This window comes from Rhizobium acaciae (assembly GCF_025941625.1).
Lineage (GTDB): Bacteria > Pseudomonadota > Alphaproteobacteria > Rhizobiales > Rhizobiaceae > Rhizobium > Rhizobium acaciae.
The window spans coordinates 1-104,036 of the sequence record NZ_JAPCZO010000027.1 but is presented as its reverse complement, the minus strand read 5'-3'; the positions used below and the strand labels follow the sequence as shown (position 1 = coordinate 104,036).

105 protein-coding genes, 2 tRNA genes and 1 pseudogene are annotated in these 104,036 nt (G+C 61.6%); 54 read left to right on the top strand and 54 right to left on the bottom strand.

Annotation, left to right across the window (positions count from 1 at the left end; all coding sequences use genetic code 11):
* Nucleotides 1-388 precede the first annotated feature (388 nt).
* The 6 genes from OLZ32_RS32490 to OLZ32_RS32465 all read left to right on the top strand — a co-directional run bounded on the left by OLZ32_RS32490 (nt 389) and on the right by OLZ32_RS32465 (nt 7,553).
* The gene (locus OLZ32_RS32490; RefSeq protein ID WP_264424409.1) at nt 389-1,366 is read left to right on the top strand and encodes a LacI family DNA-binding transcriptional regulator; all 978 of its coding nucleotides are present in this window, start codon (nt 389-391) and stop codon (nt 1,364-1,366) included.
* Between the two features lie 54 nt (nt 1,367-1,420).
* Nucleotides 1,421-2,659, top strand: coding sequence for an ABC transporter substrate-binding protein (locus tag OLZ32_RS32485; protein WP_003543414.1), 1,239 nt, complete (start codon nt 1,421-1,423; stop codon nt 2,657-2,659).
* Between the two features lie 75 nt (nt 2,660-2,734).
* Nucleotides 2,735-3,652, top strand: coding sequence for a carbohydrate ABC transporter permease (locus tag OLZ32_RS32480; RefSeq protein WP_003543413.1), 918 nt, complete (start codon nt 2,735-2,737; stop codon nt 3,650-3,652).
* Nucleotides 3,649-4,512, top strand: a complete 864-nt coding sequence (locus tag OLZ32_RS32475) for a carbohydrate ABC transporter permease (RefSeq protein ID WP_003543412.1) — start codon at nt 3,649-3,651, stop codon at nt 4,510-4,512. The genes OLZ32_RS32480 and OLZ32_RS32475 overlap by 4 nt, the downstream gene beginning before the upstream one ends.
* Nucleotides 4,513-4,532: 20 nt before the next feature.
* Entirely contained in the window at nt 4,533-6,455 is a 1,923-nt protein-coding gene (locus OLZ32_RS32470) for a glycoside hydrolase family 127 protein (RefSeq protein WP_264424405.1), read from the top strand.
* Between the two features lie 24 nt (nt 6,456-6,479).
* Nucleotides 6,480-7,553, top strand: coding sequence for an ABC transporter ATP-binding protein (locus OLZ32_RS32465; protein WP_264424403.1), 1,074 nt, complete (start codon nt 6,480-6,482; stop codon nt 7,551-7,553).
* Nucleotides 7,554-7,609: 56 nt separating this feature from the next.
* Here OLZ32_RS32465 and dxr read toward each other — a convergent pair whose 3' ends face one another.
* Nucleotides 7,610-8,800, bottom strand: coding sequence for a 1-deoxy-D-xylulose-5-phosphate reductoisomerase (dxr, locus tag OLZ32_RS32460; RefSeq protein WP_003543404.1), 1,191 nt, complete (start codon nt 8,798-8,800; stop codon nt 7,610-7,612).
* 382 nt (nt 8,801-9,182) lie between these two features.
* Here dxr and OLZ32_RS32455 point away from each other — a divergent pair, with 382 nt between their 5' ends.
* Together OLZ32_RS32455 and OLZ32_RS32450 are read left to right on the top strand one after the other, a co-directional pair.
* Nucleotides 9,183-9,833, top strand: a complete 651-nt coding sequence (locus OLZ32_RS32455; protein WP_264424400.1) for a hypothetical protein — start codon at nt 9,183-9,185, stop codon at nt 9,831-9,833.
* Nucleotides 9,834-9,896: 63 nt separating this feature from the next.
* A complete protein-coding gene (locus OLZ32_RS32450) occupies nt 9,897-10,187 on the top strand; it encodes a BON domain-containing protein (RefSeq protein WP_003543400.1) in 291 nt (96 codons plus the stop codon).
* A 72-nt stretch (nt 10,188-10,259) separates the two neighbouring features.
* On the opposite strand, the gene OLZ32_RS32445 is transcribed toward OLZ32_RS32450, so the two are convergent.
* Both OLZ32_RS32445 and OLZ32_RS32440 read right to left on the bottom strand, forming a co-directional pair.
* Nucleotides 10,260-10,412, bottom strand: coding sequence for a hypothetical protein (locus OLZ32_RS32445; RefSeq protein WP_003543398.1), 153 nt, complete (start codon nt 10,410-10,412; stop codon nt 10,260-10,262).
* Nucleotides 10,413-10,530: 118 nt separating this feature from the next.
* Nucleotides 10,531-10,773 (bottom strand): hypothetical protein, encoded by a 243-nt coding sequence (locus OLZ32_RS32440; RefSeq protein WP_264424397.1) that lies wholly within the window; start codon nt 10,771-10,773, stop codon nt 10,531-10,533.
* 146 nt (nt 10,774-10,919) lie between these two features.
* Between OLZ32_RS32440 and OLZ32_RS32435 the strand changes: the two genes are divergently transcribed.
* Nucleotides 10,920-11,438: a DUF2937 family protein gene (locus tag OLZ32_RS32435; protein WP_264424395.1), complete on the top strand. Its 519-nt coding sequence runs from the start codon at nt 10,920-10,922 to the stop codon at nt 11,436-11,438.
* A 160-nt stretch (nt 11,439-11,598) separates the two neighbouring features.
* Here the strand turns inward: OLZ32_RS32435 and eat are convergent, their stop codons facing one another.
* The 7 genes from eat to OLZ32_RS32400 all read right to left on the bottom strand — a co-directional run bounded on the left by eat (nt 11,599) and on the right by OLZ32_RS32400 (nt 17,852).
* Entirely contained in the window at nt 11,599-12,963 is a 1,365-nt protein-coding gene (eat, locus tag OLZ32_RS32430; protein ID WP_003543392.1) for an ethanolamine permease, read from the bottom strand.
* Between the two features lie 28 nt (nt 12,964-12,991).
* Nucleotides 12,992-13,738 (bottom strand): ethanolamine ammonia-lyase subunit EutC, encoded by a 747-nt coding sequence (gene eutC / locus OLZ32_RS32425; RefSeq protein WP_264424393.1) that lies wholly within the window; start codon nt 13,736-13,738, stop codon nt 12,992-12,994.
* Nucleotides 13,735-15,183 (bottom strand): ethanolamine ammonia-lyase subunit EutB, encoded by a 1,449-nt coding sequence (locus tag OLZ32_RS32420; RefSeq protein ID WP_017989621.1) that lies wholly within the window; start codon nt 15,181-15,183, stop codon nt 13,735-13,737. Before OLZ32_RS32420 ends, eutC begins: the two co-directional genes overlap by 4 nt.
* Before the next feature lie 494 nt (nt 15,184-15,677).
* Nucleotides 15,678-15,995: a BrnA antitoxin family protein gene (locus OLZ32_RS32415; RefSeq protein WP_003543386.1), complete on the bottom strand. Its 318-nt coding sequence runs from the start codon at nt 15,993-15,995 to the stop codon at nt 15,678-15,680.
* Nucleotides 15,995-16,240 carry a BrnT family toxin gene (locus OLZ32_RS32410; protein ID WP_003543384.1) on the bottom strand — a complete coding sequence of 82 codons (246 nt, stop codon included), beginning with the start codon at nt 16,238-16,240 and terminating at the stop codon, nt 15,995-15,997. The genes OLZ32_RS32415 and OLZ32_RS32410 overlap by 1 nt, the downstream gene beginning before the upstream one ends.
* 317 nt (nt 16,241-16,557) lie before the next feature.
* Nucleotides 16,558-16,634 (bottom strand) — tRNA-Arg (locus OLZ32_RS32405).
* A 54-nt stretch (nt 16,635-16,688) separates the two neighbouring features.
* The gene (locus tag OLZ32_RS32400) at nt 16,689-17,852 is read right to left on the bottom strand and encodes a M20 aminoacylase family protein (RefSeq protein ID WP_264424388.1); all 1,164 of its coding nucleotides are present in this window, start codon (nt 17,850-17,852) and stop codon (nt 16,689-16,691) included.
* A gap of 156 nt (nt 17,853-18,008) precedes the next feature.
* On the opposite strand from OLZ32_RS32400, the gene OLZ32_RS32395 reads away from it, so the two are divergent.
* Together OLZ32_RS32395 and OLZ32_RS32390 are read left to right on the top strand one after the other, a co-directional pair.
* Nucleotides 18,009-19,142, top strand: a complete 1,134-nt coding sequence (locus tag OLZ32_RS32395; RefSeq protein ID WP_264424386.1) for a D-alanyl-D-alanine carboxypeptidase family protein — start codon at nt 18,009-18,011, stop codon at nt 19,140-19,142.
* A gap of 19 nt (nt 19,143-19,161) precedes the next feature.
* Nucleotides 19,162-20,334, top strand: coding sequence for a CobW family GTP-binding protein (locus tag OLZ32_RS32390; RefSeq protein ID WP_003543381.1), 1,173 nt, complete (start codon nt 19,162-19,164; stop codon nt 20,332-20,334).
* 31 nt (nt 20,335-20,365) lie between these two features.
* On the opposite strand, the gene OLZ32_RS32385 is transcribed toward OLZ32_RS32390, so the two are convergent.
* The 9 genes from OLZ32_RS32385 to OLZ32_RS32345 form a co-directional block, all read right to left on the bottom strand.
* The gene (locus tag OLZ32_RS32385; RefSeq protein WP_003543380.1) at nt 20,366-21,139 is read right to left on the bottom strand and encodes a FadR/GntR family transcriptional regulator; all 774 of its coding nucleotides are present in this window, start codon (nt 21,137-21,139) and stop codon (nt 20,366-20,368) included.
* A 9-nt stretch (nt 21,140-21,148) separates the two neighbouring features.
* The gene (locus OLZ32_RS32380; protein ID WP_003543379.1) at nt 21,149-22,429 is read right to left on the bottom strand and encodes a TRAP transporter large permease; all 1,281 of its coding nucleotides are present in this window, start codon (nt 22,427-22,429) and stop codon (nt 21,149-21,151) included.
* A gap of 4 nt (nt 22,430-22,433) precedes the next feature.
* Nucleotides 22,434-23,012: a TRAP transporter small permease gene (locus tag OLZ32_RS32375; RefSeq protein WP_003543376.1), complete on the bottom strand. Its 579-nt coding sequence runs from the start codon at nt 23,010-23,012 to the stop codon at nt 22,434-22,436.
* 148 nt (nt 23,013-23,160) lie between these two features.
* Entirely contained in the window at nt 23,161-24,138 is a 978-nt protein-coding gene (locus tag OLZ32_RS32370) for a TRAP transporter substrate-binding protein (RefSeq protein ID WP_264424383.1), read from the bottom strand.
* Nucleotides 24,139-24,659: 521 nt separating this feature from the next.
* Nucleotides 24,660-24,884, bottom strand: a complete 225-nt coding sequence (locus OLZ32_RS32365) for a sulfurtransferase TusA family protein (RefSeq protein WP_017989572.1) — start codon at nt 24,882-24,884, stop codon at nt 24,660-24,662.
* A gap of 5 nt (nt 24,885-24,889) precedes the next feature.
* Complete coding sequence (locus OLZ32_RS32360) at nt 24,890-26,116, bottom strand: L,D-transpeptidase family protein (RefSeq protein WP_264399786.1); 1,227 nt, start codon at nt 26,114-26,116, stop codon at nt 24,890-24,892.
* A gap of 195 nt (nt 26,117-26,311) precedes the next feature.
* Complete coding sequence (locus OLZ32_RS32355; RefSeq protein WP_011653737.1) at nt 26,312-27,265, bottom strand: acetyl-CoA carboxylase carboxyltransferase subunit alpha; 954 nt, start codon at nt 27,263-27,265, stop codon at nt 26,312-26,314.
* Nucleotides 27,266-27,327: 62 nt separating this feature from the next.
* A complete protein-coding gene (gene xerD / locus OLZ32_RS32350; protein WP_264424381.1) occupies nt 27,328-28,281 on the bottom strand; it encodes a site-specific tyrosine recombinase XerD in 954 nt (317 codons plus the stop codon).
* Between the two features lie 5 nt (nt 28,282-28,286).
* A complete protein-coding gene (locus OLZ32_RS32345) occupies nt 28,287-28,463 on the bottom strand; it encodes a hypothetical protein (RefSeq protein WP_003543363.1) in 177 nt (58 codons plus the stop codon).
* 148 nt (nt 28,464-28,611) lie between these two features.
* On the opposite strand from OLZ32_RS32345, the gene OLZ32_RS32340 reads away from it, so the two are divergent.
* Genes OLZ32_RS32340 through OLZ32_RS32330 form a run of 3 tightly spaced genes read left to right on the top strand, consistent with a single transcriptional unit; the run spans nt 28,612 to nt 31,639 of the window.
* Nucleotides 28,612-29,202 (top strand): shikimate kinase, encoded by a 591-nt coding sequence (locus tag OLZ32_RS32340; protein WP_131644464.1) that lies wholly within the window; start codon nt 28,612-28,614, stop codon nt 29,200-29,202.
* Nucleotides 29,199-30,329 carry a 3-dehydroquinate synthase gene (gene aroB, locus OLZ32_RS32335; RefSeq protein ID WP_264424380.1) on the top strand — a complete coding sequence of 377 codons (1,131 nt, stop codon included), beginning with the start codon at nt 29,199-29,201 and terminating at the stop codon, nt 30,327-30,329. Before OLZ32_RS32340 ends, aroB begins: the two co-directional genes overlap by 4 nt.
* Nucleotides 30,329-31,639 carry an HlyC/CorC family transporter gene (locus OLZ32_RS32330; protein ID WP_264424378.1) on the top strand — a complete coding sequence of 437 codons (1,311 nt, stop codon included), beginning with the start codon at nt 30,329-30,331 and terminating at the stop codon, nt 31,637-31,639. The genes aroB and OLZ32_RS32330 overlap by 1 nt, the downstream gene beginning before the upstream one ends.
* A gap of 47 nt (nt 31,640-31,686) precedes the next feature.
* On the opposite strand, the gene OLZ32_RS32325 is transcribed toward OLZ32_RS32330, so the two are convergent.
* Entirely contained in the window at nt 31,687-31,971 is a 285-nt protein-coding gene (locus OLZ32_RS32325; protein WP_171600148.1) for a BolA family protein, read from the bottom strand.
* Nucleotides 31,972-32,072: 101 nt separating this feature from the next.
* Between OLZ32_RS32325 and OLZ32_RS32320 the strand changes: the two genes are divergently transcribed.
* From OLZ32_RS32320 to OLZ32_RS32300, 5 genes and pseudogenes are all read left to right on the top strand, one after another.
* Entirely contained in the window at nt 32,073-32,690 is a 618-nt protein-coding gene (locus OLZ32_RS32320) for a J domain-containing protein (protein WP_003543346.1), read from the top strand.
* Between the two features lie 310 nt (nt 32,691-33,000).
* Nucleotides 33,001-33,993, top strand: a complete 993-nt coding sequence (gene cobS, locus OLZ32_RS32315; protein ID WP_003543345.1) for a cobaltochelatase subunit CobS — start codon at nt 33,001-33,003, stop codon at nt 33,991-33,993.
* Nucleotides 33,994-34,005: 12 nt separating this feature from the next.
* On the top strand, nt 34,006-35,907 hold the full coding sequence (gene cobT / locus OLZ32_RS32310; RefSeq protein ID WP_003543344.1) for a cobaltochelatase subunit CobT: 1,902 nt from the start codon (nt 34,006-34,008) through the stop codon (nt 35,905-35,907).
* Between the two features lie 13 nt (nt 35,908-35,920).
* The gene (locus tag OLZ32_RS32305) at nt 35,921-36,958 is read left to right on the top strand and encodes an esterase-like activity of phytase family protein (protein ID WP_264424408.1); all 1,038 of its coding nucleotides are present in this window, start codon (nt 35,921-35,923) and stop codon (nt 36,956-36,958) included.
* Between the two features lie 117 nt (nt 36,959-37,075).
* Nucleotides 37,076-37,640 (top strand): annotated as a pseudogene (locus tag OLZ32_RS32300) (ATP-binding protein).
* A gap of 6 nt (nt 37,641-37,646) precedes the next feature.
* Here the strand turns inward: OLZ32_RS32300 and OLZ32_RS32295 are convergent.
* Together OLZ32_RS32295 and rpmB are read right to left on the bottom strand one after the other, a co-directional pair.
* The gene (locus OLZ32_RS32295) at nt 37,647-38,282 is read right to left on the bottom strand and encodes a VUT family protein (protein WP_003543342.1); all 636 of its coding nucleotides are present in this window, start codon (nt 38,280-38,282) and stop codon (nt 37,647-37,649) included.
* Nucleotides 38,283-38,395: 113 nt separating this feature from the next.
* A complete protein-coding gene (rpmB, locus tag OLZ32_RS32290; RefSeq protein ID WP_003543341.1) occupies nt 38,396-38,692 on the bottom strand; it encodes a 50S ribosomal protein L28 in 297 nt (98 codons plus the stop codon).
* 241 nt (nt 38,693-38,933) lie between these two features.
* Between rpmB and OLZ32_RS32285 the strand changes: the two genes are divergently transcribed.
* The gene (locus OLZ32_RS32285) at nt 38,934-39,716 is read left to right on the top strand and encodes a DUF3108 domain-containing protein (RefSeq protein ID WP_264424377.1); all 783 of its coding nucleotides are present in this window, start codon (nt 38,934-38,936) and stop codon (nt 39,714-39,716) included.
* Between the two features lie 30 nt (nt 39,717-39,746).
* Nucleotides 39,747-40,637 (top strand): aromatic amino acid exporter YddG, encoded by an 891-nt coding sequence (gene yddG, locus OLZ32_RS32280; protein ID WP_003543339.1) that lies wholly within the window; start codon nt 39,747-39,749, stop codon nt 40,635-40,637.
* Between the two features lie 3 nt (nt 40,638-40,640).
* Here yddG and OLZ32_RS32275 read toward each other — a convergent pair whose 3' ends face one another.
* Both OLZ32_RS32275 and gloB read right to left on the bottom strand, forming a co-directional pair.
* Nucleotides 40,641-41,063, bottom strand: a complete 423-nt coding sequence (locus OLZ32_RS32275; protein WP_003543337.1) for a cupin domain-containing protein — start codon at nt 41,061-41,063, stop codon at nt 40,641-40,643.
* Nucleotides 41,063-41,833 (bottom strand): hydroxyacylglutathione hydrolase, encoded by a 771-nt coding sequence (gene gloB / locus OLZ32_RS32270; RefSeq protein ID WP_003543336.1) that lies wholly within the window; start codon nt 41,831-41,833, stop codon nt 41,063-41,065. Before gloB ends, OLZ32_RS32275 begins: the two co-directional genes overlap by 1 nt.
* A 53-nt stretch (nt 41,834-41,886) precedes the next feature.
* On the opposite strand from gloB, the gene OLZ32_RS32265 reads away from it, so the two are divergent.
* The 4 genes from OLZ32_RS32265 (at nt 41,887) to OLZ32_RS32250 (ending at nt 45,348) form a co-directional block, all read left to right on the top strand.
* Nucleotides 41,887-42,678, top strand: coding sequence for a class I SAM-dependent methyltransferase (locus OLZ32_RS32265; RefSeq protein ID WP_003543334.1), 792 nt, complete (start codon nt 41,887-41,889; stop codon nt 42,676-42,678).
* 224 nt (nt 42,679-42,902) lie between these two features.
* Nucleotides 42,903-44,000, top strand: coding sequence for a histidinol-phosphate transaminase (gene hisC / locus OLZ32_RS32260; protein ID WP_017989561.1), 1,098 nt, complete (start codon nt 42,903-42,905; stop codon nt 43,998-44,000).
* Nucleotides 43,997-44,920 carry a prephenate/arogenate dehydrogenase family protein gene (locus tag OLZ32_RS32255; RefSeq protein ID WP_264424375.1) on the top strand — a complete coding sequence of 308 codons (924 nt, stop codon included), beginning with the start codon at nt 43,997-43,999 and terminating at the stop codon, nt 44,918-44,920. The genes hisC and OLZ32_RS32255 overlap by 4 nt, the downstream gene beginning before the upstream one ends.
* Before the next feature lie 8 nt (nt 44,921-44,928).
* Complete coding sequence (locus OLZ32_RS32250) at nt 44,929-45,348, top strand: GNAT family N-acetyltransferase (protein WP_003543328.1); 420 nt, start codon at nt 44,929-44,931, stop codon at nt 45,346-45,348.
* Here the strand turns inward: OLZ32_RS32250 and OLZ32_RS32245 are convergent.
* Nucleotides 45,345-46,346 carry a DUF2125 domain-containing protein gene (locus tag OLZ32_RS32245; RefSeq protein WP_264399791.1) on the bottom strand — a complete coding sequence of 334 codons (1,002 nt, stop codon included), beginning with the start codon at nt 46,344-46,346 and terminating at the stop codon, nt 45,345-45,347. The two genes, OLZ32_RS32250 and OLZ32_RS32245, sit on opposite strands and share 4 nt — an antisense overlap.
* A gap of 51 nt (nt 46,347-46,397) precedes the next feature.
* Here OLZ32_RS32245 and OLZ32_RS32240 point away from each other — a divergent pair, with 51 nt between their 5' ends.
* Nucleotides 46,398-46,928 carry a gamma-glutamylcyclotransferase gene (locus OLZ32_RS32240; RefSeq protein WP_003543325.1) on the top strand — a complete coding sequence of 177 codons (531 nt, stop codon included), beginning with the start codon at nt 46,398-46,400 and terminating at the stop codon, nt 46,926-46,928.
* Between the two features lie 2 nt (nt 46,929-46,930).
* Here the strand turns inward: OLZ32_RS32240 and OLZ32_RS32235 are convergent, their stop codons facing one another.
* From OLZ32_RS32235 to ftsE, 4 genes are all read right to left on the bottom strand, one after another.
* Nucleotides 46,931-47,728, bottom strand: a complete 798-nt coding sequence (locus OLZ32_RS32235; protein WP_264399792.1) for a lysophospholipid acyltransferase family protein — start codon at nt 47,726-47,728, stop codon at nt 46,931-46,933.
* A 136-nt stretch (nt 47,729-47,864) separates the two neighbouring features.
* Entirely contained in the window at nt 47,865-48,575 is a 711-nt protein-coding gene (locus tag OLZ32_RS32230) for a YdcF family protein (protein ID WP_032987328.1), read from the bottom strand.
* Between the two features lie 73 nt (nt 48,576-48,648).
* Nucleotides 48,649-49,662 carry a cell division protein FtsX gene (locus tag OLZ32_RS32225; protein ID WP_003543319.1) on the bottom strand — a complete coding sequence of 338 codons (1,014 nt, stop codon included), beginning with the start codon at nt 49,660-49,662 and terminating at the stop codon, nt 48,649-48,651.
* Nucleotides 49,655-50,314 carry a cell division ATP-binding protein FtsE gene (gene ftsE, locus OLZ32_RS32220; protein WP_003543317.1) on the bottom strand — a complete coding sequence of 220 codons (660 nt, stop codon included), beginning with the start codon at nt 50,312-50,314 and terminating at the stop codon, nt 49,655-49,657. Before ftsE ends, OLZ32_RS32225 begins: the two co-directional genes overlap by 8 nt.
* Before the next feature lie 206 nt (nt 50,315-50,520).
* On the opposite strand from ftsE, the gene OLZ32_RS32215 reads away from it, so the two are divergent.
* The 3 genes from OLZ32_RS32215 to OLZ32_RS32205 all read left to right on the top strand — a co-directional run bounded on the left by OLZ32_RS32215 (nt 50,521) and on the right by OLZ32_RS32205 (nt 52,425).
* The gene (locus OLZ32_RS32215; RefSeq protein ID WP_003543316.1) at nt 50,521-51,177 is read left to right on the top strand and encodes a hypothetical protein; all 657 of its coding nucleotides are present in this window, start codon (nt 50,521-50,523) and stop codon (nt 51,175-51,177) included.
* A gap of 127 nt (nt 51,178-51,304) precedes the next feature.
* A complete protein-coding gene (hpt, locus tag OLZ32_RS32210; protein ID WP_003543314.1) occupies nt 51,305-51,847 on the top strand; it encodes a hypoxanthine phosphoribosyltransferase in 543 nt (180 codons plus the stop codon).
* Between the two features lie 218 nt (nt 51,848-52,065).
* Nucleotides 52,066-52,425: a response regulator gene (locus tag OLZ32_RS32205; RefSeq protein ID WP_003543311.1), complete on the top strand. Its 360-nt coding sequence runs from the start codon at nt 52,066-52,068 to the stop codon at nt 52,423-52,425.
* A 145-nt stretch (nt 52,426-52,570) separates the two neighbouring features.
* On the opposite strand, the gene OLZ32_RS32200 is transcribed toward OLZ32_RS32205, so the two are convergent.
* From OLZ32_RS32200 to argH, 4 genes are all read right to left on the bottom strand, one after another.
* Nucleotides 52,571-55,222 carry a TIGR02302 family protein gene (locus OLZ32_RS32200; RefSeq protein ID WP_264424371.1) on the bottom strand — a complete coding sequence of 884 codons (2,652 nt, stop codon included), beginning with the start codon at nt 55,220-55,222 and terminating at the stop codon, nt 52,571-52,573.
* Between the two features lie 266 nt (nt 55,223-55,488).
* On the bottom strand, nt 55,489-56,757 hold the full coding sequence (gene lysA, locus OLZ32_RS32195) for a diaminopimelate decarboxylase (RefSeq protein WP_017989552.1): 1,269 nt from the start codon (nt 56,755-56,757) through the stop codon (nt 55,489-55,491).
* Nucleotides 56,758-56,768: 11 nt separating this feature from the next.
* A complete protein-coding gene (gene lptM / locus OLZ32_RS32190) occupies nt 56,769-56,963 on the bottom strand; it encodes an LPS translocon maturation chaperone LptM (protein WP_003543301.1) in 195 nt (64 codons plus the stop codon).
* 156 nt (nt 56,964-57,119) lie between these two features.
* Nucleotides 57,120-58,523: an argininosuccinate lyase gene (gene argH, locus OLZ32_RS32185; RefSeq protein WP_017989551.1), complete on the bottom strand. Its 1,404-nt coding sequence runs from the start codon at nt 58,521-58,523 to the stop codon at nt 57,120-57,122.
* A gap of 40 nt (nt 58,524-58,563) precedes the next feature.
* On the opposite strand from argH, the gene tlpA reads away from it, so the two are divergent.
* Complete coding sequence (gene tlpA, locus OLZ32_RS32180) at nt 58,564-59,226, top strand: thiol:disulfide interchange protein TlpA (protein ID WP_264399797.1); 663 nt, start codon at nt 58,564-58,566, stop codon at nt 59,224-59,226.
* Nucleotides 59,227-59,265: 39 nt separating this feature from the next.
* Here the strand turns inward: tlpA and OLZ32_RS32175 are convergent, their stop codons facing one another.
* The 7 genes from OLZ32_RS32175 to OLZ32_RS32145 all read right to left on the bottom strand — a co-directional run bounded on the left by OLZ32_RS32175 (nt 59,266) and on the right by OLZ32_RS32145 (nt 64,660).
* Entirely contained in the window at nt 59,266-60,147 is an 882-nt protein-coding gene (locus tag OLZ32_RS32175) for a 3-hydroxybutyryl-CoA dehydrogenase (protein WP_003543296.1), read from the bottom strand.
* A 148-nt stretch (nt 60,148-60,295) separates the two neighbouring features.
* On the bottom strand, nt 60,296-61,225 hold the full coding sequence (locus tag OLZ32_RS32170; protein ID WP_264424369.1) for an electron transfer flavoprotein subunit alpha/FixB family protein: 930 nt from the start codon (nt 61,223-61,225) through the stop codon (nt 60,296-60,298).
* A 25-nt stretch (nt 61,226-61,250) separates the two neighbouring features.
* Nucleotides 61,251-62,000, bottom strand: coding sequence for an electron transfer flavoprotein subunit beta/FixA family protein (locus OLZ32_RS32165; RefSeq protein WP_264424367.1), 750 nt, complete (start codon nt 61,998-62,000; stop codon nt 61,251-61,253).
* A 186-nt stretch (nt 62,001-62,186) separates the two neighbouring features.
* Nucleotides 62,187-62,972 carry a rhomboid family intramembrane serine protease gene (locus OLZ32_RS32160; RefSeq protein ID WP_017989547.1) on the bottom strand — a complete coding sequence of 262 codons (786 nt, stop codon included), beginning with the start codon at nt 62,970-62,972 and terminating at the stop codon, nt 62,187-62,189.
* Nucleotides 62,973-63,005: 33 nt separating this feature from the next.
* A complete protein-coding gene (locus OLZ32_RS32155; protein ID WP_017989546.1) occupies nt 63,006-63,584 on the bottom strand; it encodes a cob(I)yrinic acid a,c-diamide adenosyltransferase in 579 nt (192 codons plus the stop codon).
* Between the two features lie 20 nt (nt 63,585-63,604).
* Complete coding sequence (locus OLZ32_RS32150; RefSeq protein WP_003543288.1) at nt 63,605-63,808, bottom strand: twin transmembrane helix small protein; 204 nt, start codon at nt 63,806-63,808, stop codon at nt 63,605-63,607.
* Nucleotides 63,809-63,826: 18 nt separating this feature from the next.
* Nucleotides 63,827-64,660, bottom strand: a complete 834-nt coding sequence (locus tag OLZ32_RS32145; RefSeq protein WP_003543287.1) for an SDR family oxidoreductase — start codon at nt 64,658-64,660, stop codon at nt 63,827-63,829.
* Nucleotides 64,661-64,736: 76 nt separating this feature from the next.
* On the opposite strand from OLZ32_RS32145, the gene OLZ32_RS32140 reads away from it, so the two are divergent.
* Entirely contained in the window at nt 64,737-65,660 is a 924-nt protein-coding gene (locus tag OLZ32_RS32140; protein ID WP_003543284.1) for a YihY/virulence factor BrkB family protein, read from the top strand.
* Here the strand turns inward: OLZ32_RS32140 and gluQRS are convergent.
* On the bottom strand, nt 65,625-66,506 hold the full coding sequence (gene gluQRS / locus OLZ32_RS32135; protein ID WP_264424364.1) for a tRNA glutamyl-Q(34) synthetase GluQRS: 882 nt from the start codon (nt 66,504-66,506) through the stop codon (nt 65,625-65,627). The genes OLZ32_RS32140 and gluQRS overlap by 36 nt on opposite strands.
* Here gluQRS and OLZ32_RS32130 point away from each other — a divergent pair.
* Both OLZ32_RS32130 and OLZ32_RS32125 read left to right on the top strand, forming a co-directional pair.
* The gene (locus OLZ32_RS32130; protein ID WP_017989544.1) at nt 66,505-67,197 is read left to right on the top strand and encodes a DNA-3-methyladenine glycosylase family protein; all 693 of its coding nucleotides are present in this window, start codon (nt 66,505-66,507) and stop codon (nt 67,195-67,197) included. The genes gluQRS and OLZ32_RS32130 overlap by 2 nt on opposite strands.
* Before the next feature lie 111 nt (nt 67,198-67,308).
* A complete protein-coding gene (locus OLZ32_RS32125; RefSeq protein ID WP_003543279.1) occupies nt 67,309-67,866 on the top strand; it encodes an HNH endonuclease in 558 nt (185 codons plus the stop codon).
* Nucleotides 67,867-67,942: 76 nt separating this feature from the next.
* Here the strand turns inward: OLZ32_RS32125 and OLZ32_RS32120 are convergent, their stop codons facing one another.
* Entirely contained in the window at nt 67,943-68,458 is a 516-nt protein-coding gene (locus OLZ32_RS32120; RefSeq protein WP_017989543.1) for a disulfide bond formation protein B, read from the bottom strand.
* 23 nt (nt 68,459-68,481) lie between these two features.
* On the bottom strand, nt 68,482-69,072 hold the full coding sequence (locus tag OLZ32_RS32115; protein ID WP_003543275.1) for a YqaA family protein: 591 nt from the start codon (nt 69,070-69,072) through the stop codon (nt 68,482-68,484).
* Nucleotides 69,073-69,269: 197 nt separating this feature from the next.
* Between OLZ32_RS32115 and OLZ32_RS32110 the strand changes: the two genes are divergently transcribed.
* Nucleotides 69,270-69,560 carry a hypothetical protein gene (locus tag OLZ32_RS32110; RefSeq protein WP_264424362.1) on the top strand — a complete coding sequence of 97 codons (291 nt, stop codon included), beginning with the start codon at nt 69,270-69,272 and terminating at the stop codon, nt 69,558-69,560.
* Between the two features lie 47 nt (nt 69,561-69,607).
* Here the strand turns inward: OLZ32_RS32110 and OLZ32_RS32105 are convergent, their stop codons facing one another.
* Entirely contained in the window at nt 69,608-71,356 is a 1,749-nt protein-coding gene (locus OLZ32_RS32105; protein WP_264424360.1) for a cation:proton antiporter domain-containing protein, read from the bottom strand.
* A 214-nt stretch (nt 71,357-71,570) separates the two neighbouring features.
* On the opposite strand from OLZ32_RS32105, the gene OLZ32_RS32100 reads away from it, so the two are divergent.
* On the top strand, nt 71,571-71,855 hold the full coding sequence (locus OLZ32_RS32100; protein ID WP_003543270.1) for a hypothetical protein: 285 nt from the start codon (nt 71,571-71,573) through the stop codon (nt 71,853-71,855).
* A gap of 169 nt (nt 71,856-72,024) precedes the next feature.
* Entirely contained in the window at nt 72,025-72,312 is a 288-nt protein-coding gene (locus tag OLZ32_RS32095) for a hypothetical protein (protein WP_003543268.1), read from the top strand.
* 194 nt (nt 72,313-72,506) lie between these two features.
* On the opposite strand, the gene OLZ32_RS32090 is transcribed toward OLZ32_RS32095, so the two are convergent.
* Both OLZ32_RS32090 and OLZ32_RS32085 read right to left on the bottom strand, forming a co-directional pair.
* Nucleotides 72,507-72,591 (bottom strand) — tRNA-Leu (locus OLZ32_RS32090).
* A 124-nt stretch (nt 72,592-72,715) separates the two neighbouring features.
* Nucleotides 72,716-74,011, bottom strand: a complete 1,296-nt coding sequence (locus OLZ32_RS32085) for an MFS transporter (protein ID WP_003543266.1) — start codon at nt 74,009-74,011, stop codon at nt 72,716-72,718.
* Between the two features lie 129 nt (nt 74,012-74,140).
* Here OLZ32_RS32085 and OLZ32_RS32080 point away from each other — a divergent pair, with 129 nt between their 5' ends.
* Entirely contained in the window at nt 74,141-74,719 is a 579-nt protein-coding gene (locus OLZ32_RS32080) for a TetR/AcrR family transcriptional regulator (RefSeq protein ID WP_011653696.1), read from the top strand.
* 90 nt (nt 74,720-74,809) lie between these two features.
* On the opposite strand, the gene OLZ32_RS32075 is transcribed toward OLZ32_RS32080, so the two are convergent.
* Nucleotides 74,810-75,790: an aldo/keto reductase gene (locus tag OLZ32_RS32075; protein WP_264424358.1), complete on the bottom strand. Its 981-nt coding sequence runs from the start codon at nt 75,788-75,790 to the stop codon at nt 74,810-74,812.
* Nucleotides 75,791-76,007: 217 nt separating this feature from the next.
* Here OLZ32_RS32075 and OLZ32_RS32070 point away from each other — a divergent pair, with 217 nt between their 5' ends.
* Nucleotides 76,008-77,639 (top strand): AMP-binding protein, encoded by a 1,632-nt coding sequence (locus OLZ32_RS32070; RefSeq protein ID WP_264424356.1) that lies wholly within the window; start codon nt 76,008-76,010, stop codon nt 77,637-77,639.
* Nucleotides 77,640-77,667: 28 nt separating this feature from the next.
* Here OLZ32_RS32070 and OLZ32_RS32065 read toward each other — a convergent pair whose 3' ends face one another.
* From OLZ32_RS32065 to secA, 3 genes are all read right to left on the bottom strand, one after another.
* Nucleotides 77,668-78,945 carry a GNAT family N-acetyltransferase gene (locus OLZ32_RS32065; protein WP_017989539.1) on the bottom strand — a complete coding sequence of 426 codons (1,278 nt, stop codon included), beginning with the start codon at nt 78,943-78,945 and terminating at the stop codon, nt 77,668-77,670.
* Entirely contained in the window at nt 78,946-80,361 is a 1,416-nt protein-coding gene (locus OLZ32_RS32060; RefSeq protein ID WP_003543257.1) for a lipopolysaccharide biosynthesis protein, read from the bottom strand.
* Nucleotides 80,362-80,542: 181 nt separating this feature from the next.
* A complete protein-coding gene (gene secA, locus OLZ32_RS32055; RefSeq protein WP_264424353.1) occupies nt 80,543-83,260 on the bottom strand; it encodes a preprotein translocase subunit SecA in 2,718 nt (905 codons plus the stop codon).
* 246 nt (nt 83,261-83,506) lie between these two features.
* On the opposite strand from secA, the gene OLZ32_RS32050 reads away from it, so the two are divergent.
* From OLZ32_RS32050 to OLZ32_RS32025, 6 genes are all read left to right on the top strand, one after another.
* Nucleotides 83,507-84,388, top strand: coding sequence for a peptidylprolyl isomerase (locus OLZ32_RS32050; protein WP_003543253.1), 882 nt, complete (start codon nt 83,507-83,509; stop codon nt 84,386-84,388).
* A gap of 110 nt (nt 84,389-84,498) precedes the next feature.
* Nucleotides 84,499-85,740 (top strand): bifunctional glutamate N-acetyltransferase/amino-acid acetyltransferase ArgJ, encoded by a 1,242-nt coding sequence (gene argJ, locus OLZ32_RS32045; RefSeq protein WP_264424407.1) that lies wholly within the window; start codon nt 84,499-84,501, stop codon nt 85,738-85,740.
* Nucleotides 85,721-86,527 (top strand): GNAT family N-acetyltransferase, encoded by an 807-nt coding sequence (locus OLZ32_RS32040; protein WP_017989536.1) that lies wholly within the window; start codon nt 85,721-85,723, stop codon nt 86,525-86,527. The genes argJ and OLZ32_RS32040 overlap by 20 nt, the downstream gene beginning before the upstream one ends.
* A complete protein-coding gene (gene mutT / locus OLZ32_RS32035; RefSeq protein WP_003543247.1) occupies nt 86,524-86,937 on the top strand; it encodes an 8-oxo-dGTP diphosphatase MutT in 414 nt (137 codons plus the stop codon). Before OLZ32_RS32040 ends, mutT begins: the two co-directional genes overlap by 4 nt.
* 126 nt (nt 86,938-87,063) lie before the next feature.
* Nucleotides 87,064-87,381 (top strand): hypothetical protein, encoded by a 318-nt coding sequence (locus OLZ32_RS32030; RefSeq protein WP_003543245.1) that lies wholly within the window; start codon nt 87,064-87,066, stop codon nt 87,379-87,381.
* A gap of 74 nt (nt 87,382-87,455) precedes the next feature.
* Nucleotides 87,456-87,623: a Flp family type IVb pilin gene (locus OLZ32_RS32025; protein WP_003543242.1), complete on the top strand. Its 168-nt coding sequence runs from the start codon at nt 87,456-87,458 to the stop codon at nt 87,621-87,623.
* A 15-nt stretch (nt 87,624-87,638) separates the two neighbouring features.
* Here the strand turns inward: OLZ32_RS32025 and OLZ32_RS32020 are convergent, their stop codons facing one another.
* A complete protein-coding gene (locus tag OLZ32_RS32020) occupies nt 87,639-88,523 on the bottom strand; it encodes a class I SAM-dependent methyltransferase (protein WP_264399892.1) in 885 nt (294 codons plus the stop codon).
* Between the two features lie 77 nt (nt 88,524-88,600).
* On the opposite strand from OLZ32_RS32020, the gene OLZ32_RS32015 reads away from it, so the two are divergent.
* From OLZ32_RS32015 to OLZ32_RS32000, 4 genes are read left to right on the top strand one after another with little or no spacing between them, the layout of a single operon-like run.
* Entirely contained in the window at nt 88,601-89,377 is a 777-nt protein-coding gene (locus OLZ32_RS32015) for a ComF family protein (protein ID WP_017989534.1), read from the top strand.
* 31 nt (nt 89,378-89,408) lie between these two features.
* Complete coding sequence (gene grxC / locus OLZ32_RS32010; RefSeq protein WP_003543236.1) at nt 89,409-89,666, top strand: glutaredoxin 3; 258 nt, start codon at nt 89,409-89,411, stop codon at nt 89,664-89,666.
* A 10-nt stretch (nt 89,667-89,676) separates the two neighbouring features.
* Nucleotides 89,677-90,534, top strand: coding sequence for a carbon-nitrogen hydrolase family protein (locus OLZ32_RS32005; protein WP_003543234.1), 858 nt, complete (start codon nt 89,677-89,679; stop codon nt 90,532-90,534).
* Entirely contained in the window at nt 90,531-90,959 is a 429-nt protein-coding gene (locus OLZ32_RS32000) for a DUF1178 family protein (protein ID WP_003543232.1), read from the top strand. The genes OLZ32_RS32005 and OLZ32_RS32000 overlap by 4 nt, the downstream gene beginning before the upstream one ends.
* Before the next feature lie 77 nt (nt 90,960-91,036).
* On the opposite strand, the gene ubiG is transcribed toward OLZ32_RS32000, so the two are convergent.
* Entirely contained in the window at nt 91,037-91,783 is a 747-nt protein-coding gene (ubiG, locus tag OLZ32_RS31995) for a bifunctional 2-polyprenyl-6-hydroxyphenol methylase/3-demethylubiquinol 3-O-methyltransferase UbiG (RefSeq protein WP_264399894.1), read from the bottom strand.
* A 298-nt stretch (nt 91,784-92,081) separates the two neighbouring features.
* Between ubiG and OLZ32_RS31990 the strand changes: the two genes are divergently transcribed.
* The 6 genes from OLZ32_RS31990 to clpB all read left to right on the top strand — a co-directional run bounded on the left by OLZ32_RS31990 (nt 92,082) and on the right by clpB (nt 101,641).
* Entirely contained in the window at nt 92,082-93,356 is a 1,275-nt protein-coding gene (locus tag OLZ32_RS31990; RefSeq protein WP_011653679.1) for an aspartate kinase, read from the top strand.
* Between the two features lie 88 nt (nt 93,357-93,444).
* A complete protein-coding gene (gene ptsP / locus OLZ32_RS31985) occupies nt 93,445-95,712 on the top strand; it encodes a phosphoenolpyruvate--protein phosphotransferase (protein WP_003543224.1) in 2,268 nt (755 codons plus the stop codon).
* A 29-nt stretch (nt 95,713-95,741) separates the two neighbouring features.
* Nucleotides 95,742-96,821: a peptide chain release factor 1 gene (prfA, locus tag OLZ32_RS31980; protein ID WP_003543222.1), complete on the top strand. Its 1,080-nt coding sequence runs from the start codon at nt 95,742-95,744 to the stop codon at nt 96,819-96,821.
* The gene (gene prmC / locus OLZ32_RS31975; RefSeq protein WP_003543221.1) at nt 96,818-97,678 is read left to right on the top strand and encodes a peptide chain release factor N(5)-glutamine methyltransferase; all 861 of its coding nucleotides are present in this window, start codon (nt 96,818-96,820) and stop codon (nt 97,676-97,678) included. The genes prfA and prmC overlap by 4 nt, the downstream gene beginning before the upstream one ends.
* A gap of 342 nt (nt 97,679-98,020) precedes the next feature.
* Complete coding sequence (locus OLZ32_RS31970) at nt 98,021-98,788, top strand: DUF4167 domain-containing protein (protein WP_003543218.1); 768 nt, start codon at nt 98,021-98,023, stop codon at nt 98,786-98,788.
* 252 nt (nt 98,789-99,040) lie between these two features.
* Nucleotides 99,041-101,641, top strand: a complete 2,601-nt coding sequence (clpB, locus tag OLZ32_RS31965; RefSeq protein ID WP_003543215.1) for an ATP-dependent chaperone ClpB — start codon at nt 99,041-99,043, stop codon at nt 101,639-101,641.
* Between the two features lie 101 nt (nt 101,642-101,742).
* On the opposite strand, the gene OLZ32_RS31960 is transcribed toward clpB, so the two are convergent.
* Both OLZ32_RS31960 and OLZ32_RS31955 read right to left on the bottom strand, forming a co-directional pair.
* Nucleotides 101,743-103,683 carry a M23 family metallopeptidase gene (locus OLZ32_RS31960; protein WP_011653673.1) on the bottom strand — a complete coding sequence of 647 codons (1,941 nt, stop codon included), beginning with the start codon at nt 103,681-103,683 and terminating at the stop codon, nt 101,743-101,745.
* Between the two features lie 143 nt (nt 103,684-103,826).
* Nucleotides 103,827-104,036: hypothetical protein (locus tag OLZ32_RS31955; RefSeq protein ID WP_264424349.1), on the bottom strand; the 210-nt coding region annotated here is incomplete at its 5' end.

The following is a 104,036-nucleotide window of genomic DNA, read 5'->3' as shown; positions in this document are numbered from 1 at the left end:
TTGCGCGCTCGCAAGGCACGTCGCCTGATTTTTCGATGATCGATCGGTTCGAACCGTAATTCAGGGTCTCCACTGGAGGCTCTGACGGCGATCGGTCTTGCTCCGCAAGACGCTGCAACAAACCTCCCTTGCCCGCCCAGGATCATCCGCTCTGCGCTTGGTCTCAACGCCTGTGACACACTGCAATCGGCCTGACCGATGCGGATGGTTCTTTCCCTGTGCTTGCCTCTTCCCGCAATCTGCGTCGCCGATCCGAGCCTTGGGTTCGTATGAGAAAACCTTTTCTCACTTGACATAGGGATTGGTAAAAGCTTTTCTCAGATCACTTCAGAAGGAGGACGTTCTGAACATATCGGGAGGAAAAAGAGGCAGGATCACCATCCACGAGGTGGCGGCGGCTGCCGCGGTGAGCATCTCGACGGCGTCGAAAGCTCTCAATGATACCGGCCGGATGGGGTCGGAAACGCGAGAGCGGGTGAAACGGATCGCCGCCGAGATCGGATACCGGCCGAATGCGCTGGCGAGAGGTCTTCTCAGCAAGCGCAGTTTCACCATCGGGCTGCTGACGAACGACACCTATGGCCGTTTCACGCTGCCTGTCATGGCGGGGATCTCGGACGCACTCGTCGATCACGGCGTTTCGGTCTTCCTGTGCGCCATCGAAGACGATCCGGCACTCGCCCAGATCCATGTCGACGCGATGCTGGACAAGCAGGTCGACGGCATCATCGCGACGGGAAAACGCCTGGATCGGCGCCTGCCTGTCGATCTGTCGAATTTACATGTGCCTGTCGTCTACGCATTTACGGAGGGAACGCAGAACAGCGTGACCTTCCGGTCGGACGACGAACAGGGTGCGCGGCTGGCGGTGGAATGGCTCGTGAAGATCGGACGGCGGCGGATTGCGCACATCACCGGGCCGGAGGATTTCTTCTCGGTGCGGGAACGTGCCGGCGCCTATCACGAGGTGGCCGGTCGCCGCGAGCCGGTGCTCTACGGCGTCTGGTCGGAAAGCTGGGGCCATGAGGCGGTCGAACAGCTTTGGAAGAGACGGGGAGAAAAACCGGATGCGCTCTTCTGCGGCAATGACCAGATCGCCCGCGGCGCGGTGGATGCGTTGCGCGAGCGCGGCGTCAAGGTGCCGCAGGACGTCTCGGTCATCGGCTTCGACAATTGGGAGATTGTCGCGGCCCAGACGCGACCGCCGCTGACGACGGTGGACATGGAACTGAAGGAGCTCGGGCGGCAAGCCGGTTTGACGGTGCTCGCGCTTGCGGAAGGACGGCCTGTCGAACCGGGAGTGAGGAAATTGCCGTGCCGGCTGATCGTCCGGCAGTCATGCGGGGGTGAAGCCCCCCAGGGATGAGAACAAGAGAATGAGCAAAGGCGCGAGGAGATGCGCCATATTGGGAGGAGTGTCATGATCAAGCGTCTTTTGGCGGCGACCAGCATCGCTACCTTATGTCTGGTGTCGGCCGCGTCGGCTGCCGAAAATGTCGAAATGTGGGTTCGCTCGGGGATCGGCGACGCCTTCAAGAAGGTCGTCGAAGCCTATAATTCCGGTCACGAGAACAAGGTCGTGATGACCGAGGTGCCGTTCTCCGAACTCGTGCAGAAATATGCGACGGCAATCGCCGGCGGACAGGCGCCGGACGCCCTGTCGATGGATCTGATCTATAATCCGGCCTTTGCCGCGGCCGGTCAGCTCGAAGACCTGACGGACTGGGCAAAATCCCTGCCCTATTTCAACTCGCTTTCGCCATCGCATGTTCGCCTCGGCACCTATCAGGACCGGATTTACGGCCTGCCGCTGTCGGTCGAAACATCCGTCTTTGCCTGGAACAAGGATCTTTACAAGAAGGCCGGTCTCGACCCGGAAAAGGCACCGGTGAATTGGGACGAAATTACCGCCAATGCCGAGAAGATCCGGGCGCTGGGTGACGATACCTACGGCTTTTATTTCTCCGGCGGCGGCTGCGGCGGCTGCATGATCTTCACCTTCACGCCGCTGGTCTGGGGTGCGGGCGCCGATATCCTGTCGGCCGACAGCAAGACGGCAACGCTCGATACGCCGCAGATGCGCAAGGCCGTCGATATCTACCGCAACATGATCAAGAAGGACCTGGTGCCGGCGGGAGCCGCCAGCGACAACGGCGCCAACTTCCTGACCTTCACCAACGGCAAGATCGGCCAGCAGAGCCTTGGCGCCTTTGCCATCGGCACGCTGGTGACCGAGCATCCCGATATCAACTTCGGCGTAACGCTCATTCCTGGCGTCGACGGGAAGCCTTCGTCCTTTGCCGGCGGCGACAACTTCGTCATCACCAAGGGCACGAAGAAGATCGACGCGGTGAAGGAGTTCCTCGAATATGTGTATTCGATGGACGGCCAGAAGATCATGGCGAAGTATGGCAGCCTGCCGACGCGCGGCGATATCGCCGACAAGGTGCTTGAGGGCCTCGATCCGCGCATGCAGGTTGGCCTGAAGGCGATCGGCGTGGCCAAGACCCCCTATACGCTGCAGTTCAACGACCTGATCAACAGCGCCAACGGGCCATGGGCAAGCTTCACCAACGCCGCGATCTTCGGCGACGACGTCGACGGCGCGTTTTCGAGTGCGCAATCGGAAATGCAATCGATCATCGATAGCGGCCAGTAAACTCTCCCTCGGCCGCGGCCGGGGAGCGGTGGCAGCTTCCCGGCCAATTTCACTCGACAGATGCGGAGCGTTTTGATGACCGGTTCCGGTTCAGAGATTCTATTGCCTCGGCGCAGGCGACGGCGCCGATCGAACTGGCGCGGCCTCGTCTACATCGCGCCGGCCATGGCGCTGGTCATCGTCTTCTTCATCATGCCGGTTCTCTTCACCGGATGGATGAGCCTGCATAACTGGCCGCTGATGGGGGCGTCTCGCTGGATCGGCTTCAACAATTATTTTCGCATGGCCAACGACACCCGTTTCATGACGGCGTTGAATTTTACGGCCTATTACACCGTGATCGTCACCATCGCGATCTTCGCGATCGCCTTTCCGCTGGCAATCTTCGTCGAGAAGGAACGGCAGTTCGTCGGCGCCTACCGGACGATCATCTTCCTGCCCGTCGTGGTCGGCCTTGCCACCGCGTCGCTGCTGTGGGTCTGGCTCGCCAATGTCGATAGTGGCTTCATCGGCCCGGCCTTGAGAGGGCTCGGCCTCGTCCAAAAGAGCCCCAATCTTCTTGCGACCTTCGACACCGCCTTTCTGACGATCGTGGTGATGGTCGTCTGGAAGATCGCCGGCTTCACCATGATCATTCTTTTGACCGGGCTTCAGGCCATTCCGTCCGAGCTGACGGAGGCGGCCCGCATCGACGGCGCCGGTCGCTGGCAGCGTTTCCGGCATCTGACGCTGCCGCTGATGCGCAAGACGATCGCGCTGGCGCTGATCGTCTCCGTTACCGGTTCGATCCTCGCGTTCGACCAGTTCTACATCATGACGTCGGGCGGGCCGCAGAACAAGATGATCTCGGTGGTCTACTACATCTTCAATCAGTCCTTTGTGTCGTTCAATCTGGGTTACGGCGCAGCGCTGTCGATCGTGCTTCTCGCCATCCTGGTGGCGATCAGCATCGTGCAGCTCTGGCTGCTTCGCGTCGGGGAGGAGCGTCCATGACCACCTCAAGGGAACGCCGCGCGCGCAAGGCCATTCGGACGAAGTCGGCCTATCATCTGACCGGCATCGCTATCTCGATCTTCTTTCTCGCCCCCTTCGTGATCACGCTGTTGTCGTCCTTCCGGCATGGCACGGAGGCCAGCCTGCCGCCCTTGCCGCCATGGCCGATATCCGGCATCAGCATCGATTCCTACGCGCTGCTCGATACGTTCGGCGCCGGCATCTGGCGGCACATGATCAATTCGCTGTTCGTTTCGGTCGCCACGGTGGTGCTCACCGTCGCCGTCAGCCTGCTCGCCGGCTATGGCTTCTCGCGCTATCGATTCCCGATGAAGAATGCGCTCTTCGTGCTGATCATCGCGACGCTGATGATCCCGTTCCAATCGATCCTGACGCCGCTCTTCATCATCCTGGCAAAGCTCGGCCTCAACAATTCGCTGCTTGGACTGACGCTCGTCTATGTGACGCTGCAACTGCCCTTCTCGGTGTTCATGATGCGCAACGCCTTCGACGCCGTGCCGAAGGAGATCGAAGAGGCCGCGCGCATCGACGGCGCCCGCGACCTCAGGCTTCTGGTCCGGGTTCTTCTGCCGCTGGTGCTTCCCGGTGTCGCGACGGTCGCGATCTTTGCCTTCCTCAATGCCTGGAACGAGTTTCTCGCCGCACTCGTGCTGCTCTCCAGCAATGAGAAATACACCCTGCCGGTGCTGATGACGGCGGTTCGCGCCGGACGGCTCGGCGCCATCAACTGGGGAGCGGTCCAGGCCGGTGTCGTCGTCATGACGATCCCCTGCCTGATCGTCTTCCTGCTCCTGCAACGCTACTACATGCGCGGGCTGATGGCCGGCGCGGTGAAATGATCTTAGAGAAAGTGGAGCCTATGACCAAACCAAGCAATGACCGCCAGTTTCGTCCCGTCGCCGTTCCCGATGTGGAGCTCGGCGGCTTCTGGGGCAAATGGCAGGACGCCGTCTGCAATTCCACTGCCGAGACCCTGCTCGACCGCTGCGTCGAGGCCGGCATGCTCAAGGCGATCGATGTCGACCAGCCGAGCCCCGGGGTCGTCATTCCCATCCAGCCATGGGGCGGGACGACGCAGATGTTCTGGGATTCCGACCTCGGCAAGTCGATCGAAACGATCGCCTATTCGCTCTATCGCCGGCCAAACCCGAAGCTCGAAACGCGCGCCGACGAGATCATCGACATGTATGAGAAGCTGCAGGACGAGGACGGCTATCTGAATGCCTGGTTCCAGCGCGTCGAGCCGAACCGCCGCTGGACCAACCTGCGCGACCACCATGAGCTCTATTGCGCCGGCCATCTGATGGAAGCCGCGGTCGCTTATTATCAGGCGACCGGCAAACGCAAACTGCTCGACATCATGTGCCGCTATGCCGATTACATGATCAAGATTTTCGGCCATGGCGAAGGCCAGATATCAGGCTATTGCGGCCATGAGGAAGTCGAGCTGGCGCTGGTCAAGCTCGCCCGGGTGACGGATGAGAAGAAATATCTGGAGCTGTCGAAATACTTCATCGACGAACGCGGCACCGAACCGCATTTCTTCACCGCCGAGGCAAGCCGCGATGGGCGCGATGTCTCCGAGTACCACCAGAAAACCTATGAATATGCGCAGGCGCACCAGCCGGTGCGCGCGCAGACAAAGGTCGTCGGCCACGCCGTGCGCGCCATGTATCTCTATTCGGGCATGGCCGACATCGCCACCGAATACAAGGACGATAGCCTGACGGCAGCGCTGGAAACGCTCTGGGACGATCTGACGACCAAGCAGATGTACATCACCGGCGGCATCGGGCCGGCTGCCTCCAACGAAGGCTTTACCGATTACTTCGATTTGCCGAACGATACCGCCTATGCCGAGACCTGCGCCTCGGTCGGCCTGGTGTTTTGGGCGAGCCGCATGCTCGGCCGCGGTCCGGATCGGCGCTATGCCGATATCATGGAGCAGGCGCTTTATAACGGCGCGCTGCCGGGGCTTTCGACGGACGGCAAGACGTTCTTCTATGACAATCCGCTCGAAAGTGCCGGCAAGCACCACCGGTGGAAATGGCACCATTGCCCCTGCTGCCCGCCCAACATCGCCCGGCTGGTGACCTCGATCGGCTCCTATATGTACGCCGTTTCGGATAACGAGATCGCCGTGCACCTCTATGGCGAGAGCACTGCAAGGCTGAAGCTGGCCAACGGCGCCGAGGTGGAACTCGAGCAGACCACCAACTATCCGTGGGAAGGGGCGGTCGCCTTTACCACCAGGCTGGAGAAGCCAGCGCGCTTTGCGCTGTCGCTGCGCATCCCGGACTGGGCCGAAGGCGCAACCCTCAGCGTTAATGGAGAGATGCTCGATCTCAACGCCAATATGCGCGACGGATATGCCAGGATCGATCGTGAGTGGGCCGCGGGCGATCGTGTCGCCCTCTACCTGCCGCTGGCGCTTCGGCCGCAATATGCCAACCCGAAGGTGCGCCAAGACGCCGGGCGCGTCGCATTGATGCGCGGCCCGCTGGTCTATTGCGTCGAAACGACCGACAATGGCGAAGACCTCAATGCCATCGTCCTCCCCCGTGAGCTCTCCACAGCCGAAACCGTCGTGCTGAAGGATCTCAATGATGCCGTCGCCCTCGATCTCAAGGTCGAGCGTGAGGAAACATCAAACTGGGGAACAGCGCTCTACCGCAAGGCGCCTGCCGAAAGGCAGGTCGCCACCGCGCGCTTCGTGCCCTATCATCTCTGGGACAACCGTGCGCCCGGAGAGATGCTCGTCTGGGTCCAGTCGGACAGATAGGTCTTTTTGGGGATGACGAACGGTATGGGTAACAAGAGCGTCGTGCTCCAGGACGTGCGAAAAAGCTATGGCAATCTGCAGGTGGTCCACGGGATCGACCTGACGATCGCAGAGGGCGAATTCGTCGTCTTCGTCGGCCCCTCCGGCTGCGGAAAATCGACGCTTCTGCGCATGATCGCCGGCCTGGAAGACGTGACCGACGGGGAGGTCGAGATCAAGGGACGTGTTGTCACCGATCTCGATCCATCCGAGCGCGGCATCGCCATGGTCTTCCAGTCCTACGCGCTCTATCCGCATATGAGCGTGCGCGACAACCTGGCCTTCGGCTTGAAGATGGCGCGCACGAATGCTGCCGAGATAGAGACGCGCGTCAAGGCCGCTTCCGCGATCCTGAAGATAGACCATCTTCTCGACCGGCGGCCGGGACAGCTTTCCGGCGGCCAGCGGCAGCGGGTGGCGATCGGCCGGGCGATCGTGCGCAAGCCGGATGTCTTCCTGTTCGACGAACCGCTGTCCAATCTCGATGCGGAACTGCGCGTTTCGATGCGCATCGAGATCGCCCGCCTCCACCGCGAACTCGGCAATACGATGATCTATGTCACGCACGACCAGACGGAGGCGATGACGCTCGCCGACAAGATCGTCGTGCTGCGCGACGGCCGCGTCGAACAGGCGGGAACGCCGCGGGAAATCTATGAGAATCCCTCCAATACCTTCGTGGCGGGCTTCATCGGCTCGCCACGGATGAACCTGCTGAATGCCCGTTGGGGTGAGGGGGGCCTGGTCGAAGTCGCCGGCCGACAGATCGAAAGCGGCCAACCGCCGGCGGACAGGCCGGTTGGCGGCGCGGTGACGCTCGGCCTGCGGCCGGAGCATCTGAAGGTGGCATCCGACCTATCGGGCAGCCTGACGGCCAGGGTCGATTTTTCGGAGTATCTCGGGGGAACGCAATATCTCTATTGCCAGCTTGCCGATGGCCAGTCACTCACCGTCGAACATCGGTCACCGATCAGTATTGCGGCGGGCGAGCAGGTGAGCCTGCTGTTTGAACCTTCGGATTGCCGGTTGTTCGACGAAGGCGGCAATCGGTTGCGGTAATGGCGGCGGTCGCGGTCACGGGCGGGGGACCACTCGGCGATCGGCCCGCCTGAACTTCACTCGGCGATCGCTAGTGTCATGAGTTCCGCCGCCCTTTGCCGGGCTTCCCTGTCGGCGGCGAAGACATCGTCCATGGCGGCAGCCGGCGGCAGGCCGGCCAGATCGTCCATGACCCTCTCGGTGACCTCGGCCATGGCGAGGAAGGAGAGCTGCCCTTCGATGAAGGCTTCGAGCGCCACTTCCTTGGCGCCGTTCAGCACCGCGCCCTGAACGCCGCCGCGTGTCATCGCCAGGCGCGCGAGCCGCAGCGCCGGAAACCGCACCTCATCCGGCGCCTCGAAATCCAGCCTGGCGAGCTTGGCGAAATCCAGCCGCTCGACCGGCAGGTTCGGCCGGCGCGGAAAGGACAGGGCATAACCGATGGCGGTGCGCATATCCGGCGCGCCGAGTTGCGCCAGCACCGACCCATCTGTATAGCCGACCATCGAGTGGATGATCGATTGCGGATGGAAGATGACCTCGATCTGTTCGGGTCTGAGGCCGAAAAGGTGCCGGGCTTCGATCATCTCCAGCGCCTTGTTGAACATCGAGGCGCTGTCGATCGAGATCTTCAATCCCATCGACCAGTTCGGGTGGGCGCGCGCGGTTTCCACCGTCACATCCGCCATGTCACGCAGCGAGGCGGTGCGGAAGGGGCCACCCGACGCCGTCAGGATGACCCGCTCGACGGCGTGGCGCTGGTTCTCTTCCAGCACCTGGAAAATCGCGTTGTGCTCGCTGTCGACCGGAAGCAGCTTGCCGCCGCCTTCCCGGATTGCTGCGATGAACAGGTCGCCGGCCGATACCAGGCATTCCTTGTTGGCAAGGGCGATATCGGCGCCGCGGCGGGCAGCGGCAAGCGTCGGCGCCAGGCCTGCAGTGCCGACGATTGCCGCCATCACCCAGTCTGCTTCTCGGTCGGCAGCTTCCATCAGCCCGGATTTTCCCGAAGCGACCGCGATGCCGGTGCCGGAAAGTGCGCTCTTCAGTGATTCGTAATGCCGGTCGTTTGCCGTCACCGCCAGCCGCGCGCCGGATGATTTCGCCTGCCGGGCCAACAATTCGACATTGCCGCTGCCTGTCAGCACGGAGATTTCGAAGTTCTCCCGTCCGCCCAGATGATCGACGACATTGAGTGTATTCTGGCCGATCGAACCCGTCGAACCGAAGATGCTGAGGCGCCGCGGCGCGCTTTTGCCGGTCATCATGTAGAATTTCGCGAAAATTTCTCTCGTAGGCTCAGGCTCTACTAGGCTTTGGAGGGGGCGGCAAGTGTGCGGTGCAGCAGATTTCAACCCTTAAGGGGTTTACAGAGCAGCGGTCGGATGTGATCCTAATAACAATCCCTGCGGGGATTGAGGTTCCGCCGCGGCCAGCCGTGGTCGCATGGGCAATTCGGGACGCTGCGGCGTCCATTGAAGAACAGGCACGCGGTGCCACCGGCCTTCCGGCCAAAATTGCATAGAGGATGAAACCGGGATGGGCGGCTTGGCCGCAATCCCCCATCGCGTTCGCTGAGAGCGCTTTCATAGGTGCTGTCGCGTCTGTTTCGGCGCTGGAGCTCCGCGTCAGGTTAAACGATCGGATTTCATGACGATATTCAAAACAGCATGCATTCTTTTCGCCATCCTGCCCTCGCTCACTGCCGCGGCAAAGGCGGACGACCTGCTGATCTGGTCGCCGGCCAAGCTTTCGGACCGCTCCTACAAGGCGACGATGGGGTTTCGCCTGCCGGCGGAATGGGAAACGAGCGCTGGCGCCGACATCGCGCTTGCCTCGACCAAAGGCGGCGCGCTGCTGCCCGATTCTGAACAGGCAATGCTTTGGGGCAGGATCAGCAGGACGAGCGTTACCCCGGCAGGCCGGTCACAGCAGGGCGCGAGCGTCAGCGTCGATACGCTGCGCGGCAGCGGCGCGCTGACCCTCAGCCGCTCGCGCAGCTGGATCCTCTCCGATTCGCTCGACATGCAATCGAGCCGGTCCATCAGCGTGCAATATGACGCGGTCGAGGCCCGGCAGGCTTCGGTGACGGCATCGCAGGCGCTGAAGCTGATCCATCCGTGGACGGGAACCGCGCTTTCGGCAGGGACAGGCGTCAGCAATGCGCGCGGCGACTTCTCGAGCACGGTGGGGGTCAGCCAGGCCATCCTGCCGAACCTCAATCTCGATGCCTCGGTCAGCAATCCATTTTCAGGAGGTGAGGCAGGCAGCGTCAATCTCCGCTATCGCGTCAACTGGTAGCGGGTGCTGAACCAAACTCCGCCGATCAGCGTTTCCTACGAGGTGTTCACGGAGGAACGGATCATGGTTTTCAAGGAGCAGACATTTCACGGGCTCGAACCCGAGATGGAAATAGAGATCGCCAATCGCGCATCGGTCGAGGCGGCTGTCGCCAATGCGCTGGCGATTGCCGGCGGCATCGATGCCTCCGATGTCGAGGTGACGATGGAGAACGATCAGATCGTGCTGAGCGGCACCGTTGGCACAGTAGGCGAAATCGAACGGGCAACCGCGGTCGCCAAGGCGATCGAGGGTGTGCATGCGGTCCAGAACCGGATCCTGCTTGGCGGATTCTCACTCGACAGCCCGCATTAGCCAACGGCGGGCCGCTGCGCCCGGTCTCTGCCGGGCGAGGACTATTTCCCATCGTCGCCTATAAGCTGCCGATCAACCGGCGAAGCGTTCGACGAGGAAGGACGAGCCGGCCAGACGATCCGTTTTCTGCGCGGCGCCCGACCCCTGAGGCTGGTAGGCGATGGCGAGCAGCAGGACACTGACGGCGACATAGGCGATTGCCAAAAGAGTCATCTTGATACGCATGATGAATACTCCTGTTTCGCGATAAACGCGGCTGATATGGCGAAGTTCCTCATCGGCGAAATCAGAAAGAAAAGCCCGGCTGGGGAGGATCGGCCGGGCTTTTCCTGCATGGATTGCCTTATCGGCAGATTCGGGTTTCCTTGACGACCGTATGGCCGTGACGGCGGATTTTTTCCGTCTTGGTGAAGCAATCGCGGGAAACGTGGCGCGCCCTCATGTCATGGCGGTAAAAGGGCCGTTCCGCATGACGGTAAGTGGGACGCGCGTCATCCGTGGTGATCGTCACACTTGCCGCCTGGGACGGCATTGCGGAAAAGATGGACGCAGCAGTGAGCGTGCAGGCAAGGATAATCTGTTTCATGACGAGCCTCTCTTTCTGAGTTGGTCCGGCATCAACTCGCCGGAAGCGCCGCGGGTTCAATCACATAGGGTTACCGATTGTGTCGACGGCAGAAACCTTTGACGCGCCGGGTCGTTAGCGCTGGGGGATAGCCGGAGGCATAGATCATGGGACCGATTGCAAGGATCATCACCATCGTCGCCGGGCTTGCCGGCGGCACGGTCTTTTCGCAGGCGCCGGAATTTGCGCAGCAATACCGCCAGCGGATCGGCGGGGCGATCGACGAATTGCGCGTCATCGTCGAGGATTTCAGTACTCAGGCCGCCGAGCACCATCTCGATCGCCAGCAGGCGCTGAACGCCTATGCCCAATCATCCGACGATTTCCTGCGCGACCGCGGCGTCTCGATGCAGAGCACGATCACGCGCTACGAAACACTGCTCTCGCAGCAGTTCCACCTCGGCACCGCCGCACCCGTCTCCAAGCCTTTTGTTCTGCTGGGGAATGCGGATGACGTCGTTTTCGCCAATACCTGGCGCGACTTCGCGCCCGGCGTGCCCGTCAGCTTTGCGGGTCTCGTCTGGGGCGCGATCGGCTTTATCGGCGGGTGGGTCGTGGCGGCGCTGCTGGGATTGGGTGCGCGGCGGGCTATGAGGGTACGGCGGGTCCATCGCCAGGTCCGGTGAGCCAATCGGTGGCGAACGTGGCACTGGCCCCGGAACGTGATGATAAGATCAGTCAAGCTTTGCGCTGAAATGACCCCCGCCACACTTCGGCGGGGGTCGTCGATATTGATCGGAACCGGTTCGTGCGTCGCCTTTCCGGCGATCGGGCCAGAGAGCCTTGTTACGTGGACGCTGCCGCTTCCTTGGCGATGCCACCTGACAGCAAACGCCAAATGCCGAATGCCACCACGCCCATCGCGAGGAAGATCACAAAGATCAGGAAGTTGTAGTAGATCATCGCCGCCAGCGCGACGAGGGCGAGCCCGAGGGCAATGGCTGGCACCACGGGATAACCCCAGGCCCTGAAGGGTCGGGCGAGTTCGGGTTCGGCCCGACGCAGCTTAAACAGCGACGCCATCGAGACAATGTACATGATGATCGCGCCGAACACCGACATGGTGACGATATTGGCGGTCAGCGGCAAACCGCCGATCTGGATCAGGCTGTCGGAAAAGATGGCTGCGATGCCGACGGCGCCACCCGCAAGGACTGCGAGATAAGGCGTGCGGAATTTCGGATGGATTTTTGCGAGGGCTTCCGGGAGGTAGCCGGCGCGGCCCAGCGCAAAAATCTGCCTTGAATAGCCCATGATGATGCCGTGAAAGGAAGCAATCAGGCCGAACAGCCCGATCCAGACCAGCATATGCAGCCAACCGGAGGATTCGCCCACGACCGCCTTCATCGCCTGCGGCAGCGGATCGTTGATGTTGGACAGCGCACGCCAATCGCCGACGCCACCGGCGAAGATCATGGTGCCGAAGGCGAGGAAGACGAGTGTCAGAATACCCGCAATATAGGCAATGGGAACGGTGCGGGTGGGGTTCTTGGTCTCCTCAGCGGCCATCGCCGCGCCTTCGATCGCCAGGAAAAACCAGATGGCAAATGGAATGGCGGCAAAGATGCCTCCAATAGAGCCGACCGAGAATTCAGGGGCGCCGGCCCAGCCATTGGCCGCGAAATTGGCAAAAGAGAAGCCCGGCGCGACGACACCCATAAAGATCAGCAGTTCGGCAATCGCCAGAATGGTGATAAAGAGTTCGAAGGTTGCCGCGATGGTAACTCCGACAATATTGAGCGCCATGAAAATGATATAGGCGCCGACAGCCGCCATTTTCGGATCGAGCCCCGGGAACTGCACATTGAGATAGGCGCCGATAGCCAGCGCGATGGCCGGAGGGGCGAAGACGAATTCAACCAATGTCGCAAAGCCCGCAACGAAGCCGCCGAGCGGGCCGAAAGCCCTGAGCGCATATGCAAAAGGGCCGCCGGCATGCGGAATGGCCGTCGTCAATTCCGTGAAGGAAAAGATAAAGGTGGTGTACATCACGGCGATCAGGATCGTGGTGATCAAGAAGCCGAGTGTGCCGGCGGCCGCCCAGCCATAGCTCCAGCCGAAATATTCGCCGGAGATGACGAGGCCGACGGCAAGTCCCCACAAGTGCAGCCCGGTGAGGCTTTTGGCGAGGGTCGGTTGAGAATTTGACATGATTGTTCCCCTTTTTGTCGTTTGAACTTTATGCTTCTTGGTGTGGCAGCGCTTCTATGGCGCCTTCGGCATTTTCCTTGAGATCGACACCGGTCAGTTGCAAGCGAAGCGCCTCCCGGACGATCCAAACGATCTTGTCCGCTGCGACCTCGTAGCCGAGCCCGTCGGCATGAATATTCGAAATGCAGTTCCGCTCGCTGTCACGTCGTCCCGATTGCGGGCGGAACGTGATGTAGGCACCGAGACTGTCAGGCACGCTTAGTCCCGGCCTCTCGCCGATCAGCACGATGGCAACTTCTGCGCCAAACGCTGCCGCTGCCTCATCACCAAATGCCACCCGCGCCTGCTCGCCCAATATCACCGGGGCGATGCTGAAGTCGCCGAGACGCTTCATGCATGCCTGAAACAGCGGCACCGCGTGGTGCTCGACCGCCGAGGCTGAAAGTCCGTCTGCGATGATGAAGGCGATATCATAACGATCGCCTGGGCCCGGGAGGTCGTCTGCGTCGGTCTGACGGCCGAGATCCGGGCGCGCCAGATAGATCGTGCGGTCTTTGGCGCGAGACCGAATCCGGACCGTCGGCATGGGCGCAAGCTGCTTGGCAAGGGCGACAAAATCCACTTGCCCATGCACGGCATCCCGCGCCCGGGCATGGGCAAGTTGGAAGTCGAGAATTGCCGATGTCGGCAAGGCGTCGCCCGCCCTGCCAAGCCCGATCCGGGCGCGGGTGGCGTTGCGGAACCGCGCAAACGGATCTCGTTCGAAGGGAGTCATGCCGATGCCCTGTAGCTCAGGAGATTGCGGGAGAAGGCGCCCGAGGCGCTGGCCGGTGCAAGACGGCCCGTCTGATCAAGCATGCCCATGCGATGGAGCCAGGCTTCGAACTCCGGGGCGGGCGGGCGATTGAACTGGTGCCTGAGGCCGACAATATCGTGGTAGGAAAGGCTCTGATAATTGAGCATGACGTCGTCGGCGCCGGGCACCGCGATGAGGAAGCTGACGCCCGCGACAGTCAGCAACACCATCAGATTATCCATATCGTCCTGGTCGGCTTCCGCATGGTTCGTGTAGCAAACGTCGACCCCCATCGGCACACCAAGCAGTTTGCCGCAGAAATGGTCTTCGAGCCCGGCGCGGATAATTTGCTTGGCGTCAAAAAGATATTCGGGGCCAATGAAGCCGACCACTGTATTGACGAGCAACGGATTGAGTTCACGTGCAACGGCATAGGCCCGCGTCTCAATCGTTTGTTCGTCGACACCATGATGGGCGTCCGCCGAGAGCGCGCTGCCCTGACCGGTCTCCAGATACATGACATTGTTTCCGACCGTGCCGCGCTTCATGGAAAGGGCGGCCTGCTGGCCTTCCCTGAGGACGGCGAGATCGACGCCGAAACCCTTGTTGGCAGCCTCCGAGCCGGCGATTGACTGGAACACCAGATCAAGCGGTGCGCCGGCCTCGATTGCCTTGATTGACGTGGTGACATGGGTCAACACGCAGGATTGGGTCGGGATCTCGAACCGTTCGCGCAGCCGGTCGAAAAGTACCATCAATCTCGTGCAGGCCTCAAGATTGTCGGTCGCCGGGTTGATGCCGATCACCGCATCGCCGATCCCATAGAGAAGTCCATCGAGCGTCGAGCCGGCAACACCTTCAGGATCATCGGTGGGATGATTGGGCTGAAGGCGGCTCGACAGTCGGCCGGGCAGACCGATCGTGGAACGAAAGGCCGTGACCACCCTGCATTTGCCGGCGACGGTGATCAGATCATGGTTGCGCATGATCTTGGAGACCGCCGCGACCATTTCGGGAGTGAGGCCTGGTGCAATGGCAAGCAGTTTTTCGGAGGTCGCGTCATAAGAGAGAAGCCAATCGCGAAACTCACCGACCGTCATATGAGATACCGACGCGAATGCCATCCAATCATGGCGGTCGACGATCAGCCGACTGACCTCGTCGGTCTCGTATGGGATGACGAGGTCTTCCAGGAATGTTTTGAGAGGCATATCCGCGAGCAGGTAGCGGGCGGCCACCCGCCGCTCGTTGCTTGACGCTGCGATCCCGGCCAGCACGTCACCCGATTTCAGCGGCGAAGCGCAAGCCAATACCGATTTCAGATCCTGAAAGACATGGCGTTCGCGTCCTAGAACGATCGAATATGTTGTCATCTGCTCCTGGCCGCCGACCGGCCTATGCCAAATGTCCGAGAACTCATCCACCTTCCGGTTGTGAGCATTCGCGAGCTTCCGCCGAATATGCTCGACTCTACGCCAAGCTACGCAAGAAGCGTGCCATTCTTTATGGGCTGGGATGCCGAGGCAGCGGTGCGAAAGACTTCGCATGGCTGGGACCATGACGACTTCCGCGGCGCGCTCATCGCAGAGAACATTTTCAACTAGGGATCGATAGTCAGCCGCAGTGGCCATATCCACTTTACGATGGCATGCTCCGATATGCGCACATTTGCGTCGGGCGCGCATTGATCGCAAAAATATTCGTTGACTGTTTCCGATCTAGTGGTTTTGGCCGGAGTGCCTTTTCGGGAGGGCAGTCTGTGCTGAGAGGGGATCGCCAACGTTGAGCGAACTGACCGCGGATCGCCCCCGATGTTGAAAAACTAGCCAGTTGAACGAAACCAATTGATCGCCCAATTCTCTTGCCCAAAGAGTTCGGGGTTTCGCGAAGACCGGCTATAAGATCTTCAACCAGGGCGCTATAAGCCGGCCGCCTTGCGCAATGCATCGTTCATCCTAGATTGCCAGCCTTTGCCCGTGGCCTTGTAGAACTGGATGATATCGGCATCGAGGCGGATGTTCAGGGGTTGCTTCGGATTGTCCAGCTTGGGTCGACCTCGGGCTGAGATGGCCCTCTCCATCTTCTCGGCAACATCAGGAAACGCTTCCTTGAAGGGCTTGGCTCTTGCCATCTCTTCCTTGGACAGAGGAGGATTGTCGGAAACGGCATCCCAATCCTCCTTGGAGTAGCCGCGGCCAGGCTGGAGCCGGGTCATTTTCCGGGCTTTGATAACCATCAGATCATGTTCCTTTCGTCCTTGCGGGCGGAGCGCATCGAAATGACCGAAAGCGCCTCAGAGCCCAGAGTTACGAAGATCACGACTATCGTTCCGTCAGTGAGGCGGCCTATGGCCTTGGACCGCCCGTCTTTGGCCGGAACGACAACGGAAAACAGGAAGAACTCGAAACTCAGATCGGAGAAATCGAGGCCATGTTTCTCGATATTGGCAATCCGCTTCGGTTCGTCCCATACGATCTCCATAAATGTATCTACAATAATTCATTGCCGTAGACAATGATTAAATGTGGATACAAAAAAGACTTTTGCAGATCACAAACAGAGAGCTGCAATGGACCCCTTGATTGCTCCGGCCTCACGGGCCGCGGCGGTGACGCCTCGTTGCGGTCGGAAGTCCGAGCCTATTGGCTATATATCATCGCGTCTTTTGACCCTTGTGCCGCGTTCCATATTGGATGGATTCGCCCCTACCTTCTCGAAATGCCTGTAGATCAACGGCAGCGTGCGCAACATGAAGCGATAAGGAGGAAGGCCAATAAGGTGTAAATCGTTGAAATTAATGGTGATCCCGGCGCGATTCGAACGCGCGACCCCCAGATTAGGAATCTGGTGCTCTATCCTGCTGAGCTACGGGACCACTTGCATGCCATGCATACAAAAGGCTTGGCGGGAAGCCAAGCCTTAATTGTTGCTAGAGGCCGAGGCGCTGTTCGGCGAGGCGGACCCAGTAGGAGATGCCGTGGGCGATGGCTTCGTCGTTGAAGTCGTAGGCCGGGTTGTGAAGGCCGGCGCTGTCGCCGTTGCCGATGAAGATGAAGGCGCCGGGACGGGCGTTCAGCATGTAGGAGAAATCCTCGCCGCCCATCATTGGATCGATCTCGGCGTTGACCTTGGCTTCGCCGGCAATGGCACTGGCGGTGGCGACTGCGTGCTCGGTCTCATCGGGGTGGTTGACGGTGACGGGATAGTTGCGGTGGAAGCTGATTTCCGCCTCGGCGCCGTGGGCCGCAACCAGGCCCTCGATGATCTGCCGGAACCGCGTTTCGGCGAGCGTGCGCACCTCGGGGTCGAGGGTGCGGACCGTACCGGCGAAGGTCGCATCGTTCGGAATGACGTTATGGGCGAAGCCGGCATTGAACTTGGTCACCGAGACGACGACCGAGCGCAGCGGATCGGCGGTGCGCGAGGCGATCATCTGCAGATTGGCGATGATCTGGGCGCCGATGGCGATCGGGTCGATCGTCTTATGCGGCTGGGCAGCGTGGCCGCCGCGGCCCTTGACGGTGACGGTGAATTCGTCGGTCGCCGCCATGATGGCGCCCTTGCGGGTGGCGAACTGGCCGACCGGCAGGCCTGGCAGATTGTGCATGCCGTAGACCTCTTCGATATCGAAGCGCTCCATCATGCCGTCCTTGACCATCAGATTGCCGCCGCCGCCGCCTTCTTCGGCGGGCTGGAAGATGACGGCGACATTGCCGTTGAAGTTTCGGGTTTCGGCCAGGTATTTCGCGGCGCCGAGCAGCATGGCGGTGTGGCCGTCATGGCCGCAGGCATGCATCCTGCCCGGCGTCTTCGAAGCCCAGGGTTTGCCGGTGATTTCGGTGAGCGGCAGGGCGTCCATGTCGGCGCGCAGGCCGACTGTGCGGCGGCCTTCGCCCTTGCCCTTGATCAGGCCGACGACACCGGTGCGGCCGATACCGGTGACGATCTCGTCGATGCCGAATTCCTTGAGTTTTTCGGCGACGAAGGCGGCCGTGTTTTCCACCGCGAAGAGGAGTTCGGGCCGGGCGTGGATGTGGCGGCGCCATTCGGCGACCTCGTCCTGCAACTCCGCGGCTCTGTTCAAAATCGGCATATCGGCGTTCCTGTTATGAAATCTCGACAATCTTTCATCGCATCACAAGGGTGTGAGGCTGTGGAAATTACTTAGTCAATGACCTTTGCCATGTCATAGCCATATAGGCTAAATAGGGGAAGATTTCGAGATTTTCCTGTATCTGAAGGACGAACCGTGTCGACGAGCCACTTCCGTTTGTTTGCTGCCTTGCGGCCGCTTTCTTTCGTGTCAGCGGCGACGGCCGTTTTTCTGGCCTCGGTTCCGCTGGCCCAGGCCAATCCGCACATTCTCGTCGATGTACAGACCGGCCGCGTGCTGGAGCATGAAGAGGCCTTCCGCAAATGGTATCCGGCCTCGCTGACCAAGCTGATGACCGTCTATACCGTGTTCGACGCGATCCGCGCCGGTCAGATCAGCCTCGATACGCCCGTCGTCATCAGCAAACGTGCCGCCGCGCAGCCGGCCGCCAAGATGTATTTCAAGGCGGGCCAGAAACTGACGCTCGACAGCGCATTGAAGATCCTGCTGGTCAAGTCGGCCAATGACGTGGCGGTCGCGGTCGCCGAAGCCATCGGCGGCACGCAGGAAGGCTTCGTGACGCGGATGAACGGCGAGGCGCTGAAGCTCGGCATGACGGATTCGCACTTCGTCAATCCGAACGGCTTGCCCGGCAAGGGCCAGTATACGACGGCACGCGACCTTGCGGTGCTGACGGTGGCGCTGCGCCGCGATTTTCCGCAATATGCCGGCTATTTCTCGCTGGAGGGCTTCACCACCGGCCAGCAGAACGTGCCGAACCTCAACATGCTGATCGGCCGTTTTGCCGGCGCGGACGGCATGAAGACCGGCTTCATCTGTGCCTCGGGTTTCAACCAGATCGGTTCGGCGACGCGCAACGGCCGCACGCTGGTCTCCGTCGTGCTCGGCACCGACAGCCTTGCAGCCCGCGCCGATGCGACCGCGAACCTTTTGCAGAAGGGCTTCACCACCCAGCCTGCCAGCAACGACACGCTGGGTTCGCTGAGACCCTACGGGTCGGGACAGGACCAGGTGACCGACATCAGCGCCGATATCTGCAGCGCCAAGGGCGCCAAGGTGCGCAGCGAAACGCGCGACGAGGTCGGCCGCATGAAGGTGCTGTCACCCTATATCCAGCCGATGGACCACGATCCGCAATTCGTCTTTGCCGGCCTCATTCCGGGCCAGGACCCGCAGCCGGCATCGCAGCCGGAAAAAATGGCGCGGGGCGATACGGCGGGAGCGATCGCCAACGTGCCGGTGCCGATGCCGCGCCCGACATCCTTCTAAGCTTTTAAGGTAAAAAGACATGAGCGCGCTCAACGACAGGATTCCGGTCACCATCCTGACCGGCTTTCTCGGCGCCGGCAAATCGACGCTGCTCAACCGCATCCTTAAAGATCCTGTCATGAAGGATGCGGCCGTCATCATCAACGAATTCGGCGATGTCGGCATCGATCATCTTCTGGTCGAAAGTTCCGGCGATTCGATCATCGAGTTGTCCGATGGCTGCCTCTGCTGCACCGTGCGCGGCGAGCTTGTCGATACGCTGGCGAACCTGATGGACGCCGTGCAGACGGGCCGCGTCAAACCGGTCAAGCGTGTCGTCATCGAGACGACCGGCCTTGCCGATCCTTCACCGGTCATGCAGGCGATCATGGGCAATCCCGTCATCGCCACGAATTTCGAGCTCGATGGCGTCGTCACCGTCGTGGACGCGGTGAATGGGTTGCAGACGCTCGACAATCACGAGGAAGCGCGCAAGCAGGCGGCGGTCGCCGACCGGCTGATCGTCTCGAAAAAGACGATGGCCGAGGCAACGGACGGGCTGGTAAAGCGGCTGCGGGCGCTCAATCCGCGCGCGACGATGATGGATGCCGACAGCGCCGAGGCGGGCAGTGCCGCGGTGCTGGTCAACGGGCTCTACGATCCGGCGACGAAGATTGCCGATGTCGGCCGCTGGCTACAGGACGAGGATGCACACGAGGCGCATCACAATCACGACCACGGTCGTGATGGGCATCACGATCATGATCATGATGGCGATCACCATGGTCACCACCATCATGATCATGCGGATCAGGACCCACATGACGTCAATCGTCACGATGCCTCGATCCGCTCTTTCTCGATCATCGAAGAGAAACCGATCGATCCGATGGCGCTCGAGATGTTCATCGATCTCCTGCGCTCGGCCCATGGCGAGAAGCTGTTGAGGATGAAGGCGATCGTGTCCGTCTCCGATCGGCCGGATCGGCCGCTGGTGCTGCATGGGGTGCAGAGCATCTTTCATCCGCCGGTGCGGCTTCCCGCCTGGCCGGGGGAAGACCGGCGCACGCGCATGGTGCTGATCACCCGGGATCTGCCGGAAGCCTTCGTGAAGGATCTCTTGGACGCCTTCCTCGGCAAGCCGCGCATCGATATGCCCGATCGTGTGGCGCTGTCGGACAATCCGCTCGCCATCCCCGGCATGCGGATTTAAACCGTTGATTTTTGTTGTGGCGCGATCTTCTTCAGGTCTTGCTTTTGAGGATACTTGAAAGCCACTTGGCCTGCTGGCCGCTGAGAAGGGTGCGATAGCGCTCCTGGCTTGCCGCCAGATGAGCGCGCATGGCGGTGCGGGCGGCTTCCGGGTCCCCGGCAGAAATCGCCTTCAAAATCGCCAAATGCTCGCGCTGCAGGCCTTCCTGATAATTGCGCGACAGCGTGCTATCCGTACCCCAAGGCGAGGCGACGTCGCAGGGGATGGCCCGCATGCCAAGCGCATCGAGAACTTCGACATAATATGAATTATTGGTGGCAGCCGCGATTTCTCGGTGGAAAGTGAAGTCGCTCTTGCCGGTCGCTTCGCCGCGCTCGAGCAGCCGGTCGAATTCGAAGAATGCTTCCTGAATCTGCGCTTCCTGAGCCGCATTGCGCCGTAGCGCAGCAAGCCCTGCGCTCTCGATTTCCAGCCCCATGCGCACCTCGATGATGTTGAGTGCATGGGAAACCTTGTTGCCGACATCGGCGCTGATCGAACCGAAGGCAATCGTCGGGTGGTTCTTGACGAAGACGCCGGCGCCTTGCCGCGCCTCGACGAGGCCATCGGCGGCAAGGGTTGCAATCGCCTCACGGACAACGGTGCGGCTGACGCCGAAGAGTTCGCCCATCCGGGTCTCCGTCGGCAGCTTTTGGCCGGGCGCATACACTCCGGACACGACCTGAGTGCGGATGGCCGAAACGACGCCTTCGGAGAGTTTCGGCTTTCGCTCGACCCTGAAATCTACGGCTGTGTCGGTCGCCATGTCGCACTCCTATTTGAACACGCTCGGCAGCCACAGCGAAATCGCCGGGATGTAAGTGACCAGCCCGAGCACCACGATGCCTGCACCGTAGAACGGCCAGATCGAGCGCATGGCCTCCCAGACAGAGATCTTGCCGACTGCACAAGCCACGAATTGCACCGCGCCGACTGGAGGCGTGTTCAGCCCTATGCCGAAATTCAGGATCATGATCACGCCGAAATGCACCGGGTCTACACCGTAGGCCTGTGCAACCGGCAGAAAGATCGGCGTGCAGATGATGATGGTCGGCCCCATGTCCATAAAGGTGCCGAGCACAAGCATGAGGACATTGAGCAGGAGCAGCACCGTCAGCGGATCGTCGGCGACGCTCTTCATCCAGATCACCAGCGAGGCAGGCACCTTCAGGAAGGCCATCAACCAGGAGAAGGCGGCGGCTGTGCCGATAATCAAAAGCACCATTGCCGTCGTGCGCACGGCGCCCTGCGTGGCGTGGACAAATTCTTTCCAGCTCATCTGCCGATACACGAAGAGGGTTATCAGCAGCGCGTAGAGCACAGCGATGCATGAGCTTTCCGTTGCAGTGAAGACGCCGGACCTCACCCCGCCGAAGATGATGGCGATCAGCAGCAGCCCGGGGAGTGCGACGGCGAGCAAATGGGCCACCATGACAAAGCCGGGAAAGGGTTCTGTCGGATAGCCGCGCGAGCGCGCAACGATGTAGGCGGTCACCATGAGCGCGCCCGCAAGCAATATTCCGGGCAACACGCCGGCGGTGAACAGGTCGGCAATGGAGATCTTGCCGCCGGCAGAGATCGAATAGATGATCATATTGTGGGAGGGCGGCAGGAGCAGCGCGATCAGCGCTGCCATTGAGGTGACGTTCACCGCATAATCGGCGCCATAGCCGCGCTGCTTCATCTGCGGGATCATCAGGCCGCCGACGGCTGCGGCTTCTGCCACCGCCGAACCGGAGATGCCGCCGAACAGCGTGGCAGTGACGATGTTGACCTGGCCGAGGCCGCCGCGCACGTGGCCGACCAGTGATGCGGCGAAGGCGACGATGCGGCTGGCAATGCCGCCGCGCACCATCAGGTCGCCGGCGTAGATGAAGAAGGGGATGGCGAGGAGCGAAAATACGCTCATGCCGGAGTTCAGCCGCTGGAAGATGACCAGCGGCGGCAGGCCCATGTAGAGCACCGTGGCGAAGCTGGCGACGCCGAGGCAGAAGGCGATCGGCGTGCCTATCAGCATCAGGGTGGTGAAAACACCGAACAGGATCCAGAGTTCCATCGCGCTACACCTTCAATTTGACGTTCGGATCGGCATTGATGTTTTCGATCTCAACGGCGATTTCCGCCGGCAGAATTTCATCCAGCGCATCGTCGATCGGTTCGCCGGCGAGGCGGAGCACGATGCGCTCCAGCGAGAATATGACGGCAAGCACGCCGCCGCCTGCGAGCGGCAGATAGTCGAACGCGCCGGAAATACCCAGCGACGGCAAGGTTGTGTTCCAGGTCAGGCTTATGAGCGCGCCGCCGTACCAGACCATGCCGGCGCCGAAGGCGAGAATGACGACGTCCGAGATCATGCGCAGGACGCGCTTGCCGGATTTCGGCAGCACATAGAGCAGCACGTCGAAACCAAGATGATTATTCTCCCGGATGCCGACGGCGGCGCCGAGGAAGATGAACCAGCTCATCAGCATGACCGAGCCCGGCTCCGTCCAACTCGGCGAATCATTCAGCACATAGCGGCAAAATACCTGCCAGGCGACAAAGACCGTCATCAGCACCAAGCCGGCGCCCGCGAGCCAAAGGGCGGCGTTGCTCAGGCGTGTCAGAAAATTGCCGACGGGTGTCAGGTTGTTCGACATAGGGACCTCGTCGAATTTGGGCGCTCACTCTCCCTTGCCGGGAGGAAACGAGAAAGATGTGCACGAAGCGGCGTGTGAACCGGGGTGGAGATAACTGTCCACCCCGATAACCGCCGCCGCTTTCCGCAGAAAGGAAGGCAGGCTAGGGCTATTGCACAGCCTTTACATCCTCGACCATCTTCTTCAGCACGTCGTCTTTCACGTGCTTTTCATAAACCGGGGCCATGGCGTCGATGAACCCCTGCTTGTCCGGCATGGTGATCTGAGCGCCGAGCTTTTCGACATTGGCGCGCGATTCGGCGACCTTGGCTGACCACAGCTCGCGCTGCTTGGCGACGCTGTCCTTGGCTGCCTGTTTGAAGACCGCCTGATCCTCCGGCGTCAGCTTGTCGAACGCCGCCTTGTTCATGACGAACACTTCCGGCAGGATCGTATGCTCGTCCAGCGAGTAGTTCTTCGCCACTTCGGCGTGCTTGGCGGTGTCGTAGCTCGGGAAGTTGTTTTCCGCGCCGTCGATAACGCCCGTTTCGATCCCCGAATAGACTTCTCCATAGGGCATCGGCGTGGCATTGGCGCCGAGGGCGGCCACCATGTCGACGAAGATGTCGGACTGGATAACGCGGAACTTCAGACCTTTCATGTCGGCAACCGAATTGATCGGCTTCGTTTTGTTGTAAAACGAGCGCGCGCCGGCATCATAGTAGGCAAGCACCACGAGGCCGGCCGGTTCAAAGGCCTTCTTGATCTGGTCGCCGATGGCGCCGTCCATGACCTTGTGCATGTGATCTTCCGAACGGAAGATATAGGGCAGAGCCGGAACGATCGATTCCTTCACAGTGCCGTTGAAGGGCGCCATCGACACACGATTCAACTCGATTACGCCGGAGCGCACCTGCTCGATCGTGTCTTTCTCCTCGCCGAGCTGGGCGGAATGATACACTTCGAGGGAATAGCGGCCCTGCGTGCGCTCCTTCAACAGCTCGCCGAAATATTTGACGCCCTCGACTGTCGGATAGCCGTCCGGATGAGTATCGGACGATTTCAGCACCGTTTGAGCGCTGGCCGCGCCGCTCATGAATGAAGCGGCAACCATAAGACCGGCCGCCAGTTTAACAAGGTTTTTCATGCTCTCCTCCCGTTTTGCATGACGATGAATTCTCAGAGTCGGTATCCCGGCTTTGCGACCTAGAGGAAGGTGCCTCTGCACGCTTCGCCTCCTTCGAGCAATATTTCCACAATCGGGTACTGATGGTCCGGCACGAAGGGTTGCGCGAGTTGGAAGAGGCTCATCGAGACATACCAACAGGGTTCAAAGTGCCCATCGTGTCCGATGGAGCAGCTGCTTACCCTACACGCGAACGCTGTCGCTCTTCTCATGGAAATCGAAGACTTGGATCGATAGCCTCCTCTATTCTTGCCGTTCCTCCGACCGGCTCACTATGGCTAGAACCTGTAAAGTATAATGTCAACATACAAAAGCTGTGTAGTTGTATGATGAATTTTCGACGCCTCTTGGTCTTCGACCGACAGCTGCGGAAGCGCGAGCAGGCAAGGTTGGAGACGCGGGCAACAGCCTTATGGTGAAGGCGTGCGCTTCGTAATAGCCCTCAGGCTCATTCAATTAGTTTCAGTTTTGCGCGATGCGCTTTAGCGCTTGCGGATCAGGAAGCGGTGGCCGCTTTCGGTCTTTTCCGTCTCGACCAGTTCGTGGCCGTCCTCGTTGCAGAAATGCGGCATATCGATCACGGCGAGCGGATCGGTGGTGTCGACGCGAATGAGCGTGCCGCTCGCCATGGCGGCGAGCTTCTTGCGTGTCTTGATCACGGGGAGTGGGCATTTCAGGCCGCGAAGATCGTAGAGAACGGGGTTCAAGCCATTCAGTTCCTCGCCCAGAATTTCCAGAACGGCTTCTTCGTGGTGGCTTCCGCCGTTTCCTGCGGTTCGGGCGGCGCAAAGGCCAGCGGGTTCTGCATCGGCACCGGCACGACCGCAGGTGTGGCGGCAGCGATTGCCGTTGCCGGCGGCTGGGCAGCTGCTACAGGCGTGGCGCCCGGCGCAGTCTTGGCGGCGAGGCCCTGCGCGGTGCGCTTGGCCATCAGGTCTTCGAGTTCGGCGACCTTGACCATGCGGCCGGCTTCCAGCGACGTGCCGGTCGGCGCGTAAGCGAGTTCGCGGCCCTTGCGCTGCTTGGCGACCACGGCCTTGCGCTCGGCTTCCGTGGGGTCATACCAGGCCATACCGTCAAATTTGCCCATCGCCTTGGCATAATCGGCATCATAAGTCTTGCCGTAGGAGGCAAGAGCTGCGGTCAGCGCCGGCGGCGTCGACATAGCAGGGCACTTGCCGGCGGCATTGAAGGCGCCGCCGTCGGTTGCCTGCTGATTGAAGACGTATTTCTTCTCGCAGACGGCGACCTCAGGCGGGCGCTTCGTCACTTCGAAATTGTCGTAGCCGACCTTCAGCATCTTCCAGAAGTCGTAACTGCTGTCGAGGCGATGCTTGACCATGTTTTCCGCCGTCATGCGGAAGGGGAAAGCCTGCAGCTGCACCGTCGCCTGGCCGCCCTTGAAAGCGTCGCGGGCAAACGCGTAGATCTCCAGCACCTGCTGGTCGGTCATCGAATAGCAGCCGGAAGACGAGCAGGCGCCATGGATCATCAGATCGGAACCGGTGCGGCCGTTCGCCGCGTCGTAACGGTTCGGGAAGCCGGTGTTGATCGCCAGGTAATATTTGGAATTGGGGTTCAGGTTGGCGCGCGTCAGTTCGTAGAAACCTTCCGGCGCCTGCCGGTCGCCGGTCTTTACCTTCGGGCCGAGACGGCCGGACCAGGCGCAGATCTTGTAATCGGCGATCTTGTCGAAACGGTTGTCGGTCTTCGCCTTCCAGATCTCCATAGCACCTTCTTCCTTGAAGATGCGGATCATGATCGGCGAATTGCGGTCCATGCCCTTGGCGGACATCTGAGCGAGAATATGGCTGGGAAGCGGTTGCTCGACCTTGTTCTTGACCTTGGAAAGATCGACCTGCGCGGTTTCCAACGCGTCATTGCAGCCGGACAGAGCCAGCGCCATGAGAGAAATATAGGCAAAATGACGTATGCGCATCCCAACTAGCCCATAAAGATAATGCGACCCGGTCCGCCCATGGAGTCCGGCATCAAACGGAATCATAGGCGGCTTATACTTTATAAATCCTTACCAGCCTATGACGTGCCTGGAACATCCCCGCAAGCGCGAATGCTACAGATAACATCAATGTGGCCAAGGTTTGGCCCCAATCGGCGAAGAGCCGAATGTCCGTTAGAGATTGCGGCCCATGGCGAGGAATTTCTGGCGGCGGTCGTTGCGCAGTTGCTCGCCCGAGCGGGGTGCCATTTCGGCCAGAGCACTGGCGATCACGTCGCCGGTTGCGGCAATCACGCTGTCGGGATCGCGATGCGCGCCGCCGAGCGGCTCGGAAATGATGCCGTCAATGACGCCGAGCGATTTCAGGTCCTCGGCGGTGATCTTCATGTTGGTCGCCGCTTCCCGGGCGCGGGTGGAATCGCGCCAGAGGATGGAGGCGGCCCCTTCCGGCGAGATGACGCTATAGATCGAATGCTCGAGCATATAGACCTTGTTGCCGGTGGCGATGGCGATGGCGCCGCCCGAGCCGCCTTCGCCGATGACGACGGAGACAAGCGGAACCTTGACGCCGAGACACATTTCCGTCGAGCGGGCGATCGCCTCGGCCTGGCCGCGCTCTTCGGCGCCGACGCCCGGATAGGCGCCTGCCGTATCCACCAGCGAAATCACCGGCAGGCCGAAACGATCGGCCATTTCAAGAATGCGGATTGCCTTGCGATAGCCTTCCGGGCGGGGGCTGCCGAAATTGTGCTTGAGGCGGCTCTTGGTATCGTTGCCCTTTTCCTGGCCGATGACGGCGACGGGCTGGCCGCGGAAACGGGCAAGGCCCGCCTGGATCGCGGCATCCTCGGAAAATTTGCGGTCGCCGGCAAGCGGCGTGAATTCCTGGAACAGCGTCTTGGCGTAATCGACGAAATGCGGGCGCTGCGGATGGCGGGCGACCTGCGTCTTCTGCCAGGGATTGAGCTTGGAATAGATTTCGACGATGGCCTCGCGGACGCGAACCTCCAGCCGGCCGATCTCATCGGTGGTGTCGATGCTCTCGTCTTCCGTTGCGAGCTTCTTCAGCTCGATGATCTTGCCTTCGAGGTCGGAGATCGGCTTTTCGAAGTCGAGATAATTGTGCATGAGGTGCGTTTCCGTTCCTTGTGCCCGGGGCGTTTTCCTGGCTCCGCCCCATGTCGCCGGTCCTATTCGTGCTTTTTCGCCTGTTTGGCAAGGGGGTGATGCGTCTGGACAAGCTGCTGCAGCCTCTCTTCGAGGACATGGGTGTAGATCTGCGTGGTCGAAATGTCCGAATGGCCGAGGAGTTCCTGTACGACGCGCAGATCGGCGCCGTTGGCCAGCAGGTGGCTGGCAAAGGCGTGGCGCATGACGTGCGGCGAGATCAGCGACGGCGTCAGACCGGCGCGGATCGCCAGGTTCTTGAGGTCGCGGGCGAAGACCTGACGCGGCAGGTATCCCTCCTTCGAGGCGGAGGGAAACAGCCAAGGGCTTTCCTGCGGCACTTTTGCCACTGCATTTTCGGCCGCCAGCAGGCGCCCGTAGGATTTCAGGGCTGATATCGCCGATTGCGACAGCGGCACCAGCCGCTCCTTATTGCCCTTGCCGCGGATCATCAGGAAACGGCCCTCCTGATCGAGCACACGAGCGGGAAGCGAGACGAGTTCGCTGACCCGCATGCCGGTGGCATAGAGCAGTTCAAGCAGCGCCAGCATGCGCAGGCGCTGCAGCTGGCCCGGAGCCGCGTCTTCCGCCTCGGCCTCCGCCTGCGAAAGCAGCCTGCCGACCTCTTCGACGCCCATCGTCTTCGGCAGCGGACGGCCCTTCTTCGGCGCGTCGAGTATGCCTGTGGGGTCGTCGGTCCTCAGGCCCTCGGCATAGAGGAACTTGTAGAATTGCCGCATGGCGGCAAGCCGGCGCGCCTGGGACGAGGGTTTGAAGCCCTTTCGAGCGAGCGATGAGAGATAGGCGGCGAGATCGGCGGAGGCGGCTTCGGTCAGCCGTATGCTGCGCTCCGTCAGGAAGGAGCGGACGTCGTCGAGATCGCGTTCATAGGATTGCAGCGTGTTGGCGGCAGCACCCCGCTCGGCGCTCATCATCTCCAGGAAGGATTCCACATGGACGCGGCCCAGATCCACCATGCCGGTCACTTCCTGGTCGTGTCGATCGCGCCCGTGGCGGGCGGATTGACCCGCTCGGACGGAATGCGGATCGTCACGTCGCGCGGCTCGGGCTCCACGAAGGTCACAAGCGCCAGCATCGCTCCGTAGACCGTTCCGGCGAGGATCGCGCAGACGAACAGGAAACGGAACAGGGTCGGCATCCAGCAACTCCTTCATGCTCTGCTTCTGTTATAAGAAGCCTATCTGCAAGTGCAAGAAGCGGTATTCAAGCCATGATTCCCTTGCCTGCGACTTGACGCTCCATCTGCATTTGTCGATACCGTTTGCAAACAAAGTGTGAATGGACCGATGAGTGAACAACTGCTGACCGTTGCTGAAAGCTTGAAAGACAGAGCTCGCGCCGCGCTCGGTTCACGCAATCTCATCCTTGTCGGCCTGATGGGCGCCGGCAAATCCTCTGTCGGGCGCATCGTCGCCAGCCAGCTCGCCATTCCCTTCATCGACAGCGATCTCGAGATCGAGCGGGTGTCGCGCATGACGATCGCCGAGCTTTTCGCCGCCTATGGCGAGCAAGAGTTCCGGGCGCTGGAAGCGCGGGTGATCAAGCGGCTGCTGAAGAGCGGGCCGCGTGTCGTCTCCACCGGCGGCGGCGCCTTCATCAACGACCGGACGCGCAAGCATATCAAGAAGGGCGGCCTTTCCGTCTGGCTGAAGGCCGATCTCGACGTGCTCTGGGACCGGGTCGCCAAGCGCGATACGCGACCGCTGCTCAAGACCGAAAATCCGAAGCAGACGCTCGAGGGACTGATGAATGCGCGTTATCCTATCTATGCGCAGGCCGATCTGACCGTGCTTTCGCGCGACGTCCGCAAGGAAATCATGGCCGACGAAGTCTTAAAGGCCTTGATCGAAGTTCAGAAGGAAAGTGCAGCGTCATGAATGCGATAACCTCCGCCTCCGCCATCCGAACGGTGCATGTGCCGCTCGGCGAGCGCGCCTACGACATCCTGATCGGGCCGGGGCTGATTGCGCGGGCCGGCGCCGAGATCGCCTCTCGCCTCAAGGGCCGCAAGGCGGCTGTTGTCACCGATGAAAATGTCGCGCCGCTCTATCTCAAGGCGCTCGTCGGAAGCCTGGATGAAGCGGGTATCGCCTCGGCTGAGGTCGTCCTGCCGGCCGGCGAGAAGACCAAGAGCTTCGAGCATCTGATGACGGCCTGCGACAAGGTGCTCGAAGCCCGCGTCGAGCGCAATGATTACGTCATCGCGCTCGGTGGCGGCGTCATCGGCGATCTTTCCGGATTTGCGGCCGGCATCGTCCGTCGCGGCGTGCGCTTCGTGCAGGTGCCGACCTCGCTTCTGTCGCAGGTCGATTCCTCGGTCGGCGGCAAGACCGGCATCAATTCCCGCCACGGCAAGAATCTGATCGGCGTCTTCCATCAGCCGGACCTGGTTCTGGCCGACACGGATGTGCTGAATTCGCTGAGCGAGCGCGAATTCCGCGCGGGTTACGCCGAGGTCGCCAAATACGGGCTGATCGACAAGCCGGATTTCTTCGCCTGGCTGGAAGCGAACTGGAAGTCGGTTTTTGCAGGCGGCTCCGCGCGCATCGAGGCGATTGCCGCCAGCTGCCAGGCGAAGGCCGATGTCGTTGTTGCCGACGAGCGTGAGAATGGTCAGCGGGCGCTGCTCAATCTCGGCCATACCTTCGGCCACGCGCTGGAAGCGGCGACCGCCTATGACAGTTCCCGCCTCGTGCATGGCGAGGGCGTTTCGATCGGCATGGTGCTGGCGCACGAATTCTCCGCACGGATGAACCTTGCAAGCCCGGACGATGCGCGGCGCGTCGAGCGGCATCTGAAGGAGGTCGGCCTGCCGACCCGGATGTCCGACATTCCGGGCGAACTGCCGCCCGCCGAAACGCTGATGGACTCGATCGCCCAGGACAAGAAGGTCAAGAGCGGCAAGCTTACCTTCATCCTGACGCGCGGCATCGGCCAGTCCTTCGTCGCCGACGACGTTCCGGCGTCCGAGGTGATCAGCTTTCTCCGGGAAAAACACGCCTGATGTCGGTCGAAGGCGCTCTGGCATTTCTTTCGACATACTGGCCGGAGATCCTTTCGATCACGGCGCTGGTGCTCATGTCCGCCTTCTTTTCCGGCTCCGAGACCGCGTTGACCGCCGTTTCGCGCAGCCGTGTCCATACGCTCGAGGTCAACGGCGACGAACGTGCCGGCCTCGTCCGACAGCTGATCGAGCGGCGCGACCGGCTGATCGGCGCGCTGCTGATCGGCAACAATCTCGCCAATATCCTGTCCTCCTCGATCGCCACCAGCCTCTTCCTCGGGCTGTTCGGCAGTTCCGGCGTGGCGCTGGCGACGCTTGCGATGACCGTCATCCTGGTCATTTTCGCGGAAGTGCTGCCGAAGAGCTGGGCGATTTCGACGCCCGAGCGCTTCGCACTCGCCATCGCACTGCCGGCCAAGCTCTTCGTCGCCGTCGTCGGCCCGGTTTCCTCCTTCGTCAATGCGATCGTGCGGCGGATTCTTTCGCTGTTCGGCATCAATCTCTCACGCGAGACATCGATGCTGACGGCGCATGAGGAACTGCGCGGCGCCGTCGACCTGCTGCACCGCGAGGGATCGGTGGTGAAGGCCGACCGCGACCGCCTCGGCGGCGTACTCGATCTTAGCGAGCTCGAACTGTCCGACATCATGGTCCACCGCACCGCGATGCGGGCGATCAACGCCGACGATGCGCCGGAAACGGTGGTGCGCGTGATCCTCGAAAGCCCCTATACGCGCATGCCCTTGTGGCGCGGCACGATCGACAACATCATCGGCGTCGTCCACGCCAAGGATCTGCTGCGGGCGCTCGCCGAGCCGAACATGGAGCCGCAGAACCTCGATATCGTGAAGATCGCGCAGAAGCCGTGGTTCGTGCCCGACAGCACCAACCTCGAGGACCAGCTCAACGCTTTCTTGCGGCGCAAGCAGCATTTCGCCGTCGTCGTCGACGAATATGGCGAAGTGCAAGGCATCGTCACGCTGGAGGATATTCTCGAGGAAATCGTCGGCGACATCTCCGACGAGCACGATATCGAAATACAGGGTGTGCGCCAGGAGGCCGACGGCTCCGTCGTCGTCGACGGCGGCGTGCCGATCCGCGACCTGAACCGCGCGCTCGACTGGAACCTGCCCGATGAGGAGGCGACGACGATCGCCGGCCTCGTCATCCACGAATCGATGACCATTCCGGAAGAGCGCCAGGCCTTCACCTTCTACGGCAAGCGTTTCGTCGTCATGAAGCGGGAGAAGAACCGCATCACCAAGCTGCGCATCCGCCCGGCCGGGGAAGACGGCGCAAAGCCAGGCTGATTCTGCTTGGATCTTAGACGGCCAATGCCCATATGGGTTGCGTGCCGCTACCAGCGGGTCGGTTCATCAGGTGCAGCCGGTTCGACGGCCAGCGCATGCAGGCCGGCATCGAGCTCCGGTTTCAACAGGTCGGTGATCGCCCGATGGCGCGCCAACCGCGACATGCCGGCGAATTTTCCGGAAACGATCCTCACACGCATATGGGTTTCGCCGGTGCCCGTGATATCAGGCTGGTGGCCGGCATGCAGATGGCTTTCGTCGATGACGCTCAGGCGGTCGGGCGCGAAGGCTTCGACAAGTTTTTCTTCGATGCGGGTTCGCAGGGTCATCATCCGGTCTTGCTGTTCGCGAAAAGGGTTCCTACCAAGCCAGCAACATTCCCGTTTGTCAATTCTTGTTGTCGCTTCGCGACAGCCCCATAATTAGCGCCGTCATGAGACTTGATTCCAAATATTTCGATCGCATCCGAACACGCCGCAAACGCGAGCCAGAGACAGAGCAGGCGCCGCCTACCTGTCAGTGGGACGGCTGCGACAAAAAGGGCGCGCATCGCGCTCCGGTCGGCCGCAATGCGGAAGGCCAGTTCTTCTTGTTCTGCTTCGAGCACGTCAAGGAATACAACAAGGGCTACAATTATTTCTCCGGTCTTTCGGACGGCGAGATCGCGCGATACCAGAAAGAGGCGATCACCGGCCACCGGCCGACATGGACCGTCGGCGTCAACAAGGCGGCGAAGGACAGTCCACTGCATTCGGAAGTGCGCTCCGGCGCCTATACCCGCGTTCGCGATCCCTTCGGCTTCGTCAAGGAAGGCGGCAAGGGCAGCGGGCCGCGCTTTCCGCAGGCGCGCAAGCTGAAATCGCTCGAAACCAAGGCCTTCGAAACGATGGGCCTCGACGCCAATGCGACATCGGCGGAGATCAAGAGCCGCTACAAGGAACTGGTGAAGAAACACCATCCGGATGCCAATGGCGGCGACCGCGGCTCGGAGGAGCGTTTCCGCGCCGTCATCCAGGCCTATCAATTGTTGAAGCAGAACGGTTTTTGTTAATTCCCGTCCTTGCTCTTGGGCTTCAATCGGGTATGGTCCAAATCGGCTGAGGCCGCAGGCAAACGCGGCTCATATTTGTGCGTTTTCCCGACATCGCCTCCGCCGACCTTCCGGACGCGGCGTTTCTTGTCCGGGACTCTTTCAAGAATGCTCGCACGCGGTCATTATCCCGCCGAGGTTTCGTTTCAGTCCCGGAGAAGTATCGCCGACGTTCCGACCTGGACGGGCGCGGAATAAAAAACGTGGCGTCTGGGTTGCGACATGGCGTGAGACAGTATGGCCGGGTGCCGTCACCCGCCTTGGAGACATGATGAGCAAGATCGACCTGGATATATCAGAACTGCCCGATACCACCGTTTCGGTTCGCGAGGCCTTCGGCATCGATTCCGACATCCGCGTTCCAGCCTACAGCAAGGGCGACGCCTATGTGCCGGATCTCGATACCGACTACCTGTTCGACCGCGACACGACGCTCGCCATTCTCGCAGGCTTCGCCCATAACCGCCGCGTGATGATTTCCGGCTATCACGGCACGGGCAAGTCCTCGCACATCGAGCAGGTGGCGGCGCGCCTCAACTGGCCTTGCGTGCGCATCAACCTCGATAGCCATGTCAGCCGTATCGATCTCGTCGGCAAGGATGCGATCGTCGTCAAGGACGGGCTGCAGGTCACCGAATTCAAGGACGGCATCCTGCCCTGGGCCTATCAGCACAATGTTGCACTCGTCTTCGACGAATATGATGCCGGCCGTCCGGATGTGATGTTCGTCATCCAGCGCGTGCTTGAATCCTCCGGCCGCCTGACGCTGCTCGACCAGAGCCGCGTCATCCGGCCGCACCCGGCATTCCGCCTGTTTGCGACCGCAAATACGATCGGCCTCGGCGACACGACCGGCCTCTATCATGGCACGCAGCAGATCAACCAAGCGCAGATGGACCGCTGGTCGATCGTCACCACGCTGAACTATCTGCCGCATGATCATGAAGTGAATATCGTCTCCGCCAAGGTGAAGAGCTTCGGCAAGGACAAGGGCGGCCGCGAGACCGTGTCGAAAATGGTGCGCGTCGCCGACCTGACGCGCGCTGCCTTCATGAACGGTGATCTATCCACAGTCATGAGCCCGCGCACGGTCATCACCTGGGCCGAAAATGCCGAGATCTTCGGCGATCTCGCCTTCGCCTTCCGCGTCACATTCCTCAACAAGTGCGACGAGTTGGAGCGTCCGCTGGTTGCCGAGCACTATCAGCGGGCCTTCGGCGTCGAGCTGAAGGAAAGTGCCGCCAATATCGTTCTCGGAGCTTGAGACCGACCGATCATGGCAGCTCGCGGTGACAATTCGAAAGCAAAACCCGGCGCGCCTGTCGACGTCGAGCCATTGCGCCGGGCGATAACCGGCTGCGTGCGCTCGATCGCCGGCGACGGCGACGTCGAGGTGACCTTCGCCAATGAACGGCCAGGGATGACCGGCGAGCGCATTCGGCTGCCGGAACTTTCCAAGCGGCCGACGGCGCATGAGCTGGCGGTCACCCGCGGTCTTGGCGATTCGATGGCGCTGCGCCTCGCCTGCCATGACGAGAAGGTGCATGCGACGATGGCGCCGCAGGGTTCGGATGCCCGGGCGATCTTCGATGTGGTCGAGCAGGCGCGTGTCGAATCGATCGGCGCGCTGCGCATGGAGGGCATGGCGTCGAACCTGCGCTCCATGACGGATGAGAAATATTCCAAGGCGAATTTTACCGGCATCGAGCGCCAGGAAGACGCACCGGTCGGCGAAGCGGTTGCGATGATGGTGCGCGAGAAGCTGACCGGCCAGCGCCCGCCGGCCTCCGCCGGCAAGGTGCTCGACCTTTGGCGCGACTTTATCGAGGACAAGGCAGGGTCCGAACTCGACAATCTGTCGAGCGCGATCAACGACCAGCAGGCCTTCGCCAAGGTCATCCGCAACATGCTGTCGGCCATGGAAATGGCTGAGGAGTACGGCGACGATGACAGCGACGCCGACAATGACGACCAGTCGGAGCAGGAAGACCAGTCGAGCGGCGACGAACAGGACCAGGACGAGGTTGACGAGGATGCCGGCACCGATGCCGCCCCCGTCGAGGACAGTGAAGTCGCCGACGAGCAGATGGAGGACGGCGAGACCGAGGGCGCCGAAATCTCCGACGACGACATGATGGAAGAAGGCGAGGACGATTCGGAAACGCCGGGCGAGACCCGCCGGCCGAATACGCCTTTCGCCGATTTCAACGAGAAGGTCGATTATCACGTCTTTACAGAAGAGTTCGACGAGATCATCACCGCCGAGGAACTTTGCGACGCCGCCGAGCTGGAGCGCCTGCGCGCCTTCCTCGACAAGCAGCTGGCGCATCTGCAGGGGGCGGTCGGCCGTCTCGCTAACCGGCTGCAGCGCCGCCTGATGGCGCAGCAGAACCGCTCCTGGGATTTCGACCTGGAAGAGGGTTATCTCGATCCGGCCCGGCTGCAGCGTATCATCATCGATCCGATGCAGGCGCTCTCCTTCAAGATGGAGCGCGACACCCAGTTCCGCGATACTGTCGTTACCCTGCTCATCGACAATTCCGGCTCGATGCGCGGCCGGCCGATCACGGTTGCCGCCACCTGCGCCGACATTCTCGCCCGCACGCTGGAGCGCTGCGGCGTCAAGGTTGAGATCCTGGGCTTTACGACCAAGGCCTGGAAGGGCGGGCAGGCGCGTGAAAATTGGCTTGCCGGCGGCAAGCCGCAGACGCCGGGCCGCCTCAACGACCTGCGCCATATCATCTACAAGTCGGCCGACGCGCCGTGGCGGCGTGCGCGCGCCAATCTCGGGCTGATGATGCGCGAGGGCCTGCTCAAGGAAAATATCGACGGCGAGGCGCTGATCTGGGCGCATAATCGCCTGCTCGCGCGCCGCGAGCAGCGCCGCATCCTGATGATGATCTCGGACGGAGCGCCGGTGGACGATTCGACGCTGTCGGTCAATCCGGGCAATTATCTGGAGCGGCACCTGCGCGCCGTCATCGAACAGATCGAGACGCGCTCGCCTGTCGAACTGCTGGCGATCGGCATCGGCCACGACGTGACGCGCTACTATCGCCGCGCCGTGACGATCGTCGATGCGGACGAGCTTGCCGGTGCGATGACCGAGCAGCTTGCCTCACTGTTCGAGGACCAATCCGTCCAGCCGCGCGGCGGCCGGATACGCCGTGCCGGCTGACGTCGCCGGAAGAATGACGGTCAAGCGCCTCTGCCGTGTGGCGTCGATCGCTCTCTGTATCGCAGCCGGCGCTTCCTCGTCATGGGCCGGCGACGACGTGCCGGTCATTAGCCGGCAAATCTCCGATTTCAGGATCGGTTCTTCGGAGATGCAATTCGGTTCGCTGGAATTTCTCGGCGGGCTGGAAATGGTCTCCAGCCGAGCGCTATTCGGCTCTCTCTCCTCCATCCGTTTCCGGCCGGACCAAAAACATTTCGTCGTCGTGCTCGATACCGGCCAGTGGCTGACCGGCAGCATCGAGCGCGACGTCAAGGGCAGGCTTTCCGGCCTTTCGGATGTCGAGATCACGCCGATGAAGAACAGCGCCGGGCGCAGCTTCGAGGGCAAGGGACATATGGATGCCGAAGGCCTGGCGCTCGACGGCGACCGGATCCTGGTCTCCTTCGAGCAGGCTCATCGCGTCGATGTCTATCCCGATCCCGGCTTTGCCGGCTCGGGAGCGATCGCCACCCTGCCGATCCTCATCCCGCGGAAGATGCTGGACGACAACCGCGGCATCGAAACCATCACCGTGGCGCCGGCATCCAGCCCGCTGCGGGGCGGCGTGGTCATCGTCTCCGAACGCGGTCTCGACAGTGACGGCAATCGGCTGGCGGCCATTCTCAGCGGCCCGCTGAAAGGCCGTTTCTCGGTTAAGCGGGACGGCAGCTTCGACATCACCGACGGTGCCTTCCTGCCCAACGGCGACCTGCTGCTGCTGGAGCGCCGCTTCAACATGGCCGAAGGCATCGGCATGCGTCTTCGGCGCATCAAGGGCGCCGACATCAGGCCCGGCGCCGTCGTCGACGGCGACTTGCTGCTGGACGGCAATTTCAACTCGCAGATCGACAATATGGAAGGGCTCGATGCTTTCCAGGCCGCCGACGGCACGACCCATATCATTCTGGTGTCGGACGACAATCATTCGATCCTGCAGCGCAATCTGATGCTGGAATTTCGGTTTTCGGAAGAGGCCGCGTGGTCAACGCCGAGTTCCCGAAAGCGGAATTGATCCTAGCCATCGGCCGAAAATCGGAATCGACTTTCGGAAAGGCTCTAGACGTCAGACTGATGTCATATGCCTCGGCTATCCCCGCGACATCGGGAAAGCAGCCTCGGAGGGAAGTTCGTGGTGCATATTCATGTCATGGGCGCGTCCGGTTCAGGCACGACATCACTCGGCCGTGCGATTGCCGAAAAGCTCGATATCGCCCATCTCGATACCGATGATTTCTTCTGGTTACCGACCGATCCGCCGTTCACGACGCGGAGGGATGCCGACGAGCGCATCGGGCTGCTCCTCGATGAGGTTGCGCGTCATGAAGGCTGGGTTCTCTCCGGATCGGCGCTGAAATGGGGAAGGCCGCTTGAGCCGTTTTACGATCTGATCGTGTTTCTTAGGATCGATCCGGAACTGCGGATGGCGCGCATCCGCGCGCGGGAGATTGCCCGATATGGAAACAGGATCGGGCCCGGTGGCGACATGGAAGTTAAAAGTGGGGAATTCCTGCAGTGGGCGGCCAGCTATGACACAGCCAGTCCGGAACGCCGCAGCCTTGCGGCGCATGAGCAATGGCTGGAAACGCAGCCCGCGCCGGTGCTGCGTCGATTCATCGAGCGATATTGACGACCTGGCGGCGGAGGTGCTGCTACATCCGGCCATCGCCGTCGGTGCGGTCCGGCGGCGACCGTAACTTCAATTAGCTGGCGCGAACGGCCTGCATCGGCCGCAGCACGTTCATCAGCGCGCCATAGGGCAGCAGCATGACGAGGCCGACGATCATCTTTACGGCGAAATCACCGATCGCCCAGGAAATCCAGCGCGGAGCCTCCGTGGCGAAGACGCCGAGGATGGGGGCTGCTTCCAGCGCAAAGGGATCGTTCGGGCCGAGGAAGCCGAAAAACGCGGCGAAGGACAGCGAGAAGAACATCACCGTATCGAGCGCCGAGCCGATCAGCGAACCGACCAGCGGCGCGCGCCACCAGGCCTGGCGGCGAAGACGGTTGAAGACGGCGATATCGAGCAACTGGCCGGCGAGATAGGCTGAACCGGAGGCAATGGCGATGCGCGGCACCGAGGTGAAGAAGGAGAGCGTCACGCCGACGACGAAGCCGGCAAACACGACCTTGCGGGCTGCCTGCGGGCCGAACTGGCGGTTGGTCAGATCGGTGATCAGGAAGGCGATAGGATAGGAGAAAGCGCCCCAGGTCAGGATGTCGGCAAGGTTGATGTCGGCGACTTCGGCGTTCAGCGGAAACTGGACCAGGAAGTTGGAAGCAACGACGACGAGCGTCATCAGCGCGACATAGGCGATGGTATAGCGGGTCTTCAGCATTTTTTTTATCCTGGGTGATGCCACCAGTTGGAGGAGTAAACCGGCAAAGCAAAAGGCTTGTCCGGTATTATCCGTTCAAGCCTTTTGAAGCCGTATGAAAGAAGGGCAGAAGCTTACGCAGCAGCGGCTTCAGCGGTCTTCTTGGCGATCTGACGGCGCAGCAGGCGCGCGCGCATCGACAGTTCGTTTTCGCTGGCCTTCAGCAGGAAGGCATCGAGGCCGCCACGATGCTCGACAGTGCGAAGAGCGGCAGCCGAAACGCGAAGACGATAACGCTGGTTGAGAGCGTCGGAAATCAGCGTTACCTGGCACAGGTTCGGCAGGAACCGGCGCTTGGTCTTGTTGTTGGCATGGCTGACATTGTTACCAGTCAGGACGGCCTTGCCGGTCAATTCGCACACGCGGGACATGGAACACCTATTCTTGTTTTTCTCGGGCCATCGAATTGCCATTCCCGGCAAAGCCAGGTGCGCAATCCAACGGGCATGATTGGAAAGTTGCGGTTCTATAGTCAGACAGGCTGCTCGCGTCAAGCCAAACCTTGGCCTTTCCCGCAATTCTGTCAAAAAGCTGCTGTTTTCTTCCCTTCGCGGCAGGAGTATAGAGCGCTCAGCAAGGGCTGCCGGCGCGCAGCAAGACAAGGCTTTTTCCATGGCTCATTCGGGCAGACGGATTTTCATTTCGGCCATCGCCGCACTTCTTGCCATACCGGCATCGGCGGCCGAAATCCAGCATCGGACGGAATACCGGGTGGCGCTCGCCGGCCTGCCGATCGCGCGCGCCGCGTTCTTGACGCAGATCGAGGACGATCACAGCTACAAGATCGCCGGCGACATCAATTCCGCCGGTCTTGCCGATCTCATCACGACGATTTCGGCGAAGACCAGCGTCACCGGTGTCCTGCGCAATGACAGGCTGCAGGCGTTGAAATATTCGCTCTACTACAAGAGCGGCAAGAAGAAGGCCCGCGTCTACGAGGTCAGCTACCGCAACGGCAACATCATCTCAGCGACGACGACACCGGCGCCGAAGCGTCCGAAGAACTGGATCGACGTCACGCCGCGCGACATGCGCTCGGTGCTCGACCCGATCTCCGGCCTGGTCTTCACCGGCGATACCAAGGTCTGCTCGCAGACCCTGCCGATCTTCGACGGCGAGACGCGCATGGATCTGGTGCTGTCGCCGAAGGGCGACGAGGATTTTTCCACCAATGGCTTCAAGGGCAAGGCGATCGTCTGCAGCGTGCGCTTCGTGCCGCGCTCGGGCTACAAGAAGGGCCGCAAGGACATCGACTATCTCAGCAAGAGCAACCGCATGGAAATCTGGTTTGCCAAGTCGGACGCGGCAAATGTATATGCTCCGGTCTATGTGCGCATTCCAACCCAATATGGAATGGTGACGATCACTGCCGTCAAATACGGCAACAACAGCTGACGGGGCTTCTGCCTCCGTGAAGGGGGACAGGTGAAGCTTCGCGCGACGTTGATCGGTTTTACGGCCATTCTGATGTGGTCGTTCCTGGCGTTGTTCACGGCCGCCTCCGGCAAGATGCCGCCGTTCCAGCTTTCGGCCGTCTGCTTTGCGATCGGCAGCATTCCCGGCCTCGTCGTGCTGACCCTCGATCCCTCGCGGCTGGCGCTGCTGAAGCAGCCGGCGAAGGTCTGGATAACCGGTATTTCAGGGCTGTTCGGTTATCACTTCCTCTATTTTACCGCGCTCCGGAACGCGCCGGCAGTGGAGGCGGGGCTGATCGCCTATCTCTGGCCACTGCTGATCGTCGTCGGTTCGGCGCTGCTGCCGGGTGAACGGCTGCGCTGGTATCATGTGGCAGGTGCGCTTGCCGGGCTTTGCGGCACCTTCCTGATCGTTAGCCGAAACGGCATCGATTTTAACGGCGCCTATGCCATTGGTTACGGCGCTGCCTTTCTCTGCGCCTTCACATGGTCCGGCTATTCGCTGCTGACGCGGCGTTTCGACGCCGTGTCCACGGATGTCGTCACCGGCTTCTGCCTTGCGACCTCCATCCTGTCGCTCTTCTGCCATCTCGGCCTGGAGGCGACCGTCTGGCCGGAAACGGTTTTCGAATGGGTCGCTGTCGTCGGGCTCGGGCTTTTTCCGGTCGGTGCTGCCTTCTACGCCTGGGATTACGGCGTCAAGAACGGCGATATCCAGATTCTCGGAGCGGCAGGTTATGCAGCACCTCTGCTTTCGACGCTTATTCTGGTGCTGTTCGGCTTTGCCGAGCCGAGTTGGCGCATTGCTCTCGCCTGCCTGCTGGTCACCGGCGGGGCGGTGCTCGCCGCCCAAGACATGTTCCGCCGCAAGAGCAAGGCCCAGCCCGTGGCGGCGGAGTAGGCTTCAGGCGCCTGGCTTCCAACCGGGCGGCGCCATCTCGAAGCTCGAAAATTCGAAGCCGGGCGAGACGGTGCAGCCGACCAGGGTGAAATCCCCGAGGGTTTCGGCCGATTGCCACCAATTGGCGGGAATGATCGCTTGCGGCCGCTCGCCGGCGGACAAGTTCGTTCCGAGCGTCAGGGTCTCGCTTGCCGTTCCGTCTTCCGAGCGGTGCAGCGAGAGCGGCGCGCCGGCGTAATAGTGCCAGACCTCAGCCGCGTCATGGACACGATGCCAATGCGAACGCTGCCCCCTGGTCAGCAGGTAATAGATCGCTGTCGAGTGGCCGCGTTCTCCGCCCGCTGTATCGCGGAATGTCTGCACGTACCAGCCACCTTCGGGATGCGGCTGCATGCCGAGTTCGCGGATGATGTCGTCAGGCGACATTAGAAATGGTCCTTGCGCTTGCGGATCTCTGCAAAGACTTCCTCGTTGGTCTTGCCTTCCATCAGCAGATTGCGGCGGATCGCCGGATCGGCGGCGCGCAGAAACGGGTTGGTTTCCTTTTCCAGCCCCAGCGTCGTCGGGATGGTGAATTTGCCGTCGGCGCGCAAGGCCTCGATCTCGGCGGCGCGGTTCTTCAGTCGCTCATTGTCGGGGTCGACGGTCAGCGCGAAGCGGGCATTGGACAATGTGTATTCATGGCCGAAATAGATGGCGGTCTCATCGGGCAGCACGGCGAGTCTCTGCAGGGAATGCCACATATCGGCGGCCGGGCGTTCGAACAGCCGGCCGCAGCCGAGCGCAAACAGCGTGTCGGCGGCAAACAGCAGCTTGTCATCGACGAAGTGATAGCAGATGTGGCCGGCGGTGTGGCCGGGCGTCTCGATGACGTTGACCGTGTGATCGCCGAAAAGGAAGCTGTCGCCATCGGCCATCGCCCGATCGAGGCCGGGAATGGCGACAGCCTCGTTGATCGGGCCGATGATCTCGCAGCCGAACTGCTCCTTCAGCGCCAGGTTGGCCGTGACATGGTCGGTGTGATGATGCGTGGTGAAGATATGGGTGATTTTCCAGCCGCGACGTGTCGCCGCTTCCAGGATCGGCGCCTCCTCCGGCGCGTCGATCGCCGCGGTAAAACCTGTCTCCGGATCGTGCACGAGAACGCCGAAATTGTCGGTGCGGCAGAGAAAAACGTCTAATTCCAAAGGTTTCATCGTTCAATAATCCCTTATCCCAGGAGTCTCGCGGAAATGTAGAGGTTCCGGCCTTGAAGTCCAACCGCCCGCTGATAACATTTGTCGCAATGCACGCCGATATCGTCGACCTACGCCAGTTCTATCACTCCGAGCTTGGACGTCTTGCCGAGCAGTCGATCGGCATGGCGCTGTCATCGCTCTGGGTGCGGCTGCCGCAAGAGCGTCTGGTCGGCCTCGGTTATGCCGTGCCCTTCCTCGACCGCTTCCAGGCCGATACCGAACGCACCTTCGCTTTCATGCCGGCCGGGCAGGGCGCGGTGAACTGGCCTATGGGCTCGCTCTCGACGACGGCGCTTGTCTTCGACGAGGAACTGCCGCTGCCGGATTCCTCGATCGACCGGGTGCTGATGGTGCATTCGCTGGAATTCGCCGAAAGCCCGCGTGAGACGCTGAAGGAGCTCTGGCGGGTGCTGGCGCCGGGCGGACGGCTGGTCATCGTCGTGCCGAACCGGCGCGGCGTCTGGGCACGCATGGAGCATACGCCCTTCGGTTCGGGCCGGCCCTATTCCCGCGGTCAGCTGACAAATCTGCTGCGCGAGACGAATTTCACGCCGGGCGCGACGGCTGAAGCGCTGTTCTTCCCGCCCTCGAAGCTCAGAACCATCCTGCGCCTGCGGCGCGCCTTCGAACGGATCGGCCGAACGCTTTGGCCGGCCTTCTCGGGCGTCATCATCGTCGAAGCGCAAAAGCGACTCTATCAGGGGTTGCCGGTTGCGGCGCGGGCCTCCCGCCGCGTCTTCGTGCCGGTTCTCGCACCCCATGGCGTACCGACCACACGCACGACAGCGCCGCGCGTCTTTTAAGACGCGCAAAGGACGCTGTAGCACTTTGAATGCTGCATAATTTTATCCTTAAATCGATTCCGATTTAAGGAATTATGCAGGAGGTAACGTCGCTCCCGACGATCTCCAACTGCTTGTGTCACGCCCATGGCTCTCGACAACAATCGCATTCCGCTTTAATGCCACTTGGTGTTTTTCAGCCCGGATTTACCGGCAATTCCAAGGTCGAACCCATGAGCGTTGAGATGAGCAAGCCCGTTCCGCGTCCCGGTATTCTCGATATCGCAGCCTATGTACCGGGCAAGGAACATGCGCCGGGTGTCGCCCGCGTCTACAAGCTTTCGTCCAACGAAACGCCGCTCGGCGCCAGCCCGAAGGCGATCGAGGCCTTCAAGACGGTTGCCGACAATCTGGGGCGTTATCCTGACGGGCAGGCGATCGAACTGCGCGAGGCAATCGCCGCCGTGCACGGTCTCAATCCGGCAAACATCCTCTGCGGCAACGGCTCCGACGAGCTGCTCGGCCTGCTCTGCCATGTCTATCTCGGTGCCGGCGACGAGGGCATCATCACCGAACACGGCTTCCTCGTCTACAAGATCCAGATCCTGGGCGCGGGCGCCACGCCCGTCGTCGTCAAGGAGAGAGACTATACCGTCGATGTCGACGCGATCCTTGCCGCGGTGACGGAGAAGACGAAGATCGTCTTCATCGCCAATCCCGGCAATCCCACAGGTACCTATGTTTCCGTCAGCGAAATCCGCCGCCTGCAGGCCGGGCTGCCGAAACATGTCGTCCTCGTGCTCGATGCCGCTTATGCCGAATATGTGCGCCGCAACGATTATGAAGCCGGCATCGAGGTCGTATCCTCCAATGCCAATGTGGTGATGACCCGCACCTTCTCGAAGGCCTATGGTCTTGCGGCGCTGCGCGTCGGCTGGATGTATGCGCCCGCCGAGATCGTCGACGCGCTGAACCGCGTGCGTGCGCCGTTCAACTTGAACGCACCGGCAATCGCCGCCGCCGCCGCCGCCATCCGCGACCAGGCCTTCATCCAGCAGGCCGTCTCTTTCAACCAGATGTGGGTGGAGACGCTTACCCAGACGCTCGAAGCGATCGGCCTGAAGGTGACGCCGTCCGTCGCCAATTTCGTCCTCATCCATTTCCCCGAGATCGACGGCAAGCGCGCCGCGGATGCCGACGATTTGCTGACGAGCCGCGGTTACATCCTGCGCGCCGTGCGCGGTTATGGCTTCGCCAATGCGCTGCGCATGAGCATCGGCCCCGAGGAGGCCAACCGCGGCGTGATTGCCGCGCTCACCGAATTCATGGGTCATCAGCCATGAGCGCGCAATTCGATCGGATCGCGCTGATCGGCATCGGCCTGATCGGCTCGTCGCTCGCCTATGACATCAGGCGGCTTGGGCTTGCGAGGGAGATCGTCGTCGCCACACGCAGCCCCGATACGCTGAAGCGCGCGGAAGAGCTCGGCCTCGGCGACCGCTACACGACGTCGTCGCAGGATGCCGTCAAGGATGCCGATCTGGTGATCGTCTCGGTGCCGGTCGGCGCTTCGGAAAGTGTGGCGAAGGAGATTTCGGCAAGCCTGAAGCCCGGGGCCATCGTCACCGATGTCGGCTCCACCAAGGCCTCGGTCATTGCGCAGATGCTGCCGCATATGCCTGATAATGTGCACTTCATCCCCGGCCATCCGCTGGCCGGCACCGAAAAATCCGGCCCGGATGCCGGCTTCCCCGGCCTCTTCGAAGGCCGCTGGTGCATCTTCACGCCGGTCGCCGGCACCGATGAGGTGGCACTGAAGCGGCTGCGCGGCTTCTGGGAAGCGCTGGGCTCCAAGGTCGATGAGATGGATGCCGAGCATCACGACAAGGTGCTCGCCATCGTCTCGCACCTGCCGCATATCATCGCCTACAATATCGTCGGTACCGCCGACGATCTGGAGACGGTGACGGAATCGGAAGTCATCAAATATTCGGCCTCCGGCTTTCGCGATTTCACCCGTCTTGCTGCGTCCGACCCAACGATGTGGCGCGACGTCTGCCTGCACAATCGCGATGCGATCCTCGAAATGCTGGCGCGGTTCTCGGAGGATCTCGCCTATCTGCAGCGCGCGATCCGCTGGGGCGAGGGCGACAAGATTTTCGAACTCTTTACCCGCACGCGCGCCATCCGCCGTTCGATCGTCCAGGCCGGCCAGGATGTCGACGCGCCGGATTTCGGCCGCCACGCGCTGGACAAGAAGTAGCCGCCGCGATGGTGGAGGTGGCACGTGCCGGCCGGGCGGATATCGACTGGTTGGTTCGCGAGGATGCCAGCGCCGGTGAGGCATGGGTATCGCGCTGCGTCGCGCTTGGAGAATATCTGGTTGCCAGGGAGGCCGATGAGATCCTCGGCTTCCTGCGTTTCTCCCGCTTCTGGGGCAGGGTCCCCTATATGGAAATGATCCGCGTCCTGCCCGGCCACCGCCGGTCGGGCTTCGGCACGGCGCTGTTTCTCGCCTGGGAAGACGCCATGCGCGACGACGGCGCCCGCCTGCTGATGACGTCGAGCGAATGCGACGAAAGCCGGCCCCAGGACTGGCATCGCCGCAACGGATTTTCCGAAACCGGCGCGATCGAATTGCCCGGCCTGCAATCGGTGCCGGAAGTCTTCTTCATCAAGCGAATCGGTTAGATCGGCGGAATCCGGCCGAGTGGGATGAAACCGCTGACGGTGGCATTGCCGCGATCGACGACGAGATCGACGGAGACCTTGTCGCCGCCGCCGGCAAGTGCCTTCAAGAGCTTCGTCGCCGTGTTGACGGTCGAGGCGATATCCGGAAAGGCCTGTTTCAGGCTGTCGCCCCAAGGGCCGAGTTGTTCGATCTCCAGCTTGAATTTTCCCGAAAGGAAGCCCTGCTCATCGAAGGAGAAGGGGCCGGTAAGTGTCATCACCTTGCCGTCGCCGATGTCGGCGACGATGCGGCGCAGGTCGCCGGTGGCACCATTGAGGCCGTTCCGGTCACTGCCGTCGATCAGGCCGGCCTTGCCGGCGACGGTCAGATCGATGCTGGCAGACAATCTCGGGAAGATCTGCGGCCAGTCCTTGATCGCCGCGTTGGCGTCCTGCACGGAAATCGCACCGTCGAGATCAGCGCCGTTCTGGCGCAGATGGATTTCGGTGCGAGCGGCATCGAAGCTCACGGTCTGGCCGGTGTAGGAGGAGACGGCCATCGCCTTCAGGCCCTCGATGACGGTCGAGCTGCGGTCGACGCCCTGCAGCCTGGTTGCAAGACTTGCCTGCAGGTTCGTCCATTGGGCCGAGATCGAAAGGCCGTTGCTGGTGCGGATTTCGGCCGGCGAATCGAGTTCCCAGACAATATTGCCGGGCGCATAGACCTGGGCTGCCGAACGCAGTGCGCCGAAGGTGGCGGAGACGCCGTTGCCATTGTCGTCGACGTCGATCTTCGAGCAGAACAGACCGATACGGAAGGGATAGCCGCGGAATTCGATATCGGAGCATTCGCCGCTGACGCCTGCCTGATCGCGCGGCGCGATTGCTTTCAGCACTGTGTTCTTCAGCGACGAGGCCGCATAGAACCAGCCGCCGGTATAAAGCGCGATCGCCAGGAGGACGCCTCCACCCAGCAACCAGAATTGCTTGCCGCTGCCGGATTGGCTTGACGCTGCCATGATGTTCTCCAATGGTGAATCGCAAATGTGATTCCCGGTCTGGCGTGCGATATGGACGAATTTTGGGTATTTGGCTACGGTTCGCTGATGTGGAATCCGGGCTTCGAGTTCATGGAGCGGGCAGAGGCCCTGGTCTACGGCTACAGGCGTTCGCTCTGCGTCCGCTCCTTTGTCCATCGTGGCTCCCGCGACAACCCGGGCCTGGTTCTCGGCCTCGACAGGGGTGGCGCCTGCCGCGGCATGGCTTTCCGCATTTCTGCGGAAAAATGGGATGAAGTGATCGATTATCTCCGCGCCCGCGAGCTGGTCACCAATGTCTACCTGGAGCGCCGGGTGCGGCTGCAGCTTGCCGGCCGGCGCCGGGTCGACGCGGTCGCCTACATCATCGATCGCGAGCATGAGCAATATGCCGGCGCGCTCGATGCGCTTGCGGCGGCACGAGTGGTGAACGAAGCAAAAGGCCAGTCTGGTCCGAATGATGCCTATGTGTTCAACACGCTGATGCATCTGAAGCAGATGGGCATTCGCGACCATTGGCTGGAGCAGGTCGTCAACGAAGTGGAGCGGCTACGCGCCGCCTGATCTCAGCCAGTTGCCGCGTTCAGCTTGCGCAGCTCGACCAGCCTTTTGACCGCCGTCGGCGGGAGCGGCAGATGCGGATTTTGCGCGACGGTTTCGAGCAGAAGCTCGTCGCTTGCCCGCTCCGATACCTCGATCAGATGGGCGAAAAAGGCGTCCGGATCCATTCCCGGCATGATTGGCGGCAGGATCCTTACCTTGAAATGGCCGGGATAACGACGAATGCTCCGCCGCGGCCAGAAGAGGCCAGGATGCATGGCGACCGGCACGACGGGGAGGTTAAGATCGCGGTACATGCGGGCGATGCCGTATTTATAGAGCGGCTCTGCTCCCGGCGGGCGGCGGGTGCCCTCGGGATAGATGATGAGCTGGCGGCCAGTCGAAAGCTCTTCCTTCGTGCGTTTCAGCACTTCCACCATCACCTTGCCGCGGGCGCCGCGATCGACCGGGATCATGCGCTGTTTCTTCGCATACCAGCCGAAGAGCGGAATCCACATCAGTTCGCGCTTCAGGATGTAAACCGGATCCTTCAGCCAGGGCAGCAGTGCGTAGGTATCCCAGAAGGACTGATGCTTCGGCGCCAGGATGTAACTTCCATCAGGCAGGTTCTCCAGGCCCTCGATCTCGAAGGTGGTGCCGACGATCACCCGCATCAGCCAGTGGTTGGAGCGCGCCCAGTTCTTCGGGATCGCATAGGCGATCTTGCGCGGCACGACGAAATAGTAGGGCGAGAGCACGATCATCCGGATGATGAGGTTGGCGTAGAAGATCGTGTTGAAGAGAACGGAACGCAGGGCGATCATGAAACTTTCCCGAGGCATGCTCACGCGACCGGCCTACACGATATTGCCCGCCATAAAAAGCGTTTGATGACGCCCTGATGTAAAAGCCCAGAGCAATTCCAGCAAAAGTGCACAGTGGTATTGCGTCCGCGGCGCTTTATTCCTGGCCAGACGCGTTTGCCGAACGCAGCCCGGTGTGGCGGCCGAAGCCGGTGATGTTGCGGGCGCCGGTCAGCAGCACTTTCACATATTCGGCCAGCATGACGCGCATCGCATTCGGGTCGGTGAACCAGTTGCGGCTTTTCAAATCCGAGTTGACCACGGGATAAGCGATGAACTCGATGTCGGGATCGACATAGGAGAGCTCGGCGAGGCTTCGCGGCATGTGATAATTGTTGGTGACGATCAGAACGCTGCGGTATCCCTTGGCGTGGATCCAGTTCGAAGCTTCCTCGGCATTGCCGATGGTGTCGATCGCATCATAGCCGATATCGACACAGCAGGAGAAGAGATCGGCCGAGCCCTGCGTCATCTTGCGGATCTGCGCCGGCGTCGTCGTCGGGTGGGCGCCGGAAATGAGCAAGCGCTTGCCGGCACCCTTCTGCAGCAGCTCCACGGCCTGGTCGATGCGCTGGTAACCACCCGTCAGCACCACGATGGCATCCGCCTTCGGCTCGGTCGGGGGCTTCAGCGTCGTCACGGAATCGGCAAAACGCAGAAACCCGCCGAACACCAGGGCGATTGCCAGCAAGCAGGCAAAGCCGCCCCAGCGCAGTAGGCGGCGGATCGGCCCGCGCCGCGGCGGCAAACCTGCCGGGCGATCAAGCTCCGGGTCCTGATGAATCGGGTTGGGTGTCGTGTGTCCCATCGTCATGAATCGTGATTATACGCTGATTGCGGCGCGGAACAGACGCTTTCATGGCAAAACGGCACGGTCACGATCAACTTCCGATGCCGTCCGTGCGTGTCGGGTCCGAGCGTAGAGTATCGATTTCGTAGATCGTCCGCATGACGGTGAGCCGGGCGGTGAAGGTGGTGAGCAGCGCGATGACGATCATCGTTGCGAAGATGCCGGCATAACCGAGCACGCCGACGGAGAAGGTGCCAAAGAGTGCGGTCGCCTGGTCCGTTTCGGGGGTGGCGAGGGTGCGGCTTTGCCAGAAACCGGCGGTGGCGAAGAAGAGGGCGGCAAGCGCGCTGCCGATCGCCGAGCCCTTGAGGCTGATCTTCAGGAAATGCTTCTGGAATTCGGTGGCGACGAAGGAGCTTTCGGCACCGACGAAATGCAGCACCTCGACGACGTGACGATTGCCCGACAACGCGCCGCGCGTGGCGAAGACGACAGTGAGCACCATCGCCGTGAAAACCAGGAGCAGGATGCCGGTGCCGATCATGACAGTCGTGTGCGCCATGGACACCAACCGGTCGACCCAGGTGCGGTGATCGTCAAGGGTGGCCTGCGGGATACTGTCCTTCAGCAGCGCCCGCATCGAATCGAAATCCGGCGGATTGCTCTCGTCGATGGTGATGATGACGAGGCGGGGAACCGGCAGATCCTTGAGATCGAGACCAGGGCCGAGCCACGGTTCGAGCAGGCGAGCGGTCGCCGCCTCGTCGACGATCTGGCCGCTCTTGGTGCCGACGAAGGTCAGCGCGAGATCGCGCGCCTGGGTCAGCGCCTTTTCCATGTCGAGATTGTCGTCCGGCTTGATCTGGATGGTGATCTCGCGGGAGATCTGGCTCTCCCAGCTGGCCGCCGTCGAGCGCACCATGCTGACGCCGCCGAGCGTCAGGCAGGCGAGAAAGGCCATGATCGATATCACCACCATCAAGGCGCTGCCCTGGATGTTGGAAGGCGGCAGGATCGGCGCGGTCGGACGCACGCGCAATTCCGGCCGCTTCTGCTGGGTCTTGGCAGACGCCTTCTCGGGGTTTCTGGACGGGGGCTCAGTCATAAATATCGAGATGCCCCTCTGAGAGGATCATGCGGCGGGCTTCCACCTGCTCCATCAGCGCCAGGTCATGCGTGGCGATCACGACTGCCGTGCCGAGGCGGTTCAGCTCGAGGAAAAGGTTGAGCAGGCGCTTGGCCATCGGCGGGTCGACATTGCCGGTCGGCTCGTCGGCCAGCAGCACTTCCGGCCGGTCCATCAGCGCCCGGGCGATTGCGGCGCGCTGCTTCTCGCCGCCGGAGAGTACGGGCGGCAGCACGTTGATGCGTTCGCCGAGGCCGACCCATTTCAAAAGTTCCAGGACGTCGGTCTTGTAGGAGCTTTCATCCTTGCCACGCACCCGTAAGGGCAAAGCGACATTCTCATAGGTGGTAAGATGGTCGAGGAGGCGGAAATCCTGGAAGACGATGCCGACGCGGCGGCGCAGAAGCGGCAGTTCGGGGCGGGGGATTTCGGAAATGTCGCGCCCGAACATGCGGATCAACCCGCGCGTCGGCTGCAGCGACATGAAAAGCATCCGCAGCAGCGACGTCTTGCCGGCGCCCGATGGACCCGTCAGGAACTGAAAGGATTTCTTCGGAATGTCGAAGGTCAGGTCCCGGAGGATTTCCGGGCCCATGCCATAGCGCAAACCGACATTCTCGAAGTGGATCAACGGGCAGCTCAGTCTGTTGTGGGTTTCACCGCACGACTTGTTAACCAACACCGTTAACAGCCGGTAAATTTTGCTGGAAAGACGCCCGTTTGATGGCGATCTTTGCGAAGCATTAACCATTAAAATTTACGACTGAGCAGGATTCGTTTCAATGCCAAGATTTCCCCTGGCAGCGAAACCATGTGGACATCTGCGAGGCAGCCACCATGGAAGCATCCTTCAGTCGCCGGACGCCGGGCCAGGCCTATGATTTCCTGCCGCCGGAACCCGCCAACCGTCAGTACCGCTCGGCGCGTCCTGCCGATATCTCCGACGCCGAATTCGTCACCCTCGGCAAAGTTCGGCCCAGGGAATTCAATGCAAGGACCTATAACGACAACCGCAAGCGTATGGCTGGCGCAAACGCCGCACCGCCGCCGTTCATGCCGGCAATGGCTGCTTCCATTCTGCAGACCGTGGAATCCTGGCTGCAGCGCGCGTCGATGCGGAGCTTCGCAGCGCTGGTGCTGGCGCTCGTCGTGCTCGTCTTCGGGCTTGCGGGTGGTTTTTCCGGCCTCTCCGGCGAGCGAGCCACTTCCGGAGCGTCACTGCATTTCACCCATGTCACGGTGACGCCGCGTGATGCGAACGGCATGCGCGTGCTCCTCATCAACGGCATCATCGAAAACGAGAGCGGCACGACGCAGACGGTGCATCCGATCCGTGCCGATCTCGTGACCGACGAACGGCTGACCGCAAGCATCGTCATCAACCCGCCGGCCGACGTGATCTATGGCGGCCAGAGCCGTGGCTTCTCGGCTCGCGTCCAGCATGCCGGCGGAAAAATGCCGGAGGTCCGGCTTTCCTTCCTGCCACAGACGTAACAGGACATGGATTGCCGATTTTCGCGTCGCAGGTCGCGCCAATCGCGTTAATTTCATAGCCGGCGAGGCTGTTTCAGGCTCGCATATGTGCTAACGGCTTACCCTTCTTTTCATGGAGCAAGCCCTTATGCCTGTCGTGCGCGGAAAAAACATCGAGCCGCTCTTCACCGCCGAGCAGATCGCCGAGCGCAATCATTCGATGGCGCGGGAGATCGCCAGTGGCCCGACCAAGGACCTGCTGGTTATCGCCGTGCTCAAGGGGTCCTTCATCTTCGCCGCCGACCTGATCCGCGCCCTGCATGATAGCGGGCTTGCCCCGGAGGTCGAATTCATCACGCTGTCGAGCTACGGCATCGGCACGGTTTCTCAGGGCGTCCGCATCGTCAAGGATATCGACAGCGACGTGCATGGCCGCGACGTCCTGCTGATCGACGATATCCTCGAATCCGGCCGGACGCTGCTCTTTGCCAAGGAGCTGCTCTTCGAACGTGGCGCGCGCAACGTCACGATCGCCGTGCTGCTCGACAAGCGCGTCAAGCGCAAGGAAAAGCTGGAGGCTGACTATGTCGGCTTCGAATGCCCCGACTATTTTGTCGTCGGCTACGGCATGGATGTCGCCTATGCCTTTCGCGAACTGCCCTTCGTCGGCGTGGTTACCGGGGACGCCTGAGCTACTGCATAATTCCTTAAATCGGAATCGATTTAAGGATAAAATTATGCAGCAATTAAAAGTGTTACAGCGTCCGTTGCGCGTCTTAAAGACGCGCGGCGCTGTAATGCCTTCAAGACGGGTTGTTAACCATCTCGTCCATCGCTTCACCATCTTTACCGATCGAAAAGGAAAGTCTGGTGATTTCCGTCGCGGGGCTGATACGGAGCGATGCACATATGGCAAGAATTCTGATTACGGAAGACGAGGACTCCCTGCGGTCCTTCGTGGCCCGGGCCCTGCGGCTTGATGGCCACGAGACCGATGAGGCGGCCGATGGGGCCGAGGGCCTGGAGAAGCTCAAGGACGGGGTCTACGATCTGCTGCTTTCAGATATCCGCATGCCCGTGATGGACGGCATTGAACTCGCCCATCAGGCAAAAGACGCTTTTCCGGGTTTGAAAATCCTGCTGATGACCGGCTATGCCGAACAGCGCGAACGGGCCGACGATCTTGCCGAAAAGATCATCGATGTCGTCGCCAAACCATTCGCGCTTCCCGATATCCGCAAGGCTGTTGCCCGGGCGCTCGTCGCGTAGCGCGTAATGCCGAAAGGTGTGAGCGATCGTCGGACGAGATGGTGCTCACCTTCCTCGATTGAGATCCGGATTTAGATTTTAGGCCGCTCTGGCCTAAAGTCATTCTGTTAGAACGACTGCGATCCATTGTGCGGTGGCGCAGGACCTACTGGATGTCCAACAGCCGCTCGAGATAGCGCCGTTCCATTTCCTGCGGTGGATTGTTGCCGAGTTTTTCACGGATCGCGTCAAGGATTTCTCGCGCCCGTTGAACGTCGATTTCATCAGGGACCTTCACGTTGTCGCCGAAATCAGGTCCCTGGGTCCGACGTGGCCGACCGAGCGGGTCGCGGCCGTTCTGGTCGCCCTGGCCAACCTGGCCGTTCGGACCTTGACCCTGCTGGCCCTGCTGCGCCTGCATCATCTGGTTCATCATGTCGCGGGCGCCCTGGCGAAGCGCTTCAAGCGCGCGGCCCTGGCCCTCGACGGCCGGTTGGCCGCGACCCTGGCCGAGTTCCCGGCCGGCGCCTTCCATTTCGCGCTGCGCCTGGCCAAAGCCCGGGCCAGGCTTCATGCCCATCTCGCCGAGGCTCTTCTGCAATTCGCCGAGCTGCTTGCCGAGCGCATCCTGCTGGGCGCGCAGCTGTTTCAGCGCCTCGCGCAGCTGCTCGGCCGTCATCTGGTCGGAGGGCTGCTGGCCTTCCTTACCTTGCTGGCTCTGCTGCTGGTCCTGTGGCTCGCCGTTCTCTCCGGGATTCATCTCGTCGAGCAGCGGATCGTTTTCGCCCATCTCAGTCTCGCCGCGCTGCATGCGGTCCCTGAGCTGCTGATCGAGCCGGAAGGTCTGTTCCATCAGCTTTTGCTGGTCGCGCAGGATCTCGCCGAGCTTGTCGATCTGTTTGCGGGCTTCACTGTTTTCCTGGCCCTGCTGACCGCGCTGCGGGCGGCCCGCCTGCAGGTTGTTCATCATCCGCTGCAATTCCGACAGCATCTGCTGGGCCGCGTCACGATTGCCGGAGCGAGCGAGATTCTCGATCTGGTCCATCATCCGTTCCAGATCCTGCTGGCGCAGGATATTCTGCGCATTCTGGTTCGGCTGCATCGGCGCGTTCTGCATGCGCTCTGCAAGCTCGGTCATATAGTCCTGCATCGCCTTGCGCAGCTCGTCCATCAGCTTCTTGATCTCCGCGTCGGGAGCGTTGCGGTCCAGCGCGTCGGCAAGCTTCTGTTGGGCTTCGCGCAGCTTGCGCTCGGCAAGCGAGAGATCGCCGTCCTCCATACCGAGGGCGATCTCCCAGAGATATTGGGCCGTATCCTTCAGCGCATCCTCGCCCTTTGCGAGCTTCATGCGCGTCAAGGCGGATTCGAGCAGCAGATAGTTGGTGAGCTTGGGGATGGTCTCCTCGGGGCGGATGGTCAGCGCCTCGTTCAGGGCGATCGCCTGCGGCATCTTGCGCGTATCGAGCGCGAAAACCTGCCGCTCCTCGGCGACGGCCGCGGCAAGCGGCTCGTTGAAGGGCCGCGACGGCAGCACCATCTCATGCGGCGGGCTGCGGCCGGTCTGGCCGGCGGCATCCTTGGCGACGAGGGTGATGCGCACGCGCTTGCCGGCGAGCGGATGTTCGGTCAGGTTCCGGCTGGTCACGCCCTTGGCGTCGCGGGCGTTGCGGCGGGGGACATCCAGCCGGTACTCCGGCAGCGGATAGAGCGGCGTTGCGGTGGGATCTGTTTCGACGGGAACGATCTCCGCATGCGCCTCCTGGACGCCGTAATCGTCCTTGACGGTGAAACCGATTTCGAGCGCGCCGTTGATGCTGGGCTTCGGCAGGCCGTCGAAGGCAATCTCCGGTGCCTTGTCGGGGAGAACGTCGAAGCTCCAGCGGCGGCCATTGACTTCGAGTGCTCCGTTCTCCTGAAGCTTCATCATATGCGTCTGCGCGACGAGAGCCTGGCTGGCGGGTGCCGCCGTCGGCTGCCCGCTGCCTGATGCTGCCGTCTGCTGCGGCTTGGTATCGGCCTGCACGGCGATATCCTGCGCCTCGCCGTTCGCCTTGCGGAACACGACTTTTTCCGCCGTCTTTCCGCCGCTGACGCGCACAGTGAGGCCTGAAAACTGCGGAATGCCGATCGGCGCCTGCTCGCTGCCGTCAGCCGTCAGGTAAATCGGCGCGCGGCTGGTATAGGAAGGCGGCGTCACCCAAGCGTCGATGCGCACCGCCGGATCGCTGACCACCTGCTCGGGTGCTGCCTGCAACGCGTCGCGGATCGAGCCGCCGTTGATCGACAGCGAATAACCGAAGGCCGTGACGAGCAGCAGCGCCGGGACGGCGCGCAACGCGAAACGGTCATGCGTGGCAATATCAGGCCGCGGCAGTCCGGCATCGAGTGCCGCGATCTTTTCGGCCATGCGCGTCTGGTGCTCGCGCCAGAGCGCCCGGCCGAAGGGCGTATCGAAGGCCGGCTCGTCTTCCTGGACGGTGACCGGCTGGTGCGGCAGGCCGTTGCGCTCTTCCAGCATGCGGTCGGCTTCCGCGACTTTCGGCCAGCGCAGGGTGCGGAAGGGGAGGAGTGAAACCAGAAAAGCGGCGGCAAAGGCAATCAGCAGCAGGATGCGCAGCCAGTCCGGCACGCTGCGGAAGAGGCCGAACCAGGAGGCAGAGAGATAAAAGGCGATGACGGACAGTACCGGCATCAAAGACGGCAGCAACTGCTCGAAAAAGAGCACGATGCGCGCCAGCAGGCGTTTCGTCGTCACCAGCCGGGCAAGCGAGGGACGGAACGCAAATGCACCTTTCTTCTGCCGAGAGGGGCTTGTCATCGGTCCGGTCTCCGCGATCTGGTGTTCTGGAACAGAGGGCGCTTCCGGCGATTGCAGGGCAATACGCTCATGAACGAAAGGATAACACTCTTTGTGGCGAAGGCGAGGGCGAGCGGCCGATAATACCGGCTTTTCACGTTTGTTCGCCAAAAAGTGATGGCTACTTAAAGCGCGTCGTGATCTTTCAGATCGCTTCGCGCGCTTTAAGTCTTTGTTTTACGCATGTCGTGATCGCAAAACCGCTGCGCACATTTGCGCGACATGCTTCAGTCGAGCCAGGCCGGAACGGAGTCGAGGCTGATCAGTTCGGCATAGGTTCTGCGCGGCCGAATCGTATGGAAATCGCTGCCCCTGACCAGAACTTCGGGCACCAGCAGGCGGCTGTTATAAGTGCCGGCCTGGACCGCCCCGTAGGCGCCGGCAGTGCTGACGGCCATCAGGTCGCCGGGCTTCGGCATCGCCATCTCGCGGTCGAGCGCCAGATAATCGCCGGTCTCGCAGACGGGACCGACGACATCGGCGCGGATGCGGGGCGCGTTGGCCGCAGAAATCGTTACCGGACGAATCTCGTGATAGGCCTCGTAGAGCGTCGGGCGGATGAGATCGTTCATCGCGCCGTCGACGATGACGAAGGTCTTTTCGCCGCCATCCTTCACATAGAGGACTTCGGTCACCAGGATGCCGGCATTGCCGACGATCAGGCGGCCGGGTTCGGTGATGATCTTGCAGTCCAGGCCGCGCAGCTGGTTCTTGACGATTGCCGCATAGGCATCCGGCAGCGGCGGCGGATTGTTGTCGTCCTTGTAGGGGATGCCGAGACCGCCGCCGATATCGACGTGGTGGATGGTGTGGCCGTCGGCGCGCAGCGTCGCGACAAGATCGTGCAGCAGCTTGAAGGCATCGTCGAAGGGTTGCAATTCGGTGATCTGGCTGCCGATGTGCATGTCGATGCCGGTGACCTCGATGCCCGGCAGCCTGGCGGCATGGGCATAGATGGCGCGGGCGCGCTCCCAGGAGATGCCGAACTTGTTTTCCTTCTTGCCGGTCGAGATCTTGGAATGCGTCTTTGCATCGACATCAGGGTTGATGCGGAAGGAGACCGGCGCTTTCTTGCCCGCGCTGACAGAGCGCTGGTTGAGGATCTCGAGTTCGGGCTCGGATTCGACGTTGAAGCAGTAGATGCCGGCCTCAAGCGCGAAATCCATCTCGGACGGCGTCTTGCCGACACCTGAGAACATGATGCGGCTCGCCGGAATATCGGCGGCAAGCGCGCGGCGCAGCTCGCCTTCCGAAACGACGTCGATACCGGCGCCGAGGCGGCCCAGCGTCTTCAGCACCGCCTGGTTCGAATTCGCCTTCATCGCATAGCAGACCATGGAGTCCATGTCGGCGAAGGCTTCCGAAAAGACGCGGTAATGGCGCTCCAGCGTCGCGGTGGAGTAGACATAGAAAGGGGTGCCGACAGCCTTGGCGATCTCGGGAACGGGGACGTTCTCCGCATGAAGGACGCCGTCGCGGTACTCGAAATGGTTCACGGGTTTATGCCTTAAAGAAGGGGATCGAGAAGGAAGGGCTTGTCGACGGTTCCCGGTTGTTTCGTCGGCTTGGACACGTCGCCTTCCTTGGTTGCCGCAGCGCTCGGCGGATCGAGGTCGCCCTTGCGCCCGCATCCGGCAACGGCAAGGCCGATGACGGCGAGAACCGCCGTCAGGCGGACGAGGTGCGGCAAGCTCTTCTGCATGGAAATCCTCTTCTGCGGGCATGTAGTGGCATCATTCATGTCGAATGATTGCTATCTTCATAGCGAAGTTTATTCGCCTTGTGCACCCTGATTGTTGGGCGGTCTTTTCGGGCCCGCAGGAACGGCGCGGCGGCTTTTCGCCACGCCTGGTATCTCCTAGTTGCGGGCGCGCCAGAAGGCGATCTGTCTGCGCACTTCGGACGGCGCGGTGCCGCCGAAGCTCTTGCGGCTGGCGACGGAGGCTTCGACGGTCAGCACGTCGTAGACCTTGTCGGTGATGTCGGCATGGATCGCCTGCAGATCGGAGAGCGGCAGTTCGGCAAGGTCGCAGCCCTTGCTTTCGGCGAGCGCTACGGCGCGGCCGGTGACGTGATGGGCGTCGCGGAAGGGGAGGCCCGCTTCGCGCACCAGCCAGTCGGCAAGATCGGTCGCCGTCGAATAGCCGGAGCCGGCCGCCGCCTTCATGCGCGCGGTGTTGACGGTCATGTCGTGCACCATGCCGGTCATGGCGGCGATTGCCAGTTCCAGGCTCTCGGCAGCGTCGAAGACCTGTTCCTTGTCTTCCTGCATGTCCTTGGAATAGGCGAGCGGCAGACCCTTCATGATCGTCAGCAGCGCCACCAGCGAGCCGTTGATGCGGCCGGTCTTGGCGCGCACCAGTTCGGCGGCATCCGGATTCTTCTTCTGCGGCATGATCGACGAGCCGGTTGAGAAGGCGTCGGAGAGACGTACGAAACCGAATTGCGGGGTAGACCAGATGACGATCTCTTCTGCCAGACGCGACAGGTGCATGCCCGTAATCGCTGCGATCGACAGGAATTCGATGGCGAAATCGCGGTCGGAGACCGTATCGATGGAGTTGCGGGTCGGCTCGCGGAAACCGAGCGCCTTGGCCGTCATGTGGCGGTCGATCGGATAGCCGGTGCCGGCAAGTGCGGCGGCACCGATCGGGCTTTCATCCAGATGCTCGATGGCGTGGCGCACGCGCGAGCGATCGCGGCCGAACATTTCGACATAGGCCATGCAGTGATGGCCGAAGGTAACGGGCTGGGCGGTCTGCAGATGGGTGAAGCCCGGCATGACGCTTTCGGCATGTTCTTCGGCGCGGTCGAGGAAAGCCGCGATCAGGCCGGTCAGCATCTGCTCGGTCTTCTGCAGCTCTTCCTTCACCCAGAGACGGAAGTCGAGCGCCACCTGATCATTGCGCGAGCGGGCGGTGTGCAGGCGGCCGGCCGCCGGTCCGATCAGCGTTGCCAGACGTGCCTCGACATTCATATGGATGTCTTCGAGCTGACGCGAGAATTCGAAATTGCCGCTTTCGATTTCTGACAGGATCGTGTTTAGCCCGTGAACGATCTTGTCCTTATCGTCAGTGGAAATGATCCCCTGATGGGCGAGCATCGTCGCATGGGCAATCGAACCGCGAATATCCTGCGCGAATAGCTTCTTGTCGAAACCGATCGAGGCATTTATCTCCTCCATGATCGCGTCCGGGCCGGAGGCGAAGCGACCGCCCCACATCTGGTTGGAGGATTTGGTGTCCGTGGTGTCATCGGCCATGAAGGTGTCCGCCTTGAGGATGCATGTCCAGGAGAATGAAATGACGACAAGAAAACCCCTCGGGCTGCCATCCCTGAAATGGATCGCGATGGCCGCCGTTGCGGGTGTCGTTGCCGGTGCGGCAGCGGTATACGTGAAGGAGACGGGGATTGGCAATGGCGGCGGCGAAACGGCATCAGTCGAATGCAAGCTTGCGAGGGATCGCGTCGCCAGCCTCACGCCGCTGATGAAGGGACAGGTGGCCGCGATGGTCGCCGCCTACGAGCCGCGCAAACTGACCGCGGTCTCCTTCAACGGGCCGGATGGCAAGCCGCTGACGCTCGATCATTTCGCCGGCAAGACCGTGCTTCTCAATCTCTGGGCGACATGGTGCGTTCCCTGCCGCGAGGAGATGCCGGCGCTGAACGCGCTCGAGAAGGAGATGGGCAGCGACAGGTTCCAGGTCGTGCCGGTCAATATCGATAGCGGCGACGACGAGAAGCCGAAGACCTTCCTTGCGGAGATCGGCGTCGATGCGCTGCAGCTTTATCGCGACAATACGATTTCGGTGTTCAACAGCCTGAAGAAAGAGGGCCTCGCCATGGGGCTGCCGGTGACGCTGTTGATCGATGACAAGGGATGCCTGATTTCAGCGATGAACGGTCCGGCTGCCTGGGACAGCGAGGACGCCAAGGCGCTGATCAAGGGCGCGATCGGGTCGTAAAGCCGCGATTGGTCACCCTCCTTCGCTGAAGAAGGGGCGTTACCGCGTCGGGACCGGCACTTCACCGCGATAGTCATAGAAGCCGCGGCCGGACTTGCGTCCGAGCCAGCCGGCTTCGACATATTTCACCAGCAGCGGGCAGGGACGATATTTCGAGTCCGCCAGGCCGTCATGCAGCACCTGCATGATCGAGAGGCAGGTGTCGAGGCCGATGAAATCGGCAAGCTGCAGCGGTCCCATCGGATGGTTGGCGCCGAGCTTCATTGCCGTATCGATGGCGTCGACCGTGCCGACGCCTTCATAGAGCGTGTAGATCGCTTCGTTGATCATAGGCAGCAGGATGCGGTTGACGATGAAGGCCGGGAAATCCTCGGCGACGGTGATGGTCTTTTCCAGCGTGCCGACGAATTCCTTGGCGGCGGAAAAGGTCTTCTCGTCGGTGGCGATGCCGCGCACCAGTTCGACCAGCTTCATGACAGGCACCGGGTTCATGAAGTGTATGCCCATGAAGCGCTCGGGGCGGTCGGTGGCGGCAGCAAGCCGGGTGATGGACAGGGAAGAGGTGTTGGTGGCAAGCAGCGCTTCCGGCTTCAGGACCGGACAGACCTGGGTATAGATCTTGCGCTTGACCGTTTCATCCTCGGTGGCGGCCTCGATGACGAGATCGGAGGGGGCGAGATCATTGACATCGGACGAGCCTGTGATGAGCGACAAGGTCGACTTGCGCTCCTCTTCGGTCATCTTGCCGTTCGTCACCAGCCGGGCCAGGTTGCCGTTGATGGTGGCAAGGCCAGATTCGATGCGGTCCTGCGAGAGATCGTAAATGTGAACCCTATAACCTGCGGCGGCCGAAACATGCGCGATGCCGCAGCCCATCTGACCGGCACCGATAATACCAATATTCTTCAACACCGCATTCATCTCCAAACCCCCGCACGGCATTCGCCCCCGCGCCGCCGCATTTTTCTAGCAATACTGCCGGACGAAGGATCGCCCGGCAGCAGTAGTAGCCCGATAAAAGATAATTTTCCAGTCATTCGCAAGTGCGAAAGAAAAGCATTTGGCGCGGTCAGAGCGCCTTTTGCAATTCCGGCAAGACATCGAAGAGATCGGCGACCAGTCCGTAGTCGGCGACCTGGAAGATTGGCGCCTCTTCGTCCTTGTTGATGGCGACGATGACCTTCGAATCTTTCATGCCGGCCAGATGCTGGATGGCGCCTGAAATGCCGCAGGCAATGTAGAGCTGCGGCGCCACCACCTTGCCGGTCTGGCCGACCTGCCAGTCGTTCGGCGCATAACCGGCATCGACGGCGGCTCTGGATGCACCGACGGCGGCTCCGAGCTTGTCGGCAAGCGGCAGGATGACCTCCTTGAACTTCTCGGCAGAGCCGAGTGCCCGGCCGCCGGAGATGATGATCTTCGCAGAGGTCAGCTCCGGACGGTCGGAGGCCGACAGCGCATCGCCGACGAAGGTCGAAAGCCCCGGATCGGAAACCGCCGGAATTGCCTCGACGGTGGCCGAACCACCTTCCGGTGCGGAGGCGAAGGAAGCGGTGCGCACGGTGATCACCTTCTTCGCATCGCTCGCCTGTACCGTCTGAATGGCATTGCCGGCATAGATCGGTCGCTTGAAGGTATCGGACGAGATCACCTCGACGATCTCGGAGACCTGGGCGACATCGAGAAGGGCGGCGACGCGCGGCAGCACGTTCTTGCCGACCGAGGTGGCGGCAGACAGGATCGTGTCGTAGCTGCCAGCCAGCGAGACGATCAGGTCGGCCAGCGGTTCGGCCAGATTGTTGGCGAGTTCATCGCTTTCGGCCAGCAGCACCTTGGAGACGCCGGCAAGCTTGGCGGCGGCATCGGCAGCAGGCTTGGCAGCCTTGCCGGCAACGAGCACATGCACGTCGCCGCCGATCTTTGCGGCTGCCGTCAGCGCCTTGGCGGTCTGGTCGGACAGGCTGGCATTGTCGTGGTCAGCCAGAAGAAGAATGGTCATGATGATGGCTCCTGTTCCAAGCTGATTACAGCACGCCGGCTTCGTTTTTGAGCTTGTCGATCAGTTCGGCGACCGACTTGACCTTGACACCGGCCTTGCGGCCGGACGGCTCCTCGGTCTTCAACACCTTGAGGCGCGGTGTGGTGGACACGCCGAAGTCGCCGGGCGTCTTCTTGTCGAGCGGCTTCTTCTTCGCCTTCATGATATTCGGCAGCGAGGCATAACGCGGTTCGTTCAAGCGCAGATCGGTGGTCACAACAGCCGGCAGCTTGATCTCGATCGTCTGCAGGCCGCCATCGACTTCACGGGTGACCTGAGCCTTGCCATCCCCGATCTCGATCTTCGAGGCGAAGGTCGCTTGGGCAATTCCCATCAGTGCTGCCAGCATCTGGCCGGTCTGATTGCTGTCGTCGTCGATCGCCTGCTTGCCGACGATGATCAGACCGGGCTGTTCGGCATCGGCGACAGCCTTCAAGATCTTGGCAACCGTGAGCGGTTCTACAGCATCGTCTGTCTCGACCAGGATCGCCCGGTCGGCGCCCATGGCAAGTGCGGTGCGCAGGGTCTCTTCGGCCTTGGCAGGACCGATCGACACCACCACCACCTCCTCGCACTTGCCGGCTTCCTTCAGCCGCAGCGCCTCTTCCACCGAGATCTCGTCGAACGGGTTCATCGACATCTTCACATTGGCAAGCTCGACACCCGTGCCGTCCGGCTTCACCCGGATCTTCACGTTGTAGTCGACAACCCGTTTGACTGGGACGAGTATCTTCATGGGGTCCTTCCTTCAGGAGAAACTGGCTTCAGAGACTTTTTTAGAAAATGCGCGCTTGGGCGCCGCTCCGATTGTCGAATGGCGACATGGATACGCGTTTTTCCTCCAAATTCAACGCTTCGATGACGCCGGCAGGCGATTTGCTTCGGCAATATATGGACGTTTACGTTCACGTCAATATTGCCGTCAGCGGCGGCCCCAGGGAAATCGCTGCGCCGTCCGCCCGTCCGTGCCGGCTGCGATGGCCTGGCCGGCGCCCGGGTCGTTTCTCACGGCTCGGGGCGTGACGATCTCGCGGTCGAAGAGCGGCACACCAGGCCGGCGCAGCAGCAGGATCAGGAAAGCCCCGGCAAGGATGCCGCCGACATGCGCGCCCCAGGAAACGTCGCCGTCAGGTGCGATCGCCAGCATGAAGAACTGCTGCCCGATCCACAAAAGCAACGGCACGAAGGCCGGCAGGGGCAACGGCACACGGATAAACACCAGCACCCATACCCGGACGCGCGGGTGCAGCATGACATAGGCGGCGACGACGCCGGAGACCGCCCCCGATGCGCCGACCAGCGGCGCTTCCGAGGTCATGGTCAGCAGGCCGTGGCAGAGCGCGCCAGCGGCCGCGCAAACGAGGTAGAAGATCAAGAAGCGCAGATGCCCCATCGCATCCTCGACATTGTCGCCGAAGACCCAGAGGAAGATCATGTTGCCGGCCAAATGCCAAAAGCCGGTATGGACGAAGGCATAGGTGAGGTAGGTCAGCGGCTCCGGCACGATTTCGAGCCCCTGCGCCAGCACCGCATGGCCGAAGGCGATTGCCGGGATATAGCCGAGTCCGACGGTGGTCGCCTGGGCTGCCTGTTCGCTCTCCAGGCTGGTCAAAAGCCAGACCGCGATATTCAGTGTCATCAGTGCGAGCGTCACCCACTGAACCTTGATATGTTTCAGCGTATTGGCGTCGTGAAGTGGTATGAACATAAAGGCCCCCCGGCGATCGTGATCGTGGCAAACCTATCTGTTTTTTCCCGGAACCCAAAGTACATCCGCATGGCCCCGGTCATTTGCATGACGTGCGGCCACGAAGAGGAAATCGGAGAGCCGGTTGACATATTTCATCGCCGGCTCGCCGACGATTTCGCCGTCGGTGCGAGCGAGCGCCACCATCAAACGTTCGGCGCGCCGCGCAATCGTGCGGGCAAGATGCAGATGTGCGGCGGCCGGACTGCCGCCTGGCAGGATGAAGGATTTCAGCGGCTCCAGGCCGGCGTTCAACTGGTCGATATCGCGCTCGACGCGGTCGACCTGCGTCTCGGCGATCCGCAGCGGCTCGTAGGCCGGCGGCTCACCGGTGTCGGGGGTGGCGAGATCGGCGCCGAGATCGAAGAGGTCGTTCTGGATCGACATCAGCATGGCGTCGAGTTCAGGCAAGTCGGACGTGTGCAGACGCGCCAGGCCGATCGCGGAATTGGCCTCGTCGATCGTGCCGTAGGCCTCGACGCGCAGGTCGTCTTTGAGCCGGCGCGGGCCGGACACCAGCCCGGTCGTGCCGTCATCGCCAGTTTTCGTGTAGATCTTGTTGAGCTTGACCACTGTTCCCCCTCGAATCCCGGTCAGGTCGGACGGCCGCCGCCGGTCACCCAGAGCGTCACCATGATCAGGATGACGGCGATCGCCTGCAACAGCACACGAAGCTGCATCAGCTTGTTGGAACGGTTGGGATCGCCGCCCTTCATCATGTTGAAGAGGCCGCGGATCAGGACGAGGGCGACGAGGCCCATGACGATGATCGCGAGGATATAGGTGACCGTGGACATGGCGTTCAGCTTTCTCAGTCAGTCCATCCAGCGCATCAGGCGGTAGAAGAGGTCTGCCGGAAGCAGCCGCTTCAGGAACATGCCCTGCTTAGCTGGAGTCGTTACAGGATAATGTGGCCTCGGATTTTTCGAGTTCAATGCGTGTTTCAACACGGAATAGACCGCTTCCGGGCCGAGTTTATGGCGGTTGACCGGCCCCGATCCGTCAAGTCTCGCCAATTGCCTGATATAATCGACCGCGTGCGGCGAATTTTCGAGGTCGATATGCTCCTTGAACTTTGCAAGCGCATTGGCGGTAAAGCGCGTGGCGATCGGTCCCGGCTCGATTAGGCTCACATGGATGCCGCTGCCCTGCAGCTCCATGCGCAGGGTGATGCTCAGGCCTTCGAGTGCGAATTTGGACGCGGTGTAGGCGCCGCGATAGCGATAGGGGACGACGCCGAGGATCGACGAGCATTGCACGATCCGCCCTTCGCCACGTTTGCGCATCGGCGGAATGACCTGCCGCGTCAGCTCATGCCAGCCGAAGAAATTCGCCTCGAACTGCGCGCGCAGCGTTGCCGTCGACAGATCCTCGACGGCGCCCGGCTGGCCATAGGCGCCGTTATTGAAGAGCGCATCGATACGACCGCCGCTGCGTTCCAGAACCACGCCGACCAGGTCGGAAATCGTCTCGGTCCTGGCATAGTCCATCAGGAAGGCTTCGATGCCGTCTGCTTCCAGCCCCGAAAGATCGTCCGGCTTGCGCACCGTCGCGAAGACACGCCAGCCATCAGCTTTCAGCGCCCGTGCGCAATGAGCGCCGATACCGGACGAACATCCGGTCACGACGATGGTGCGCTCTCCCGCCATGGAATGATTCCTGTACAAAATGGGACTCGTTTCCCATATTCGGCCAGAGGATACAATCTGGAAAGCCGGAGACGGAATGCCGAAGGTGCTGCGCACGATCTACGACGTGGTCTATGACGCGATCTGTCACATGGTCGAGGACGACGGCTTCGCCATGGCAAGCCATGTGGCGCTGTCGAGCCTGCTTGCGGTTTTCCCCTTCCTGATCTTCGGCACCGCACTTGCAAGCTTCCTCGGCGCCGATCAATTTTCCTCGACTGCCATCCACCTGATCTTCGACACTTGGCCCGAGGCGATCGCCAAACCGCTCGCCGACCAGGTGCTGCAGGTGCTGACCATTCCCCGCGGCGGGCTGCTGACGATCTCGGTGCTGGCGGCGGCCTATTTCGCCTCGAACGGTGTCGAGGCGCTGCGCATTTCGCTCAATCGCGCCTATCGGGTGCAGGAAACGCGGGCCTGGTATTTCACCCGTCTCGCCAGCCTGGGCTACGTGCTGATCGCGGTCATCATCTTCACGGCGATCAGCATTCTGCTGGTCGCCCTGCCGCTGGCGCTCGATTATTCGAGGAAATGGTTCCCACTGTTCGCCGATACGCTTGACATCGTCTTCAGCTGGCGCATCTACGGTACGCTGGTGGTTCTGACAGTCGGACTGCTGGTCATGCATCTCTGGCTGCCGGCCGGTAAGCGGCGGGTCTTCGACGTCATTCCCGGGGTGCTGCTGACGCTGCTTCTCTGGCTCGCCGGCGCGCTGATCTTTGCCTATTATCTGGCGACCTTCGCCAATTATACGGCAACCTATGCCGGTCTCGCCTCTGTCATGATCGTGCTGATCTTCCTCTACATGGTCGGCGTCATCTTCATCATCGGGGCGGAGATCAATGCAGCGCTGATCAAGTTCCGTGTCTTCCGCATGTTCTCCCACACGCTGTCAATCGTCGGCAGAGAGCGTGTCGAAAGGCAATCAGAGCCCGACAAGGCGGCGAATATCCGCCCCTGACATGCCCCGGGCGCGCAATTCGCCAAGCCCGCTGTCGCCTTGGCTTTTCGAAAGCTTGCGGCCATCGGCGCCAAGAATGAGGCGATGATGGTGATAGACCGGCTGCGGCAGGCCGAGCAGCACCTGCAACAGCCGGTGCACCGATGTGGCGTGGAAGAGGTCGAGCCCGCGCACGACATGGGTGACGCCCTGCAGCGCATCGTCGACGACCACGGACAGATGATAGCTCGATGGCGCATCCGAGCGCGACAGGATGACGTCGCCCCAGACGTCGGGCTCGGCGGCGATCTCACCTGTCCTGCCGTCGCCGGTTTCCGTCCAGAACAGCAGTTCGCCGATCAGGTCGAGCGCTTTGCGCATATCGAGCCGCCAGGCATGTTTTTTCCCCGAGGTCAGCATGTCCCGCCATTCGCCTGCCGGACGCTCGCGATCACTTGCGGGATAATGCGGGGTGCCGTCGGGATCGCGCGGCCAGGGTTCACCCGCCGCCTCGTAGGCGACGACGCGCGCCTTCACCTCGCCGCGCGTCAGAAAGGCCGGATAGACCAGTCCGCGCTCGATCAGTGCATGCAACGCCGCCTGATATTCGGGAAAATGTTCCGACTGCCGCCGCACCGGGCTTTCCCAGCCGATATCAAGCCATTCGAGATCCCTGAGGATGCCGGCCTCGAACTCGGGCGTGCAGCGCGTCTGGTCGATATCCTCGATGCGCAGCAGCAGGCGGCCTTGTTCGGCCTCCGCCATGTCGCGGTTCAGAAGGGCCGAGAGGGCATGTCCGAGATGCAACGGTCCGTTGGGGCTCGGCGCAAAACGAAAGACAGGTTTTTGACGCTCACTCGTGGTCATGCTTTCTTCTGCCATGGATTCGGCTTTTGAACCACTGCGAGGCAAAGTGCAGATCATCCGCAACGAAGACGATGTCAGGCAGGGGCTCGAAGCATTGCTTCGCCTCGATCCGCGTCTTGCGCCAATCGTCGCGGAGGCCGGGGCCATTCCGCTCAGGTTGCGCGAGCCCGGCTTTGCCGGTCTTGCCCATATCATCGTCTCGCAGATGGTGTCGCGCGCCAGCGCCGAGGCGATCTGGCGGCGCATGCTGCCGGCGGACGGTTCGCTGACGGCCGAAGGTTATGCCCTGCTTCACGCCGAAGCGTGGCGCGAATTCGGTCTGTCGCGCGCCAAGGCCGAGACGCTGTCGCGGATTGCCGAAGCGGTCGCTTCCGGCCGTCTCGATCTCTCCGGGCTCTGCCTGAAGCCGCCGGGCGAGGCGCTTGGCGAACTGACCGCGCTGAAGGGCGTCGGGCCGTGGACGGCAGAGGTCTATCTGATGTTTTGCGGCGGCCATGCCGATGTTTTCCCGGCCGGCGATGTCGCGCTGCAGAATGCCGTCGGGGTGGCATTCGGTCTTGCCGCACGGCCGCAGGCGAAGACGCTTGCTGAGCTTTCGGCAGTCTGGTCGCCGTGGCGCTCGGTGGCGGCACGGCTTTTCTGGGCCTACTACGCCACGAAGATGCGCCGCGACATGGTGCCGATCGGCTGATCGGCAACACTCTTCAAATTGCCTTTATCCTCTGAATTTATTGGACTTCACAATCCTGTAACAACCGGCCTAATATACAGGTGCAGATGCCGAATCGATCAGGAGAGTCCCTTGACGATTGCAGTCTCCCCACAGGCCCTGCCGGCGCTCGTCCTGAACGCTGACTACCGGCCACTGAGTTATTACCCCTTGTCGTTGTGGTCCTGGCAGGACGCGATCAAGGCGGTATTTCTCGACCGTGTGAACATCATTGCAGAATATGAACATTCGGTTTCCTCGCCGAGCTTTTCGATGCGGCTTCCGAGTGTCGTGTGCCTGAAGACTTACGTTCAGCCGTCCCGCAATCCCGCTTTCACCCGGTTCAACGTCTTCCTGCGCGACCGGTTCGAATGCCAGTATTGCGGCGCCCATGACGACCTGACCTTCGACCACGTCATCCCGCGCGCCCATGGCGGCGAGACGACCTGGGAGAATGTCGTGGCAGCCTGCTCGCCCTGCAATCTGCGCAAGGGCAGCAAGCTTCCCAAGCAGGCAGGCATGTTCCCGGCGCAGAAGCCCTACCAGCCGACGGTGCAGGATCTGCACAATAACGGCCGGCTGTTCCCGCCGAACTATCTGCATGAAAGCTGGCTCGACTATCTCTATTGGGATACCGAACTGCAGCCCTGATCGAGAACCTGCAGCGCCGCGCGTCTTTTCGAGAGACGCAAGGACGCTGCAGCACTTCGAATGCTGGATAATTTTATCAGGCGGTCTTGCGAACGCCGACAAAGGCGAAGGCTGCGAGCAGGATTCCGGCAATCACGTTCCAGCCCGCAAAAGACAGGCCGAGCACGCGCAGCGCTGCATCGGTGCAGGATGGGCCCTTGATGGTGTTGAGCTCACCGAGCAGATCGCCGGCATTGGTCGTCATGCTGCTTGCCGTCGTCGAGCAGGTGGCCGGGCCGGGCCAAAAATGCCATTCGACACCGGCGTGATAGACACCCATGCCTGCCGTTACCAGCATCAGCATGCCGGCCGCCAGAATGAGCGCCCGGGTGATCCAGTTCGGCAGTCCGACGAGCTCGGAGATTGCGGCCACGATCGCGATCGGGATGGCGTAATAATAGGGCTGACGCTGCAACAGGCAGAGCGCACAGGGAATATAGCCGCCGATATACTGGAAGCCGAGCGCGGTGCCGACCGCCGCCGCCATGCCGATGGCGAGCAACATGGAATAGACAAAGCCGGGGCGGGCGAGCGGCGAGGCAGGGGCAGTCATGGCGGAACTCCGCGACGTTTGGTCTAGTGAGCGAAAGAGCGGTAGCCGACATATAGCACGATCACCGTAGCGGCACCGATGCCAACGATTTGGCCGAGGCGCTTCTCGATGAAGTCACGGATCGGCTCGCCGTAGCGGCGCAGCAGCCAAGCGAGGAAGAGGAAACGCGCGCCGCGTGCAATAATCGCCGAAACAATGAAAAGGCCCAGATTGACGTGAATGACGCCAGACAGGATCGTCACGATCTTGATCGGCGGCAGATGCGCAAGACCTGATGTGACAAGCAGCAGCAGGATCCACTCGTAGGTGACATAGGCCTTCATCTGCTCAAAGGCTTCGAGCTTGCCGTAGAATTCGAGAACCGGCCGCGCCACCGTCTCATAGGCGTAAAAGCCGAGCGCCCAGCCGGCGATGCCGCCGAGTACGGAAGCGACGGTCGCGACCAGCGCGTAGCGATAGGAGCGCTCCGGCCTGGCAAGCGCCATCGGCAGGAACAGCACATCGGCGGGGACGAGAAAGACGGAGCTTTCGACGAAGGCGATGACGGCGAGCCAGATTTCGGCCGATTTGCGCGCGGCCAGAGACATGGTCCAGTCGTAAAGTCTGCGGAGCATTCCGTTTCCTTCCTGTTGCAGTGCAAAAGAGCTTTAGGGGCCGTGCGCGGCGCTGTAAATGCTCGCCCGTGTCCTTCGTGCCACCGCCGTCAAAAAATTTTCGTGATGACAGGTGTCAGTGCCTCTCCCAAGATTTCACGGGATTGCGAATCGGCCAATCTGCGGCAAGCTGATTCAGGGTCGACGTGCAGGGTGGCATGAGAATGTTCAAAGTGATCGAAGGCGGCCGTGGGCAGGCCGTGCAAATGGATGACTGGTCCGAAGAGGGGCACGGACCAAGCAAAGAGGACGTGCGCCGGGAGGCTGCGCGGCGGATCAGCGAGAGCGGTTATCATCTGTCCCGAATCCGGGAATTCGCGACCGGCGTGCCAATGCTGGCGTCTCTTAAATACCTGTCGCTGCAGATCGATTTCGCAGCCGAGACATTGTTGCGGCTCGACCCGATCCCGGAGGATTTCCGCTCCGATGGCTATTGGCCGGCGGGCTGACGCAACCACGGTGGCGCGATTGCCGCTGACATGCGGTGATATTTGCGTCAGGACAGATCCATCGACTTTTCCCATTGCTGCCGCAGGACGTTCATTTCCGTCCGCTTCTGGGCCATTTCGCTGACTGCGGCGCGCAGATGCGGATGGTGCGACATGAACATATTGAAGTCGCGCCGTTCGAGCACCTCGAACTGGCAGAAATCGACGGCGATGACGTCGGCTGTGCGCCGGCCGCCGGTCAGCAGCGCCATTTCCCCGAAAAAGGCTCCCGGCTCAAGACGGATCGCGCCGCTGGCGAGCCGTACTTCCACCGCGCCCGAGGAGATGAAATACATGCTGTCGCCCCGGTCGCCGCGGCGGATGACGCGTTCGCCGGGCGGCGCGGATTTCGCTTTGAAGAGCAGCAGCAGCTCCTCCTGCGCGTCCTCGTCGACCTCGGAGAACAGCGGGAAAGTCTCGATCAGCTGCTGCATCTTCAGTTGATGCTGGCGCTCGCGCTCTTCGCCGAGCGCCCTGATCTTTTCCAGTTCTTTGCCGAGCGCCTTCTGCCTGCTCCTACCGTAGCTTTCCCAGAGGGAGGGCCATTTCAAATGGATATACTTCTTCAGGCCGTCGGTTGCGAAGATCACGATCGGGTTGAGTGTGATCGACAGGATCGCGGCAGCGAGGATCAGATCCTGGCCCTCATGCGGCAGGAGCCCGAGTGAGACGCCGAGGCCGGCGAGGATGAAGGAAAATTCGCCGATCTGGGCAAGGCCGCCGGCCAATGTCAGTCCCATGCTGATCGGATATCTGAGCAGGATGACGATGAGGAAGGTGATGATGCCCTTGCCGAGGATGACGAGCGCCAGTGCGCCGATCACGGCCAGCGGCTGGCGCACCAGGATCGAGGGGTCGAAGAGCATGCCGACGGAGACGAAGAACAGTACGGAGAAGGCATTCTGCAGCGGCAGCGAGTCGGCGGCCGCCCTGTGGCTGAGCTGGGATTCGCTCATGACGACGCCGGCGAAAAATGCGCCGAGTGCAAAGGAGACGCCGAAGATCGCCGCAGAGCCGAAGGCGATGCCGAGAGCGATCGCCAACACCGTCAGCGTAAAGAGTTCACGCGAGCCGGTGCGGGCGATCATCGTGAGCAGCCAGGGCACGATGCGAGGGCCGAGGAAGATCGCCATGGCGGCGAAGGCCACAACCTTCAGCAGCGTCAAGCCGATCGTCAGCGCCAGCGGCAGGTCGCCGAGGCCGTGATTGGTCGTAGTGCTGGCGTTGCCACCCAGAAGCTCTGCAAGCGCCGGCAGCAGCACCAGCGCCAGCACCATCACCAGGTCCTCGACGATCAGCCAGCCGACGGCGACACGTCCGCTTGCGGCGTTGACGAGATTGCGCTCCTCCAGCGCCTTCAAGAGCACGACGGTGCTCGCCACCGACAGGCTGAGGCCGAGGACGATGCCGGCGCCGAGGCTCCAGCCCCAGAGTTTGCAAAGGCCGATGCCCAAGAGGGTCGCGAGGATAATCCGTCCGATCGCGCCAGGCACGGCGATGCCACGCACGGCGAGCAGGTCGGAGGCGGAAAAATGCAGGCCGACGCCGAACATCAAAAGAATGACGCCCATCTCGGCGAGTTGGCCGGCAAGGGCGGTATCGGCGACGAAGCCCGGCGTGAACGGCCCCATCAGGATGCCCGCCATCAGGTAGCCGACGAGTGGCGGCAGCCGAAGCCGGTCGGCGCCATAGCCCAGGATCGCCGCGAAAACGAAACTGACGGCGACCGTCGCGATAAGTCCTACTTCCTGATGCACGTCCGCCCTCTCTTGTAATAGCGGCGGCCACTTTGGACGAAGCGCAAGCAAAATTAAACAGTTGATTTGGGGGATGGGCTACTGTTTGAGGCCTTCGTTCTCAGTCCTGGCCAGTGCGGCGCAGACGTCGTCCACGGCACGGTCGGGCCGTCACCGATGTTGGAACCACTTGCGTCTTGTCTCGTTGCCCTTTCATCAAGAAAGGAGAAACGACATGCGGAAGATCATCCTGAACTGTACTGTGGCGGCCCTTGCCGCCTGCTCGTTCGCAGCGCCTGTTCTTGCTGACAGCGTCTATGTCAGGGAGCGTTCCTATGACGACGGCTATCGCCATGAGCGGGTAAGACCCGGCATCACCATCAGCGAACGTGGCGTTACTTTCGGTGCTGTGCGCGAACGTGAGCACCGCCGCTATCGCGATAATGGCTGCGAAACCAGGAGCGTCACCCGACAAACCGACGAAGGCGAGGTGACCAGGACGGTCCGACGCTGCAATTAACGAAAAAATATGCGATAAGGACGAAGCCCGGTTCCGACGAGCCGGGTTTTCGCCTTTTGTGGCAAGAATATCTCAATGCGGTGGTGAAAGTCGTCTGTCGGTGTTATGAGCACGCCTTTGGTAAAAGCGCGTTCCCAGCGCAAACACCGCCCGCACAGGATCTTTTAGTATGATTGAGCTTACGCCGTCCCAGATTGCCGCACTTAAACTCGCCAGGGATGGAGACCTTTATCCTCAGCCAGCCAATAAATGGACGCACGAGAACGCGACAGTGACTTATGCAAAAACTGACCGGTGGAAAGAGCGGCCTCAGAAAATAAAGTCGGTCACTGCCAAGACGTTGGGCGAGTTGAAGGAGCCGGGTTTTCTGGAGAGGCGGCACCTGGATGACGACGCATCAAAAGACGTCTACGGCATCACGATGGCCGGCAAGATGTGGCTGCTAAAGAATAAATAAGCTTCGGTCAGATGCGAAATTCGTTCCGTAGGGTCATCGGCTCTTTGAACCAGGCTAGGCATTTGAGATGATGGTGCAGCTAACCGGAGCATTATAGAACCGGTCCGCCTTCGTTCCAGACGGAACTACGGTGCGACAGCCTCCGCTTAGCTGCTCTCTTCGGCTTGCCGAGCCGAAGCTCACAGAGCGTAGGCTGGTGCCCCATGCCGGAGTCGAACCAGCACTTCTTTCGAAACTCGATTTTGAGTCGAGCGCGTCTACCAATTCCGCCAATGGGGCAACGGATATGAACGGGCGGCTGTCTAACATGCGAGCACCCGGGCGCGCAAGACGGGCAAACGAAGTTATCGGACTGATCCGGTAGAGAGATCCGGCCTTGCTCAAGGCCGGATCTCGTCTGATATCAATGGGCGGCGGCGGGTGCCGGGCTGCTCAGGCCGGACTTCTTCAGCGTGATCGCCAGGATCGATGCCAGCAGGCAGAAGGCGCCGGCGACGAAGAAGGCGGGCAGGTAGCTCGAAAGCTCCGTGCGCGACAGGCCGGCGCCATAGGCGGCGGTCGCGGCTCCCAGCTGATGGCCGGCAAAGACCCAGCCGAAGACGAGGCCGACCTTTTCAGGGCCGAAGCGGTCGGCGGCGATCTTGACGGTCGGCGGCACGGTGGCAATCCAGTCGAGGCCGTAGAAGACGGCAAAGATGGAGAGGCCGTAAAAGCTGAAATCGCTGAACGGCAGGTAGAGCAGCGACAGGCCGCGCAGGCCGTAATACCAGAACAGCAGCCAGCGATTATCGAAGCGATCGGACAGCCAGCCGGAACCGATAGTGCCGAAGAAATCGAAGATGCCCATGACAGCCAGCACGCTTGCCGCGGCCACCGGCACGATGCCGAAATCGCCGCAGAGGGTGACGAAATGGGTCTGGATCAGGCCGTTGGTGCTGAGGCCGCAGATGAAGAAGGTGGCAAAGAGGATCCAGAAGGTCGAGGTCTTCGAGATTTCCCTGAGGACGGTGATCGGCGTCATCAGCGCGACGCCAAGCGAGGTGCTTGCCGGCGGCGGCGTTACCTGCGTTTCACCGAAGGAGGGCAGGTTGAGGTCGGCCGGGCGGTCGCGCATGAAAGCCAGCACCGCAAGGGCTGCGACCATGATCATGGCGCAGACGAAAAACACCGTCGAGCGCCAGCCGTAGCGTTCCGTCAGCTCCGCCATCAGCGGCAGGAAGACGAGCTGGCCTGTGGCCGAGCTTGCCGAGAGCATGCCGACGACGAGGCCGCGGTGCTTGGTAAACCAGCGGGAAGAGACGGTCGCGGCGAGCACCATCGCCGTCAGGCCCGTGCCGAAGCCGACGACGATGCCCCAGAGCAGAAGCAACTGCCACAGCGTCGTCATGAACAGCGAACCGACGAAGCCAGCGCCGATCAGCGCTAAGGCGAAGACGATGACCTTGCGCACGCCGAAATAATTCATGAAGGCGGCGGCGAACGGACCCATGAAGCCGAACAGGATCAGGCGGATCGCAAGAGCCGAGGAAATCTGCGAGGTCTCCCAGCCGAACTCGTCCTGCAGCGGCTTGATGAGCACGCCAGGTGCGCCCATGGCGCCGGCAGTGACCAGCATGGTGAGGAAGGTCGCGGCAACGACGACCCAGCCGTAATGGATGTTGCGCCGGGCAAGGGTGGAGGCGAGGGCTGTGGAAACCATGGGCAAGATTCCGTTTGAATTCAGGTTCTGGAAGATACTGGACCGATTTACATGATGGCCATCATATTTCTTGCGTATTGATGATGGACGTCATATATTTTGTCAAGCGACTATTTCTGGAGATGACAAATGCGGGTCAGCCGCGAAAAATTCGCCGAAAACCGCGAAAAGATCCTGAGCGTTGCCGGCGTGCTTTTCCGCGAAAACGGCTTCGACGGGGTCGGCGTCGCCGACATCATGAAGGCGGCCGGGCTGACGCATGGCGGCTTTTACGGTCATTTCGGTTCGAAGGACGACCTGGCGCTTGAGGTGAGCCGCAAGCTGATCGACAAGGTTGAGACGCGCTGGAAGGAGCATATCGCCGAATCGCCGGACCGGCCGCTGGCAGCGCTTCTCGATCACTATATCCACTGGCGCACGGTTGACGATCCGGGCGGCAGCTGTGTCTTCGCAACGCTGATCCAGGAAGTCAGCCGCAGTCGCGGCGCGGTCCGCGCGGTCTTCAGCGATGGGCTGTCCGTGCTGGTCGACACGCTTGCCGATATCGTTCCCGGCGAAACGGAAGAGGAGCGCCGCGCCAATGCGACGACGACACTGTCATCGATGATGGGTGCTGTCATTCTTGCCCGCGCGGTCGAGGACAGGGCGCTTGCCGAGCAGTTTCTGGTGACGATGCGCCGGCAGCTCGATCCTGAAAGCCAGACATAATCTCAGTCGCGGAAGGCGATGGTTTCGATCTCCCTCTCCGTGCGGAGAGGGATCTACCTTGCATATGCCTGAGGACCGAGAAGCCAGCGGCTACTTGAAGCCGGCGATGGCGTGCGGGATGTAGGGTGCTTCCAGTGCCGCGATTTCCTCGGCGGTAAGCTTGACCGAGAGCGAGGCAACGGCGTCCGTGAGGTGGTTCGGTTTGGACGCGCCGATAATCGGGGCGGTTACCGCACTCTTCTGCAGGATCCAGGCGGTTGCGACCTGGGCGCGGGAGATGTTGCGGGCCTTGGCGATTTCGGCCACGGCCCCGACGATCTTGCGGTCGGCATCGATGGACTGCGTGTAGAGCGTCTTGCCGAATTCGTCGGTTTCGCTGCGTGCCGTCGTCTCGTCCCAGTCACGGGTCAGGCGGCCGCGGGCAAGCGGGCTCCAGGGGATGACGGCGATCTTCTGATCCTCGCAGAGCGGCAGCATTTCGCGCTCTTCCTCACGGTAGAGCAGGTTCAGGTGGTCCTGCATGCTGACGAATTCGGTCCAGCCATTCAGCCTGGAGACGTAAAGCGCCTTGGCGAATTGCCAGGCATACATGGAGGAGGCGCCGATATACCGCGCCTTGCCCGATTTGACGACGTCGTGCAGTGCTTCCAGCGTTTCCTCGATCGGCGTCGTGTAGTCGAAGCGGTGGATCTGGTAGAGATCCACGTAGTCGGTGCCTAAACGACGCAGGCTGTTATCGATCTCGTCGAGGATTGCCTTGCGCGACAGGCCGGCGCCGTTCGGGCCCGGCCGCATGCGGTTGAACACCTTGGTGGCCAGCACGATGTCCTCGCGCTTGGCGAAGTCTTTTATGGCCCGGCCGACGATCTCCTCTGATGAACCGTTGGAATAGGTGTTGGCGGTGTCGAGGAAATTGATGCCGAGGTCGATCGCCTGCTTGATCATCGTCCGGCTTTCTTCTTCCCGCAGGCTCCAGGCGTGATTGCCGCGGCCGGGATCGCCGAAGGTCATGCAGCCCAAGCAGATCTTCGACACTTCGAGACCGGTCTTGCCAAATTTTGCGTATTCCATGAAACGACTCCGTGATGAATTGGATGACCCCCAGGCGGCTTTCCATGATTTAGCGCGAGACGGCCAAAGTCGCAGGGCGGCAAATGAAGAATCTATGCTGCATGCGCACAATGATCCGTGATCGACTCTGAAGCTCATCGCTGTCGATTCCGGCTGCAGCTTGCACATCCGCGCCGCAAGATGTTAGCTGATGCAGCATTTTTACCGGAATCCGACCATGCAACTGCCGTCCCACGATCGCTACGACGATCTTTATCGCGATTTCTCCTGGCGGATTCCGGAGGATTTCAATATCGGCCGCGCCGTCAGCGACGACTGGGCCGCGAGGGATCCCGAGCGCGTCTGCCTTGAGCATTTCAGCCCGGACGGCGATCACCGCGTGATGACCTATCGCGCGCTCGCCGACCGTTCCTCGGCTTTTGCAAATGCGCTCGTTTCACTTGATGTCAAACGCGGCGATCGCGTCGCGCTGCTATTGCCACAATCCTTCGAAACGGTGATCGCACATGTGGCGATCTACAAGGCCGGCGCGATTGCACTGCCACTGGCGCTGCTCTTCGGCGTCGAGGCGCTGGAATACCGGCTGAAGGCGGCAGGTGCTGCGGCCGTCGTCACCAATGGCTTTGGTCTCGAACGCATCCGGCAGATCCGCGGACGTCTGCCGGCGTTGAAGCATATCGTCAGCATCGACGGGGCGAGTGCCGATGCGACTGCTTTCGCCGAACTGGTGGATGGCCATCCCCCTGTCTTCGACATGGCCAAAACCGGTCCTGATGATCCGGCGCTGATGATCTTCACGTCGGGAACGACGGGGTCGCCCAAGGGCGCGTTGCATGGCCACCGCGTCCTGGCCGGCCATATTCCCGGCATGCAGTTCGCCCATGAGGGTTTTCCGCGGCCGGGCGACAAGGTCTGGACGCCGTCCGACTGGGCCTGGGCCGGCGGCCTGCTCAACGCGCTGCTGCCAAGCCTTCTGCTCGGTGTTCCCGTCGTTTCGTCGCCGGCGCAGAAATTCGATGCCGGCATGGCCTATCGCATCATGGCCGAAATGAAGGTGCGCAATGCCTTCATTCCACCGACGGCGCTAAGGCTGATGAGATCCGTTGCCGATCCGCGCTCGAAATATGATCTGGCGCTGCGCACCATCGGCTCGGCCGGGGAGGCGCTCGGGCGCGAGACCTATGAATGGGCTCGTCATACGCTCGGCATCACCGTCAACGAGTTCTACGGACAGACGGAGTGCAATTTCGTGCTTGCGTCGAGCGCTGCCTATGGCGTCACCAAAGCGGGCGCCATCGGGCGGGCGGTGCCCGGGCACCGCGTTGCGATCGTCAGCGAGACGGGTGACGAGTTGCCCGTCGGCGAACCGGGCCAGATCGCCATCGCCAGTCCCGATCCCGTCATGTTTCTCGGCTACTGGGACGATACGACGGCGACGGAACGAAAATTCGTCAAAGGCTGGCTGCTCACCGGCGATATCGGCCGGCAGGACACCGAGGGCTATGTCACCTTCGAAGGCCGCGACGACGACGTCATCACCTCGTCGGGATATCGCATCGGCCCGGCCGAGATCGAGGACTGCCTGATCGGCCATCCCGCCGTGCAGCTTGCCGCCGCCGTCGGCAAGCCCGATGCCGTGCGCACTGAAATCGTCAAGGCCTATATCGTGCTTTCACCAGGCCATCATCCGAGCGAGGCGCTGGCTGCCGACATCAGGGAATGGGTGAAGACGCGGCTTTCGATGCACGAATATCCGCGCGAAGTGGAATTCATCGATGCATTGCCGCTGACCACCACCGGCAAGGTGATCCGCCGGCTGCTGCGCGAAAGGGCTGCCAGCGAGGGATAGAACCACTACGCACTCTTGCTGGAGTTGCTTAGCCCCGGCCGGCAAGCGACATGATTTTTTCGCGCAGCATCTTCGCCATATTGCGGGTGCTGCGGTACATGTGGAGCTGGGCGGTCACCTGGCGCATGTCGCGGTCGCTGTTCTGCGTCAGGCCGATCACCAGCGTTCCCATATCCTCGCGCTCCTGCCAGAAGCGGCTCATGATCGGATGATCCGAGACGGCGCAGGAATCGGAGCGGACGATATTGGCGTCGTCGAGATGCCATTCGGTGAGTTCGCTCATCAGCAGCTTGCCCGGCGAATAGCGGGCATAGTTTTCGTCGTAGGCGGTCTTCCAGGTATAGGCCTCGCCGCCCATCATCAGCACGACGATGGCGGCGATCGCCTTGCCGTTGAGATCGATCGTGTGAATACGCACGGCATCGACGGCGGCAAGGTTCGACACCGCCTCGCGGGCGAAGGCCGTGTGATAACGATCGGTGACGAGAGCGCTTCGCCGCTTGCCCTTCCAGCCACCGGCTTCCATTGCCAGGAATTCCTCGAAGCGGATATGGATTTCGCGCGGTTGCCGGGCGACGGTATAGACCGCCGTTCCCTGTTCCTCCAGCAGCCGCCACTGGCGGCGCATCTCGCGCATATGCGAGGAGGAGATGGTTTTGCCGAGATAGGCCGGCGCCTCTTCCTCGCTCTGCAGCATCGGGCGCAAATAGGGATTGGTGACAGTGACGGGAAGATTGCGGCTGAGCGCCACGGCCTTGACCATGCGCACGAAGATACCATTCAGCCTGAGATCCGGCAGAACCAGTATGCCGGGCAGATTGAGATCACGCGCGGTCAGTCCCTCGAAGAGATTGTCGAGGGTCTCGGCGGCATCCTCGCCATCGACGAGCGGCGTGCCGAGCGGACCGAAACTGTTCGACCAGCCGCGGATGATCGACGGGCCGACGGCAAAACCCGGCTTATCGACCGAAAACGGCAAAAGGAAGCGCATGCGGCTGCGGCCGGCATTGTGGTCGCGGATCAGGGCGAAGTTCACCTGCCGGTCTTCGAGCCGCGGCATGGCGGGGGCGAGGAAGCGGCCGGAGAAAAAGACGTTCGGTTCCATTGCCCGATTGGAGAGGAAATCGAGCTCATCCTGAAGCTCATAGCCGAGCTTGCCGGGATAGAGGCAGAGCTCGCGCCCCGGCCGGCCGATCTCGGCGCGAGCCTCGGCTTGCGGCGCTTCGAAATGCAGCGCGGCGAGATCATGCACCATGCGGTTTGCGGCGCTGTCGGTGCTTTCGGTAACGGGGGGAACACGCACCATCTATCGAACTCTCATTTCTGGCGTTGCGGCGGAGGGGCTAGCGAAGGCGAAAAGAACGATGCCGAGCGTGCGGCGCACGGCGACATGCAGCAGGATTGCCTCGACTGCCATGGCGGAGGCCGTGGCGATCGCCGTGCCTTCGATGCCGTAATGCGGGATCAAAGCGAGGTTGAGGCCGACATTGGCCGTCAGTGCGCCGGCATAGAGCGCGACGCAGAGGTTCTGTTTGCCTGCCATCATCAGCAGCGTTTCGGCCGGGCCGACCAGCGATTTGGCGAGGATGCCGCCGAGCAGGATCGCCATCACCAGATAACCTGATGTGAAGGCGCCGCCGAAGAGCGACAGCAGCAGGTGACCGGCCGCAAGCACGACAAGGCCGACCCCGAGCGCCGGCCAGAAGGTCCAGCGGGCGGCGTCGATGGCAGCGGCTGCCAGCTGGGCGTGGTCGCCTTCGGCAATGATCGAGGAAAAGCGCGGGCCGGAGGCCGCCTTGACCGAGAAATTGATGAAATGCACCAGCGCCATCGTTTTGGCGGCGGCGAAGTAGATGGCGACATCGTGCGGCTCGAGGAAGATGCCGACGACGACGACGTCGGAATTGGTGAGCAGGAAGCTCACGCCCTCGATCAGGAAAATCGGAAAGGCGACGCTGAACCAGGCGAGGAAGTCGACCTTGCGCGGGCCGTTGTCATAATGCCGGCGAAGGCGATAGAGCGTTGCGGCATACTGACCGAGGGCGGTGACGAAGGTCGCAACGAGTGCTGCCTGCATCGCGGTGACGGCCGTGTGTTCGGCGCCGATGGCAATCGCGATCAGCATGAACAGGATGATGAGGATCGGGCGGACGATATAGACGGGGCTCAGCGCCATCACCGGCCAATGGTTTGCCCGTGACGTGCCTTCGAGAATATCGCCGAGCGCGATCATCGGCATGGCGAGCAGGCCGATGAAGATCGGGACGAGATAATAGACCTGGATCATATCGCCGAAGAAATGCAGCCCGAGCATGCCGGCTGCGAGCACCGCCGTGCCTGACAGCAGCGCAAAGATGCGCGCCGTGCCGGTCAGGCCGCGGATTTCCTCGAAGGCGCCCGCTGCCCTGTATTGCGGCAGGAAGCGGACGATCGCGGTGTGGAAACCGAGGCATGAGAGATCGCCGAAGACGACGACCAGCACCCAGACGAAAACGAAGATGCCGTATTCATATTCCCCCATCAGCCGGGCGAGCACGATCTGCGAGACGAAGGCGAGTGCTGCGCTGAGGACACGGATCGAAAAGGCCGTCAGCGCCATGCGCTGGGCGGCCGCCCTCTCACCGCGTTCGGTGAGCACGGCAGCAAGCAAACGCAGCGTGCGGCCGCCGATCGGGCGCAGGCCCGCGGGCAGCATCTTCTCCGCTGTTTCTATGACCGCCATGATGAACACGCAAAACTCTGAGGTCAGGCAAATCGCCCCTGAAGTCTTGACAGAACAGGGTTAAGAAACGGTTCCGGATCGGGTCTGCCGCCCGACGCTGAAATTCCGGCTCTCCGGCATTGCCGCAGAAAAGAAAATGCCGCCCGGAGGCGGCATTTTCGCGGATCTTTGCGGGCTTGCCTCAGACCTGCTCGAAGGCGCCGTGGCAATGCTTGTATTTCTTGCCGGAGCCGCAGGGGCAGGTCTCGTTGCGGCCGACCTTGCCCCAGGTGGCCGGGTCATCCGGGTTGCGGTTTTCAGGAGAAACGGTGACTTCCGACGCCTGGTAGATCGCCGGGGCGAAATCGTCCTCGCCGGTCGTCGGATCCAGGTGATGGGCCTGCATCAGCGGCGGTTCGGGCTCGGCAGGGGCCTGCTGCACCAGTTCGACGCGCATCAGCTGGGCGGTGACGGCCTCGCGCAGATTGTTGAGCAGCGCCGTGAAGAGCTCGAAGGCCTCCGACTTGTATTCCTGCAGCGGATCGCGCTGGGCATAGCCGCGGAAGCCGATGACGGAGCGCAGATGGTCGAGGTTGACGATGTGCTCACGCCAGAGATGATCGAGCGTCTGCATGACGATCGAGCGTTCGACATAATGCATGATGTCGTCGCCGAAACGCTCGGCCTTTTCCGTGAAGGCCGCATTGGCGGCTTCCGTCAGCCGCTCGCGGATGTCGTCCTCGCCGATGCCTTCTTCCTTCACCCAATCTTCGACCGGCAGGTCGAGATTGAGGATGTTCAAAGCGCCGGTCTTCAGGCCGGCGGCATCCCATTGTTCGGCATAGGCGCGCTCGGGGATATGCTTTTCGACCATGTCCTCGATCACCTCACGGCGCATGTCGGAAACGGTCTCGGAAATATTGGTCGATTCCATCAGTTCGAGGCGCTGCTCGAAGACCACCTTGCGCTGATTGTTAAGAACGTCGTCATACTTCAGGAGGTTCTTGCGAATGTCGAAGTTGCGGGCTTCGACCTTCTTCTGGGCGCGCTCCAGGGCCTTGTTGATCCAGGGATGGACGATCGCCTCGCCCTCCTTGAGGCCGAGCTTGGTCAGCATGCTGTCCATGCGGTCGGAGCCGAAGATGCGCATCAGGTCATCCTGAAGCGACAGGTAGAACTTCGAGCGGCCGGGGTCGCCCTGACGGCCGGAGCGGCCGCGCAGCTGGTTGTCGATGCGGCGGCTTTCATGGCGTTCGGTGGCGATGACGTAGAGGCCGCCGGCGTCGAGCGCCTTCTGCTTGAGTTCCTTGATCTCCTCGATGATCGCCTGGATCCGGGCGTCACGCTCCGGACCGGCTTCGACTTCGCCGAGTTCGCGCTCGATGCGCATGTCGAGGTTGCCGCCAAGCTGGATGTCGGTGCCGCGGCCGGCCATGTTGGTGGCGATGGTGATGGCACCCGGCACGCCGGCCTGAGCGACGATATAGGCTTCCTGCTCGTGGTAGCGGGCGTTCAGCACCTTGAAGTCGTCGAAGCCCTGCTTGCGCAGGCGCTCGGCGAGCAGTTCCGATTTCTCGATCGAGGTGGTGCCGACCAGCACCGGCTGACCGCGCTTGTGGGCGTCGAGGATCTCCTCGATGATCGCCTTGAACTTCTCGTCGAAGGTCCGGTAGACCTCGTCGTCCTCGTCGAGGCGCTTGATCGGCAGGTTGGTCGGAACTTCGATGACATCGAGATTGTAGATATTGGCGAATTCTTCCGCTTCCGTCTGCGCCGTACCGGTCATGCCGGCGAGCTTGTCGTACATGCGGAAGTAGTTCTGGAAGGTGATGGAGGCCAGCGTCTGGTTTTCCGGCTGGATCTGCACCTTTTCCTTGGCTTCGAGCGCCTGGTGCTGGCCTTCCGAATAGCGGCGGCCCGGCATCATGCGGCCGGTGAACTCGTCGATGATGACGACTTCGTCGTTGCGGACGATATAGTCCTTGTCGCGCTGGAAGAGCTTGTGGGCCTTCAGCGCGTTGTTGACGTGGTGGACGATCGCAACGTTCTCGATGTCGTAGAGCGCGTTGCCCTTTAGGAGGCCGGCCTGGCGGAGCAGGTTTTCCAGCTTCTCGGTGCCCTCTTCGGAGAAGTTGGCGGAGCGCTGCTTCTCGTCGATCTCGTAATCGCTCGGCACCAGCAGCGGAATGTAGGCGTCGATCGTATTATAGAGTTCGGAGCGGTCGTCGAGCGGACCGGAGATGATCAGCGGCGTGCGCGCCTCGTCGACGAGGATCGAGTCCACTTCGTCGACGATTGCGAAGTTGTGGCCGCGCTGAACCATCTGGTTCTTCTCGTACTTCATGTTATCGCGCAGATAATCGAAGCCGAGTTCGTTGTTGGTGGCGTAGGTGATGTCGCAGGCATAGGCCGCGTGGCGTTCCTCGTCGGAAAGGCCGTGGACGATGACGCCGGTGGTCATGCCGAGGAAGCCGTAAACGCGGCCCATGGTGGCGGCATCGCGCTGGGCGAGGTAATCGTTGACGGTGACGACGTGCACGCCCTTGCCGGAAAGCGCGTTCAGATAGACCGGCAAGGTGGCGACGAGGGTCTTGCCTTCGCCGGTCTTCATCTCGGCGATCGCATTCGAATGCAGGATCATGCCGCCGACCAGCTGTACGTCAAAAGGTCGCAGGCCGAGAACGCGGCGCGAGGCTTCGCGCACGACGGCAAAGGCCGGGATCAGAATGTCGTCGAGCGTCTTACCCTCGGCGAGAAGGGCGCGAAACTCCACGGTCTTTGCCGCGAGCTGCTCGTCCGTCAGGGCCTTCGTCTTCTCTTCTATAGAGTTGATGGCAGTGACGTTCGGCTGGTAGGACCGCACGCGGCGGTCGTTGGAAGACCCAAATAACTTGCGGGCTATACCGCCAAAGCTGACCATATGACTGGCCCTTTCTCAATATTCATCCCCGGCGTTTCTTGTCCGCGGCCCAGCCGAAAATCAGGCGCGCGCCTTAAAACGCCCGGAAACTGTTCTGGACGCGAGGTTGCGTGACAGATAAGAGGGGGGTCGAATGATGTCAACGGATTTGGCGGATACAGAAAGGCCACAATCCGGTGTTGATGGCTATTTTGGGCTGGATTCAGGGGATGCTGAAACCGGCAATGTAACTGTGAAGGGTATTTCATGTTGAGCACCAACAAACTTGCCGTTCTGGCGTTTGCAACCTTTGTTGCGCTCCAGGCCCCGGCCTATGCCGATGACGCCGTCATCGCCAAGGTCGGCACCCTGGAGATCCACCAGTCGGAACTCGACCTTGCCGTCGCCAATCTCGACCCCCAGCTGGCGCAGCTTCCCGATGACCAGAAGAAGGTCGCAGCCCTTTCCGCCGCCATCGACGTGAAGCTGCTCGCCGCCGACGCTGCGGCCGAGAAGCTCGATCAGACCGACGAATTCAAGAAGCGCATGCAGTATCTCTCCGACCGCGAGCTTCACAATGCCTATTTCAAGAAGCATGTCGTCGACATCGTGACGCCTGAAGAAGTCAAGGCCCGTTACGACAAGGAAGTCGCCGCCCTGCCGAAGCAGGAGGAAGTCCACGCCCGTCATATCCTCGTCAAGACCGAGGACGAAGCCAAGGACATCATCAAGCAGCTCGACGCCGGCAAGGATTTCGCCGAACTCGCCAAGGAAAAATCCACCGATCCGAACAAGTCGGAAGGCGGCGATCTCGGCTATTTCTCGCGCGGCCGCATGGTCAAGGAATTCGAAGACGCAGCCTTCGCGCTTGAGAAGGGCACCTATTCCAAGACGCCGGTTAAGACCGATTTCGGCTTCCACGTCATCAAGGTCGAGGATAAGCGCGACGCTCCGCCGCCGCCCTTCGAGCAGGTGCAGGATCAGGTTCGTCAGCTCGTCATGCGCGACAAGTATCTTGAGCTTTTGAACAAGGCGAAGGCCTCCGCCAAGATCGAGATCACGGACGAGACGCTGCGCAAGGGTTACGACCAGGCCAATAAGCAGCCGGAGCCGGGCAGCGAGCCGGTTGCCCCGGCGCCGAAGCAGTAATATTCGCAAGGGCCCGGTTTTTCCGGGCCCTTCACTATCGTGGTTGTCGCATTTCCGGACGGCGAACCGGTTTCCATTTCGCCTGGAAATGCTCATTGGCAGGTCTCATCATGTCCGGTTCCGTCTCTCCGCTTGCTCCGAAATCCTTCGTCTCGATGCCACCGCTGCGCGGCGTGCGCATGGCGACGGCTTCCGCCGGCATCAAGTACAAGAACCGTACCGACGTGCTGATGATGGTCTTCGACCGGCCGGCGACTGTTGCGGGCGTTTTTACCCGCTCGAAGTGCCCGTCGGCGCCGGTCGATTTCTGCCGAGCCAATCTCCCCCATGGCAGTGCGCGTGCCGTCGTCGTCAACTCAGGCAATGCCAATGCTTTCACCGGCCTGAAAGGCCGCCAGGCGACCGCGCTGACGGCGAAGTCGGCTGCCGCTGCCGTCGGCTGCGCCGAAAACGAGGTCTACCTGGCCTCGACCGGCGTTATCGGCGAGCCGCTCGATGCCACCAAATTCGCAGGCGTTCTGGATCGGATGCAGGTCGAAGCGACCGGCGATTTCTGGTTCGAGGCCGCCAAGGCGATCATGACGACCGACACCTATCCGAAGGTTTCCACCCGCAGCGCCGAGATCGGCGGCGTGGCCGTGGCGATCAACGGCATCGCCAAGGGCGCCGGCATGATCGCGCCTGACATGGCGACGATGCTTTCCTTCGTCGTCACCGATGCCGACATTGCGCCTGCCGCGCTGCAGGCGCTTCTGTCCGACGGCGTCGGCCCGACCTTCAATTCCATGACCGTCGACAGCGACACTTCCACTTCCGACACACTGATGCTGTTTGCAACGGGCGCCGCTGCCGAGGACGGCCAGGCGCGCATCGAACGCGCCGACGACTCGCGCCTTGCCGCCTTCCGGGCCGCACTTAACGAAGTGCTGAAGGATCTGTCGCTGCAGGTGGTGCGGGACGGCGAGGGTGCCACCAAGATGCTCGAAATCACCGTGACGGGTGCCGAGAGCGATGCCGCCGCCAAGCGCATCGCACTGTCGATCGCCAATTCGCCGCTGGTCAAGACCGCGGCCGCCGGCGAAGACGCCAATTGGGGCCGTATCGTCATGGCCGTCGGCAAATCCGGCGAGATGGCCGACCGCGACAGGCTCGCCATCTGGTTTGGCGATATCAGGGTCGCCGTCAATGGCGAGCGTGATCCCGATTATTCCGAGGTGGCCGCCTCAGACGTCATGAAGGCGCAGGATATCCCCGTCAAAGTCGATATCGGGCTCGGCACTGGTTCGGCAACGGTCTGGACCTGCGACCTCACCAAGGAATATGTTGCGATCAATGGCGACTATCGGAGCTGATCGTTCATTGGCGCAGGCATCCATTTCCTCACACAATCTGCCGCTGGTGCGCAGGCTGGAGGCCGTCGGCTTCCGCGCCTGGCCGGCGGCATCCGTGCAATATGACGGCAGCTGGCAGGTGCGGCTGACGGCCGGTCACCCGTCCAACCGGCTGAACTCGATCGTGCCGCTCGATCCCTCGGATCATCGCGACGTCGAAATCCGCCTGGAAAAGGCGAGCCGGAAGTTCGAGGCCTATGGCCGCGCCGCCGTGGTGCGCCAGACGCCGCTTGCCTCGCCGGTGCTGATCGAACTTCTGCGCGCGCAGAACTGGACGCGCTTCGACGATACGGTGGTGATGACCTGCGACCTTGCCGAGGCAGAGCTGCCGGATACGCTCGATCACCTGCCGACCCATGATATCGGCCGTTTCGTCGACGCCAACCTCGCCGTCGACCAGGCGCCACAGAGGCTGAAGCCGGCGCTTGCCGAGATCATTTCGGCGATCAAGCCGCCATCCGGCCTGTTCATGATCGAGAACGCGGTGGACGGCCCGCTTGCGACCGTGCTCTGCGTCCAGGACAACGACCTCGCCGGCATCATGTCGCTTTCGGTCTCCGAGGCGCGGCGGCGCGAAGGGCTCGGCATCGAAATCCTGACCTCGGCGCTTCGCTGGGCGCGCATGCGCAGCGCCCGTTCGGCCTGGCTGCAGGTGAAGCTGTCCAACCGCCCGGCCATCGCACTCTATGAGCGTCTCGGTTTTCGCGACGCCTATCATTATTGCTATTGGCAGAAGGAGCCGCGATGAGCGAGGCGGGCCGGAAGATATTGCTGGTCGCCGCCTGTGCGCTGATCGATGCCGATGGGCGTATCCTGTTGGCACAGCGCCCCGAGGGAAAGTCGCTCGCCGGGCTCTGGGAGTTTCCCGGCGGCAAGGTCGAGCCGGGTGAGACGCCGGAGGAAACGCTGGTGCGCGAGCTCGAGGAAGAGCTCGGCATCCACACCAAGATCGCCTGCCTCGCGCCGCTTACTTTTGCCAGCCACTCCTACGAGACCTTCCACCTTTTGATGCCGCTTTATGTCTGCCGGCGCTATGAGGGCATTCCCCAGGGCCGCGAGGGCCAGGCGCTGAAATGGGTGCGCCCGCAGGCGCTGCGCGATTATCCGATGCCGCCGGCCGACGAGCCGCTCATCCCGATGTTGCAGGATTTACTTTAGCATCATCTGATTATTATTGTGCCACACCATTTTCGGCTGTGGATATTAATGGATCGTTTAACACCTTCTGCCAAAGATCGGCCTCAATCAAGCATCTGGCGTGCGTGTATTAAAAGGCTTGACCTCATGGACGATGATTTCTGGAAAGCTGTCCGGGAAAAGGAACGGGCCTCGTCTGCCTCGCGCAGGACGGGTGCGCTGAATATCGCCCTCCTGTTCGGCACGGCGGTAGTCGCACTGACGCTCATTCTGACGCCAATGCTTGCGGATTCCTCGAAGAAAAGCGTCTTTGCCAGTGCTCCGGCGGATTTCGATACGATCACGACGGGATCGATCCCCAAGAGTGAAAGCGGCAAGCGTTATACGATCCGCCGCAGCGTCCTCCAGGATACGCCCGGCTCGGTCTGCGTCGTCCAGGGCTACGGCGTCGGCGCCGGTTGCTGAAAAATACCGGCCGTCGCCCGATGGTCGTGGAATTGGTCGTTTGCCGTCGGTTTCGCTTAGAGGGTCGCGAAATAATGCGTATTTTGAGAGCATTTCTTGCAGATAACAGAGGTGCGACGGCAATTGAGTATGGCTTGATCGCCGCCCTCATTTGTGGCGCGCTCGTCTCCGGTCTCGGGGTCTTCACCGGCGCCTTGCAAGGCGTCTTCAACGTGATCAATAACAATATGACGGTGAATTGAAGAAGCTGCCGGCGCTTACTGTTTGAGCTTGTGTTCGTCCACCTTCAGCGCATCGGCAAGGCGCGCCTTGGCCGAACCCGGCTTGAGCGGCTTTTGCTGGCTCTCGTGGGCAGCCCATCCCGAGACATAGATGATCGAGAAGGTGGCGCGGATACGTCCGTCGGGATCAGAATAACGTTCGGCGTAGATCTCCGCTGCGCGCAGGAAGAAGGCGCGCGTCAGTGGCATCCGGGCGCGGGCTGCAAGCGGATTGCTCATGCCCATCGCTCTCAGATCCCGCATCAGCGGAAAGAGCGAATCATAGCGCACCATATAATTCTCCGCATCGATCACCGGCAACGCGAAGCCGGCGCGCTGCATGAGGCTGCCGACATCGCGCACATCGGCGAAGGGAATGACACGCGGGCTTGCGCCGCCTGTCATCTCGACCTCGGCGGTCAGCAGCACGTCGCGCAGTTCCTGCAGGGTGCCGGCGCCGGGGATCGCGGCCAGGAAAAGGCCGTCCGGCTTCAGGGCGCGGCGGATCTGGATGAAGACACCCGGCGTATCGTTGGTCAGATGCAGGCTGAGCGGCGCAAGGATGAGATTGGCCGATTGCGGTTCGAGCGGCACGTCCTCGAGCGGCGCCTCGATCAAGATCTCGTCCGGCCCGGCATAGGCCTTCTCGCTCTCGACGCGGATCATCGTGCCGATCTTGCCCGTCGCCAGTGCGGCCCGGGCGGCAGCACCGGTCGCGCCATGCAGTTCGACGGCGGTCCCGAAGGTCCGCTCGACCACGGAAAGCCTTTCGCCCATTTCCTCAGCGGCGATGTCGAGCAGAAAGGCGGCTTTCGGATCGTTGTTGGCAAGCGCGCGATGGCGATGTGCGGCGATCAGGGCTCTGTCGAAGATCGTATCCATGGCGATGTCCTTAGTCCCGCGCCGTCTGTGCGGCAAGACGATTTTCCTTTCGTGGAGAACGCGCTAGTCTCCGCGGCATGGGGCCAATCGAATTGAAAAGACCGGCAGAATTCTTGCGCACGCATCTCTTGCGGCCGTTTTCGGCGCTTGCCGATTTCTTTTATCCGCCGGCCTGTTCCGTCTGCGGCATTTCGACCGGCGGCCATCGCGGGCTCTGCGCGAAATGCTGGTCCGGCATCCGCTTCATCGAACGACCCTATTGCGAGGTGCTCGGCATTCCCTTCTCGCACGATCTCGGCGCCGGGATCCTCAGCGCTGAGGCGATCGCCAACCCACCGCCCTTCGACCGGCTGCGGTCGGCGGCGACCCACGACCACGCGGTCCGCGATCTCGTCCATGGGCTCAAATATCGCGATCGCACCGATCTGGCGCCGATGATGGCAGCCTGGATGCTGCGCGCTTCCGACGGGACGGTCGAAAGCTGCGATGCGCTGATCCCGGTGCCGCTGCACCGCAGCCGCATGCTGACGCGCAAGTTCAACCAGGCAGCCGAGCTTGCCCGCCATATGGCAAGGCTCTCGGGCAAGCCGCTGCTTGCCGCCACGCTTATGCGCGTCAAGCGCACCAGCCAGCAGGTCGGCCTTGGCGCCAAGGCACGCGAAGACAATGTCAGGGGCGCTTTTGCGATCGCCAAGGGTAGCGAAAACGACATTTTCGGCAAGCGCATCGTGCTCGTCGACGACGTCTATACAACAGGGGCAACGGTCGCTGCTGCAAGCCGGACACTGCGCAAGGCGGGTGCGGCCGACATAACCGTTTTGACCTTTGCAAGGGCTCTCTCCGAGCCTATATGACAGAAATACCCGGCATCGGTCTGGAGAGATAATGGTACCCGTCACAATCTATACACGGCAGTTCTGCGGCTATTGCACCCGCGCCAAGTCCCTTCTCGAAGAAAAGGGTGTCGAATATGTCGAGCACGACGCGACCTTTTCGCCGGATCTTCGCCAGGAGATGATCGGCAAGTCGAACGGGCGTACCACTTTTCCGCAGATCTTCATCGGCGCCGATCATGTCGGCGGTTGCGACGATCTCTTTGCGCTCGATCGGGCCGGCAAGCTCGACCCGATGCTGGTAGCCTGAGGAAGAACCGATGAGCTTCAAGGCCGCCGCCGTCCAGATGTGCTCCGGGGTCGATCCGGTGAAGAATGCCGCCGCCATGGCGCGGCTGGTGCGCGACGCCGCTGGCCAGGGCGCGACTTATGTGCAGACGCCCGAGATGACCGGCATGCTGCAGCGCGACCGTGCCGCGGCACGCGCCGTGCTTGCCGACGAGGCGCATGACATCATCGTCAAGACCGGCTCAGAGCTCGCCAGGGAATTCGGCATCCACATGCATGTCGGTTCGACGGCGATCGCCCTTGCCGACGGCAAGATCGCCAATCGCGGTTTCCTGTTCGGCCCCGACGGCAAGATCCTCAATCGCTACGACAAGATCCATATGTTCGACGTCGACCTCGACAATGGCGAGAGCTGGCGTGAAAGTGCCGCCTATACAGCCGGCTCGGAGGCCCGCGTCCTGTCGCTGCCCTTTGCCGCAATGGGCTTTGCGATCTGCTATGACGTGCGGTTTCCCGCCCTCTTCCGCGCCCAGGCGGTTGCCGGCGCCGAGGTGATGACAGTTCCTGCCGCCTTCACCAAGCAGACAGGCGAGGCGCATTGGGAGATCCTGCTCAGGGCACGCGCGATCGAGAACGGGGTCTTCGTTATCGCCGCCGCGCAGGCCGGCCGGCATGAGGATGGGCGCGAGACTTTCGGCCATTCGATGATCGTCGATCCCTGGGGCACGGTGCTGGCGTCGGCCGGCGCCGCCGGCGAGGCGGTCATCGTCGCCGAGATCGATCCCAGCGCGGTCAAAGCTGCGCATGACAAGATCCCGAACCTCAGGAATGGGCGGGAATTCTCGGTCGAGAGGATTGCGGGGGCAATCGCCGGAGGCGTCGCCGCTTGATCCGCTATTCCCTCACCTGTGACAATGCTCATGAATTCGAAGGCTGGTTTTCGGAAAGCGCCGATTTCGATCGTCAGGTCGAAACCGGTTTTCTGACCTGCCCGGTCTGTCATTCCGCCGCCATTTCCAAGCTGTTGATGGCGCCGTCGGTATCCACCGCGCGTGGGAAAGACAAGATGCAGACGCTGGCGATGGATGCCATGCGCCGCGAGGCCCTGCAAAAACTCAAGGAGGCCGTTGCGGCGGTCAAGGCCAATTCCGAGGACGTCGGCACGCAATTTCCCGAGGAAGCCCGCAAGATCCATTACGGCGAGGCGGATGCCCGCGGCATCATCGGCCAGGCGACGTTCGACGAGGCGCAGGCGCTCCTCGAAGAGGGCATCGAGATCGCGGCCATTCCCGTTTTGCCGGAAGACGTAAACTGACATGAAGTTCGGCTTGCTGCCATGATTTTGGCCTGCGTATCGCGCTGAAAATGTAGCCGGCTTATTGATGGCGGGAGCTATGCCGGTCGCTTCGCCAGCAGCATATAATTTACGTCCATATCCTTGGACAGGTTCCACTGGTTCGACAGCGGATTGAAGACGACGCCCGTGCGGTCGGTGATCTCAAGGCCGCTTGCCACCAGCGGCTTTTCCAGTTCTTCCGGGCGCACCAGCTTTTCATACTGATGTGTGCCGCGCGGCAGCCAGCGTAGAATGTTCTCGGCGGCGAAGATGGCAAGCGCTGCCGCCTTCATCGTGCGGTTGATGGTGGCAACGAAGATCAGGCCGCCGGGGCGGACCATTTTCGCGCAGGTGGTCATGAAGAATTCGACATCGGCGACGTGTTCCACCACCTCCATGTTCAAGACGATATCGAAGGTCTCGCCAGCCTCAGTGAGTTCCTCGGCGGTGACGGCGCGATAGTCGACCGAAACGCCGGAGGCCTTCGCATGGGTGGAGGCGATGCCGATATTCTTCTCGGACGGATCGGCGCCGACGACGGAAGCGCCCATGCGGGCGATAGGCTCGGACAACAGACCGCCACCGCAGCCGATATCGAGCACGCGCAGACCCTCCAACGGGCGCGCGCTTTTCGGATCGCGGCTGAAATTCTCGCAGGCCTTGTCGCGGATATAGGCGAGCCGGACGGGATTGAACTTGTGCAACGGTCTGAACTTGCCGGTCGGGCTCCACCATTCCGCCGCCATCGCCGAGAAGCGGTCCACTTCGCCCTGGTCGATCGTGCTTTTGGCGCCTTCAGTCATCGTCCACTCCTTCATTCGTGACAAGTGAAGTCGGATGATCGGGGGCATAAGTCAAGGGGCGCGGATCAGCGGACTGGCGAGCGCGGAACCGCTCGCTAATAGCTTTTGTCGCCTGCGCTTGCCTCCCCCCGCCAAACTCGCTAAGAGACGCCGCAACTTGGGGCCTTTGGGGCCTGGGCTTTTAGAGCGGTTCCGGAAGTTGGGAATCCGGCTCTCTGGCCCAAGCGGTCTGCCCCAGAGCTTTCGTGATGCCGGGTCCGGTTTTCCGCTTTCCCGGCGCCAGTCGTGGTAGAGGCATATGGCACGCATCGTAATGAAATTCGGCGGCACGTCCGTCGCTGACCTGGACCGCATCAAGAACGTCGCCCGCCACGTAAAACGCGAAGTCGATGCCGGGCACGAGGTGGCGGTAGTCGTCTCGGCCATGTCCGGCAAGACCAACGAACTGGTCGGCTGGGTCCAGGGCACGCCGAAGGTGATCGGCGCCAATTCTCCATTTTACGATGCGCGGGAATATGATGCGGTGGTCGCATCCGGCGAGCAAGTGACATCCGGGCTGCTGGCGATCGCATTGCAGGCGATGGATATCAATGCGCGTTCCTGGCAAGGATGGCAGATCCCGATCCGCACCGACAACGCACATGGCGCGGCACGGATCATGGAGATCGACGGCTCCGACATCGTCAAACGGATGGGCGAGGGGCAGGTCGCCGTCATCTCCGGCTTCCAGGGGTTGGGACCCGACAACCGGATCGCGACGCTGGGGCGCGGCGGATCGGACACGTCGGCCGTCGCAATCGCAGCAGCTGTCAAGGCGGATCGCTGCGATATCTATACCGATGTCGACGGCGTCTACACGACCGACCCGCGCATCGTGCCGAAGGCTCGCAGGCTGAAAAAGATCGCCTTCGAGGAAATGCTGGAAATGGCCTCGCTCGGCGCCAAGGTACTGCAGGTGCGCTCGGTCGAGCTTGCCATGGTACACAAGGTGCGCACCTTCGTGCGCTCATCATTCGAAGATCCCGATGCTCCGGGCATGGGCGATCTGCTGAACCCGCCCGGAACGCTGATTTGTGACGAGGATGAAATCGTGGAACAGGAAGTAGTCACCGGCATCGCCTATGCCAAGGATGAGGCTCAGATCTCGCTTCGCCGTCTTGCCGACCGGCCGGGCGTCTCCGCGGCGATCTTCGGGCCGCTCGCCGAATCCCATATCAATGTCGACATGATCGTCCAGAATATTTCCGAGGACGGGTCGAAGACCGACATGACCTTCACCGTGCCGTCAGGCGACGTCGAGAAGGCGATCAAGGTGCTCGGCGACCATAAGGAGAAGATCGGCTACGATGTCGTGCAGAACGAATCGGGGCTGGTGAAAGTATCGGTCATCGGCATCGGCATGCGCAGCCATGCGGGCGTCGCCGCTACCGCATTTCGTGCACTTGCCGAAAAAGGCATCAACATCAAGGCGATCACCACCTCCGAGATCAAGATTTCCATCCTGATCGACGGTCCCTATGCAGAACTCGCTGTCAGGACTTTGCATTCCTGCTACGGTCTGGATAAGAATTGATTCCCAGCGGGCGGCCTGCCCCTTCAGGTTGAGGAGATGAGGCCGGCCCGCCGGGACTAAGTGCGTTGTTTCGGGAGCTTGAGACGCCATGAGAGACCTTTCCGGCGGTCCGCGCGTGCTGCTCAGGCGGTTGCGCGAGTTGATGGCGGAGCCGCTGGAGCCGCAGGATCGTCTTGACCGGATCGTCCGCCAGATCGCCGGCAACATGGTGGCGGAGGTTTGCTCCGTCTATGTGCTGCGCGCCGACGGCGTCCTCGAACTCTACGCGACCGAAGGCCTCAACCGCGAGGCCGTGCATCTGGCGCAATTGAAGATGGGGCAGGGCCTGGTCGGCACCATCGCGGCCTCGGCCCAGCCGCTCAACCTTTCCGACGCGCAGTCGCATCCTGCCTTCCGCTACCTGCCGGAAACGGGCGAAGAAATCTACCATTCCTTCCTCGGCGTGCCGATCCTGAGGACCGGGCGCTCGCTTGGCGTTCTCGTCGTGCAGAACAAGGCAAGCCGCAACTATCGCGAGGAAGAGCTGGAAGCCCTCGAGACGACGGCGATGGTGCTTGCAGAGATGATCGCCACCGGCGAACTCAAGAAGATCACCAAGCCGGGCCTCGAACTCGACCTGACGCGTTCGGTCACCGTCGACGGCGATACTTATAATGACGGCATCGGCCTCGGTTACGTCGTGCTGCACGAGCCGCGCATCGTCGTCACCAACTTGCTGAACGAGGATGCCGAGAAGGAAATCCGGCGGCTGGCCGAAGCCATGGGCTCGCTCAGGATTTCGATCGACGACATGCTGTCGCGTCGCGACGTCTCGATGGAGGGAGAACACCGCGAGGTGCTCGAAACCTATCGCATGTTTGCGCATGACCAGGGCTGGGTGCGCAAGCTCGAGGAGGCGATCCGCAACGGCCTGACGGCGGAAGCAGCGGTCGAGAAAGTGCAGAGCGACACCAAGGCGCGGATGATGCGGTTGACCGATCCTTATCTGCGCGAACGCATGCATGATTTCGAGGATCTGGCGAACCGTCTGCTCAGACAATTGACGGGTTATAGCGGGCGGACGACCGCCGAAGGTTTCCCCAGCGATGCGATCATACTGGCGCGCGCCATGGGGGCGGCCGAACTGCTCGACTACCCGCGTGCCAATGTGCGCGGGCTGGTGCTGGAAGAAGGGGCGGTGACGAGCCACGTGGTGATCGTCGCGCGCGCCATGGGCATTCCGGTCATCGGCCAGGCGGCGGGCGTGGTGGCGCTTGCCGAGAATGGCGATGCGGTGATCATCGACGCCGACGAGGGACATGTGCATCTGCGGCCGATGGCCGATCACCGGCGCTCTTACGAGGAGAAAGTCCGCTTCCGCGCCCGGCGGCAGGAACAATTCCGGGCACTGCGCGCCGTCGAGCCGGTGACCAAGGACGGTCAGCGGATCTCGCTGATGATGAATGCCGGCCTGCTGGTCGACCTGCCGCAGCTTTCGGAATCGGGTGCCGAGGGCATCGGCCTGTTCCGTACCGAGCTTCAGTTCATGATCGCCTCCACCATGCCGAAGGCGGAGGAGCAGGAGCAGTTCTATCGCAATGTGATAAAGCAGGCGGCGGGCCGCACCGTCACCTTCCGTACGCTCGATATCGGCGGCGACAAGGTCGTGCCGTATTTCCGTGGTCATGAGGAAGAAAATCCCGCCCTCGGCTGGCGCGCCATCCGGTTGTCGCTCGACCGGCCGGGGCTGTTGCGCACCCAGTTGCGCGCCCTGCTGAAGGCATCGGCCGACACCGAGCTGAAGTTGATGGTGCCGATGGTGACCGAGGTTTCCGAGCTGAGGATGGTGCGGGAGCTGTTGCAGAAGGAAGTGCAGCATCTCTCGCGCTTCGGCCATGGGTTGCCGCGCAAGCTGCAATTCGGCGCGATGCTGGAGGTGCCGGCTCTGCTCTGGCAACTCGACGAACTGATGGAGGCCGTCGATTTCGTCTCGGTCGGTTCGAACGACCTCTTCCAGTTTTCGATGGCGGTCGATCGCGGCAATGCGCGGGTTTCGGATCGCTTCGATCCGCTCGGCAAGCCGTTCTTGCGCATCCTGCGCGACATCGTGCGCGGCGCGGACCGGAACAAGACGCCGGTGACACTCTGCGGCGAACTCGCCGGCAAACCGATCTCGGCGATGGCGCTGCTCGGCATCGGCTTCCGCTCGATCTCAATGTCGCCGGCCTCAATCGGACCGGTGAAGGCGATGCTGCTCGGGCTCGATGTCGGGGCGCTGACGAAGGCGATGGACGAGGTGCTGGACGATCACCACGCCATGATGCCGATGCGCGAGGTGCTTGCCCGCTTCGCCGAGAGCCACAATATTCCGCTTTAGACAGAGATTAAGAAGAATCGGAGTGAAGGGTGGCGAAGCTTCCCGTTGAAAAGATGCGCGAGCTGGAACGTCGTTTCGGGGAGATCGAGGCGCGCATGTCGGCTGGCCCGGCTGCGGATGTCTATGTGAAGCTCGCATCTGAATATTCCGAGCTGCAGCCTGTCGTGACGAAGATCCGCGCCTATGAGAAGGCGATCGCCGAGTTGGCCGATCTCGAAACGCTGCTCGAGGACAGGTCGGTCGACCGCGAGATGCGCGACCTCGCCGAGCTGGAACTGCCCGAGGTGAAGGAGCAGATCGAGGCGCTCGAGCAGGAGATGCAGATCCTGCTTCTGCCGAAAGACGCAGCCGACGAAAAGAGCGCGATCCTCGAAATTCGCGCCGGTACGGGCGGTTCGGAAGCCGCCCTTTTCGCCGGCGATCTCTTTCGCATGTACGAGCGCTTTGCGGCGGAAAAGGGCTGGAAGGTGGAGGTGCTCTCGGCAAGCGAGGGGGAAGCCGGCGGCTACAAGGAAATCATCGCGACGATCACCGGCAGGGGTGTCTTTGCCAAGCTGAAATTCGAATCCGGCGTGCATCGGGTGCAACGCGTGCCGGAAACCGAGGCGGGTGGGCGTATCCATACGTCGGCCGCAACGGTTGCGGTGCTGCCGGAGGCCGAGGAGATCGACATCGAGATCCGGGCTGAAGACATCCGCATCGACACGATGCGCTCTTCGGGTGCGGGCGGCCAGCACGTCAATACGACGGACTCGGCGGTGCGCATCACCCACCTGCCGAGCGGCATTGTCGTCACCAGTTCGGAAAAATCGCAACACCAAAATCGCGCCAAGGCGATGCAGGTACTGCGCTCCAGGCTCTACGATGCCGAGCGGCAGAGAGCCGACAGCGAGCGCTCTGCCGATCGCAAGAGCCAGGTCGGCTCCGGCGACCGCTCGGAACGTATCCGCACCTATAATTTCCCGCAGGGGCGGGTAACGGACCATCGCATCAATCTGACGCTCTATAAGCTCGACCGGATGATGGAAGGCGAGATCGAGGAGGTCGTCGACGCACTGATGGCCGATTACCAGGCCAGCCAGCTGGCGCAGCTCGGCGAGCAACAATGAGCTCGACGGTCGCCGATATGCTTGCCGATGCGCGCCGCCGCTTCACCGAAGCAGGTATCGTCGACCCGGCGACCGATGCGCGGCTGCTTGTCGCCGGCCTTCTGAAACTGTCGCCGACCGAGCTGTTGACGCGATCGGCCGAGAGGCTTTCTGCTGAGCAGGCCGAAGTAATTTTCAAAGCGCTGGAGCGGCGGCTTGGTCATGAGCCGGTGCATCGCATTCTCGGCGAGCGGGAATTCTATGGCCTGCCGCTTCGGCTCTCGGTGGAAACGCTGGAGCCGCGGCCGGATACGGAAATCCTGGTCGATACGGTTCTCGTCTATCTCAAAGACCTTGCAAAGGCGCAAAGCCGTCTCCATATCCTTGACATGGGAACCGGGACCGGGGCGATATGCCTTGCGCTTTTGAGCGAATGTCCTGATGCGTCAGGTGTCGGCAGCGACATATCGGCGGATGCACTTTTGACGGCAAGATCGAATGCAGAAAGAAACGGGTTGCAGGATCGTTTTGAGGCCGTACAGTCAAGTTGGTTCGAGGACATCCAGGGATCCTTTCACGCGATTGTCTCAAATCCGCCCTATATTGCTTCCAATGTCATTCACGATCTCGCTCCCGAAGTGACGAAATTTGATCCGGCTGCGGCGCTGGATGGCGGCTCGGATGGGCTTGACGCTTACAAAGCCATCGCCAAGGATGCGGCAAGGTTCATCAGGCCCGATGGGGTCGTCGGACTGGAGATCGGCTACGATCAGCGAAACGACGTGACGGCGATCTTTGAAGCGAAAGGCTTCAGGTGCCTCAAATCCGTGAAAGATTACGGTCAGAACGACAGGGTGCTCGTGTTCGCGCTCGCGTGAAAGACGATAATGCGGCATTGGACGAGACATTATTGTTATTACGAAGAAAAGGCTTGGATTTCCCGGTGAAGCAATATAGGTTGCGGTCACGTGTTGGGCAGATAGGAATGAACGAGATTCGTTCGGTACTTGGTTTGCCTCGGGGGTCCGCTCTTTTAAACGAGAGTTTCAACGGTTGAACACGACCCAATGCGTGAATCAGTCAAACTGACTTGAGAACCAAGCGGCAGGTCGGCGCAAAGGCGCAGTATGCTCGCGGCACAAAGGTCCTGATCCGGTTTTCCGGTCATGGCGGTTGGTGCCATGTATCCATCACAAACAGAGAATTCAGGTGAACGATCTATGAGGCCAGGACAGCAGAACAAGCGCGGTCGAGGGCGTGGTAACAATAATAACGGCGGCGGTGGCGGCGGTGGAAATAACAATAACAACAATTTCAACCGCAAGGGCGGCAATCCGCTAACCCGGAGCTATGACAGCTCCGGCCCCGATGTGAAGATTCGCGGTACCGCGCAGCATATCGCCGAAAAATACGCGCAGCTCGCCCGCGACGCCCAAAGCTCCGGCGACCGCGTGATGGCCGAGAACTATCTCCAGCACGCCGAACATTATAATCGTATCATTGCCAGCGCCCAGGCGCAGATGCAGGAACGATTCCAGCGCGACGACCGCGGCGAGTACAATGATCGCGACGGTGCGGACCGCGACGGCGAGGATATGGACAACAATGAAAATGAGAATGACAATGACGGCGACGATGTCGTTATCGTCCAGCCGCCGCAGAGCAGGCCGCACCAGCCGCAGCAGAACAGACAGCACCAGCCGCAGGCACAGCCGAAGCCGGTAGCCGCTCAGGCGCCTGCACCGGCACCCCAGGCCGAAGTCATCGATGGAACCGGCCCGCAGCCGGAGATCGAAGGCATTCCGGCCGAAGTCGCGATGGACGAGGAAGGTGCCGGCGGCCAGCCGCGCGAACGCCAGCCCCGCCGCCGCAGCACCGGCAGCCGGCCCCGTCGCCCGCGTCGCGGCGCTGAGGGCGAAGAAGCAGCCGCTGAAGGCGAGGGCGCCTCTGCCGAGGCGCCGGTGCTGGCTGACGTCGCCTCGGAATGAGGATTTCGCTTTCCCTTCAGGGGAGAGCGTGACGTTCATTCCATCTACTCGAATTAGCTTGAAAATCCCCGGCCTTGTGCCGGGGATTTTCATTTTATGGGCTCTTTAATCTCACAGAACAGGCTACCATATTCTCTTCGAACTGCTTCGCCCGAATCCAAGCCGGGCAAAGCGCGACCTGCCTTTTCAGGGGGTCGATCTCAATCATCGGTCTGCGCCTCGTCAGGGCAGGGCGATCCATGGAGGTAGAATATGAATATCGAGAAATATTCGGAGCGGGTGCGCGGTTTCATCCAGTCCGCCCAGACCTATGCGCTGGCACAAGGTCACCAGCAATTTACGCCGGAACATGTGCTGAAAGTCTTGCTCGACGACGATCAGGGCATGGCGGCGTCGCTGATCGAGCGCGCCGGCGGCGATGCCAAGGCCGCCCGCCTGGCCAATGACGCGGCTCTCGCCAAATTGCCGAAGATCTCCGGCGGCAACGGCAACATCTATCTGGCACAACCGCTCGCCAAGGTGCTTTCGACCGCCGAAGAAGCGGCGAAGAAGGCCGGCGACAGCTTTGTCACGGTGGAACGCCTGCTCCAGGCGCTGGCGATCGAATCCTCGGCCTCGACCTTTTCGACGCTGAAGAACGCAGGCGTGACGGCCCAGGGCCTCAACCAGGTCATCAATGACATCCGCAAGGGCCGGACGGCGGATTCCTCCAATGCCGAGCAGGGTTTCGACTCGCTGAAGAAGTTCGCACGCGATCTTACCGCCGAAGCCCGCGACGGCAAGCTCGACCCGGTGATCGGCCGCGACGACGAAATCCGCCGCACGATCCAGGTGCTTTCGCGCCGGACGAAGAACAATCCTGTGCTGATCGGCGAACCCGGCGTCGGCAAGACGGCGATCGTCGAGGGCCTGGCGCTGCGCATCGTCAACGGTGACGTGCCGGAATCGCTCAAGGACAAGAAGCTGATGGCGCTCGACATGGGCGCGCTGATTGCCGGTGCGAAATATCGCGGCGAATTCGAGGAGCGGTTGAAGGCCGTGCTCAACGAGGTCCAGGCGGAAAACGGCGAGATCATCCTGTTCATCGACGAGATGCATACGCTGGTCGGCGCCGGCAAGGCGGATGGGGCAATGGATGCCTCGAACCTCCTGAAGCCGGCTCTTGCCCGCGGTGAGCTGCATTGCGTCGGCGCGACCACGCTCGACGAATACCGCAAACATGTCGAGAAGGATCCGGCCCTTGCCCGCCGCTTCCAGCCCGTCGTCGTCGACGAACCGACGGTCGAAGACACGATCTCGATCCTGCGCGGCCTGAAGGAAAAATACGAGCAGCATCACAAGGTGCGCATCGCCGATGCGGCGCTGGTGGCCGCGGCGACACTTTCCAACCGCTATATCACCGACCGTTTCCTGCCCGACAAGGCCATCGACCTGATGGACGAGGCGGCAGCGCGGTTGCGCATGCAGGTGGATTCCAAGCCGGAAGAGCTCGACGAACTCGACCGCCGCATCATGCAGCTGAAGATCGAGCGCGAAGCGCTGAAAAAGGAAACGGACGTCGCGTCCGCCGACCGTCTGAGGCGACTTGAAACCGAAGTGACCGATCTCGAGGAGCAGGCCGATGCGCTGACTGCCCGCTGGCAGGCGGAAAAGCAGAAGCTTGGCCTTGCCGCCGATCTCAAGAAGCAGCTCGACGATGCCCGCAACGAACTGGCGATCGCGCAGCGCAAAGGCGAATTCCAGCGTGCCGGCGAGCTGACCTACGGTGTCATTCCGGATCTCGAAAAGCAGCTCGTCGATGCTGAGAAGCAGGATGGCGACCGCGGCGCGATGGTGCAGGAGGTGGTCATCCCCGACAACATCGCCCATGTCGTGTCCCGCTGGACCGGCATTCCGGTCGACAGGATGCTGGAGGGCGAACGCGACAAGCTGCTTCGGATGGAAGACGAACTGGCGAAATCGGTGATCGGCCAGGGCGATGCGGTGCAGGCCGTGTCGCGCGCCGTCCGCCGCGCGCGTGCCGGCCTGCAGGATCCGAACCGGCCGATCGGCTCGTTCATCTTCCTCGGCCCGACCGGCGTCGGCAAGACGGAACTCACCAAGGCGCTCGCCCGCTTCCTCTTCGACGACGAAACGGCGATGGTGCGCATGGATATGTCGGAATATATGGAGAAGCACTCCGTTGCCCGGCTGATCGGTGCGCCTCCCGGCTATGTCGGTTATGATGAAGGCGGAGCGCTGACGGAGGCGGTGCGCCGCCGGCCCTATCAGGTCGTGCTGTTCGACGAGATCGAAAAGGCGCATCCCGACGTCTTCAATATCCTGCTGCAGGTGCTGGACGACGGGCGTCTGACGGACGGCCAGGGCCGGACGGTCGATTTCCGCAACACGATGATCATCATGACCTCGAATCTCGGCGCCGAATATCTGACGCAGCTGAGGGACGGCGACGACAGCGACACGGTTCGCGAGCAGGTGATGGAGGTCGTGCGCGGACATTTCCGGCCGGAATTCCTGAACCGCATCGACGAGATCATCCTCTTCCATCGCCTGAAGCGCGAGGAGATGGGGGCGATCGTCGATATCCAGCTGAAGCGGCTGGTGGCTCTGCTGTCCGAGCGCAAGATCGTCATCGATCTCGACGAGGAAGCCCGCCACTGGCTGGCGAACAAGGGTTACGATCCGGTCTACGGCGCAAGGCCGCTGAAGCGGGTGATCCAGAAGTTCGTGCAGGATCCGCTGGCCGAGCAAATCCTGTCCGGCCAGGTGCCGGACGGATCGACGGTGACGGTGACGAATGGTTCGGACCGGCTGCAGTTCACGACGAGGCAGACGGTGAGCGAAGCGGCGTAAGCCGGTTTATCGGATGAATGAGAAATGGCGGCTTCGGCCGCCATTTTTCGTTAGGAGGGGGTAATGACCGGCGGGTCATCAGCTTGTCGGTTTAATGGAAATTACTTGCTCGCCACCTGGTCCGGCGTCTGGTTGTTCAGCAGCGTATCGATGCGCTTGCGCTCGTCCTCGAATTTCGCCAGCACCTCGCCCTGCAGCGATTTGCCACCCGGCAGGCGAATGCGCAGCGGATCGACCTTGGTGCCGTTGACGATCAGCTCGTAATGCAAGTGCGGTCCGGTGGATTCGCCCGTCGTGCCGACCCAGCCGATCACCTGGCCCTGGCGGATCTTGGCACCGGGGACGACGCCCTTGGCAATGGCGCTCTGGTGATTGTAGGAGGATTCATAGCCGTTGGCATGGCGCACGATCGTCTGGTTGCCATAACCACCGGAATCCCAGCCGGCTTTTTCGACCGTGCCATTGCCGGCGGCGATGATCGCCGTGCCGCGGGGTGCAGCCCAATCGACGCCGGTGTGCATGCGGGCAAAACCGAGGATCGGGTGGCGGCGCATGCCGAAGCCCGATTTGAAGATGCCGTTCGGCACCGGGTTGCGCAGCAGGAACTGGCGGATGCTCTTGCCGTTTTCGTCGAAATAATCGACCGTGCCGTCGTCGGAGTCCTGGAAGCGGTAGAAGCGCGTCTGCGTGTCGCCGAAACGGGCGTTGACATAGAGCAGTTCGGAATCCTCGGTCGCCTGGCCGCCGCTGTCGGCGACGGAGAAGAAGGCCTCGAGACTGTCGGTCGGCCTCAGCTGCGCCTGGAAATCGACATTGCTGGCGAGCAGCTTGATGATCAGCGCCGTCATATCCTTGGTCATGCCGTAGGAAAGGGCAGCACGATAGATGCCGTCATAGACGCGCGGCAGATTCTGGCCGGGGGGCGGTGCGAAGGAATTGTCATCGAAGGCGGTGGCGATAGCATCCAGCATCGGCGGCTCGCTGCCGGGCACATATCTGCCCTTGTCGTCGACGGCCACGGTGACGAGATGGCGCGTGCCGCGATAGACGCTGGCTCGGATGATCTTTGCCTGTTCGCCCTTCTGAATGATACCGATGCGCAGCACGTCGCCCTTGTCGAGATCACCAGAACCCAGTTGCTGCGCGATATAGCCGGCAATGCCATCGGCATATTGCTGCGGATAGCCTGAATCCGTCAGCGCCTTGGCGATCGGCGTGTCCACGCGCACCGGCAGGATGTCGTCGGCGAATTCTTCGGTCTGCGGCGTGATCGATTCCGATGCGGAGACCGTCATGTTCTGTTCGAGCACGCGTGCGGACAGACCGGCGGTCAGATCGACATCGGCATCCTCGTTGGAGAAACGACGCGGATCGACGTAATAAAGGGCTGCGAGCTGCGTGTTGCCGTCGGTCAGCACCGAGCCGTTGGAGCGCACGTTCTCTTCGACCTCCTCGAGCGACAGGCCGGATGCCATCTGCATGCTGGTCTTGCCGGTCGGGAAGGGAATGGTCTTCAGGCTGACTTCGGACTCGACGTCGGAGCCGTAAAGCGCGCCTGTGCGGCTTTGCGGCGCGGGCTGCGGCTCGTCGGCGGAAAAGATCGCCAGGGGATCGAAGTCGGGATAGTCCTCCGTCGCCACATGGTTGGCGGCCAGCGTCATCTTCACATGCGCGAAGGGCTGGCGGCGCACGACTTCCTTTTCGCCGTCGTGGACGACGGTCGAAACTTCCATGATGGCACGGTCGGACGGTTTTGCGGCGATGGCGGGCGCGATCAGCCGGCCACCGCGGACCACTGTCGTATCCTCATGCGCGTCTGCCGCAACACTTGCATAGGCTTCGGCGGGGATCGCCAATTGCTGGCGGCCGTCGAGGGCGGCAAAAAGGGCGACACCCATCAGGACGGACGATGTAATGCCGGTGAGGAACGTGCCCGAGAGCCAGCGCAAGGAAACTTCGCGCCGGTCGGGCGCGCGTCTGCCGTCGGCCAGAAGCGGAGGCTCGTTGCCCAACGAGCGGATCATCATTTTCTCCGTCATCATGGCAGTCGGATCCGCGTCCTTACATCAGGCGTCTGTGGGAGCATGTATCGGCCATCCTGGCTGGGGCGAAAGATGTGCATATTTTGGGCATGGAAGTCAAATCACTCAGGAAAAGGCAGTCTGCCTGCATTTGCCTGTGTGAATCATGTGTCTCTTAAGACCAGCAGATTGTGATGATGTCGGGGCGCAGGAGACAAAACAGCATTCTTTCCACGAAAAGTCGAAAGACGTTCATCTTTCCTGGCCGTGCAAGGCCGGTCGGAATCCGGGAAACGAACGCATTTGCGTGCTGTCTGAAATTTTTCCTGTAAAAACAATAACTTGAAAGAAAAATCAAATTTTTCGAAAAGCGC

Coding starts and splice junctions, on each gene's coding strand:
- OLZ32_RS32485 (WP_003543414.1), top strand. CDS start 1,421: ATGATCAAGCGTCTTTTGGCGGCGACCAGCATCGCTACCTTATGTCTG.
- OLZ32_RS32480 (WP_003543413.1), top strand. CDS start 2,735: ATGACCGGTTCCGGTTCAGAGATTCTATTGCCTCGGCGCAGGCGACGG.
- OLZ32_RS32475 (WP_003543412.1), top strand. CDS start 3,649: ATGACCACCTCAAGGGAACGCCGCGCGCGCAAGGCCATTCGGACGAAG.
- OLZ32_RS32470 (WP_264424405.1), top strand. CDS start 4,533: ATGACCAAACCAAGCAATGACCGCCAGTTTCGTCCCGTCGCCGTTCCC.
- OLZ32_RS32465 (WP_264424403.1), top strand. CDS start 6,480: ATGGGTAACAAGAGCGTCGTGCTCCAGGACGTGCGAAAAAGCTATGGC.
- dxr (WP_003543404.1), bottom strand. CDS start 8,800: ATGATGACCGGCAAAAGCGCGCCGCGGCGCCTCAGCATCTTCGGTTCG.
- OLZ32_RS32455 (WP_264424400.1), top strand. CDS start 9,183: ATGACGATATTCAAAACAGCATGCATTCTTTTCGCCATCCTGCCCTCG.
- OLZ32_RS32450 (WP_003543400.1), top strand. CDS start 9,897: ATGGTTTTCAAGGAGCAGACATTTCACGGGCTCGAACCCGAGATGGAA.
- OLZ32_RS32445 (WP_003543398.1), bottom strand. CDS start 10,412: ATGCGTATCAAGATGACTCTTTTGGCAATCGCCTATGTCGCCGTCAGT.
- OLZ32_RS32440 (WP_264424397.1), bottom strand. CDS start 10,773: ATGAAACAGATTATCCTTGCCTGCACGCTCACTGCTGCGTCCATCTTT.
- OLZ32_RS32435 (WP_264424395.1), top strand. CDS start 10,920: ATGGGACCGATTGCAAGGATCATCACCATCGTCGCCGGGCTTGCCGGC.
- eat (WP_003543392.1), bottom strand. CDS start 12,963: ATGTCAAATTCTCAACCGACCCTCGCCAAAAGCCTCACCGGGCTGCAC.
- eutC (WP_264424393.1), bottom strand. CDS start 13,738: ATGACTCCCTTCGAACGAGATCCGTTTGCGCGGTTCCGCAACGCCACC.
- OLZ32_RS32415 (WP_003543386.1), bottom strand. CDS start 15,995: ATGGTTATCAAAGCCCGGAAAATGACCCGGCTCCAGCCTGGCCGCGGC.
- OLZ32_RS32410 (WP_003543384.1), bottom strand. CDS start 16,240: ATGGAGATCGTATGGGACGAACCGAAGCGGATTGCCAATATCGAGAAA.
- OLZ32_RS32400 (WP_264424388.1), bottom strand. CDS start 17,852: ATGCCGATTTTGAACAGAGCCGCGGAGTTGCAGGACGAGGTCGCCGAA.
- OLZ32_RS32390 (WP_003543381.1), top strand. CDS start 19,162: ATGAGCGCGCTCAACGACAGGATTCCGGTCACCATCCTGACCGGCTTT.
- OLZ32_RS32385 (WP_003543380.1), bottom strand. CDS start 21,139: ATGGCGACCGACACAGCCGTAGATTTCAGGGTCGAGCGAAAGCCGAAA.
- OLZ32_RS32380 (WP_003543379.1), bottom strand. CDS start 22,429: ATGGAACTCTGGATCCTGTTCGGTGTTTTCACCACCCTGATGCTGATA.
- OLZ32_RS32375 (WP_003543376.1), bottom strand. CDS start 23,012: ATGTCGAACAACCTGACACCCGTCGGCAATTTTCTGACACGCCTGAGC.
- OLZ32_RS32370 (WP_264424383.1), bottom strand. CDS start 24,138: ATGAAAAACCTTGTTAAACTGGCGGCCGGTCTTATGGTTGCCGCTTCA.
- OLZ32_RS32360 (WP_264399786.1), bottom strand. CDS start 26,116: ATGCGCATACGTCATTTTGCCTATATTTCTCTCATGGCGCTGGCTCTG.
- OLZ32_RS32355 (WP_011653737.1), bottom strand. CDS start 27,265: ATGCACAATTATCTCGACTTCGAAAAGCCGATCTCCGACCTCGAAGGC.
- xerD (WP_264424381.1), bottom strand. CDS start 28,281: ATGGTGGATCTGGGCCGCGTCCATGTGGAATCCTTCCTGGAGATGATG.
- OLZ32_RS32345 (WP_003543363.1), bottom strand. CDS start 28,463: ATGCCGACCCTGTTCCGTTTCCTGTTCGTCTGCGCGATCCTCGCCGGA.
- OLZ32_RS32340 (WP_131644464.1), top strand. CDS start 28,612: ATGAGTGAACAACTGCTGACCGTTGCTGAAAGCTTGAAAGACAGAGCT.
- aroB (WP_264424380.1), top strand. CDS start 29,199: ATGAATGCGATAACCTCCGCCTCCGCCATCCGAACGGTGCATGTGCCG.
- OLZ32_RS32330 (WP_264424378.1), top strand. CDS start 30,329: ATGTCGGTCGAAGGCGCTCTGGCATTTCTTTCGACATACTGGCCGGAG.
- OLZ32_RS32325 (WP_171600148.1), bottom strand. CDS start 31,971: ATGATGACCCTGCGAACCCGCATCGAAGAAAAACTTGTCGAAGCCTTC.
- OLZ32_RS32320 (WP_003543346.1), top strand. CDS start 32,073: ATGAGACTTGATTCCAAATATTTCGATCGCATCCGAACACGCCGCAAA.
- cobS (WP_003543345.1), top strand. CDS start 33,001: ATGAGCAAGATCGACCTGGATATATCAGAACTGCCCGATACCACCGTT.
- cobT (WP_003543344.1), top strand. CDS start 34,006: ATGGCAGCTCGCGGTGACAATTCGAAAGCAAAACCCGGCGCGCCTGTC.
- OLZ32_RS32305 (WP_264424408.1), top strand. CDS start 35,921: ATGACGGTCAAGCGCCTCTGCCGTGTGGCGTCGATCGCTCTCTGTATC.
- OLZ32_RS32295 (WP_003543342.1), bottom strand. CDS start 38,282: ATGCTGAAGACCCGCTATACCATCGCCTATGTCGCGCTGATGACGCTC.
- rpmB (WP_003543341.1), bottom strand. CDS start 38,692: ATGTCCCGCGTGTGCGAATTGACCGGCAAGGCCGTCCTGACTGGTAAC.
- OLZ32_RS32285 (WP_264424377.1), top strand. CDS start 38,934: ATGGCTCATTCGGGCAGACGGATTTTCATTTCGGCCATCGCCGCACTT.
- OLZ32_RS32275 (WP_003543337.1), bottom strand. CDS start 41,063: ATGTCGCCTGACGACATCATCCGCGAACTCGGCATGCAGCCGCATCCC.
- gloB (WP_003543336.1), bottom strand. CDS start 41,833: ATGAAACCTTTGGAATTAGACGTTTTTCTCTGCCGCACCGACAATTTC.
- hisC (WP_017989561.1), top strand. CDS start 42,903: ATGAGCAAGCCCGTTCCGCGTCCCGGTATTCTCGATATCGCAGCCTAT.
- OLZ32_RS32255 (WP_264424375.1), top strand. CDS start 43,997: ATGAGCGCGCAATTCGATCGGATCGCGCTGATCGGCATCGGCCTGATC.
- OLZ32_RS32250 (WP_003543328.1), top strand. CDS start 44,929: ATGGTGGAGGTGGCACGTGCCGGCCGGGCGGATATCGACTGGTTGGTT.
- OLZ32_RS32245 (WP_264399791.1), bottom strand. CDS start 46,346: ATGGCAGCGTCAAGCCAATCCGGCAGCGGCAAGCAATTCTGGTTGCTG.
- OLZ32_RS32240 (WP_003543325.1), top strand. CDS start 46,398: ATGGACGAATTTTGGGTATTTGGCTACGGTTCGCTGATGTGGAATCCG.
- OLZ32_RS32235 (WP_264399792.1), bottom strand. CDS start 47,728: ATGATCGCCCTGCGTTCCGTTCTCTTCAACACGATCTTCTACGCCAAC.
- OLZ32_RS32230 (WP_032987328.1), bottom strand. CDS start 48,575: ATGGGACACACGACACCCAACCCGATTCATCAGGACCCGGAGCTTGAT.
- OLZ32_RS32225 (WP_003543319.1), bottom strand. CDS start 49,662: ATGACTGAGCCCCCGTCCAGAAACCCCGAGAAGGCGTCTGCCAAGACC.
- OLZ32_RS32215 (WP_003543316.1), top strand. CDS start 50,521: ATGGAAGCATCCTTCAGTCGCCGGACGCCGGGCCAGGCCTATGATTTC.
- hpt (WP_003543314.1), top strand. CDS start 51,305: ATGCCTGTCGTGCGCGGAAAAAACATCGAGCCGCTCTTCACCGCCGAG.
- OLZ32_RS32205 (WP_003543311.1), top strand. CDS start 52,066: ATGGCAAGAATTCTGATTACGGAAGACGAGGACTCCCTGCGGTCCTTC.
- OLZ32_RS32200 (WP_264424371.1), bottom strand. CDS start 55,222: ATGACAAGCCCCTCTCGGCAGAAGAAAGGTGCATTTGCGTTCCGTCCC.
- lptM (WP_003543301.1), bottom strand. CDS start 56,963: ATGCAGAAGAGCTTGCCGCACCTCGTCCGCCTGACGGCGGTTCTCGCC.
- argH (WP_017989551.1), bottom strand. CDS start 58,523: ATGGCCGATGACACCACGGACACCAAATCCTCCAACCAGATGTGGGGC.
- tlpA (WP_264399797.1), top strand. CDS start 58,564: ATGACGACAAGAAAACCCCTCGGGCTGCCATCCCTGAAATGGATCGCG.
- OLZ32_RS32175 (WP_003543296.1), bottom strand. CDS start 60,147: ATGAATGCGGTGTTGAAGAATATTGGTATTATCGGTGCCGGTCAGATG.
- OLZ32_RS32170 (WP_264424369.1), bottom strand. CDS start 61,225: ATGACCATTCTTCTTCTGGCTGACCACGACAATGCCAGCCTGTCCGAC.
- OLZ32_RS32165 (WP_264424367.1), bottom strand. CDS start 62,000: ATGAAGATACTCGTCCCAGTCAAACGGGTTGTCGACTACAACGTGAAG.
- OLZ32_RS32160 (WP_017989547.1), bottom strand. CDS start 62,972: ATGTTCATACCACTTCACGACGCCAATACGCTGAAACATATCAAGGTT.
- OLZ32_RS32150 (WP_003543288.1), bottom strand. CDS start 63,808: ATGTCCACGGTCACCTATATCCTCGCGATCATCGTCATGGGCCTCGTC.
- OLZ32_RS32145 (WP_003543287.1), bottom strand. CDS start 64,660: ATGGCGGGAGAGCGCACCATCGTCGTGACCGGATGTTCGTCCGGTATC.
- OLZ32_RS32140 (WP_003543284.1), top strand. CDS start 64,737: ATGCCGAAGGTGCTGCGCACGATCTACGACGTGGTCTATGACGCGATC.
- OLZ32_RS32130 (WP_017989544.1), top strand. CDS start 66,505: ATGCTTTCTTCTGCCATGGATTCGGCTTTTGAACCACTGCGAGGCAAA.
- gluQRS (WP_264424364.1), bottom strand. CDS start 66,506: ATGACCACGAGTGAGCGTCAAAAACCTGTCTTTCGTTTTGCGCCGAGC.
- OLZ32_RS32120 (WP_017989543.1), bottom strand. CDS start 68,458: ATGACTGCCCCTGCCTCGCCGCTCGCCCGCCCCGGCTTTGTCTATTCC.
- OLZ32_RS32115 (WP_003543275.1), bottom strand. CDS start 69,072: ATGCTCCGCAGACTTTACGACTGGACCATGTCTCTGGCCGCGCGCAAA.
- OLZ32_RS32110 (WP_264424362.1), top strand. CDS start 69,270: ATGAGAATGTTCAAAGTGATCGAAGGCGGCCGTGGGCAGGCCGTGCAA.
- OLZ32_RS32100 (WP_003543270.1), top strand. CDS start 71,571: ATGCGGAAGATCATCCTGAACTGTACTGTGGCGGCCCTTGCCGCCTGC.
- OLZ32_RS32095 (WP_003543268.1), top strand. CDS start 72,025: ATGATTGAGCTTACGCCGTCCCAGATTGCCGCACTTAAACTCGCCAGG.
- OLZ32_RS32085 (WP_003543266.1), bottom strand. CDS start 74,011: ATGGTTTCCACAGCCCTCGCCTCCACCCTTGCCCGGCGCAACATCCAT.
- OLZ32_RS32080 (WP_011653696.1), top strand. CDS start 74,141: ATGCGGGTCAGCCGCGAAAAATTCGCCGAAAACCGCGAAAAGATCCTG.
- OLZ32_RS32075 (WP_264424358.1), bottom strand. CDS start 75,790: ATGGAATACGCAAAATTTGGCAAGACCGGTCTCGAAGTGTCGAAGATC.
- OLZ32_RS32070 (WP_264424356.1), top strand. CDS start 76,008: ATGCAACTGCCGTCCCACGATCGCTACGACGATCTTTATCGCGATTTC.
- OLZ32_RS32065 (WP_017989539.1), bottom strand. CDS start 78,945: ATGGTGCGTGTTCCCCCCGTTACCGAAAGCACCGACAGCGCCGCAAAC.
- OLZ32_RS32060 (WP_003543257.1), bottom strand. CDS start 80,361: ATGGCGGTCATAGAAACAGCGGAGAAGATGCTGCCCGCGGGCCTGCGC.
- secA (WP_264424353.1), bottom strand. CDS start 83,260: ATGGTCAGCTTTGGCGGTATAGCCCGCAAGTTATTTGGGTCTTCCAAC.
- OLZ32_RS32050 (WP_003543253.1), top strand. CDS start 83,507: ATGTTGAGCACCAACAAACTTGCCGTTCTGGCGTTTGCAACCTTTGTT.
- argJ (WP_264424407.1), top strand. CDS start 84,499: ATGTCCGGTTCCGTCTCTCCGCTTGCTCCGAAATCCTTCGTCTCGATG.
- OLZ32_RS32040 (WP_017989536.1), top strand. CDS start 85,721: ATGGCGACTATCGGAGCTGATCGTTCATTGGCGCAGGCATCCATTTCC.
- mutT (WP_003543247.1), top strand. CDS start 86,524: ATGAGCGAGGCGGGCCGGAAGATATTGCTGGTCGCCGCCTGTGCGCTG.
- OLZ32_RS32030 (WP_003543245.1), top strand. CDS start 87,064: ATGGACGATGATTTCTGGAAAGCTGTCCGGGAAAAGGAACGGGCCTCG.
- OLZ32_RS32025 (WP_003543242.1), top strand. CDS start 87,456: ATGCGTATTTTGAGAGCATTTCTTGCAGATAACAGAGGTGCGACGGCA.
- OLZ32_RS32020 (WP_264399892.1), bottom strand. CDS start 88,523: ATGGATACGATCTTCGACAGAGCCCTGATCGCCGCACATCGCCATCGC.
- OLZ32_RS32015 (WP_017989534.1), top strand. CDS start 88,601: ATGGGGCCAATCGAATTGAAAAGACCGGCAGAATTCTTGCGCACGCAT.
- grxC (WP_003543236.1), top strand. CDS start 89,409: ATGGTACCCGTCACAATCTATACACGGCAGTTCTGCGGCTATTGCACC.
- OLZ32_RS32005 (WP_003543234.1), top strand. CDS start 89,677: ATGAGCTTCAAGGCCGCCGCCGTCCAGATGTGCTCCGGGGTCGATCCG.
- ubiG (WP_264399894.1), bottom strand. CDS start 91,783: ATGACTGAAGGCGCCAAAAGCACGATCGACCAGGGCGAAGTGGACCGC.
- OLZ32_RS31990 (WP_011653679.1), top strand. CDS start 92,082: ATGGCACGCATCGTAATGAAATTCGGCGGCACGTCCGTCGCTGACCTG.
- ptsP (WP_003543224.1), top strand. CDS start 93,445: ATGAGAGACCTTTCCGGCGGTCCGCGCGTGCTGCTCAGGCGGTTGCGC.
- prmC (WP_003543221.1), top strand. CDS start 96,818: ATGAGCTCGACGGTCGCCGATATGCTTGCCGATGCGCGCCGCCGCTTC.
- OLZ32_RS31970 (WP_003543218.1), top strand. CDS start 98,021: ATGAGGCCAGGACAGCAGAACAAGCGCGGTCGAGGGCGTGGTAACAAT.
- clpB (WP_003543215.1), top strand. CDS start 99,041: ATGAATATCGAGAAATATTCGGAGCGGGTGCGCGGTTTCATCCAGTCC.
- OLZ32_RS31960 (WP_011653673.1), bottom strand. CDS start 103,683: ATGATGACGGAGAAAATGATGATCCGCTCGTTGGGCAACGAGCCTCCG.